General features: G+C 55.5%; 95 protein-coding genes and 1 other RNA gene (1 of these 96 running past the window's edge). 63 read left to right on the top strand and 33 right to left on the bottom strand.

Annotation, left to right across the window (positions count from 1 at the left end):
• From B4B27_RS12840 to B4B27_RS12900, 13 genes are all read left to right on the top strand, one after another.
• Positions 1-636: hypothetical protein (locus B4B27_RS12840; RefSeq protein WP_290727037.1), on the top strand; the 636-nt coding region annotated here is incomplete at its 5' end.
• Complete coding sequence (locus B4B27_RS12845) at positions 633-1,337, top strand: hypothetical protein (RefSeq protein WP_290727038.1); 705 nt, start codon at positions 633-635, stop codon at positions 1,335-1,337. The genes B4B27_RS12840 and B4B27_RS12845, both read left to right, overlap by 4 nt.
• Before the next feature lie 203 nt (positions 1,338-1,540).
• Entirely contained in the window at positions 1,541-2,884 is a 1,344-nt protein-coding gene (locus B4B27_RS12850) for a M23 family metallopeptidase (protein ID WP_290727039.1), read from the top strand.
• Between the two features lie 8 nt (positions 2,885-2,892).
• Positions 2,893-3,465, top strand: a complete 573-nt coding sequence (locus B4B27_RS12855; protein ID WP_290727040.1) for an FISUMP domain-containing protein — start codon at positions 2,893-2,895, stop codon at positions 3,463-3,465.
• A 3-nt stretch (positions 3,466-3,468) separates the two neighbouring features.
• Positions 3,469-5,088 carry a hypothetical protein gene (locus tag B4B27_RS12860; RefSeq protein WP_290727041.1) on the top strand — a complete coding sequence of 540 codons (1,620 nt, stop codon included), beginning with the start codon at positions 3,469-3,471 and terminating at the stop codon, positions 5,086-5,088.
• Between the two features lie 21 nt (positions 5,089-5,109).
• Positions 5,110-6,234, top strand: a complete 1,125-nt coding sequence (gene rsgA / locus B4B27_RS12865) for a ribosome small subunit-dependent GTPase A (RefSeq protein ID WP_290727042.1) — start codon at positions 5,110-5,112, stop codon at positions 6,232-6,234.
• A gap of 24 nt (positions 6,235-6,258) precedes the next feature.
• Complete coding sequence (locus B4B27_RS12870; protein WP_290727043.1) at positions 6,259-6,873, top strand: hypothetical protein; 615 nt, start codon at positions 6,259-6,261, stop codon at positions 6,871-6,873.
• A 10-nt stretch (positions 6,874-6,883) separates the two neighbouring features.
• Entirely contained in the window at positions 6,884-7,522 is a 639-nt protein-coding gene (locus B4B27_RS12875) for a nicotinate-nicotinamide nucleotide adenylyltransferase (RefSeq protein ID WP_290727044.1), read from the top strand.
• Positions 7,523-7,534: 12 nt separating this feature from the next.
• On the top strand, positions 7,535-8,983 hold the full coding sequence (locus tag B4B27_RS12880) for a DUF2914 domain-containing protein (RefSeq protein ID WP_290727045.1): 1,449 nt from the start codon (positions 7,535-7,537) through the stop codon (positions 8,981-8,983).
• Positions 8,984-8,986: 3 nt separating this feature from the next.
• The gene (locus tag B4B27_RS12885) at positions 8,987-9,946 is read left to right on the top strand and encodes a pseudouridine synthase (RefSeq protein ID WP_290727046.1); all 960 of its coding nucleotides are present in this window, start codon (positions 8,987-8,989) and stop codon (positions 9,944-9,946) included.
• A gap of 226 nt (positions 9,947-10,172) precedes the next feature.
• On the top strand, positions 10,173-11,489 hold the full coding sequence (locus B4B27_RS12890; protein WP_290727047.1) for an FKBP-type peptidyl-prolyl cis-trans isomerase N-terminal domain-containing protein: 1,317 nt from the start codon (positions 10,173-10,175) through the stop codon (positions 11,487-11,489).
• Positions 11,489-13,405, top strand: a complete 1,917-nt coding sequence (gene mnmG / locus B4B27_RS12895) for a tRNA uridine-5-carboxymethylaminomethyl(34) synthesis enzyme MnmG (RefSeq protein WP_290727048.1) — start codon at positions 11,489-11,491, stop codon at positions 13,403-13,405. Before B4B27_RS12890 ends, mnmG begins: the two co-directional genes overlap by 1 nt.
• Positions 13,406-13,512: 107 nt before the next feature.
• On the top strand, positions 13,513-13,818 hold the full coding sequence (locus B4B27_RS12900) for a hypothetical protein (RefSeq protein WP_173364992.1): 306 nt from the start codon (positions 13,513-13,515) through the stop codon (positions 13,816-13,818).
• Between the two features lie 61 nt (positions 13,819-13,879).
• On the opposite strand, the gene B4B27_RS12905 is transcribed toward B4B27_RS12900, so the two are convergent.
• The 4 genes from B4B27_RS12905 to fabF are packed head-to-tail and all read right to left on the bottom strand — an operon-like array spanning position 13,880 to position 17,787.
• Positions 13,880-15,589 carry an AMP-binding protein gene (locus B4B27_RS12905; protein WP_173380790.1) on the bottom strand — a complete coding sequence of 570 codons (1,710 nt, stop codon included), beginning with the start codon at positions 15,587-15,589 and terminating at the stop codon, positions 13,880-13,882.
• A 23-nt stretch (positions 15,590-15,612) separates the two neighbouring features.
• On the bottom strand, positions 15,613-16,383 hold the full coding sequence (locus B4B27_RS12910; RefSeq protein ID WP_173380791.1) for a polysaccharide deacetylase family protein: 771 nt from the start codon (positions 16,381-16,383) through the stop codon (positions 15,613-15,615).
• 7 nt (positions 16,384-16,390) lie between these two features.
• Entirely contained in the window at positions 16,391-16,519 is a 129-nt protein-coding gene (locus tag B4B27_RS12915; protein WP_290727049.1) for a hypothetical protein, read from the bottom strand.
• A gap of 20 nt (positions 16,520-16,539) precedes the next feature.
• Positions 16,540-17,787: a beta-ketoacyl-ACP synthase II gene (gene fabF / locus B4B27_RS12920; RefSeq protein WP_290727050.1), complete on the bottom strand. Its 1,248-nt coding sequence runs from the start codon at positions 17,785-17,787 to the stop codon at positions 16,540-16,542.
• Between the two features lie 208 nt (positions 17,788-17,995).
• Between fabF and B4B27_RS12925 the strand changes: the two genes are divergently transcribed.
• From B4B27_RS12925 to B4B27_RS12980, 12 genes are all read left to right on the top strand, one after another.
• Positions 17,996-18,382: a hypothetical protein gene (locus B4B27_RS12925; protein WP_290727052.1), complete on the top strand. Its 387-nt coding sequence runs from the start codon at positions 17,996-17,998 to the stop codon at positions 18,380-18,382.
• A gap of 194 nt (positions 18,383-18,576) precedes the next feature.
• The gene (locus B4B27_RS12930) at positions 18,577-19,176 is read left to right on the top strand and encodes a riboflavin synthase (RefSeq protein WP_072811528.1); all 600 of its coding nucleotides are present in this window, start codon (positions 18,577-18,579) and stop codon (positions 19,174-19,176) included.
• On the top strand, positions 19,163-20,404 hold the full coding sequence (locus B4B27_RS12935) for a bifunctional 3,4-dihydroxy-2-butanone-4-phosphate synthase/GTP cyclohydrolase II (protein ID WP_290727053.1): 1,242 nt from the start codon (positions 19,163-19,165) through the stop codon (positions 20,402-20,404). Before B4B27_RS12930 ends, B4B27_RS12935 begins: the two co-directional genes overlap by 14 nt.
• 1 nt (position 20,405) lies before the next feature.
• Positions 20,406-20,870, top strand: a complete 465-nt coding sequence (ribH, locus tag B4B27_RS12940) for a 6,7-dimethyl-8-ribityllumazine synthase (protein WP_173380795.1) — start codon at positions 20,406-20,408, stop codon at positions 20,868-20,870.
• 37 nt (positions 20,871-20,907) lie between these two features.
• Positions 20,908-21,345: a transcription antitermination factor NusB gene (nusB, locus tag B4B27_RS12945; RefSeq protein ID WP_290727054.1), complete on the top strand. Its 438-nt coding sequence runs from the start codon at positions 20,908-20,910 to the stop codon at positions 21,343-21,345.
• Positions 21,346-21,347: 2 nt separating this feature from the next.
• Complete coding sequence (locus B4B27_RS12950) at positions 21,348-24,476, top strand: DUF2723 domain-containing protein (protein ID WP_290727055.1); 3,129 nt, start codon at positions 21,348-21,350, stop codon at positions 24,474-24,476.
• Positions 24,477-24,489: 13 nt separating this feature from the next.
• Entirely contained in the window at positions 24,490-25,419 is a 930-nt protein-coding gene (locus B4B27_RS12955; RefSeq protein ID WP_173364984.1) for a glycosyltransferase family 2 protein, read from the top strand.
• 24 nt (positions 25,420-25,443) lie between these two features.
• Positions 25,444-26,157, top strand: coding sequence for a polyprenol monophosphomannose synthase (locus B4B27_RS12960; protein ID WP_290727057.1), 714 nt, complete (start codon positions 25,444-25,446; stop codon positions 26,155-26,157).
• A gap of 3 nt (positions 26,158-26,160) precedes the next feature.
• The gene (locus B4B27_RS12965; RefSeq protein WP_290727059.1) at positions 26,161-27,855 is read left to right on the top strand and encodes a glycosyltransferase family 2 protein; all 1,695 of its coding nucleotides are present in this window, start codon (positions 26,161-26,163) and stop codon (positions 27,853-27,855) included.
• 78 nt (positions 27,856-27,933) lie between these two features.
• Positions 27,934-28,191 carry a Trm112 family protein gene (locus tag B4B27_RS12970; RefSeq protein WP_173364981.1) on the top strand — a complete coding sequence of 86 codons (258 nt, stop codon included), beginning with the start codon at positions 27,934-27,936 and terminating at the stop codon, positions 28,189-28,191.
• Complete coding sequence (locus B4B27_RS12975) at positions 28,192-30,798, top strand: tetratricopeptide repeat protein (RefSeq protein WP_290727061.1); 2,607 nt, start codon at positions 28,192-28,194, stop codon at positions 30,796-30,798. It begins immediately after the preceding gene.
• Positions 30,791-31,891 carry a type IV pilus twitching motility protein PilT gene (locus B4B27_RS12980; RefSeq protein WP_073114012.1) on the top strand — a complete coding sequence of 367 codons (1,101 nt, stop codon included), beginning with the start codon at positions 30,791-30,793 and terminating at the stop codon, positions 31,889-31,891. The genes B4B27_RS12975 and B4B27_RS12980 overlap by 8 nt, the downstream gene beginning before the upstream one ends.
• A gap of 70 nt (positions 31,892-31,961) precedes the next feature.
• Here the strand turns inward: B4B27_RS12980 and B4B27_RS12985 are convergent, their stop codons facing one another.
• The gene (locus B4B27_RS12985) at positions 31,962-32,690 is read right to left on the bottom strand and encodes an endonuclease (RefSeq protein ID WP_414654324.1); all 729 of its coding nucleotides are present in this window, start codon (positions 32,688-32,690) and stop codon (positions 31,962-31,964) included.
• Positions 32,691-32,766: 76 nt separating this feature from the next.
• Here B4B27_RS12985 and B4B27_RS12990 point away from each other — a divergent pair, with 76 nt between their 5' ends.
• Positions 32,767-34,125, top strand: a complete 1,359-nt coding sequence (locus B4B27_RS12990) for a bifunctional folylpolyglutamate synthase/dihydrofolate synthase (protein ID WP_290727064.1) — start codon at positions 32,767-32,769, stop codon at positions 34,123-34,125.
• Here B4B27_RS12990 and xseA read toward each other — a convergent pair.
• Positions 34,122-35,420 (bottom strand): exodeoxyribonuclease VII large subunit, encoded by a 1,299-nt coding sequence (xseA, locus tag B4B27_RS12995; protein WP_290727065.1) that lies wholly within the window; start codon positions 35,418-35,420, stop codon positions 34,122-34,124. The two genes, B4B27_RS12990 and xseA, sit on opposite strands and share 4 nt — an antisense overlap.
• Positions 35,421-35,556: 136 nt before the next feature.
• Between xseA and B4B27_RS13000 the strand changes: the two genes are divergently transcribed.
• Together B4B27_RS13000 and B4B27_RS13005 are read left to right on the top strand one after the other, a co-directional pair.
• A complete protein-coding gene (locus tag B4B27_RS13000) occupies positions 35,557-36,294 on the top strand; it encodes a DsbA family protein (RefSeq protein ID WP_290727067.1) in 738 nt (245 codons plus the stop codon).
• Positions 36,295-36,394: 100 nt separating this feature from the next.
• Positions 36,395-39,583 carry a carbohydrate binding domain-containing protein gene (locus B4B27_RS13005; RefSeq protein WP_290727068.1) on the top strand — a complete coding sequence of 1,063 codons (3,189 nt, stop codon included), beginning with the start codon at positions 36,395-36,397 and terminating at the stop codon, positions 39,581-39,583.
• Positions 39,584-39,679: 96 nt separating this feature from the next.
• Here the strand turns inward: B4B27_RS13005 and B4B27_RS13010 are convergent, their stop codons facing one another.
• Positions 39,680-40,123, bottom strand: coding sequence for a hypothetical protein (locus B4B27_RS13010; protein ID WP_290727070.1), 444 nt, complete (start codon positions 40,121-40,123; stop codon positions 39,680-39,682).
• A gap of 19 nt (positions 40,124-40,142) precedes the next feature.
• Positions 40,143-42,359, bottom strand: coding sequence for a 1,4-alpha-glucan branching protein GlgB (gene glgB / locus B4B27_RS13015; protein ID WP_290727072.1), 2,217 nt, complete (start codon positions 42,357-42,359; stop codon positions 40,143-40,145).
• 258 nt (positions 42,360-42,617) lie between these two features.
• Here glgB and B4B27_RS13020 point away from each other — a divergent pair, with 258 nt between their 5' ends.
• Positions 42,618-43,052, top strand: a complete 435-nt coding sequence (locus B4B27_RS13020) for an acyl-CoA thioesterase (RefSeq protein WP_290727073.1) — start codon at positions 42,618-42,620, stop codon at positions 43,050-43,052.
• Positions 43,053-43,055: 3 nt separating this feature from the next.
• Here the strand turns inward: B4B27_RS13020 and B4B27_RS13025 are convergent, their stop codons facing one another.
• Positions 43,056-44,486, bottom strand: a complete 1,431-nt coding sequence (locus tag B4B27_RS13025; RefSeq protein ID WP_290727075.1) for an aldehyde dehydrogenase family protein — start codon at positions 44,484-44,486, stop codon at positions 43,056-43,058.
• A gap of 41 nt (positions 44,487-44,527) precedes the next feature.
• Positions 44,528-45,943 carry a Fe-S cluster assembly protein SufB gene (gene sufB, locus B4B27_RS13030; RefSeq protein WP_290727077.1) on the bottom strand — a complete coding sequence of 472 codons (1,416 nt, stop codon included), beginning with the start codon at positions 45,941-45,943 and terminating at the stop codon, positions 44,528-44,530.
• A 52-nt stretch (positions 45,944-45,995) separates the two neighbouring features.
• Between sufB and B4B27_RS13035 the strand changes: the two genes are divergently transcribed.
• The 7 genes from B4B27_RS13035 (at position 45,996) to B4B27_RS13065 (ending at position 58,171) form a co-directional block, all read left to right on the top strand.
• The gene (locus B4B27_RS13035) at positions 45,996-47,405 is read left to right on the top strand and encodes a sodium-dependent transporter (protein WP_290727078.1); all 1,410 of its coding nucleotides are present in this window, start codon (positions 45,996-45,998) and stop codon (positions 47,403-47,405) included.
• Between the two features lie 383 nt (positions 47,406-47,788).
• On the top strand, positions 47,789-50,422 hold the full coding sequence (locus B4B27_RS13040) for a T9SS type A sorting domain-containing protein (protein ID WP_290727080.1): 2,634 nt from the start codon (positions 47,789-47,791) through the stop codon (positions 50,420-50,422).
• Positions 50,422-52,299, top strand: a complete 1,878-nt coding sequence (locus B4B27_RS13045) for a GDSL-type esterase/lipase family protein (protein ID WP_290727081.1) — start codon at positions 50,422-50,424, stop codon at positions 52,297-52,299. Before B4B27_RS13040 ends, B4B27_RS13045 begins: the two co-directional genes overlap by 1 nt.
• A gap of 2 nt (positions 52,300-52,301) precedes the next feature.
• Complete coding sequence (locus B4B27_RS13050; RefSeq protein WP_290727082.1) at positions 52,302-54,050, top strand: GDSL-type esterase/lipase family protein; 1,749 nt, start codon at positions 52,302-52,304, stop codon at positions 54,048-54,050.
• Positions 54,051-54,168: 118 nt separating this feature from the next.
• Positions 54,169-55,101, top strand: a complete 933-nt coding sequence (locus B4B27_RS13055) for a TIGR02147 family protein (protein ID WP_290727083.1) — start codon at positions 54,169-54,171, stop codon at positions 55,099-55,101.
• A complete protein-coding gene (locus B4B27_RS13060; RefSeq protein WP_290727085.1) occupies positions 55,091-56,791 on the top strand; it encodes a right-handed parallel beta-helix repeat-containing protein in 1,701 nt (566 codons plus the stop codon). Before B4B27_RS13055 ends, B4B27_RS13060 begins: the two co-directional genes overlap by 11 nt.
• 42 nt (positions 56,792-56,833) lie before the next feature.
• Positions 56,834-58,171, top strand: coding sequence for a carboxylesterase family protein (locus B4B27_RS13065; RefSeq protein WP_290727087.1), 1,338 nt, complete (start codon positions 56,834-56,836; stop codon positions 58,169-58,171).
• A gap of 11 nt (positions 58,172-58,182) precedes the next feature.
• On the opposite strand, the gene B4B27_RS13070 is transcribed toward B4B27_RS13065, so the two are convergent.
• The 7 genes from B4B27_RS13070 to B4B27_RS13100 form a co-directional block, all read right to left on the bottom strand.
• Positions 58,183-59,259: a TIGR04133 family radical SAM/SPASM protein gene (locus tag B4B27_RS13070; protein ID WP_290727089.1), complete on the bottom strand. Its 1,077-nt coding sequence runs from the start codon at positions 59,257-59,259 to the stop codon at positions 58,183-58,185.
• 42 nt (positions 59,260-59,301) lie between these two features.
• Positions 59,302-59,685 carry a hypothetical protein gene (locus tag B4B27_RS13075; protein ID WP_290727091.1) on the bottom strand — a complete coding sequence of 128 codons (384 nt, stop codon included), beginning with the start codon at positions 59,683-59,685 and terminating at the stop codon, positions 59,302-59,304.
• Between the two features lie 44 nt (positions 59,686-59,729).
• Positions 59,730-60,398 (bottom strand): hypothetical protein, encoded by a 669-nt coding sequence (locus B4B27_RS13080; RefSeq protein WP_290727092.1) that lies wholly within the window; start codon positions 60,396-60,398, stop codon positions 59,730-59,732.
• A 26-nt stretch (positions 60,399-60,424) separates the two neighbouring features.
• Positions 60,425-60,907, bottom strand: coding sequence for a hypothetical protein (locus tag B4B27_RS13085; RefSeq protein ID WP_173381537.1), 483 nt, complete (start codon positions 60,905-60,907; stop codon positions 60,425-60,427).
• 111 nt (positions 60,908-61,018) lie between these two features.
• Positions 61,019-61,333 (bottom strand): YbjQ family protein, encoded by a 315-nt coding sequence (locus tag B4B27_RS13090; RefSeq protein WP_173381538.1) that lies wholly within the window; start codon positions 61,331-61,333, stop codon positions 61,019-61,021.
• A 40-nt stretch (positions 61,334-61,373) separates the two neighbouring features.
• Complete coding sequence (gene thrH, locus B4B27_RS13095) at positions 61,374-61,991, bottom strand: bifunctional phosphoserine phosphatase/homoserine phosphotransferase ThrH (protein ID WP_290727093.1); 618 nt, start codon at positions 61,989-61,991, stop codon at positions 61,374-61,376.
• Between the two features lie 4 nt (positions 61,992-61,995).
• On the bottom strand, positions 61,996-62,874 hold the full coding sequence (locus tag B4B27_RS13100; RefSeq protein WP_290727094.1) for an Hsp33 family molecular chaperone HslO: 879 nt from the start codon (positions 62,872-62,874) through the stop codon (positions 61,996-61,998).
• 107 nt (positions 62,875-62,981) lie between these two features.
• Between B4B27_RS13100 and B4B27_RS13105 the strand changes: the two genes are divergently transcribed.
• From B4B27_RS13105 to B4B27_RS13135, 7 genes are all read left to right on the top strand, one after another.
• Entirely contained in the window at positions 62,982-64,295 is a 1,314-nt protein-coding gene (locus B4B27_RS13105) for a B12-binding domain-containing radical SAM protein (RefSeq protein WP_349678262.1), read from the top strand.
• A 47-nt stretch (positions 64,296-64,342) separates the two neighbouring features.
• Complete coding sequence (locus B4B27_RS13110; protein WP_290727096.1) at positions 64,343-64,888, top strand: DJ-1 family glyoxalase III; 546 nt, start codon at positions 64,343-64,345, stop codon at positions 64,886-64,888.
• Positions 64,889-64,931: 43 nt separating this feature from the next.
• Entirely contained in the window at positions 64,932-65,360 is a 429-nt protein-coding gene (locus tag B4B27_RS13115) for a hypothetical protein (protein WP_097035422.1), read from the top strand.
• Positions 65,360-66,553, top strand: coding sequence for an NAD-dependent epimerase/dehydratase family protein (locus tag B4B27_RS13120; RefSeq protein ID WP_290727097.1), 1,194 nt, complete (start codon positions 65,360-65,362; stop codon positions 66,551-66,553). Before B4B27_RS13115 ends, B4B27_RS13120 begins: the two co-directional genes overlap by 1 nt.
• Before the next feature lie 2 nt (positions 66,554-66,555).
• Complete coding sequence (locus tag B4B27_RS13125) at positions 66,556-67,317, top strand: glycosyltransferase family 2 protein (RefSeq protein ID WP_290727099.1); 762 nt, start codon at positions 66,556-66,558, stop codon at positions 67,315-67,317.
• Positions 67,318-67,462: 145 nt separating this feature from the next.
• The gene (locus tag B4B27_RS13130) at positions 67,463-68,644 is read left to right on the top strand and encodes a TonB family protein (RefSeq protein WP_290727101.1); all 1,182 of its coding nucleotides are present in this window, start codon (positions 67,463-67,465) and stop codon (positions 68,642-68,644) included.
• Positions 68,645-68,679: 35 nt separating this feature from the next.
• Positions 68,680-69,618: a hypothetical protein gene (locus tag B4B27_RS13135; protein ID WP_290727103.1), complete on the top strand. Its 939-nt coding sequence runs from the start codon at positions 68,680-68,682 to the stop codon at positions 69,616-69,618.
• Here B4B27_RS13135 and B4B27_RS13140 read toward each other — a convergent pair.
• Genes B4B27_RS13140 through B4B27_RS13150 form a run of 3 tightly spaced genes read right to left on the bottom strand, consistent with a single transcriptional unit; the run spans position 69,615 to position 73,260 of the window.
• Positions 69,615-70,223 carry an FKBP-type peptidyl-prolyl cis-trans isomerase gene (locus tag B4B27_RS13140; RefSeq protein WP_290727104.1) on the bottom strand — a complete coding sequence of 203 codons (609 nt, stop codon included), beginning with the start codon at positions 70,221-70,223 and terminating at the stop codon, positions 69,615-69,617. The two genes, B4B27_RS13135 and B4B27_RS13140, sit on opposite strands and share 4 nt — an antisense overlap.
• Before the next feature lie 57 nt (positions 70,224-70,280).
• Positions 70,281-72,815, bottom strand: a complete 2,535-nt coding sequence (locus B4B27_RS13145; protein WP_290727105.1) for a U32 family peptidase — start codon at positions 72,813-72,815, stop codon at positions 70,281-70,283.
• Between the two features lie 43 nt (positions 72,816-72,858).
• Positions 72,859-73,260, bottom strand: coding sequence for a hypothetical protein (locus B4B27_RS13150; RefSeq protein WP_173381550.1), 402 nt, complete (start codon positions 73,258-73,260; stop codon positions 72,859-72,861).
• A gap of 131 nt (positions 73,261-73,391) precedes the next feature.
• On the opposite strand from B4B27_RS13150, the gene B4B27_RS13155 reads away from it, so the two are divergent.
• Complete coding sequence (locus B4B27_RS13155) at positions 73,392-73,532, top strand: hypothetical protein (protein ID WP_173366671.1); 141 nt, start codon at positions 73,392-73,394, stop codon at positions 73,530-73,532.
• Between the two features lie 25 nt (positions 73,533-73,557).
• Here the strand turns inward: B4B27_RS13155 and B4B27_RS13160 are convergent, their stop codons facing one another.
• The 5 genes from B4B27_RS13160 to B4B27_RS13180 all read right to left on the bottom strand — a co-directional run bounded on the left by B4B27_RS13160 (position 73,558) and on the right by B4B27_RS13180 (position 82,834).
• A complete protein-coding gene (locus B4B27_RS13160; RefSeq protein ID WP_173366670.1) occupies positions 73,558-74,061 on the bottom strand; it encodes a RidA family protein in 504 nt (167 codons plus the stop codon).
• A gap of 159 nt (positions 74,062-74,220) precedes the next feature.
• Positions 74,221-75,897 (bottom strand): sodium-dependent transporter, encoded by a 1,677-nt coding sequence (locus B4B27_RS13165; protein ID WP_290727107.1) that lies wholly within the window; start codon positions 75,895-75,897, stop codon positions 74,221-74,223.
• 42 nt (positions 75,898-75,939) lie between these two features.
• The gene (locus B4B27_RS13170; protein WP_349678263.1) at positions 75,940-77,211 is read right to left on the bottom strand and encodes a chloride channel protein; all 1,272 of its coding nucleotides are present in this window, start codon (positions 77,209-77,211) and stop codon (positions 75,940-75,942) included.
• 149 nt (positions 77,212-77,360) lie between these two features.
• Positions 77,361-79,634, bottom strand: a complete 2,274-nt coding sequence (locus B4B27_RS13175) for an aconitate hydratase (protein WP_290727109.1) — start codon at positions 79,632-79,634, stop codon at positions 77,361-77,363.
• A 47-nt stretch (positions 79,635-79,681) separates the two neighbouring features.
• On the bottom strand, positions 79,682-82,834 hold the full coding sequence (locus B4B27_RS13180; RefSeq protein WP_290727110.1) for a cellulase family glycosylhydrolase: 3,153 nt from the start codon (positions 82,832-82,834) through the stop codon (positions 79,682-79,684).
• 147 nt (positions 82,835-82,981) lie between these two features.
• On the opposite strand from B4B27_RS13180, the gene metH reads away from it, so the two are divergent.
• Genes metH through hisD form a run of 5 tightly spaced genes read left to right on the top strand, consistent with a single transcriptional unit; the run spans position 82,982 to position 91,174 of the window.
• Positions 82,982-86,641, top strand: a complete 3,660-nt coding sequence (gene metH / locus B4B27_RS13185; protein WP_290727111.1) for a methionine synthase — start codon at positions 82,982-82,984, stop codon at positions 86,639-86,641.
• A 25-nt stretch (positions 86,642-86,666) separates the two neighbouring features.
• Positions 86,667-87,560, top strand: coding sequence for an NAD(P)-dependent oxidoreductase (locus tag B4B27_RS13190; protein ID WP_290727112.1), 894 nt, complete (start codon positions 86,667-86,669; stop codon positions 87,558-87,560).
• A 44-nt stretch (positions 87,561-87,604) separates the two neighbouring features.
• Positions 87,605-88,570: a porphobilinogen synthase gene (hemB, locus tag B4B27_RS13195; protein WP_173382950.1), complete on the top strand. Its 966-nt coding sequence runs from the start codon at positions 87,605-87,607 to the stop codon at positions 88,568-88,570.
• Positions 88,567-89,853, top strand: coding sequence for a glutamate-1-semialdehyde 2,1-aminomutase (gene hemL / locus B4B27_RS13200; protein ID WP_290727114.1), 1,287 nt, complete (start codon positions 88,567-88,569; stop codon positions 89,851-89,853). The genes hemB and hemL overlap by 4 nt, the downstream gene beginning before the upstream one ends.
• Before the next feature lie 31 nt (positions 89,854-89,884).
• Positions 89,885-91,174 carry a histidinol dehydrogenase gene (hisD, locus tag B4B27_RS13205; RefSeq protein ID WP_290727115.1) on the top strand — a complete coding sequence of 430 codons (1,290 nt, stop codon included), beginning with the start codon at positions 89,885-89,887 and terminating at the stop codon, positions 91,172-91,174.
• Positions 91,175-91,246: 72 nt separating this feature from the next.
• Here hisD and B4B27_RS13210 read toward each other — a convergent pair whose 3' ends face one another.
• From B4B27_RS13210 to B4B27_RS13225, 4 genes are all read right to left on the bottom strand, one after another.
• On the bottom strand, positions 91,247-92,506 hold the full coding sequence (locus B4B27_RS13210) for a CobW family GTP-binding protein (protein ID WP_290727117.1): 1,260 nt from the start codon (positions 92,504-92,506) through the stop codon (positions 91,247-91,249).
• Between the two features lie 121 nt (positions 92,507-92,627).
• Positions 92,628-93,512 (bottom strand): phosphoribosylaminoimidazolesuccinocarboxamide synthase, encoded by an 885-nt coding sequence (locus tag B4B27_RS13215; RefSeq protein ID WP_290727118.1) that lies wholly within the window; start codon positions 93,510-93,512, stop codon positions 92,628-92,630.
• A 33-nt stretch (positions 93,513-93,545) separates the two neighbouring features.
• Positions 93,546-96,092, bottom strand: coding sequence for an ATP-dependent helicase C-terminal domain-containing protein (locus B4B27_RS13220; protein ID WP_290727120.1), 2,547 nt, complete (start codon positions 96,090-96,092; stop codon positions 93,546-93,548).
• A 28-nt stretch (positions 96,093-96,120) separates the two neighbouring features.
• A complete protein-coding gene (locus B4B27_RS13225; protein ID WP_173366802.1) occupies positions 96,121-96,585 on the bottom strand; it encodes a hypothetical protein in 465 nt (154 codons plus the stop codon).
• A gap of 107 nt (positions 96,586-96,692) precedes the next feature.
• Between B4B27_RS13225 and B4B27_RS13230 the strand changes: the two genes are divergently transcribed.
• From B4B27_RS13230 to B4B27_RS13240, 3 genes are all read left to right on the top strand, one after another.
• Entirely contained in the window at positions 96,693-98,063 is a 1,371-nt protein-coding gene (locus tag B4B27_RS13230; RefSeq protein WP_290727121.1) for a POTRA domain-containing protein, read from the top strand.
• A gap of 122 nt (positions 98,064-98,185) precedes the next feature.
• Complete coding sequence (locus tag B4B27_RS13235; protein ID WP_173366102.1) at positions 98,186-98,776, top strand: inorganic diphosphatase; 591 nt, start codon at positions 98,186-98,188, stop codon at positions 98,774-98,776.
• Between the two features lie 228 nt (positions 98,777-99,004).
• Positions 99,005-99,412, top strand: a complete 408-nt coding sequence (locus B4B27_RS13240) for a hypothetical protein (RefSeq protein WP_173382877.1) — start codon at positions 99,005-99,007, stop codon at positions 99,410-99,412.
• 113 nt (positions 99,413-99,525) lie between these two features.
• On the opposite strand, the gene rnpB is transcribed toward B4B27_RS13240, so the two are convergent.
• An RNA gene (rnpB, locus tag B4B27_RS13245) (RNase P RNA component class A) lies at positions 99,526-99,900 on the bottom strand.
• A 60-nt stretch (positions 99,901-99,960) separates the two neighbouring features.
• On the opposite strand from rnpB, the gene B4B27_RS13250 reads away from it, so the two are divergent.
• Both B4B27_RS13250 and B4B27_RS13255 read left to right on the top strand, forming a co-directional pair.
• Complete coding sequence (locus B4B27_RS13250) at positions 99,961-101,700, top strand: hypothetical protein (protein WP_290727123.1); 1,740 nt, start codon at positions 99,961-99,963, stop codon at positions 101,698-101,700.
• Between the two features lie 30 nt (positions 101,701-101,730).
• The gene (locus B4B27_RS13255; protein ID WP_290727124.1) at positions 101,731-102,063 is read left to right on the top strand and encodes a hypothetical protein; all 333 of its coding nucleotides are present in this window, start codon (positions 101,731-101,733) and stop codon (positions 102,061-102,063) included.
• Positions 102,064-102,085: 22 nt separating this feature from the next.
• Here B4B27_RS13255 and B4B27_RS13260 read toward each other — a convergent pair whose 3' ends face one another.
• The gene (locus B4B27_RS13260; RefSeq protein ID WP_290727125.1) at positions 102,086-104,164 is read right to left on the bottom strand and encodes an ATP-dependent DNA helicase RecG; all 2,079 of its coding nucleotides are present in this window, start codon (positions 104,162-104,164) and stop codon (positions 102,086-102,088) included.
• Positions 104,165-104,188: 24 nt separating this feature from the next.
• The gene (locus tag B4B27_RS13265) at positions 104,189-105,208 is read right to left on the bottom strand and encodes an MlaD family protein (protein ID WP_290727126.1); all 1,020 of its coding nucleotides are present in this window, start codon (positions 105,206-105,208) and stop codon (positions 104,189-104,191) included.
• Between the two features lie 84 nt (positions 105,209-105,292).
• Between B4B27_RS13265 and B4B27_RS13270 the strand changes: the two genes are divergently transcribed.
• The 5 genes from B4B27_RS13270 to B4B27_RS13290 all read left to right on the top strand — a co-directional run bounded on the left by B4B27_RS13270 (position 105,293) and on the right by B4B27_RS13290 (position 108,627).
• Entirely contained in the window at positions 105,293-106,393 is a 1,101-nt protein-coding gene (locus B4B27_RS13270) for a hypothetical protein (protein WP_290727127.1), read from the top strand.
• 57 nt (positions 106,394-106,450) lie between these two features.
• The gene (gene rpsF, locus B4B27_RS13275) at positions 106,451-106,822 is read left to right on the top strand and encodes a 30S ribosomal protein S6 (RefSeq protein ID WP_173366109.1); all 372 of its coding nucleotides are present in this window, start codon (positions 106,451-106,453) and stop codon (positions 106,820-106,822) included.
• Entirely contained in the window at positions 106,822-107,073 is a 252-nt protein-coding gene (gene rpsR / locus B4B27_RS13280) for a 30S ribosomal protein S18 (protein WP_173366110.1), read from the top strand. The genes rpsF and rpsR overlap by 1 nt, the downstream gene beginning before the upstream one ends.
• A gap of 14 nt (positions 107,074-107,087) precedes the next feature.
• Positions 107,088-107,534: a 50S ribosomal protein L9 gene (gene rplI / locus B4B27_RS13285; RefSeq protein ID WP_173366111.1), complete on the top strand. Its 447-nt coding sequence runs from the start codon at positions 107,088-107,090 to the stop codon at positions 107,532-107,534.
• A gap of 109 nt (positions 107,535-107,643) precedes the next feature.
• A complete protein-coding gene (locus B4B27_RS13290) occupies positions 107,644-108,627 on the top strand; it encodes an FISUMP domain-containing protein (RefSeq protein ID WP_173381480.1) in 984 nt (327 codons plus the stop codon).
• 88 nt (positions 108,628-108,715) lie between these two features.
• Here the strand turns inward: B4B27_RS13290 and B4B27_RS13295 are convergent, their stop codons facing one another.
• Positions 108,716-109,636 (bottom strand): PD-(D/E)XK nuclease family transposase, encoded by a 921-nt coding sequence (locus tag B4B27_RS13295; protein WP_290727128.1) that lies wholly within the window; start codon positions 109,634-109,636, stop codon positions 108,716-108,718.
• A 176-nt stretch (positions 109,637-109,812) separates the two neighbouring features.
• Between B4B27_RS13295 and B4B27_RS13300 the strand changes: the two genes are divergently transcribed.
• The 4 genes in view from B4B27_RS13300 to B4B27_RS13315 are tightly spaced (at most 54 nt apart) and all read left to right on the top strand, a layout consistent with a single transcriptional unit that may run on beyond the window.
• Complete coding sequence (locus B4B27_RS13300; protein WP_173381482.1) at positions 109,813-111,249, top strand: hypothetical protein; 1,437 nt, start codon at positions 109,813-109,815, stop codon at positions 111,247-111,249.
• Positions 111,249-111,971, top strand: coding sequence for a hypothetical protein (locus B4B27_RS13305; protein ID WP_290727129.1), 723 nt, complete (start codon positions 111,249-111,251; stop codon positions 111,969-111,971). Before B4B27_RS13300 ends, B4B27_RS13305 begins: the two co-directional genes overlap by 1 nt.
• A gap of 54 nt (positions 111,972-112,025) precedes the next feature.
• Complete coding sequence (locus B4B27_RS13310) at positions 112,026-113,141, top strand: efflux RND transporter periplasmic adaptor subunit (RefSeq protein WP_290727130.1); 1,116 nt, start codon at positions 112,026-112,028, stop codon at positions 113,139-113,141.
• Between the two features lie 6 nt (positions 113,142-113,147).
• A protein-coding gene (locus B4B27_RS13315; RefSeq protein WP_290727131.1) for an efflux RND transporter permease subunit crosses the window boundary here: on the top strand, positions 113,148-115,343 show its 5' portion. Its footprint extends 864 nt past the window's final position; 2,196 of the gene's 3,060 nt are visible here — the first part of the coding sequence; its start codon is at positions 113,148-113,150; its stop codon lies off the right edge, out of view.

Consider the following 115,343-nt stretch of genomic DNA (forward strand, 5'->3'; position numbering starts at 1 on the left):
TACAGAAAGAAATTTACATCTTCGAATGTTTTATTGATTGCGAATGATGAATGTTCATTGGCGTATGATAGTTTTACTTTTTTATCGACAGCAAACTCTCAAGAAATTTTTGAATATCGTCAAGACGCATTTTCAAGTTTTTTTGGAAAGGATATCTTTCAAGGAGATGCTTTCTTTGTCTTCTATGAAAAAAATGGAATGCAGCGCCTGTATCGACTGAATTTAAATGGGGATGTGAATCAGACAACCGTATATCAGTTGCCACGTGTGTCTATGCTTCCTTGGCTTAATCCGGAGAAATATATCGAAAAAAGAAATTTTCTTCTACAATATGCAGATGCAAAAGAATGTCGCAAAAATGTTTCGTTGGACTCTGAAATGGTCAAAAAAATTCAAGGAATAAATCTAGAGAAACATGCGTATTTGCATATTAGTTGTGAAATAAACAATCCGTCAAACCATTTTGGCGATATAATAATGGGCTATCTGCAACAACACGAAAAGAAGAAGTACTTCTATTATAGAAGGTTTAAGCTTGCTATTGATAAAAAGCCAAGAGAATTTGATATATATACGAAGGTGTTTGATTACTTTGAAGAAATTGACTCGTCAGTTGTTTTTTTGAGGTGTAAATGAAAGTTGTTTTATTTGTGATGAGTGTGCTTTTTTTTATATCGTGCGTTACGTTGAATCATTCTTCAACGCCCAATTACCGCATTGTGGAAAAAAGAGTGGATTATTTTGATGAGTGGAATATTACCCGGATAACCGGTGTAAATGTCTTGAAAAGAGGGCCTATAGAGGATAGTCAGGAAATAATTCTAAATCCAGAAAAGCTCTGTGCAAATCTATTTGGAAATAGGCGCTTTTGGGGTGGAAAAATTTATGCAGAAGAATTGTCTGGCAATCTGTTGATTGAATGCTTTTCTATGAACGTTCCCATGAAAAGTGATTTTTTTGACATGGAGTTTTTGTTGTCTATATGGGATGGCCTTGTTGGCGTGAAAGATGATTCTTTGTACCATGTCGTCTATGGTGGGGATAGTCTGAGGGTGATTTCAGGTGTGTTCTTTAATCATAGAATGATTTGTAATAATGAGAATATTGAAAATTGCAGTTTGAATGAAAGAACTGAATCACTTCGGAAAAAAATTTATTTTGATGGCCCTTTTTTTGAGATTTCTATTCCTGCGAATCAAAGGTTTTTTTCAATTACGATACAGACTAATCCTAACGATCTTGAAGGCTATAAACCCCTGCAACTCGACTCGTCCATTCTCCCGCTCGAAAGCCCCGGCTATAAAAAACTTCGCGAGTACGAGGAGTCGTTGAAGTGACGTGAATAAAATTGCGTTTTTTGTTGTAAGCGAATTCATGACTGAAAATTAGAAGAAAGAAAAATACCCGGACATGGTGAAATGTTTGCCGACGTAATCGCCCCTTGAACATGGCAATGTGCTTGCTGATGAGGTGGTTTCGTTGTGGTTGCATTTTTTTTTCTAAATTATTGTTGTTGAACTTATTACCGGTGAATGCCTAGATGAAATTTCTGAAATACACGGTTCCCGTATTTTTTGCCCTGTTCCTCGCCCTGCTTTCCGGTTGTCACGAGGAAGAAACCCTGACGAACCTCCAGAAGGATGTCGCCGTTCTCGAAATGCGGGCGGATTCGCTGTACCAGGAGATTGACCGGCTCAAGAAAACGCCCTCCGATGTGGTGCTTCTCAGCGACACGGTCCAGCCCGGTAATGGTCCCTACGCGGTCCTGGAACGCATGAACATCTCCCGGAAGGAAATGGCTCAGTTGGTGAATACACTTCTCGACAGTGTTGACATGGGTAAGCTGAAGGTGGGACAGCGCTTTTACGCGCTGGTGGATTCTGCGGCGCATGCGGCAAAGGCTGAACATTCGGTGAAGGTCTTCCGTTTTCAGGAAAACGCGATTCTTGTCCACCTGGTGCACTGGGTGGATTCCGGATTTGTCTACAAGAAGGTGGAAAAACCCTTTGTCCGCAAGCAATCTGTCTACGAGGGTGTTCTCGAGAAGGGCGGCACCCTCGACGGCATGCTTTTCAAGTCGGGCATTCCGCAGCGCATGCGCGGCGTGGTGAGCGGCGTGTTGCAGTGCAAGATTGCATTCCAGAGCGCACAGCCCGGAGACCGTTTCCGCGTGCTTCTCGAGGACACGTTCGACAAGGATGGCGTTTGGGTGAGCGGCAAGGTCATCTACGCCGAGTTCGATGGACGCGTGGTGGGGCATCACGAGGCTTTCCTCTATTTCGATGGTGACCCGAAGAGCTCGTTCAATGCGCACTATACCGAAAACGGCGAGGCGCTGATATTCAACGGGCTCCGCTACCCGCTCGACAAGATCCAGATCGGTAGCCGCTTCGGCAAGAGGCTGCACCCGATTCTTGGCGAATACCGCCTGCATGCGGGCGTGGACTATCGCGCCAGTATGGGTTCCCCGGTGTATGCGGTGGCCGATGGCGTGGTGACGGTTTCGGGCTATGACGATGCGAGCGGAAACAAGATTGCCATCAAGCACAGCGATGGTTTCGTGAGCTACTACATGCACCTTTCGCAGAGGAGCGTGAGCGTGGGGACGCATGTGGCCGCCCGCCAGTTCATCGGGAAGGTGGGGTCTACGGGCCGCAGTACGGGGCCGCATCTGCATTTTGGTTTCAAGAACCCGCAGGGGCAATGGATTGACCCGCTCACGAAGACGATGATTGCGACTCCGAAGCTTGCGGGCGAGCGCCTCGCAAAGTTGCAGGGGCAGGTGAAGGATATCCGCAAGGAGATTGAACTCACCTTGCAGACGCCCGCGGTAAAGGCGAACGACACGACGGACGTGATGGTCCACGTGCGCGCGTTGAACTAGGAGAGCCCTTGCATAGAGCCTTGGTGACATTCCTGCTTTTGGCGCTTGCTTCTGTGGCTTTTGCCGAAGACGGCGCAAGGTCGGAGTTTACCGACAGCCGGGACGGCCGCGTCTATCGCACGGTGGAAATTGGCGGCCAGGTCTGGTTTGCGGAAAATCTGGCGTATGCGGCCAAGGGAAGCTTTTGCTATGGCGGTGCCGCGAAAGGCTGCTCGGAACGTCTGTACCCGAAGGATGTGGCCGAGAAGGCCTGCCCTGTCGGGTGGCGCCTGCCTTCGAACGACGATTTCCAGAAGCTCTATGGCTATGCTGGAAAGACGGGAGTGAGGAGCGTCGGCAATGCGCTGAAGGCGAAATCCGGATGGGACAGGAACGGCAACGGCTTTGACGATTTTGGTTTTGACGCGAAACCCGCGGGCTATTGCGAAAGCCGCAAGAAGTGCGAATACCGCGACTGCTTCCTCAGCATGTGGAGCTCTACCGAGAATATTTCCTGGAGCCTCTACTGTGTCGACGAGGATTTTAACAAGGGAACATATTCCAGGACGGCTGCCTTGTCGGTTCGCTGTATAAAGGAGTAGAAGATGAGATACGGGATGAAGATTGTGGTTGTCCTTCTTGCGGGAATCTGTTCCGCTTGCAATGGAGAATCGGAGCAGAAGCAGGAGGCCGTTCCTGTTGCCGATGTGAAACCGGCGCCCGTAGAGGCAGCCCCTGCGCCTGTAGAGGAGAAGCCCGTTGTCGAGGAGCACTTTCCCGATACGATGATGGCCTCGGCGCGTGCCCTCGAGTATGTCGTCGACGACGCTTCTACCGGGGTTTCCGGGACGATTGATTCGTTCGAGGATGTCTACGAGAAGACTCCGGGAATCTTCACGTTCCGCGGCGGGCTCAAGCGCAACACTCCGCACGAGGGCAAGGTCAAGGGGACGCCCTCGAAGATTACGGTCGCGTGGAAGTTCGAAACGGATTTCGACAGCGAGCCGACCAAGCTCGGCACATGGGGTGGCGGTTCCGGATGGACTGGCCAGCCGGTCTACGTGAACTGGCCGGACAGTATCGCCGACATGTTCAGGAATTCTTCCTTTGGCCTGACCGAGAATTTCAGCAACGAAGAAATCATGGTGGGCTCGCTCAGCAGCCACATCTACTTCATCGACTTCAAGACGGGCAAGGCCTCGCGCAAGGCGATTGATGTCACGAACCCCATCAAGGGGAGCATCTCGCTAGATCCGTCGATGAACGGCAACCTCTACTTTGGACATGGTGTCCCCAAGAGCGACGAGGTTCCTTTTGGCGCGGGAGTCATCGACCTCAAGAAGCACAAGGTGACGCACATGTACAACCGCGACCACGATGCCTGGCGCGGTTGGGGGGCCTACGATTCTTCGCCGGTTGTTGTCGGTCAGTTTTTAATCCGCCCCGGCGAGAACGGCAAGATTTACAAGTTTATCCGCGAACAGGGTGGCCTCAAGCTCCATTCGAGCCTCAAGTACAAGGTCAAGAAGCAGAAGGCGGCTGGTGTGGAATCCTCGATTGCCGTGTACCGCAACTACGGCTACTTCGGAGACAACTACGGGAACATCATCTGCATCAACCTCGACACGATGAAACCCGTATGGCGCTATGACAACCACGACGATACCGACGGTTCCGTGGTGATCGATGTCGAGGACGGCGTTCCGTTTGTCTATACGGCAAGCGAAATGGACAAGCAGGGCGACAGCGGAATTTCTTACTTCGTGAAGTTGAACGGGCTTACGGGCGAAAAGGTCTGGGAACAGAAGTTCAAGTGCAACAAGGCAAAAATCGCGGGCAAGAGCTTCGACGGCGGCATGTACTCGACACCGCTGATTGGGCGCGGCGACTGCGATAGCCTCATCATCGTGCCCATCAGCATCCATAAGCCGGTCTTCAAGGGAGACCTTGTCGCCATGAACCGCTACACGGGCAAGGTTGTCTACCGCGTCCCGCTCGAACATTACGCCTGGTCTTCTCCTGTCGGGTTCTACGACGAAAGCGGCAAGCTGTATGTGGTGCAGGGCGACTGCACCGGCAACATGTATATCTTCGAAGGGGCGACGGGCAAGCGCCTGTTCTGCGAAAAGATTGGCGACAATTTCGAATCTTCGCCTGCCGTCGTGGACAACGCGCTCGTGGTCGGTTCCCGAGGCAAGGTCATTTTCAAGATGCTTGTGGAATAACCTTTTTAGTTGGGATGCTCGATGGACATGCTGGAAGATGATGAATTCCGCGAAATCAGGACGACGCGACGGGCGCACCGCTCCCGCCGAATCGACGCCATGCGCGAATGGGATTCGGGAATCGTCGACGAGCGCCCGACCAAGGAACGGTTCAGCCGCGAATTCAAGAAGGCGAAAATCAAGCGCATCAAGGACCCTGTCGAAAACATCGGCGAGGAAAACTGCGTCGAGGGCCTGGTCGTGGAAGTGCATCGCCGCACTTGCGAGGTGCGCCTTCCGGATGAAACCGTGACCGCCATGTACCGCGCGACGACATCGAAGGCGCTGGGCGAGTTCCCGGCCGTGGGAGACCGCGTGCTTGTCGGTCTGGTGAACGACGGCGATGATTCGGGAGACGGCGTGGGCTCCCAGAAGTATTGCATCGTGCGGGTGCTTCCGCGGAAAAGCGAACTCAAGCGCCCTGGCCCGCGCGACAGTTTCTACAAGCAGCAGACGCTTGCCGCGAATATCGACCAGGTGGTGATTGTCGCTAGCGTCGTGCAGCCGGAATTCAACTACGGGTTCATGGACCGCTTCTTGCTTGCGGCGAACCTCAACAATTTGCCGTTCGTTCTCGTGCTCACCAAGATGGACTTGCTGGAGGGCGAACTTCCGGAGTCGATACGCGACTTTGCAAGCATTGTAGACAAGTTTATTCCTATTTCCGTAAAGAACGGGGAGGGCCTTGAAACGCTGAAAGCCGAGCTCCAGGGCAAATCCTCCGTATTCAGCGGTCAGAGTGGTGTTGGCAAGTCGACTCTCGTAAATGCGCTCGTTCCCGATGCGGGCCTTGAGACGGGCGCCGTGCGCGAAAAGGACGGCAAGGGACGTCACACGACGATTTCTTCGAGTCTTTTCGATTTGCCGGGCGGCGGCTATGTCATCGATACCCCGGGTATCCGCAGCATCGGCCTCATGGACATGGATGCGGAATCCCTCGCGAAAATCTTCCCCGGCTTTTTCGAGAGCGACCTTTTTACCTGCAAGTTCAGCAACTGCCTCCATGTGAAGGAGGTGGGCTGTTCTGTGCTCGAAAAATTGCGCGATGGCAGGCTCTCGAAAGCGCGTTATGAAAGCTACCGGCGCATTCTCGGTTCGAAAGATTGATTATATTGTAATAAGAATCCCACTATGAAACAAGATATCCGAAAATTCCTTGTCTGCCTCGTTTGGCTTGTCGCCTCCTGTTGCGGCGGCGCCTTTGCGCAGAGTTCGAACGCCCCCAAGACTTCTACCGCCCCTGCGGCGACCGGAACATCAACCACCAGCATCCGGACCCCTATTTTTGTGGGTGGAGCGCTCGGTTTTGGTTCGGGAACGGGAGTCGGCTCGGAGAAGGGACTGGGGCTACGGCAGATTGAACCCATGCTGGGCATCTGGTTTCCTCACGTCGCGTTCTTCCGTGTGGGCTATGGATTCTTCGATTGCGATGAAAAGACGGATGACGGCGACAAGGTGGAAGTCGAACATACGAACCTCGATGTCGAACTGGGCGTCCAGCTGTTGGGCGATGTCTATCTTGTCGGCAACTATTCGAGACTCAAGGACCTTTCCGACGAGGGCGATGTCGCCTGGAACGAATGGGGAGTTGGCGTCGGGTCGCTCCTGAATATCTTTTCGAAGACGATGCTTTTTGCGGAAGTGGGCTACAGGAGGGTCCTGGAACATTACGATCCCTTCCTGAACAAGAAAGTCTCGGGTAGCCGCATCCAGTTAAATCTCGGATTTGCGGCCTACGTCTACTAGGCGGAGCGTGATGTCTGGTTTGAAGAATATTGCCATCATGGGGGGCGCGTTTGATCCCGTCCATGAAGACCATGTCAAGGTGGCACGGATTTGCCTTTCGCGTGGACTTTGCGACGAGGTGTGGTTCGTGCCGAGCCCCGATCGTTGGGACAAGACGCTGAACGCCGCGCCCGAAGACCGTTTTGCGATGCTTGAACTCGTTACTTCCGACGAACCCCGCTTTGTCCTTTCGGACCTTGAAATTGAACAGGGAGATTTTCGCGGTTCCTACGTATTCTTGAAAGGCCTTGCAGAAAGGTTCCCTGACAAGAATTTCCGCCTCTTGGTGGGTGCGGACAGCTACGAGAATATTCCGCACTGGCGCGACCCGCTTCATTTCTATGGCACGGAATATAACGGCCACCTCCTGCTTCGGGACTTTGAACTGATTGTCTTTGCGCGCAATGGCTACGTGCAGCCCGATGTCGCGGAACACAAGGCGAAGGGATATGCGGACCTTTTCTGGATTGGGGAAAAGGAAAATTTTGTTGGCCGGATTTCGAGTACGGGAATCCGCAAAAGCCTGCTTTGCAATCGTAGCGAAAGGCCGGACGGGCTTGCGCCAGAAGTCTATCGCTATATTCTAGAACATGATTTATACAGGGATTGATTTGGAGAAACAATGCAGTTGATTGACAACCTGAGGCAAAAGCCCGTAGTCCAGAAGGTCGAAAAGTTTTTTCCGGCAATAGCCTTTTTGGCGGGGTTCAGCTGGGATTCCATAACGCTTGGTCAGCAGATTGACCAGTCCGATTTGCTCTTCCTTCTGGCGTACTATATCGGCGCGTTCATCCTGGTAATTCTCCTGTCGGCACATCTGGAACATCCCGAAGGATGGACGAAGGAACGCCTGCAGGCTGCGAAATCGGCTTCCCCGGTGAAGGCGGAATCGAAGGTCCCGGAGAAAACGGATGCGGTAGAAGCGCCTGCCACTGCGCAAACAGAGGCTCCTGAGCAGGTGCCGTCGCAAAACCCGGCTTCGACCTCCAAGATTTCGGCCGTGGCCGGGAAAATGGCGAATTTTGCGAAGCCCGCAACGACAGTGGTCGCCTCGAAAATCAAGAACGTGGCTGATGCCTCGGCGACGAAACTCAAGAATGCTGCGGACGCCTCGACTGCGGAAGCCAAAAAGCTGGCTGACAAGATTGGTTACGAGTCTACCGCCATCCCCAAGAATGCCATCGTGGTGGAACACCGCTTTTTGGACCGAGAATGGAGCGAGGTGTGGAAGGACCGTTTCTCCTGGATGGTGCAGTTCTGCTTCGGAAGTATGTTCAGCGCACTGGTCGTCTGCTACTTCAAGAGCAGCGGTTCGCTGGCCTCGTTCCTTCTGGTGCTGTTTTTGGCCGTATTGCTGGTCGGTAATGAATTCCTCAAAAAAAAGTATGAAAGCTTCGGCGTGAGCCTCGCGTTTTTTTGCCTGCTCGGGACGATGTTCCTGAATTTTGCGATTCCGCACCTGGTACACCGAATAGGATTTATCTGGTTCTTTTTGAGCACGCTTGCGTCATTTGGCATCTGTGTCGGAATCCAAAAGCTGTCGCACCACAAGAGGCGCGTGCTGATTGCTCCGGCTCTGATCAGCTCGGCCTTGGTCATCGCCTATATCATGAACTGGGTCCCGCCTGTTCCGCTCGTGCTGAAGCAGCAACTGGTCTGCCAGAATTTTGATAAGAAGAACTACTCCTGCGATATCGACAAGCCGACATTCTTGCAGACACTCGGGTTCAAACTTCCGTCGGTTCATCGAATCGACGGTGCGGAAGTCTATTATCTTTCGTCGGTTTATGCGCCTGCGGAATTGAAGGCGGAACTGGAATACCGCTGGTACGTGAAGGATGAGGCGACAGGGGAATACAGGCTTACGGATAGAGTTTCTTCTGGCAGGATGGTCATGCGGGGTGGTCGCGAAAACGGCTACCGGAGCTACACGAAAAAGAAGAAGATTCCGGCTGGACGCTACCTTGTAGAAACGGCTTACAAGAATGGCGCTGTCATCGGCTCGCAGAAGTTCGAGGTCTTCGAGGATGGCCCGGCCCCCAAGGGCTTCGAACGTGATTCCTTAAGGTAACCTGTGCGTGCTCCGAGCGACATGTATTTCGAGAGCGAAGTCCGCCCGGAACAGGATGGGCGCCTTTTGCTCGATTCCCTGGTGGAACGCTTTACTTACCACAGCCGCGACGAATGGGTCGATCGTTTTGCTCGCGGGCTAGTTTCCCTGAACGGAGCTGTCGCGAACCTTGAAACCGTTGCTCACAAGGGCGACAAGGTCGTGTACCATGTTGAAAACTACGAGGAACCCGAAGTCCCGACAGATTTCGACACCGTGTTCGAGGATGACGAGTTCCTGCTTGTCGCAAAGCCTGCCGGAATCCCGGTGCACCATACCGGACGCATTTTCTACAACACGTTTACTGCCGTGGTGCGCCGTGCGACCGATTGCGAGACTGCGGTTCCCATGCATCGCCTGGACCGCGATACGGGCGGCCTCATGCTCTTTGCGAAATATGCGGAAACGGCGGCGCGCTTTCAGAAGAACCTGGACCGCATTCTTCTCCGCAAGTTCTATCTGGCGGTGGTGCGGGGGAGCTTTCCCTATGAGGAATACCGCTGCGACTTGCCCCTGCGCGAAGATCCGCAAAGCGCAATCCGCCTGAAGATGTTCCATTTCGAGGATGGAAAGCCCTGCTCGACGGTTTTCCGGACGCTTTCGCGGTTCGAACGCGACGGCGAGCGGTTCTCTGTGCTTGAATGTGAACTACTGACCGGTCGCAAGCACCAGATCCGTGCGCACCTTGCCGAACTCGGATTCCCCATCGTGGGAGACAGGCTTTACTGGCGCAATGGCTTCTATTACGAAAAAATGGCGACTTCTGGTCTTGATGACGAAGATTATCGCGTTCTCGGCGCGCATAGCCACATGCTCTATGCGTACAAGGTTGAACTGCTTTTGCCCTATTGGGACAGCCCGCGCACATTTGTCTGTAAGAATTTCCCCAGCGAGATGAAGACCCTCCTGGTCGACATTGACTAGCTTTTTGTTCTTGTGAATTTTTGCAGGATGCCCCCGAGGGGTTTGCCCCTATCTATACATAAAAACGGATGAGACGTCCAAATGAGCCCAAAAAGGCCTAAAAATTTTGTTTACGCTTCGGTTTTGCGCTGTTGGGATAAATTTATAGCGTCTCCCGTATCTCGAGCACGTATTTTTTTTATTTTTTGTCCGTAAAATTTTGAACATTGGTTCAAGGAGTTGAAAAATGAAATCTAAAGTGCTGTTTGGCCTTGCGTCTGTTGCCATGATGCTTGCCGCCTGCGATATGCAGGGTGGAGCCCAGTCCGAAGCCAAGATTACCCCGAATTCTACTGACGATCAGAAGTTCGCCTATATGTTGGGTGCCCAGTTCGGCCTCCATAACTTCAAGATGATTCCGTTGCAGATGGGTGAAGAACTTGACGAAGATGCCGTTGTCCAGGGTATCAGGGACGCCTACAAGTCCGAGAAGGATACGAACTTTAGGCTCCAGGTCGAACCGGATACGCTGAGGGATATCGGCTTTGACTACAATTCCAACGCCCGTGCCCGTATGGCGTCCATTCGCCCGGATAGCGCGACGAACGCCTCCTTCAACGGAGACCAGGCTAAGTTCCGCGCCTATATGGATTCGGCTATGAAGGCCCTCCCTGTTGTGAAGGCTCCCGCCCCCAAGAATCAACCCGTCGTTCTCGGTGCCGAGGCTACCCGCAACCAGAAGTTCTCCTACTTCATCGGTGTGCAGTTCGAAAACCAGTTCAGCAGCATCGGTGCGCAGTTCCAGACCGAATTCGACTTGAACTACTTCGTGCTTGGCTTGCGTGAGGCGTCTGCGAATGTCCGCGATACGACTGTAGCTCTTGCACTCCCTGAAGATTCTCTCAAGGCTGTCGGCGAACGCTACAACGAAAAGATGAAGGTCCTTCGTGAAGAGGCTATCAAGAAGGCTCAGGAAGCCGAGGCGAAACTCAAGGAGGAGGTGAAGGGCCTCCGCGGCGATACGCTTGTTAACGGCATGCCTGCCAAGATGAACTACAAGGTGAAGGTCACCGGCATCACGAACAAGGCCGAAAACCTCGAAACCTGGGCCGGCAAGCCACTCCTGATTTTCTACTTCTCCGCGACCTGTGGCCACTGTGCACACGCCGCTCCGCAGATTCTCGACATCGCGAAGGAATTTGCCCCGAAGGGACTTACGACGGTTGCCGTTGCTAGCGGTGGAAACAACAAGCCCGGCATCCGCAAGTTTGCCGACAACGCGAAGTTCGACGATACCGTCAATATCGTGTGGGACGAATCCCGCCAGTTCGGTGAACTCTACAGCGACGGTTACGTTCCGAAGGTCTACCTCGTGAATCCGGATGCCTCGTACAAGGAATACACTGCGTTCGAAAGCGAGAAGGAAACCCTCAAGCAGGAAATCGCCGCCCTCATGGAAGGCAAGAACGTTGAGTGGAAGATTGACCCGCCCAAGCCGGCAGTGGTCGATACGCTCAAGCCTGCCGCAGCCCAGGCGCCCGAAGCGAAGCCCGCTGCCAAGTAATGTCTCTCATTGCAGAATTCGATGTCGTCGTAGTCGGTGGCGGCCATGCCGGCATCGAGGCGACTCATGCCGCCTGGAAGCTCGGCGTTAAGACCGCCATGCTTACGATGGATGTGAACGCCATCGGACGCATGAGCTGTAACCCCGCCGTGGGTGGCGTGGCGAAAGGCCAGATCGTGCGCGACATCGATGCGCTCGGCGGCCTGATGGGGCTCCTGACAGACAAGGCGGGTATCCAGTTCCGCATGCTCAACATGAGCAAGGGACCTGCCGTATGGGGCCCGCGCGCCCAGTGCGACATGAAGTATTATAGCGAAGTTGCCCGCGAGGTGATTACGAACCTTCCCGGGCTTTCCGTTATCCAGGGGGAACTCGCCGCGTTCGAGCGCATGCCCGATGGCCGCCTGGAACTTACACTTTTGAATGGCGAACGCTACGTGACGCGTGCACTCGTGATTACGAGCGGCACCTTCCTTGCCTCCAAGATGTTCACCGGGCTTGAAACGAGTATCGGTGGGCGAGTGGGCGAGCCGAGTGCGGATAAACTTTCGGAATGCCTTGCCGCAAACGGCATTGTGCTTCGCAGGCTCAAGACGGGTACGCCGAGCCGGCTCGACCCGGATTCCATAGACTTTGATGAATGCGATGTGCAGCACGGCGATGATGTCGCCTGGCCCATGAGCGACCGTCATTTGGAAAATACTGTCCCCGGCCGCGATGCGGATTATTTCTGGGGCGATGCTGCAAACAAGTTTGTGCGAAACGACTGCGTCTGCTGGATTACGCGCACGAATATCAGGACGCACGATATTCTTCGCAGCGGGTTCAAGGATAGCCCTATGTTTAGCGGTCGCATCCACGGCAAGGGGCCACGCTACTGCCCGAGTATCGAGGATAAGATTAACCGCTTTGGCGACCGCGATGGTCACCAGCTTTTCCTGGAACCGGAACAGGCAGATATCGGGCGCGTCTACATCAACGGGTTCAGTTCAAGCCTGCCTGCGGATATCCAGCTTGCTGCAATTCACACGATTCCGGGCCTTACGCGAGCCCATGTGCTGCAGATTGGCTATGCGGTGGAATACGATTCCGTTGATGCCACGCAACTTTTCCCGACGTTTGAATGTAAGAAGGTTCCCGGACTCTATTTCGCAGGCCAGGTCTGCGGTACGAGCGGCTACGAGGAGGCTGCGGGTCAGGGGCTACTGGCTGGCATCAACGCGGCTCTCAAAATAAAGGGCGAAGGGCCCTTTATTTTAGGTCGTTCCGACAGTTACCTGGGGGTAATGGCGGACGACCTCACGAACATCCTGCTCGACGAGCCTTACAGGATGTTCACGAGCCGCGCCGAATACAGGCTCTTCCTCCGGAGCGACAATGCGGAAAATCGCCTCAAGGAACGTGCGCATGCAATCGGGATGATTTCGGATAACGACTTTGCCGACTGGAAACGCCGCGTTGAACTTGTCGAGACCGCCCGGAGGCGTCTTGCCGAGGAATCGGCCCTGCCCGAACAGGCGAACGCGGTTCTTGAAGCCGGTGGCCAGGCGCCCGCGACCGAGCGCACCCGCTGGATTAACGTTCTCCGCCGCCCGGGAATCGACCCCGAACAGCTGTTCAAGGTTGCGCTTCCGGACTTGCCGCTGACGCGCCGCGACCGTTGGTTCATGTACGCCGAAGAAATTTACGCAGGGTTCTTTGACCGTCAGGCCCGCGAAATCGACGACCAGAAGAAGATGGAATCCGTTCGCCTGCCCGAAGATTTCGACTACATGCAGGTGACGTCGATTAGCATCGAGAGTCGTCAGCGCCTGAACGCGCACAAGCCGCTCACATTGGGCCAGGCTAGCCGTATTCCCGGTGTGCGTCCCGCCGACATAACGGTCCTTTCGCATTGGCTCGAAAACCGGGGCTAGAGGACGGCTCTCCGAAAGACCGTACTTGCAAAATTAGCGTTTTTTTGCTATCTTTGCGCGCGTCAAATTAACATCATTGTCGATAGACATTTTCCAAGAGGTACATCATGGCAGAAGAAACAGAAGTCAAAACCACAGAAGAAGTCAAGCCTCAGGAACCGAAATCCACAGAAAAAGCTCAAGAAAAGAAGGCCCCGGCCAAGAAGAAGCGCCCGTTGAACGCCAAGCGCAAGGGTGCCGCTCCTTCCGCCAAGAAACCGGCCGTCTTCAGTGATTCCCTGGAAGACCGTTTCCCCGCCCTCGCTGCCAAGCTCAAGAAGCAGATCGAGGACGGCATCAAGCAGAAGATCAAGGAAGCCCAGAACGACCCTAAGGTCAAGGCCGCTTCCAAGAAGTTCGCTGCTGAAAAGTAAAACCTTGACACTTTTGAAAAAAGAGACGCCCCGTGGGGGCGTCTCTTTTTGTATACCGAATCTATTTTTCTTCGGGTGCCTGTTCGGTGGCCTCGGCTTCGGCCGAAGCGTCTGCCTTGTCCTTGTCGCGGATGGTGGCGCGGCGAATCTTTCCGCTAATCGTCTTGGGCAGTTCCGTCACGAAGTCGATGATGCGCGGACTCTTGTAGGATGCCGCGACGTTCTTCGCGAAAAGCTGCATTTCCTTCGCGAGTTCCTTTGATGCCTCGTAGCCCTTCTTCAAGACGACGGTCGCCTTCACGGCTTGGCCGCGGTCCTTGTCCTCGACGCCCGTCACCGCCACTTCAAGGACGGCGGGGTGCTTGTGGAGCACTTCTTCCACCTCGAAGGGGCTGATGCGGTAACCCGAACTCTTGATGAGGTCGTCGGTGCGGCCCACGAACCACAGGTATCCATCCTTGTCGCGGGTGGCGGTGTCGCCCGTATGGTAGACTCCGCCCTCGAACACCTTCTCGGTGCGTTCCGGGTCGCGGTAGTAGCCGCCGAACATGCCGAAGGGTTTCCCCTGGTCTATCTTGATGATTAGTTCGCCCACCTCGTCAGTGGCGCAGGGCTTGCCTTCGGCATCCACGATTTCCATGCGGTATCCCGGGGAGGGCATGCCGATGGAACCCGGACGCGGTTCGGTGAACCCGAAGTTGCCTGTGGTAAGCGTGAGTTCCGTCTGGCCGTAGCCTTCCTGCAAGCGTATTCCCGTCTGCTCGTAGAACTTGTTGTAGATGTCGGTGTTGAGCGATTCGCCTGCGGTAGTGCAGTACTTGAGGCTCGAAAGGTCGTAACGGCTCAGTCCGTGGTGCAATATGTAGCGGTAGACGGTGGGTGGAGCGCAGAAGGTGGTCACCTTGTATTCCGCCATCTTCTCGAGCAGCTTGCCCGGGATAAACACCTTCATGTCGTAGGTGAACACTGCGCTACCCGCAATCCACTGCCCGTAAATCTTGCCCCAGAGGGCCTTGGCCCAGCCGGTCTCCGCGACGGTGAGGTGCCTGCCCCCGTCCACTACGTGCTGCCAGTACTTTGCCGTCACGATGTGGCCGAGCGGGTAGGTGAACGTGTGCGCCACCATCTTCGGGTTCGAACTCGTACCGCTCGTGAAGTACACGATCATGATGTCGTCGTTGTGGGTCGCCTCTTCGCCTTGCGGGCGCGGGAACTTCGCGGGGTAGATTTCGTAGTCGTCGTAGAAACTCACCCAGTTCTGGCGGGCGGTTTGGCCTACGGTCACGAGCTTTTCGACGGACGGGCATTTTGTTTTTGCCTTGTCCACTTCCTTTTGCAGCGAGGGTTCGTCGTAACTCACGACCATCTTGATTTCGGCCGCGTTGAAACGGTATTCCAGGTCTTCTTCGGCGAGCATGTTCGTCGCGGGTATTGCAATCGCGCCAATGCGGTGGAGCGCCAGGAGGAAGAACCAGAACTCGTAGCGGCGGCGGAGGATGAGCATCACGCGGTCGCCCTTCTTGATTCCCTGTTCGCAGAGGAAGTTCGCCGTGCGCATGGAGGCAAGCGAGAGATCCTTGAACGTAAAGATGTGGTCTTCGTCGTTGTCGTCGCACCACACGAGGGCTTCGCGCTTGGGTTCGGTCTTCGCGTATTCGTCAACCACGTCGTAGGCGAAGTTGAAGTCTTCCGGGATAGTTATCTTGAAATTCTTGTAGAGGTCCTCGTACGAATCGAATTCGATACGGGAAAGAAACTTGCTTAACATCATGTTCGAATCCTGTCGTATTGGTTTTAGAGATCCCTGTACATGATTTTTTCGCGCATGGTGGAAATGTAGCGGACCATGTTCAAAATGCGTTTTTCGCCGATGGTCCTGAAATCCTTGTCGTGGAACACCAGGCGGTGTGTGCCACCCGGCAGGAGCATGCGGAGGCAGGCGTAGGTCTGCACGATTCCGAGCATCGCGGGCGGGTAGATGGAAAAACTGAGCGGCCTTGACTTGGTCTTCTTGATTCCGTTTTCCGTCTTCTGGTAGATGCCGTGGTAATCCTCGTAGTAGTCGAAGATGTCGAGGGCGAGGTTCTTGAGGTACTTGTTGCCGAACCAGATGGGCGGAATGAACCCGGAAGGCTTTTCTGTGCCGTGGGCGTTCCAGAGGGCTAGGCTGCGCTTGAGGAGCGTCTGCGTGAGTCGCTCGTTCAGGCCAGCGAATTCGGCCTCGTTATTCGAAATCCAGAGGGCGAACTTGCCCTGCAGGCTACGCTTGATAAAGAGGTCTGCGCGGTGGCGGGCACCGTGGAGCATAATCTCGTAGCCTTCCTGCACGAACTTCTCAAGTTCTTCGCGGAATTCGTCCGCCTCGGATTCGGGCACGGCCCCGATGGAGGGCACGACTGCGATGCTTATGGGCGAACCTGCGGCGTCCGCAAGTTTACGGATTTGCGTGCGGGCTCTCTTGAAGTTCGTCGCGCTGAAACTGTGGTAGCACAGGATGAACTTTTTCTTCTTGTGTTGGTTCGCTTCGGCCGCCTGGATGTCGAGGATGTCCTTGTTCTGTTCCATGGGTTACCTACTTGTCCTTGCTAGATGTGAAGGATTCTTCCTCGAGTTTCTGCGAAATGAAAAGGTGATAAAAGAAGAACAGGATTGCCGTCAGTGCGGAAATCTTGAGCCACGATTTAAACAGCCAGTCGGACATATGTCGCTCCTTGATTCTGGTTATTCCTTGAATTTCTTGATGACAACCACGCCGTTGTGGCCGCCGAACCCGAGCGATGCGGATACGGCGACGTCGATGTTGCCTTCGATGCCCTTGTGCGGCACGTAGTCGAGGTCGCATTCTGGGTCGGGGTTGTCGAGGTTGATGGTCGCGGGGTAGAACGAGTCCTGCACGGCGAGTGTCGAGATGATGGCCTCGATGACGCCTGCGGCGCCCACGCAGTGGCCGGTCATGCTCTTGGTACTCGACACCTTGATCTTGTAGGCGTGCTCGCCGAGCGCGATTTTCAGCATCTGCGTCTCGGTGAGGTCGTTCAGGTGCGTCGAGGTGCCGTGCGCGTTGTAGTAGTCCACGTCGGTGGGGGCGATTCCCGCATCCTTCATGGCGCGGATCATGGCCTTCGCACAGGTCTCTCCACCCGGGCGCGGGCTCGTGATGTGGTATGCGTCCGCAGAGGCGCCATAGCCTCCGAGTTCCGCATAGATCTTTGCCCCGCGGGCCTTCGCGTGCTCGAGTTCTTCCAGTACCATCACGGCACCGCCTTCGCCCATGACAAAGCCGCTACGGTCTTTGTCGAACGGGCGCGACGCCTTCGTGGGGTCGTCGTTGAACTTGTCGGTGAGGGCGTGCATGCCCGCAAAGCTCTTGATGGAATATTCGGTAATCCCGCTTTCGGAGCCTCCTGCAAGGCACACGTCGAGCCTGCCCGAGCGGATGGAATCCAGTGCGACCCCGATGGCGTCCGTGCCGGAGGCACAGGCGGTGCAGACCGTGTGGGCGAGTCCCGTAATCCCGAGTGCAATCGAGACGTTCGCGCACGCCTCGTTCGGGATGAGTTCCGGCATGGCAAGGGGCGAAACCCTGCGCTTGCCGCCTTCGATATACTTGTTGTAAGTCTCGTCGAGGATGTCCATGCCGGATAGACCGTTGCCGGCCACGATTCCGGTGGTGTCCTCGGCGAGCTGTTCGCGGCTGAGGCTTGCGTCCCTGACGGCTTCGTTCGCGGCCGCAACCAGGAATTGCGTGAAGCGTGCCATGCGGCGTGCTTCTTTCGGGTCCAAACCGTGTTCTTCGGGCTTGAAGTCCTTGACTTCTGCTGCAATTTTCACGGGGCAGTTGCTGGCGTCGAACAGCGTGATGGAGCCAATCCCGCACTTGCCCTCGCGGATGGAGTTCCACATGTCGGGGACTGATTTACCAACGGGGGTAACGGCGCCGAGGCCGGTAATGACAACTCTTCTTCTCATGGAGATCCTTGTTTCTTATCAATCCAAAGATAGTTTTTTTGGGCGGATGGCGGATTTGGGGGCGTTCAGAAGATGAAAATGGCGAAAACTACACGCGTGTAAGATTCTTGAAATGTTTTTGTAATTATATGAAAAATTGAAAAAAGGAACGTGCGGGCTTTTTTTTTGGTTATATTTAGTCTCGAACAACTTAAAGGAGAAACATATCATGAAAAAATTCTTGATTTGCACAGCAATCGCCGCTGCAGCCATGTTCACCGCCTGTGACGACGACGATTCTACCAGCGCTTCTGACAAGACCTACTCTTGCGAAGTCAAGGCCAATCTGGGGGCGCTTCTCGGAGACCTCAACATTTGTGCAGAATCAGCTGACCAGACCAAGATGACCAATGCTTGCGGCAAGGCTGGCGAAATGCTGAAAGCCCTTGGCATCGATGATGCCGCCAAGACCGGCACGAACTGCCCCGGCGGTTCCAAGAAGTCTTGCGATGGCAAACTCGATGGCGTTGACTACACAGTTTATTCCTATACCGAGGACGATGTGGAAAAGTCCTGCGATGAAATTACCGCGCAAGTGGATCAGCTCTACAAGTAAGAGCGATGCTCCTTCTTTAAAGGGCCCGGCGGTAATGCCGGGTCTTTTTATATGGGGTAAACTAATATTTTGCCCCTGCGCATACGCTTTTTTTCTAAATGGCGTCCTTTCAGGACGCATATAGATCGGCTCGGCTATGCCAACGCAATGCTTGTGTTGGCGCAGCACTCGCCTTTTTCTATATTTGCCGGCGTATGTTTACGGGAATTATTCAATCTACCGGCGAAATCGTCTCGATAGAGTCTCGGGGCGATGCGCTTTCGATGCGCCTCAGGTCGCCGGGATTTTTCAAGAATTGCAAACTGGGCGATAGCGTCGCTAACGACGGTGTGTGCCTTTCCATTGAATCTTGTACCGATGATGAAGCGGTTTTTTGCCTGATGCACCAGACGGTCGAAAATACCGCCTTCAAGCAGGCCGCAGTCGGTAAACTGGTCAATCTGGAACTTCCGTGCCGTGCCGATAGCTTTATGGGCGGGCACTTCGTGATGGGCCATGTGGACTGCGTTACCGAGGTCATCCAGGTGGTTCCGCGCGAAACGGGCGTGGAAGTCGACCTGAAGATGCCTGCGGACCTTAAACGCTACATTATCCGCCGCGGTTCCATCTCCCTGAACGGCATCAGCCTTACGGTCGCCGAGAAGTTCGAGGATTCCATCCGCGTGTGCATTATACCGGAAACCCTTGCCCGCACGAACCTGCGTAACTGGGTTGCCGGGACCATCGTGAACGTGGAAGTCGACATGCTCGGCAAGTACATTGAAAATTATCTGAAGGAACGTGACCTTGCTTAATACGATTGAAGAGGCCATAGAAGATTTTAAGAATGGCAAGTTCTTGATTGTGGTCGACGACGAAGACCGCGAGAACGAGGGCGATTTCGTCATCGCCGCCGAAAAGATTACGCCCGAGAAGGTGAACTTCATGCTCCACGAGGGCCGTGGCGTGCTTTGCTGCCCGCTGCCCATTCAGCGATGCCATGAACTGAATTTGACCCGCCAGACTGCGGAAAATACCTCGATTCTGGGTACGCCGTTCACCATCATGGTGGACAAGATTGAAGGCTGCACTACGGGTGTTTCCGCCCACGACCGTGCGGCGACGATTCTTGCCCTTTCGGACCCTGCTTCCAAGCCGAGCGATTTTGGCCGTCCGGGGCATATTTCGCCCCTGTACGCGCAGGAAGAAGGCGTGCTTCGCCGTGCAGGCCATACCGAAGCAGCCGTTGACCTCGCAAAACTTGCCGGACTAAGGCCCGCCGCCGCCCTTATCGAAATCATGAACGAGGACGGCACCATGGCCCGCATGCCGCAACTTCAGGAAGTGGCGAAGAAGTTCGGCTTCAAGATTATCTCCATCCGCGACCTCATCGACTACCGCCTCAAGAACGAGAAGCTGGTGCAACGCGTGGCCGCCCCGCATGTGAGTACCAAGTACGGCGACTTTACCGCATACGCCTACAAGAGCAAGACCGACGGCGTGGAACACGTGGCGTGGGTCGCGGGCAACCCCGACTTCAGCAAGCCGGTTTACGTGCGCGTGCACAGCGAATGCCTTACGGGCGACATTTTCGGGAGCCTCCGTTGCGACTGCGGCGAACAGCTCGCCGCCGCCATGAAGTTCATCGGCGAGCACGGCGGCGTGTTCCTGTACATGCGCGGGCAGGAGGGTAGGGGCATTGGCCTCTGCAACAAGTTGCGTGCCTACGAACTGCAGGAAAAGGGCATGGACACGGTCGAGGCGAATCTGCACCTCGGGTTCAAGTCGGACCTCCGCCAGTACGGTACGGGCGCGCAGATCCTTGCCGACCTCGGCGTGAAGGAAATGCGCCTCTTGACCAACAACCCGAGCAAGATTTCGGGCATTACCGCCTACGGCCTAAAGATTGTGGAGCGCGTGCCCATCGAAATCAAGCCGAACAAGGAAAACCTGTTCTACCTGCTCACCAAGCAGAAGAAGATGGGCCACCAGCTGCATATCGACGGCGCTGTGCCCCAAGAGAATTTGAAAGAGGAAAAATAAGATGGCTAAAGAAATCAAGAATTCCCTCAATGGCTCTGGCCTCAAGATTGCAATCGCGGTCGCCCGCTTTAACGAGGTGGTGACCGACAAGCTCCTGGAGGGGGCGCTCCGCCAGCTCGAACTGCTGGGCGTTGCCGAGAAGGACGTGACTGTCGTGCGCGTTCCGGGCGCATTCGAACTCCCGGGCGTTTGCCGCAGGCTCGCCGATTCCAAGAAGTACAGTGCAGTGATGGCCATCGGTGCCGTAATCCGCGGCGAGACGAGCCACTACGACGTGGTGGTGAACGCTTCTACCGGCGGTGTCGCAAGCATCGCTGCCGAAGGCAAGCTCCCCGTGATTCTCGGAATCCTCACGACCGATACCGTAGACCAGGCTATGAACCGAGCCGGCCTCAAGGCGGGTAACCTCGGTGCAAACTGGGCATCTACCGCCGTGGAGATGGCAAACCTTTACAAATCTATCTAGAGTCCATCTAACAATTAAAGACTAAAAGATTACGATTATGCAGAAAAGTTTTCGACCAGCCCGAGTCTTTGCGATGCAGCTCCTGTATTCCATGGAAATCACGGGCCAGACGGCGGGGGAGGCGCTTCCGGGAATTCTCGAAAGCCAGCCTCTGGATGACGAACAGAAAAAATATGGGATGAAGCTTGTGGACCTGGTTCAGGCGCACCACGACGAACTTGATGAGAATATCAAGACCGCCTCCGCGCACTGGGAAATCGAGCGTATGGCAAAATTGGACCGGATTGTAGCCCGGATAGCGATGGTCGAACTTCTTTACGTGGCGGATATTCCGATGAAGGTTGCGATTACCGAGGCCGTTCAAATCGCGAACAAGTACAGCACGGATAACTCGGGAGCATTTATCAACGGCCTCATGTCTGGGTTCATTCAGGCGCGTGGAATGGTTTCTAAATCTCAGGAAAAGGAGAATTAGTGATGATTAAGGAAAAATGGATGAAGCATATCTTTGCTGGGATTGCAGGGCTTGTCGCTCTCATCGTCTATGCATTGACGATGGCTCCTACGGTCAGTTTCTGGGATTGTGGCGAATTTGTCGCTTGCGCGAATACCTTGGGCATCCCGCATCCTCCAGGAACGCCTTTCTTCGTGTTCTTGGCCCGTGCGGTCATCGTGTTGCTTCCGTTCGTCGAAGAAATTGCGAAGCGGGTGAACTACATCTCGGTGTTCAGTTCTGCGGCTACGGTCTATATCACGGCCCTCTTTGCTTGGGAGCTCCTTGCCTCCGTTATCGATTCCGTCAAAACGGATGCGGACAAGCTCGGTCGTCCCATCTTTAGCAAGCTGTCCGACAAGTTAGACGGCAAGGCTCGCACCATCGTGCTCGGTTCTGCAGCCCTTGTTGCCGGTTTTCTTCTCACCTTCTCCGATACGTTCTGGTTCAACGCGGTCGAAGCCGAAGTTTACGGCGTTGCCATGTTTATCCTGATGCTTATCTCTTACCTCGGACTTTTGTGGTACAAGAATCGCGAAGACGAAGGCAGCGACAAGCTCCTGATTTTCATCTGCTATATCGCTTTCCTCGGTGTGGGTGCCCATCTTTATACGATGCTCACGGTTCCTGCAGTGTTTGTGCTCCTGCTTGTTGCCCAGCCCAAGAAGATTTTGGAACGTCTGCCCATTTGGATTACGGGAACGCTCCTCTGCTCCGTGATATACATGGTCTCGGCTTTCATCGAAATTTCCTTGGCCTGTCTCATCGTTCTTGCTGTGTTGACGTTGGCGAAACCGTTCTCTCCGAACGTGAACAAGGCTATCCGCCTTTCGCTCGCCTTTGCGTTCTTTGCGCTTGTCGGCTACAGCACGCACCTCTACATTCCCATCCGTTCGGAACTCAACCCGATTATTGACGAGAACGACCCGGAAATCAACATTCGCGATGACCAGGGCAACCTCCAGCTCGGCAACCTGTTCAAGGGCGAAAACTGGGTCGCGTTCAATAACTTCGTAGAACGTAAGCAGTACGGTTCCGAAAGCATGCTCACCCGCGCTTTCTACCGTCGCTCGCAGCTTGCGCACCAGGTGCTCTCGTTCCCGAACATGAGCTACGGTGGTTACCAGATGGCTCAGTATCTGCCTTACAAGGTGGGCGGTGTCAATTATTCGAACGGCGTCTATAGCTTTGATAAGTCCGAGAATGTGCCGCTGGAAAGATTAGGCCTCAAGTTCTCGACGCAGATGAGCACGATGGGCGACAAAATATTCCCGCAACTGCTCATATTCCTTATCTTTAATGGCCTCCTGGTTCTTGTCTGCGTATTCGTCTATAGGCATAATAAGCATCTGGGCATTTACCTCTCGGTGCTTTATGGATTGTGCAGCCTTGGGCTTCTGTTCTACATCAACTTTGCAGACGGAACCCGCATGGAACAGCGTGAACACGATTACTGGGTAAGCGTGATGACACGCAATGTGTCCGATTTGAATGCTGTTGGTGCCGGAATTTCGAAGGTGCCCGACCCGAACGAGCTCATCGACCTCCGTCAGGAAATCGAACACGCCAAGTTGAGCATCGAATCCCTGCGCAATCGTGGGGCATCCGCTGCGGAAATCGCAAAGTACGAACGAGTCGTCGACAAGGCAGAGCATTCGACGGCATGGGTCAACTGGAAGAAAATCGAGAGCGGTTTTGCTCAGCGTGGCCTGCGCGCTCCGTTCCCCGACCCCGTGCATATGGAAGTGCGTGAACGTGATTATTTCTACACGCCCGCATTCATCTTCATGAGCATGATTTTGGGCGTCGGCGCGGGTATCCTGGTGCTTACGTGTGCTACCGGTGCCTATGCTTCGATCGCGGCTCCCGTGGCCGCCGCGCTTGTCCTGGTGTCCTTCCTTGTTCCTTGTGTTTCGAACTACAAGGAACACGACCGTTCTGGTCTGTGGGTCCCGTGGGATTACGCCTATAACCTGCTCAACAGCTGCCGCCCGAACGCTATCCTCTTTACGAACGGCGATAACGATACCTTCCCGCTGTGGTTTGCTCAGGAAGTTGCCGGTGTCCGCAAGGACGTGCGCGTGGTGAACCTCTCACTCGGCAATACCGACTGGTACATCAAGCAGATGCTCGTCAACGAACCGATTCTCAAGTTGTCTTACGACAAGAAGACGATTGACAGCGACATGGTGCTCGACAACAGCTCCGCCCAGAATCCGAATCATTCTGTCGCGACCTGGGTGAACAGGGCTAACCGCCTCATGCCGCAGCTCAAGAGCCGCATCGAGCAGATGGAAGGTCAGCAGCTTTCGGCAGAAGATTCCGTGAAACTGTATACGTTCAAGACCCACTACCAGATCTGGGATGCCTTTGTTGAATGGGCTGCCCGCACCCGCAGTGGCGTGATGCTTACGCAGCACAAGTTGGTTCTTGACCTCGCGCTCCAGAACATGGACAAGCCCATCGAGATTTCGACGACGGTCGGAACCTCCAATTTCATGGGCCTCGAAAAGTACATGGTGCAGGAAGGTCTCGTCTACAACTTTATCAAGGGCGATCTCAATCCCAAGCGTAACGAGTTTGATGTTGCCTACGCCTCGGGCTTGATTGACAGCGTTTTCAAGTTCCGTGGCTTAGGTGATGGTACTGCGTTCATCAACGACGAAACTTCAAGGCTCCTTTCGAGTTATGTGTCGCTCTACCTCCAGATATCGTTCGCTGCCCGCGAAAAGATTGCGGCTCTTCGCGTCCAGAAGCCGTTTACCGCGGAAATGAAGGCCGAGGCGGAAAAACTTGCGGCATCGTCCGTCAAGTATCTGGAACTTGGCATGAAGCAGTTCCCGCAGGAATGGCGCTGCTACTGGGCCGCCGGTTTTGTCTACGACATCGTGGGCGAGAAGCAGAAAGCGCTGGATGCTCTGGAACAGGGCTTGAAGAGCGTTTCGGAGTATGACGATGTGGGACTCTACCGATTGAAGATGAGTGTTGAGCAAATCAAGAACAGTCCTGCGAAGCCGATGACGGTCGATGAAATTGTCCCGGCCGCAGCAGATAGCGTTCAGGCAGATTCTGCGAAGGTGGATTCACCCACGGTCGTTGCGGCGGTGAAGTAGTCCGGAGGCGAAAATGGATTTAAGCCTAGTCATTCCTGTCAAGGAAGAGAGCGAGAATCTTCCGGAACTCTTTAAGGAAATCGTTGACGCGCTTGCGCCGACGGGCTTCGAATATGAAGTCATCGTTATAGATGACGGAAGCCGCGACAATACTTGGGAAGTGCTGGAAAACCTTTCTAAGGAATATCCGTTCATGCGCGGTATTCGCTTCCAGTTCAACTGCGGCAAGGCCGATGCCCTTGCTGTCGGTTTCTCGAAGGCCCGCGGCCGCTACGTGGCTACCCTCGATGGCGACCTGCAGGATGACCCGCTCGAAATTCCGAAGATGATCAAGATTCTGGATGATGGCTACGACCTGGTTTCGGGCTGGAAAATCCGTCGTCTCGATCCCTGGCACAAGACGTGGCCCTCCAAGCTGTTCAACCTGACCGTGTCCATGGTGTGCGGCCAGCGCCTGCACGATTTTAACTGCGGCATCAAGGCGTACCGCAGTTCCGTGGTCCGCTACATCGAACTCTATGGCGACTACCACCGCTTTATTCCCGTGATGGCCAAGTGGCAGGGCTTCCGCATTACCGAAATGCCGGTTGCACACAGGGCCCGCGTCCACGGGGTGTCGAAATACGGCGTGTCGCGCCTTGTGTCCGGGTTCCTGGACCTGATTTCGCTTATGTTCATGCGCAGTTTTTCGACCAAGCCTCTACATTTCTTCGGGCTTATCGGGCTCGTGTTCATGCTGCTCGGTCTGGGTGTCTGCGGCTACTTCGGCTATGAATGGCTGCAGACGGGTGCCATGCATGTGCGCCCGCTCCTGCTTGCGGGTGGCTTTTCGCTCGTGATGAGCGTGCAGTTTATTTCGCTGGGGCTTCTGGCCGAGATGTTGAATGGCCGTAAACGGCGGATTTACCCTGTTGCCGAAACTTTTGGCGGCGTAGATTTGTAGATTGTTGCGTATTGGAGCTTGAATATGGCATTTCCGAAGAGCTTAGTCATTGTCCCTACCTATAACGAGAAGGAAAACATCCTTCTTATCATTTCGGCGATTCTCGAACAGAACGCGTGCCTCGAGGTGCTCGTTGTCGATGATGGCAGTCCCGACGGTACGGGCGACATGGTCGATGAGGAGTCGAAGAAGAATCCTCGCGTGCACCTGATTCGCCGCAAGGGCAAGATGGGGCTCGGTTCTGCCTATGTGACTGGTTTCAAGTGGGCTTTGGAACGCGACTACGAACGCGTATTCGAGATGGATGCCGACTTTAGTCATGCTCCCACGGACTTGAACAGGTTCCTCGAAGCCGCCGAGGAATCGGACCTGGTTCTCGGTAGCCGCTACCAGAATCACCGCATCAGCGTGGTGAACTGGGACTTGCGCCGCCTTATCCTGAGCTACGGAGCGAACGTGTACACGCGCATCGTGACGGGCCTTCCGATTAGCGATGCGACGGGTGGCTTCAAGTGTTTCCGTCGCGAGGCCCTGCAGGCGCTGAACCTCGACAAGATGAAGAGCGATGGATACTGCTTCCAGATAGAGACGACCTTCAAGATTTGGAAAAAGGGACTCCGCGTGAAGGAAATTCCCATCGTGTTTACCGATCGCACGCGCGGAACCTCCAAGATGAGCGGTGGCATTATCTCCGAAGCCTTCTTCCTGGTTCTTAAGCTCAGGTTGGGACTCGCATAGCGCATGTATTCCTGTTCCATTATCATTGTTGCCTACAATTCCTGCGATTTCATTCCTGCATGCCTGAAATCGGTCCGAGATGCGTGCGAGGGAATCGATGCGCAGGTGATTGTGCTTGATAATGGCTCGGTCGAACCGATTCTACCCGAAATCAGGCAGTTCTTCCCCGAAGTGGAATGGATTGATTCCAAGGAAAACCTGGGCTTTGGTAAAGGTTGTAACTTTGCCGAAAAGCATGCGACAAAGCCGTACCTGTTCTTCATCAATCCTGATACGATTATCTCGAAGAACGCCTTCCGCGAAATGCTCAAGTTCATGGAAGAACACCCGGAAGCGGGTACGGTCGGCTGCCGCATCCTGAACGAAGACGGAACGCTCCAGTGGGCTTGCCGCCGTTCTTTCCCGACAATTGTTTCTGCTGTTTCCAAGACGATTGGCCTTGCGGCACTCTTCCCGAAGAGCAAGACGCTTGCCAGCTACAACATGACGTACGCCGATCCGGACGAGATGATTGAAGTCGATGCCATTAGCGGCTCGTTCTTCTGCATCCGTCGCGATGTCTACGAAAAGCTGAACGGCTTTGATGAAGACTACTTCATGTATGGTGAAGACTTGGACCTCTGCTTCCGTACAAAGCAGATGGGCCTCAAGAACTATTATACGCCGGTCACGAACATTCTGCATTTTAAGGGGCAAAGCTGCCGCACGCGCCGCTGGGGGTCCTACGTGGACTTTTACAAGGCGATGCTCATCTTTGTGAAAAAACACAAGGACCTTTACTTTGTCCCGAATTTCCTCGTGTCTTTCGGTATTTTATTTGCGGCGTTCGTGGGCATGTTCTCGCGCCTGATTCCGAAGTTCTGGAAGATGTTCCTCGACCTGGGCGTTGTGGCGCTGTGGGCGTTTTCGTTCCTGAACCACACAAGCGTTGTGTCCGATGTGTGCTTCCATGATTCCAGTTGCCTCGAAAGTGGGTGTGCCGGGACGAGTGAGGTTATAAAGCACTCCATTATGGATTTTGCCCAGTTCGAAGACTGGTGGCTTGTTGGCCTGGTGGTTGTCGTGAACTTTGCGTTCCTTATTTTCCGTGGGGAGTATACGGAATCTAGCCTCAAGGGCGAAAAGTTCCTGCGTTACCTGATTCCGCTGAACCTGCTTACGGTGGGCGGGTACGAGGCTTTCCGTTACTTCACGCAGATGCCCGTCGTGTCGGAAGGCGGCAATAATTATTGGCCGTACGATCCGCATTTGATTGTGTGGACTATCTGCTCCAGCCTCTTTATCCCGCTTGCGCTCCTTGCCTGGCGCCGTATCGCATTTTGGATAAACTATTTCTACCGCATCTTTGCCAAGAAGCGTCACCGTTCCATTCTGCTCGGTGGCCGCGAGGATTCGCTTACCAACTGGTTCGACAGCTACAACGTGATTCCGGGAATCGAGATTCTCGGTTGCGTGAGCGGCGAACCCGATAAGATTAGCGCAGAAAACCGTCAGCACCTCCTGGGGCCCCTTTCGGACATGGAATCCATCTGCAACCGCACGGGCTGCCGCGAACTCCTGGTCGTGTCCAATTTCTCGGGTTATCGCGAGGATTTTGACATCAATTGGCTCGATAAGCTCGGCCTGAGGGTATATTTGCTCATCGGAAACGGCAAAAACGGCAATTTTGCCCTCGTAGACCTCAAATATCTGCACTAAAAGCCCTCTCCGGTTATCCTTTTCTCGAAAATAGAGTTATTTTTATATCAACTATAAGTTGTTGATTATAAAGGCTTTATGTTCGACTATAAACTCTTGGATATTCTTTGCTGCCCCGAGACTCGGGGTAAACTCCGTATGGCAGATGACGCCCTTTTGGCGAGCATCAACAAGGCCGGTGCCGCAGGAACCCTCAAGAATGCGGCTGGCGAAAAGATTTCTGAAACTTTGACCGAGGTCCTTGTGAACGAGGCGGGCTCCCGTGCCTATATCGTTCGCGAAGGAATTCCTGTTCTTTTGACGGACGAAGCGATTTTGCTTCCCCTGGAGGGATAAATGGCCGTTACACTGGATACCCTGAAAAAGTCTATTGGCAAGAAGAAGGCGAAGTCTATGGCTTTCTCCTGGCTTGCCGACTATGAGTTCATGGCGGGAGACGTCGACAATGCGCTTGCCCGCGTGGATGCCGGTCTGCAGCTTTATCCGGGCGACATTCCCGGCATGCTGGTTCGCGCCAAGATTTTGTTCCAGCAGGGCAAATTCCTGGATTGTGTCGAAGAATGCAAGCGCGTCCTGGAAAAGGATCCGTTCTGCCTTTCGGCGCAGAAGCGCATGGGCGATGCTTACGATCAGCTGATTGGCCTTGCTGCCGGGGAAGAGGAAGCGCAGGAAAATACGGGAAACCGCAACCGCTGCTATCGCCGTGTTCACGATATGGATCCGCTCGATACGTTCTGGAAAGAAGAATACGAAGCTGTTCCTGAAGCCTTGGGTGCTGCCGCCGTTGCCGGTGCTGCAGCCCTGGGGGAGGCCGACTTTGCGATGCCCGATATGGATGCTGCTGCAGACGTGGCTGCCGAGCCCGAGATGGAAACGGCCTCTGCCGAAACCGAAGCGCCTGCTGCGGAAGAATCGGATTCCCTTTTCGACAAGTCCCTCGACATGGATATCGATACTCCGGCCGAGGAGCCTGCTCCGGAATTTACGCTGACCGAGGAACCCGCCGAACCAGCCAAGCCGGCCTCTCCGTTCTCCATGGCGGACGACGATCCGTTCGCTTCGTTGAAGTCGCTTGGTGTTGAAGATGACTCCGTCGATGAATCCGCGATGGATACCCTGGAGAACTCGCTGAATTCCGCGCTGGATTCTGCCGAGACGGACATTACTCTCGACGAGGATGCCGCTCCGAGCGAAGAAATCTCCGGCAATGACGTGGATTCCGCGTTCTCGAATTTCTTTGGTGACGAAAGCGATGATCTTGAAACTGAATCGTCTCAGTCTTCCGCTCCGTCTTCTCCGTTTGCACAGATGGATTTGCCGACGAGCCTGGACGACGAACCCGTGGCTCCGCAACCCAAGGACGAGGATGTTTTCGGTTCGGAGAATGTCGAGGACAAGCCGCAGAGCATTGACGATGCGTTTGGCGATATCTTCGGCGAAGACGAACTTCCCGAAGAATTGCCCTCTTCCGCTCCGGCACTGGAATCTACGCCTGCTCCTGAAGAATCCTCGTTTGGTTCGGGTCTCTTCGAAAAGTCGGCGGATGCCGATATGGGCGTGGGCTCTGATGAGGATTCTCTGAAACTCGACGAGCCCGAACTGGAGGAGCCGGAAGCCGACAAGCCGCAGAGCTTGGACAGCGCGTTCAACGATATCTTTGGCGAGGATGAACTTCCCGAAGAAAAGCCTGCTGAACCGGCTGCCGAGGATGCTTCTGCAAATGAAGATGAATTCTCCCTGGGACTTGATCTGCCGGTCGAGGATGCTCCTGCAACTGAGGCTCCCGCTGCGGATGACGTGTTGGATCTCGATAGCGAAGACCTGACGTTCGGCGAGGAAAAGGCTTCCGAGGACGAATCGCTCGAACTGCCGGCCGAAGAAGAAGCGGTTCCCGAGGAACCTGCTGCTGAAGAGACCGCTGTGGAAGAACCCGCTGCGGAAGGACCGGTTGTCGAGGAAACGGTTGCCGAGGAACCTGCTGTCGAAGAACCTGTAGTTGAACAAACTATTGCCGAAGAACCGTCTGTTGCAGAGCCCGAAGTAGCTGATGATGGCGGTATCCATGTGCAAAGTGCTCTTGACGCTCTCTTTGCCGATGATGACGAACTTCCGGAAGAACATGCCCCTGCATCGGATATGCCCGAAGCTGTGGCCGAGGACTCCCTTGTAGAAAGTGCTCCCGAAGAAGAAAAGGTCGAATCTGTTGCTGATGAGAACAAATTAAATGATGAGGATTCGCTTTCCAAGGAAATGGGAGACGCCTTCTCGACGCTGTTCTCCGATGACGATGATTTGCCGGTAGATGAATCCAATGCTGATGCGTCTGCGGAACTTCCGGAACAGGAGGCTGTGGCTTCGCAGGAAGACACGGGTGCTGCTATTGAAGAAGCGCCGCTTGCCGATCCGACTCTCGAATCGGATTTGGACAAGTCGTTCAGCAGCCTGTTTGGTGAAGACGATTCTGTTGCAGAATCTGAACCTGCCAAGGATATTCCCGCTGAAGAATCTGCTCCGACTGCGGAAGCCGATGTTGCGCAGGAAGTCGTGGAATCTTCGACGGATCACGAAAGTCTTGAATCCGAATTCTCCGGTGCGTTCAAGGAACTCTTCAACACCGATGACGATTCTCTCGATGAAAAGGAATCGCTCCCGAACAACAAGGGGATGGATTTCCTGATGTCGGGGGATTCCGATGACGAAGTCGTTGCCGGACTTGTTTCGGATCCGAATGTTCCTTTGGACAAGCTGCCTTCCGAAATAGACCCGAGTAGGAACACGCAGACTCTTGCTGAAATTTATTTTGAACAGGGCTACTACGACAAGGCTCTCGACATGTACAGGGACTTGGCGAGCAAAGATCCCGAAAACGAGGCTATAGCCAAGCGTTTGGCCGAAGTCCAGAAGGCCTACGATTCCAAGTTCGGAGGCGAACAGAATGGCTGATTTGAGAATCGAGCAGCTGCTTCGTGCGATGGTCGAGAACAAGGCTTCTGACTTGCACATCCGTACGGGCGTTCCTCCGATTTATCGTATTAACGGTGCACTGACAAAGTTGTTCGAAACCCGCGTGGATGCCGGCATGATGGATTCCTTCATGGACGATATCATGAACCGCGACCAGAAAAACCGTTTCGAGACGAACAAGGAATGTGACTTTGCCGTGGGCGCCCGCGACATGGGCCGTTTCCGTGTGAACGTTTTCCGCCAGCGCGGCACGATTGCCATGGTGATTCGTCACATCAAGGCGAAGATTCCTGCATTCGAGGAACTTCACCTGCCCGAAGTTATCCGTGACCTTGCGCTTACTCGCCGTGGCCTTGTGCTTGTGACGGGAACGACGGGTTCGGGTAAGTCGACGACGCTTGCTTCCATGCTGGACTACATCAACCAGACGGAAGCGGTGAACATCATTACCGTCGAAGACCCGATTGAATATCTTTACCGCGACAACAAGTCCATCATTTCGCAGCGCGAGATTGGCGTGGATACGCTTTCGTACGCGAATGCCCTGCGCGCCGCCCTCCGTCAGGACCCGGACGTGCTCCTGGTGGGCGAAGTCCGTGACCTCGAGACGATGCAGATTGCGCTGACTGCGGCCGATACGGGCCACATGGTGTTTGCGACCATCCATACGACGAATGCGACCGAAACGATTCAGCGTGTGCTTTCGATGTACCCGCCGCACCAGCACGACGAAATCCGTATTCTCCTTTCTGAAGTGCTTGCGGGTATTATTTCGCTGCGCTTGTTGCCGACTGCCGATGGCAAGGGCCGCGTGCCCGCCGCTGAGGTACTTGTGAATACTGCTGCCATCAAGGAATACATCCGTGACAAGGACAAGCTTTCGCTGGTGGAACACGCCATTGCCGAAGGCCACATGCAGTATCATAGCCAGACGTTCGACCAGGCTCTGCTCGAACTTTACAAGACGGAGCAGATTTCGCTTGAGACCGCAATGAATGCCGCCACGAACAAGGATGACTTCGATCTTAAGATTCGCGGTATTTCTGGTACGTCCGACCGCGGCTGGATGTAGTTTTACTCAGAGTCATACCGCAGCCTTACGAAGTAAGGCAAGTGTATCTACTAGAATCATCATGCCTGCATTACTGCGGGCATTTTTCGTACACGAAGGGGTTGTGGTCGCCTTGTACCTTGAAGATGCGACGGTCGCGTTCGCATTCCTTTTCGGTGACGGGGTACATCTTGTTCCAGGCTTCGAAGAGCTTGCGGTCCTGATTCGATAGCTTTACGCCGTAGGTCTTTTCCATGTAGAAACTTGCGCGGGCGATGATTCCGCGGGCCTCTTCGCGGGGCTGCGCCTTCTTTTCCTTGAAGTCGACGATGGTCTTGCAGCCGCCGTACATGGGCTCGGGATTGTTGGTCCACTGGCTGTACATGAAGTTGTTGCGGTCTCCGTTCACCTCGCCGATAGCGGGGTAGAGGTTGTGCATGTCGCCTTCCATCAGCTTGAATGTCGTGTCGTTCGCACTGCAGTTCTTGCGGCCGCCGTCCTTCCAGCAGGGCAAAAAGTGCCCCATGTTGTGTGCTGTCACCATGTGTTCCCACTCGATGCGTTCTGCTCGCTTGAAGCTCTTGCGGTTTGGGTTTTCGCGCGGCTTGAAATCGCAACTGTTAAAGTCGACGTTCTTCTTGTCGTCGTATTTGCAGCCGCAGTAGAGAGTCTCCTGCAGTTCGCCGTAATAGACGCGCCTCATCTGCTTGCTCGCGTCGCGGTAGTTGTAGTGCTGCGGTGCGGCGGTCGGATCTACGCGCGCAAAAGCAACGGCAGAAAACGCCGCCAGCATGAGGGTAAGGCTCAATAATCTCATAATAAAAACCGTGATGTAATCGTTGTGAATATAGATAAAGCTTTGTAATGTTTGATGCCGAAATTCTAAATTTGTGCCCATGCAATCCATCGGTATGGAATATCTGGAATCGCGCCTGATGTTCGGGATGGTTCCCGGGCTCGAATCGACGCGTGCGCTTTGTGCCGCGCTCGGCAATCCCGAAAAAAAGTTCAGGTCGATTCACGTGGTCGGCACGAACGGGAAGGGCTCCACCAGTTATTACCTCGCGGGCGTGTTGCAGGCGCACGGGCTCAAGACGGGCCTGTACGTGAGCCCGCACCTAGTGAACTTGCGCGAACGCATCCGTATAGATGATATTCCGATTCCGGCAGGAGATTTGGACCGATTGCTGTTGCAGGTGAAGGCCGCCGCAGATTCCGTGTCGGCGGGGCGCGTGGCCGCGGGTGCATCTCCGGTCGAACCCACGTTTTTTGAAGTCCTGACGCTGGTCGCCTTCCTCTACTATGCGGAGCAGAAGATTGATGTCGCTGTTCTCGAGGCGGGTATGGGCGGCAGGCTCGACAGCACCGCTGTTGCAGGTGGCGAGATTGCGGTCGTGACGAGCATCGGGCTCGAACACACCGAGGTCTTGGGGCCCACGGAATCGGCGATTCTCCGCGAGAAGATGGGGGTCGTGGGAGTGGCGCGCGAATGTGCTTGCGGGAAGACCTTTGTTTTGGGCGGACTTTCGGATGTGCTGCTTGCGGAAGCGCGCGGATATGCGGCTGCTCTCGGGTGCAAGTGTATTGTCCCTGAAATTCGTGGCGACATCGTGCTCCCGAATCTCGGGCGCCATTACATCGAAAATGCGAGCCTTTCGCTTGTGGCCGCCGCGCAGTTTATAAACGTTGCGCATCTTGCAGGAACAATAAACGGCGCGATAAATTATGACGATTCCCTCGCGCTCAAGACTCTTGCGACACGCTCGTGGGCAGGCCGCATGCAACTGCTTGCTGGCCCGGACGGCAGGATACGCGTTATTCTGGACGGGGCCCACAATTCGCATGCGGTTCGCCGCTTGGTAGAAACCTTGCGCGAGTATTATCCGGGGAAAAAGTTCCACTGCCTGTTTGGCGCCCTCAAGGATAAGGATGTGGGGGAGATGCTCAAACTTATGGCGCCTCATGTTGCCCGCTGGCATATAACGAGGACGCCGTACCCGCGCTTCCGTGAACTTGCTGACCTGCGTAACGAAATGCAGGCGCTTGACCTCTATGTCGCAAGCGAGGGCGAACTTTCCCGCGAATACCTGGATAAGGTCCTGAACGATTGCGGTGCCGATAAGCTAAATGATTCCCCGCTCCTGATTACGGGCAGCCTCTACATGATTGGTGCGAGCATCGAATTGCTGAAGGGAGATTTTGCCGAACTGGCGTTCTTCCGCGGGCTTGAACCCACGACAAACGAACACCGCTAACGCACGGTAGATTCTACCGTTCCGTCCCTGAATTTTGTGGTGAGTGTATCGCCAGACTTGAGTTGCGATGCGTTGCGGACAAACTTTCCGTTTTTATCCAGCGTGAGCGTGTAGCCTTTTGCAAGGGCTGTCTCGGGGTCGGCATTCTTTACCCGCAATTCAATGAGTCTATACTCCGAATCTGCAAGGTCGAGAATCTTGCGGGTTCCCTGTCTCAGGCCTTCGGTATTGCGGTCGAGCCTTGCTAGTTCTTCTTTTACCAAGAAGTGCGAATCCTTTTGCAGGGTAGAGAGAACAACGGCATGCCGCGTTTTTTCTCCCTGGATGCGCGAGGTGACCCGCTGTTGCAGCCTTGTGGCGGCCATGCCGAGCTCCTGCTTGCTTTCGGAAAGTAGGCTGCGCGTGGAATCGGCAATCCTCCGTGCTGTTTCTACAAGGTCGCTCCAGCTTTCCTGGGCGCGTTCCACAAGCCGCTTGGCGCAGTCGGTGGGCGTGATGCATGAAACGCTTGCCACCTCGTCGAGGAGGCTCTTGTCTATTTCGTGTCCGATGCCCGTGAATACCGGGATGGGGTAGTTCGCGACCGCGCGGCAGAGCGCTTCGCTGTCGAAATAGTTGAGGTCTGTCTTGGAACCGCCCCCGCGCACGATGCACACCACGTCGATTTCGCTGTTTTCGCGAAGTGTGTCGAGTGCCGCAAGCACGCTCGATTCCGTGTCGTTCCCCTGCATCTTTGCAAATGCGGGTATGACCCTGAACTTGAACGGCGATGCGGCGAGCCTCGTGGTGAAATCCTTGTAGGCGGCAGTTCCTTCGCCTGTCACGAGCCCTACGCAAAGGGGCATCTGCGGGAGTTCTATCGACTTGTTCTTTTCGAGCAGTCCCTCGAGAGCGAGTTTTTTGAGGATTGCCGCTTTTGTGACTGCAAGTTCCCCGAGCGTATATACCGGGTCGATATCGAGTACGCGCGCCTGCAGCTTGCCGAAGGGGATATACACGTCTGCCTGGATGAGCAGGCAAACCTTGAGCTGTTCCTTGATGACGAACGGCGTCGGTGCGTTTTCGGTCTTTTGCCGGAGGGCGGCGAACTGGCCCGCGAAACAGCTGAGCGAAATGGTCGCGATGGGCCTTACGTCGCCTTCGGCGAAGTCCGCGATGCTCATGTAAACAACTTTTTGCTTTTCGGCTATTTGCGTGATAACCCCGTGAACCCAAACGGCCGGTGTGTCGGCGAGCTTGTTGCGGATAGAGGTCATGTACTGCATGACGGAGAATGTGCGCACGGGCTGTTCCATGGCTGCAAGAATAGCAATTTATGCCATAAAACATCGAACAAATGCTGCTATCCGCTGGCCACTATTTTATATATTTCCTTCAAAACGCGGGCGGACTTCGCCTGCTGGACAATTTGTTTCAACTAAAAGGATAAACATGAAACGTATCTCTATCGTCGCTATGGCAATTCTTGCCGCTAGTCTCGTCGCTTGCAACCAGGCCTCTGCCGGTGGTTCCTTCAACCAGCAGGCCCGCCTCGACTCCCTCGAAAAGAAGGTGGCCGAAATGGAAGCCAACATGGAAGCGGTTGCCTACATTCTCGAAAAGCGCGCCGGCATGTCCCTCGAAGATGCCAAGAAGGAAATGGAAGAGGCCAACAAGGTCTGGGACATCCCCGACGAGGACAGCCCGGTTTTCGGCAACACCAAGAACCCGAAGCTCACGATTGTTGAATTTACCGAATTCCAGTGCCCGTATTGCTCCCGTATCGCTCCTGTCATGAAGGAACTCAACGAGAAGTACCCGGACAAGATCAAGTTCGTGTACAAGCACTTCCCGCTCAGCTTCCACTCCAACGCGAAGGCCGCCGCGGCTTCCGCCATCGCAGCCCAGAAGCAGGGCAAGTTCTGGGAATACCGCTACGCCCTCGCTCCGCATAGCCGCGAACTTTCCGATTCTACTTACCTCGCCGTCGCCAAAGAAGTCGGCCTCGACGTCGAAAAGTTCAAGAAGGACATGGTCCTCGATTCTGCCATGGAAGCCCGCATCGACAAGGACTTCAAGCTTGGCGTGCAGGTCGGCGTGCAGGGTACCCCGAACTTCTACATCAACGGCAAGCGCCAGGACCGCTTCTCCCCGGATCTCGTCGAAAAGATGCTCAAGGAAGCCAAGTAGTGTTTTCTGGTGTGCACGCTTAAACGTCTAGGCGTGTGCCCTTTTTTGTGCTAAAAGTTTAAATTTAAGGCAAAACAAACAACAAACAAGGAAACGACATATGATAAAGCAAACATTGAAAGTCGCGTCCGTCATCCTCCTGGGTGCGAGCGTGGCAGCAATGGCTCAGCCGAAACCTCCTCGCGTAGTTCCTTACAAGTTCTTCAACGAAGAGATGCCCGAAGGCGGAGATACCTATGCGTACGGTGGCAAAAGCAAGGGCTTTTCCATTGATGCCAAGAACGGTTTCAAGTCCAAGGCGGCTCTTAACCTCAAACTCGATCCGAGCGAATATTCCGGTGCCCAGATTTGCTTGAAGAACGACTTCTTCTTTGACATGGACAAGGTCATGCTCGACGGCAAGCTCGAGTTCATGGTCAAGGGCAAGAAGGGCGGCGAAGCCCTTATCGTTGGCCTTCTCGACGAAAAGAATTCCGACGGCAAGGAAACGCAGGTCAAGCTCACTGTCAACAAGTATATCGAAGGCGGCTCCATCACGACGGACTGGAAGAAGGTTTCCATTCCTCTCGTGGACTTCCCGGACCGCGGTCTCTACTGGGACAACACCCGCAAGTCCGAATTCCCGGCCCGTATCGATTGGAAGAAGATTTACGCTATCCGTCTCTCCATCGACAAGGGTTCCGCAAAGGATTTCGAAATCTGGGTGGACAACATCGAAATCGTGAAGACTGGCAAGAAGGCCCCTCCGAAGAAGAAGATTGTTTACTGGGATGAAAACGAGGACGTCATCAACGGCCCGAAGAATCCTGAAAAGCTTGATGGCAAGGTCAAGCCGGTTGCAAACGGCATCTTCTACGACAACCGCGTCAAGGGCTTCAGCTACAGCTACGGTGGCCTTTCCGCCCAGCGCGAAGCCGAATCCAAGACTCCGGGCAACTCGAACGTGCTCGCCCTTTACATCGACAACAACGACTGGTCCGGTGTGACCTACTCCATTGGCGAAGGCAAGTACATCGACCTTTCCAAGGTCCGCAACAAGGGCGGTCTCTACTTCTGGATCAAAGGTAAGCTCGGCGGCGAAAAGGTGTACGTCGGTATCCTCGACAACCAGGGCAACGACATCAAGAGCCAGACCAAGATTAGCCTCAACGACTGGATCGAGGGCGCGAAGGTCGGCACCGACTGGAAGCTCGTGAAGATTCCTCTCAAGAAGTTCAACGACAAGGGCAAGGCTTGGGATGCTAACAAGCAGGCCGAAGTCGCCAAGGATGTGCAGTGGAACAAGATCCAGGAAATCCGCTTCTCCGTGGGCAAGGGTGAAAACCAGGGCGAACCGGGCAAGCCGGCTCCTGTGACCATCTTTGTGGACCAGATTACCTTCACCGAAACCATCGACTGGGTTGACCCGGATATCAAGTGGGACAGCTGGAAGAACAAGACTCCGGATGTCGTGATTTCCGACTTCGAAGGCAAGTTCACCAAGGACAACTGGGAACCGTCCAAGGGCCCGAAGTCCAAGGTCGAAGTGGAAATGCCGTTCAAGACCTCCAAGCTCGATGGCAACTCCCTCAACGTGAAGCACTTCGAAATGTCTGACTGGGTGGACGTCGTGCTCGACTTCACCAAGAATGGCGCTAACCATGACGCCAAGCAGCGCGACTGGACCAACCATTGGGGCCTCATGTTCGACGTCTACTCCGAACGTGCATGGCAGTCCATCACGGTCCAGATCGGTGACGCCGGTAACGAACTCTTCGTGTCCAACACCGGTGTGCCGCGCGGCCGCACCACTGTGATCGTGCCGTTCCGCACCTTCAGCAAGTTCCCGTATTACCAGCCGCCTACCGCCAAGGAAAACGGCGTGTTTGACCTCAAGGGCGTTGTTTCCCTCGACTTCAAACCGGGTGGAGAAGGTTCTAACGGCTCCTTCGAAATCGACAACATCAAGCTCACCAACCAGCGCGAAGTCAAGGCTGCCGCTCGTCCGGCTGTCGTGAAGGTCGACGTGAAGGGTACCGGCGACGTGATCAACCCGAACATCTCGGGCGGCCTCTTCGGTATCAACGCTGCCCTCTGGGATGGCGACATGCTTGACAATCCGAAGTTCAAGGTGCAGACCCGTGACTACGTGAAGCGCATCAACCACGGCATCATCCGTTACCCGGGTGGCCTCCGTGCCGATGACGACCACTGGAAGGAAATCCTCGATAACAAGGACTGGATGGTCGATACCGACGAATTCCTCGAATGGCTCAAGAAGACCGGCTCCAACGCCATGTTCACTGTCAACTTCGGTTCCGGCACCGAACAGGAAGCCGCTGCCTGGGTGAAGCACACCAACATCGACAAGAAGGCCGGCATCAAGTACTGGGAAATCGGTAACGAAGTCTACGGTAACTGGCACCCGTACTACGAAAAGTACGGTAAGGACGGCGGTACCATCTATGGTAAGCGCGCCCGCAAGTTCATCGAGGCCATGAAGAAGGTTGACCCGACCATCAAGGTGGCGGTGCTCGGCGTTCTCGACGGTCAGTGGAACGACAACGTGCTCAAGGAAACCGGCGACATTGCCGACGGTATCATCGTTCACCACTATCCGCAGCACTACGGTGAAGAAAACGACTTCGCCATGCTCAGCGCCCCGCAGGATCTCGTGCCTATCTACAGCCGCCTGCACAAGCTCGTGGACAAGTGGACCAAGCACTTCAACAAGGACAAGAAGTTCGAACTCTGGCTCACCGAATGGAACTCCGTGGACTTCAACCCGGGTCCGCAGACCATCGCTCTTGAAAACGGCCTGTTCGTTGCAGACTACCTGGCTATGCTCGCCACCGAAAATGTGGACAACGCACAGTACTGGGATATCCACAACGACATCACTCCGGAAGGCGGTGACTACGGTTACCTGACCCGTTCTGCCGAAGAGTGCATGAACTGCCCGCGTCCGAGCTACTGGGCTTTCCAGATGGCTTCTGACGCTCTTCGCGGCAAGCTCCTCAAGACCGTGATTACCGGTGACAAGGAATCGCTCATCACGACCTACTACACCGAAAACGGCAAGAAGAAGAGCCTTCTCGTGATCAACAAGAGCCCGTACAGCGACTACGAACTCAAGCTCGACATTCCGGGCTTCAAGGGCAAGGCCACCGTCCAGACGCTTGACAAGAGCTCCGAAAAGCTCAAGGCCGGCTGGGAAAATGACCCGTCCAAGAAGGCCAAGAAGGGTGTTGACGTGTCTAAGCCGATCAAGGTCGGCAAGCGCACCATCACGCTCATCACGATTGAGTAAGACATAAGGACGTCATCCCCGCGCAGGCGGGGATCTCGTTAAAACAATTGCCTCGCCGGAAACCCCGGCGGGGCTTTTTGTATAGGGAAGGATGTTTTAGTTTTCTTTTAGTGAGTCGGATGCTTGTCCGGCATCTTTCTTGTCTTTAGATGGCCTGTCGAAACCGCCGGCATCTTCAAAACGCTTTTGGTCTTCGGCCGACATGTGGGCGACTTTATCTGCAATTGTGAGTGCCATGAAACAGGCTGGCATAATACCTGAATCACACTTTTGGGAGAGGTCTTTTGCTATTTGGGCTAGAGCTTCCGGTGTTCTTGCGTAACCGCCTGCATTTTCGAACCGCAGCTTGTCTTCGGGCGTCATTGCTGCGACTGTGTCGATAAAAGAGAGGAATACGAAGCAGGAACGGATGTCTCCTGATTCACATTTTTGCGAAAGCTCTTTGGCTTCTTGAGCTTTGGCTTCTGGATATTTGTCGCTGGCACCAAGTGAGAATGCGGATGCCGCAGCGAGTGCAACTGCGAAACGCCGAAATTTCATAAGATGCCCTTTGCCTGTATTATCGTTCGAGCTGGAAGTAAACAGCCGCAAGCGGCGGGAGCTGAATGTTCAGGCTCCACTGGCGGTTTTGCCACGGGATGTCCTGCGTCCAGACTTCGCCGAAGTTCCCGACGTTAGAGCCGCCGAACATGGCCGCATCCGTGTTGAAGATTTCCTTCCAGGCTCCGCGTGCGGGCGCTCCCAGGCGGTAGTCGTTGCGCACCACCGGCGTGAAGTTGAACACGCACAGAATCTGGTTCCCGTGGTCGTCCTTGCGCACGAAGCTCACGATGGAATTGTCCGCGTCGTCGCACCAGATCCACTCGAAACCGGTGTGGTAGTGGTCGATTTCCCAGAAGGGTGCGTTTTCCTTGTACAGGTGGTTGAGCGTCTTCATCATCTGCAGGAGCTTTCCGTGGCTGTCCCAGCTGATGAGGTGCCAGTCGAGCGACTGCTTCTCGTTCCATTCGCGCCACTGCCCGAACTCGTTGCCCATGAAGTTGAGTTTTTTGCCCGGGTGCGCGTACTGGAAGGCGTAGGTGAGGCGGAGGTTCGCGAACTGCTGCCAGTTGTCGCCCGGCATCTTGCGGAGCATGGAGCCCTTGCCGTGGACCACTTCGTCGTGGCTGAACACCTGGATGAAGTTCTCGCTGTAGGCGTACATCATGCTGAAGGTCAGCTGGTTGTGGTGGTACTTGCGGTGGATAGGTTCGTGCTCGATGTAGCTCAAGAAGTCGTTCATCCAGCCCATGTTCCACTTGTAGTGGAATCCGAGGCCGCCCTGCTCTGGCGGACGCGTGATACTCGGGAAGCTCGTGGATTCTTCGGCAATCAGGATGGCGTGCGGCGTGAGGCGGCCCATGATGCTGTTCAGGTGCTTCAGGAACTCGATGGTATCGTAGTTGATGTTGCCGCCGTCCTTGTTCGGCACCCACTGGCCGGGGCCCTTGCCGTAGTCGAGGTAGAGCATCGATGCTACGGCGTCTACGCGCAGGCCGTCGCAGTGGAATTCCTTGAGCCAGTACATCGCGTTTGCGATAAGGAAGTTCTTGACCTCGTTGCGGCCCAGGTTAAAGATGTAGGTGCCCCAGTGCGGGTGTTCGCCCTGGCGCGGGTCGGCGTGCTCGTAGCAGGCGGTGCCGTCAAAGCGGCCGAGCGCGTGCGCGTCCTTCGGGAAGTGCGCCGGCACCCAGTCGAGAATCACGCCGATTTCGTTCTGGTGGCACAGGTCCACAAAGTGGCGGAACTGGTCGGGCGTGCCGTAGCGGCTCGTAGGGGAGTAGTAGCCCGTCACCTGGTAGCCCCAGGATTCGTCGAGCGGGTGTTCCGCCAGCGGCAGGAATTCCACGTGCGTGTATCCCATCTCCTTCAGGTAGGGGATAAGGCGTTCGGAAAGTTCGTCCCAGTTGAGGAAGCGGTCGGGGTTCGCGGGATCGCGCCTCCAGGAACCGGCGTGCACCTCGTAAATGTTCATGGGGCTGCCGAAGACCTTGGTTGCCCAGTGCGTTTTCATGTAGAGTTCGTCGCCCCATTCGTAGCCGTCGAGGTGGGTCGTGATGGAGGCTGTTGCCGGGCGGACTTCCGCAAGCTTTGCGAGCGGGTCGATCTTTACGTGAAGATTGCCGTCCGCACCGTGGATTTCGAAGCGGTACAGTTCGTTTTCGCCGAGGTTCGGGATGAATATTTCCCAAATGCCGGAACTGCCGAGCATGCGCATCTGGTGGCGGCGGCCATCCCAGCTGTTGAAGTTGCCCACGACGGAAACTGCGTGTGCGTTCGGGGCCCAGACGGCGAACTGCACGCCCTTGAATCCCTGGTGTTCCACGAGGTTCGCGCCCAGCTTGCGGTAGAGTTCGTAGTGCGTGCCGGTCGAAATCAGGTGGCGGTCGAATTCGGTAAGTACGGGCTGGAAGGCGTACGGGTCGGTGAGCGTGTACTCGATGCCGTCGCCCTGCTTGATAATCAGGTTGTAGAAGAACGGCTCGTAGTCCATGTCGAGGATGGCCTCGAAGAACCCGGTATCGCCGAGCTTCATGAAGTCGAATTCCACTTCGCCATCGCAGGATTCACCGCGGATGTAGGCAGCCTGCGGTTGGTATGTGCGGATGACCGTCTTGATACCCTTGTCCGTCTCGAGCGGGTGGATTCCCAAAATAGAGAACGGGTCCTTCGTCTTGAAGTCCCAGATAGCCTGCATGTCTTCTGCAGAAAGGCTCGTGAAGTCGTTCCAATCCATACAATCTCCTGTAAAACGCCTTGTTATACACATTAAATATAATTTTCCAAACGAAAAATAAATTTTAAAAGCGAGAATAAAAAACAAATTACAAGTTTTTTTTGCGTAAGAACAATAGAAGCGTCGGCCAAGGATGGGGAGGGTGCAGGGAGGGGCCCGTGCGGCCTTCGCAACTCTGAGCTGGGGCCCCTCCCGCATAATTATTTTTCAATGTTATTTGAGTTGAAAAAACTATTTTTATAAAAAAAAGGAAATATTATGGCTATTGCGATGGAAGATACGGTTAATCCGATGCAGTTCACGCAGGTGTTCAAGGTAACACCCGAGATGATTGACGACAACCACCATTTTAACAACGTGTGGTCGGTCAAGTGGATTCAGGATATTGCGATTGCCCATTCCGATTCTGTCGGCGGCACGGCCCTGATGAAGAGCGTGGGCGCCGGCTGGATGATCCACGTGCAGCACGTGGAGTACAAGAGCCAGGCTTTTCTGGGCGATGAAATCCGCGGAACGACGTGGGTGGCGGCGTACGGCCGTGTGGCGAGCTTGCGCAAGTGCAGGTTCGAGCGCGTGTCCGACGGCAAGGTGATTTTCGAATCCGAGACGCAGTGGGTGCTCGTGGACATGAACCGCGGCCGCCCCATGGCCATCACCGACGAGATGAAGAAGCTGTACGTCGAAGGGACGTAGGCGTTACCCTAGAATCTTCTTTGCGATCCGCTGGATTTTGGCGCGGAGGCTCTTGTCGCTTGCCTTGTGGTAGGGCGGGTAGAAGAACTGCATGGGGTCGAATGCGCCCTGGAGCATCACGTTGCGTTCGTGACTGAACGTCCTGAACCCGTAAATCCCGTGATAGTTGCCGGTGCCGCTCATGCCCACGCCCCCGAAGGGAAGCGAGAGGTTTTCGATTTGCAATATGCAGTGGTTCACGCAGGTGGAACCCGAGGTTGTTTTGCGTAGTACGCGGTCAATCGCCTTCTCGTTGCGCCCGAAGATGTAAAGTGCGAGCGGTTTCGGGCGGCTCTGTATGAATGCAATAGTTTCTTCGAGCGAATCGCAGGTGACAATCGGGAGGATTGGCCCGAAAATTTCGCTCTTCATGATATCCATTTCGGGCGTGACGCCGGTAAGTACGGTCGCGGGCGTGTACCTGCCCGCGATATCGCAATAATCTGCCCCGCCGATGACGGCCATCGCGCCTTTTGTAATCGCATCTTCGATAAGCGCCTTGTGGCGTTCAGCGGCGTGGCTTTCGACGATGTGAACGAAGTTCTCGCATGCTTTGCGGGCTTCTTCCGTCTCGCCATACATCTGTTTTATGTTGTCTGCAATCGCGTCGGCGAGCGGTTGCACGAGATTGCGCGGGCACAGCACGTAGTCCGGCGCAATGCAGGTCTGGCCTGCGTTCACGCACTTGCCCCAGGCGATTTTCTTGGCGGCGTCTGCAATCTTCACATCGTCGAGGATGACTACGGGAGACTTGCCGCCAAGTTCGAGCGTGACTCCGGCGTGGACTTTTGCGGCGCATTCCGCGACATGCGCGCCGACCTTAGGGCTACCCGTAAAGAACACGTGGTCGAAGGGAAGAGCGAGCAGCTTGTCTCCGATTGCCGCTCCGGCGCCCTGCACGACGGCGACCTCGTTTTGCTCGAACACACCTGCGATAAGCGATTCGAGAAACGCGGCTACATGCGGAGTCTTGTGGCTCGGTTTCGCGATGATGACGTTCCCTGCGGCAATGGCTGCGGCGATGGGGGAGATGAACAGCAGGAAGGGGTAGTTCCACGGCGCCATGATGAGCACGCGGCCCTTCGGTTCAAAATGGCTTACGCTCCGGTTGAGCGGGAACAGCCAACTCCAGCGCCCGGGCTTGTCTTCCATCCAGTCGGGGAGGTGCGCGATGTTGTAGTCGATTTCTTCGAGGGCGGGGAAGACTTCGGTGAGCCAGGCTTCGGTCTTCGGCTTGTGGAAGTCTTCCCGCACGGCGTCGTAGAATTCCTGCTGGCGCTCTACAATCGCCTTGCGGAGTGAGCGCAACTTCGCGATACGCTCTTTTGCGGTCGTGTTCGCGACTGCCCAACGCTGTGTGCCCTGAGCCTCGAAAATTTCTTCTAGAGATTTCATCGCTAGATATTATAGTAAAAGGCCGCGACGTTGTGGCTGCATTAGCCTACGCTGTGTTCGAGCTTGAGCGTCAGCAACTGCCTTGCCTCGGTCGCGAATTCGCCGGGGAGTTCCTTGAACACGTCCTTGCAGAATCCGCCCACCATCGCCTGTATGGCGTCTTCGCGCTTGATGCCGCGGCTCTCGAAATAGAAAAGTTGGTCTTCGCTGATGCGGCTGGTCGTTGCTTCGTGTTCCGTGGTGGAACTAGCGTTTGCGACAGTGATGTAGGGGAACGTGTGGGCCGCACTCTTGGTGCCTACGAGCATGCTGTCGCACTGCGTGTAGTTGCGGGCGCCTGTGGCGGACTTGCGGATGCTCACTTCGCCGCGGTAGGCGTTGCTGGAGTAGTCGGCGCTGATGCCCTTGCTGATAATCGTGCTCTTGGTGTTCTTGCCGATGTGGATCATCTTGGTTCCGGTATCGGCCTGCATGTGCCCGTTGGTGAGGGCCACGCTGTAAAATTCACCGACGGAGTTGTCGCCCAGCAGCACGCAACTCGGGTACTTCCATGTGATGGCGGAACCCGTTTCGACCTGCGTCCAGCTGATGCGGCTGTTCTTGCCGGCACACTTTCCGCGCTTGGTGACGAAGTTGTACACGCCGCCAGCGCCCGTCTCGCGGTCGCCCGCGTACCAGTTCTGCACGGTTGAATACTTGATGCTAGCGTTGTCCTTGGCCACCAGTTCCACGATGGCGCTGTGCAGCTGTTTGCTGCTGTATTCCGGAGCGGTGCAGCCTTCGAGGTAGCTTACGCTGGCGCCTTCGTCGGCAATAATCAAAGTGCGTTCGAACTGGCCCGCTTCCTTGTTGTTGATGCGGAAGTAGGTGGAAAGGTCCATCGGGCACTTGACTCCGGGCGGAATGTACACGAAACTTCCGTCGCCAAAGACGGCGCTGTTGAGTGCTGCAAAGTAGTTGTCGCCCGCGGGCACCACGCTTCCCAGGTATTCCTCGATGAGTTCGGGGTATTCCTTGATGGCGTCGCTGATGCTGCAGAACAGGATGCCCATTTCCATGAGCTTGCGCTTGTGGCTGGTGTATATGCTCACCGAGTCAAAGACCGCGTCCACGGCCACGTTGGCAAGTCGCTTCTGTTCGTCCAGCGGAATGCCGAGCTTTTCGAAGGTCGCGAGCAACTCAGGGTCCACGTCTTCAATCTTTTCGTGGCTCTTCTTGGTCTTCGGGGCGGAGTAGTAGACGATGTCCTGCAGGTCCACTGGCGGAAAACTCAGCTCGCCCCAGTTCGGCTGCTCCATTTGCTGGAGCTTTTCATAGGCTTTTAGTCGGAAATCGAGCATAAACTGCGGTTCGCCGCGGAGCTTGGAGGCTCTTCGGATGACATCTTCGTTCAAGCCCTTCTCGAAGGCCTCGTTCTCGATATCCGTCACGAATCCGTATTTGTAGTTTTCGCTCATTTTGACCTGTTTGCTTAAAAATGCGACACAAATATAGTATATTTGAGGAAATATGAGTGAAAAACGCGAAGGTTTTGGATCTAGATTGGGCTTCATCCTGGTGGCCGCGGGGTGTGCAATCGGGCTCGGTAACGTGTGGAGGTTCCCGTTTATCACGGGGCAGTATGGCGGTGCCGCCTTCATCTTAATTTATCTGCTGTTCTTGCTGATTTTCGGGTTCCCGATTCTGGTGATGGAATTTACCGTGGGTCGCGCAGCCCAGCGGGGGGTAGGCAGGGCTTTCAATGTGCTTGAAAAGCCTGGCCACAAGTGGCACTATGCGGGCATCCCGATGATTGTGGGGAACTACCTGCTCATGATGTTCTACACGACGGTCACGGGCTGGATGCTCTATTACTTCTACCGTATGGTTACGATGGGCGACCTCATGGGGATGACGCCTGAACGGGTTGGTGCCGCTTTCGGCGACATGCTCGGAAACGGGCCGCTTCTTTGCTTCTGGATGATTGTCGCGACATTCCTCGGGCTTTCCATCGTGGCGCTCGGCGTGAAACGCGGTGTGGAGGGCGTCACCAAGGTCATGATGGTCGCTCTTTTGTTCATAATGCTTTTGCTTGTGGTGCGTGTACTTACGCTCCCGGGCGCGGGAGAAGGGCTCGAATTCTACCTCAAGCCCGATTTTGCGAAACTGAAGGAGGCGGGGATCGGGAAGGTCATGTTTGCGGCGCTTGGTCAGAGTTTCTTTACGCTCAGCATCGGTATCGGGTCCATGGCCATTTTCGGAAGCTACATCGGTAAGACCCACAGCCTCCCGAAGGAGGCGGCGAACATCTGCGTGCTCGATACAGCGGTTGCGCTGCTCGCGGGCCTCATCATCATCCCGAGCTGCTTTGCTTTCGGCGTAAAACCCGGGGCGGGTCCCGGCCTCATTTTCGCGACGCTCCCGAATGTGTTCGCGCAGATGCCCGCGGGTCGTATTTGCGGAGCGGCGTTCTTCCTATTCCTCTCGTTTGCGGCACTCTCGACGCTTGTCGCCGTATTCGAAAACATTATCGCCTACTGGATTGACGCCCACGGCGTGGAACGCACGAAGGCGGTCCGCTGGAACTTTGTTGCCATAGTGCTGCTTTCTCTCCCGTGTGCGCTCGGGTTCAACGTGCTTTCCGGATTCGAACCTTTCGGTGCCGGGAGCTGCGTGCTCGACCTCGAAGATTTCCTCGTTTCCAATACGCTCCTGCCGCTGGGTTCGCTCGTGTTCGTGCTTTTCTGCAACCACAAGTTCGGCTGGAAACAGAAAAACTTCCTCACCGAGGCGAATTTCGGAAAGGGCTTCAATATACCCACGAATCCCGTGCTTTGCTTCTACTTTAAGTGGATTTTGCCCGCGGTAATCGTGTTTATCCTCGTCATGGGGTATATCGAGAAGTTCGCGCCGGGGCTTTACGCCAGAATTTTTGGCTAGACGGCGTAAAACCTTTTGCAATTGCCAAAAAAACGGCTTTTTGGCCGTTTTTTTTTGTTTTTGGGCAAAAATGGGTCTACAGTTGTGTCTACAGTTATTACAAAATGTAGACTTTTAATTTTATTACTTTTCTTAAAAATAAGAAAATTTAAAAAATTTACAAAAAATTGTAGACTTTTTATTTTTGAATGAACTATATTTAGGAAAGGGAAGACGGCGCGTTGTCCGTGGGCAACGGATTCGTGCGCCCGGAAGCCTGTTTGTGATGCGTTTTGTATAGTTTATGTGTATGGGTACTTTGCTTTATTTTGTTTAGAATATATATTAGGAATGGTGGAATGTGGTGTCCGGGCTGTTCCGTCTCTTAAAACTTGGAGAAAAGTATGGTGATTGGTTTCAGAACTACGGCCTTGTTTGCTTGTGCGGCAACTGTTTTCGGGCTTGCACAACCTTCTTTCGCGGCTCAGCGCCAGATGGAAAATCTTTCGCGCGGCCTTGCGGTCACGAACACGGGCAAGGGTATGCTCGTGAGCTGGCGTCTCTTGGGTACAGATGACCCCGCGACGGAATTCAACCTCTACCGCGATGGCGAGAAGGTGGCCTCTATCGGGAAGACCGGTGGCACGAACTACCTGGACGCCGCCGGCAAGACAACTTCCAAGTACACGGTTGCTGCCGTGGTGAACGGCAAGGAAGGCGCCAAGCAGGCTGTTTCCGTGGTGCTCGACAAGACGGTTTCGAACAGCGGGAAGGGCTTCCCGTACAAGACTATCAAGCTGGAAGTCCCTGCAAGCCAGAAGATGCCCGATGGCGAAACCTGCACTTACGTTCCGAACGACATGAGCGCTGCCGACCTCGATGGCGACGGCGAATACGAACTTATCTTGAAGTGGGACCCGAGCAATGCCCACGACAATTCCCAGACGGGCTACACGGGCACGGTGTTCATCGATGCCTACAAGCTCGACGGTACGCGCCTGTGGCGAATCGACCTCGGCAAGAATATTCGCGCGGGTGCTCACTACACGCAGTTCCAAGTGTTTGACTACGATGGCGACGGCAAGGCCGAAATGATTGTGAAGACTGCCGACGGTACCATTGACGGTACGGGCAAGGCGATTGGCGACAAGTCGAAGGATTACCGCAGCTCTGCGGGAACAATCCTCGATGGTCCCGAATACCTGACTGTTTTCCGCGGTGTTGACGGTGCGGCGATTACGACGGTTACGTACGAACCGAGTCGCAATATCTTGAGCCATTCTTCGCCCCAGGCTAAGGGCAAGTGGGGCGACAACTACGGCAACCGCTGCGAACGCTACCTGGCGGCAACGGGCTACCTGGATGGCGTGCATCCGAGCGCTATTTTCGCTCGCGGCTATTATAGCTCTGCCTACGTGGCTGCCTACGATTTCGATGGAAAGGACTTGAAGCTGCGTTGGCTCCACAAATCCGAAGACCCGGACAAGGGGCTTTACGGCGAAGGAAACCACAGCCTCCAGGCGGCTGACCTCGATGGCGACGGTTACGATGAAGTGTTCTTCGGTGCTGCGGCCCTGAACCATGACGGCACGCTGCGTTACCGCACGGGACTTGGCCATGGCGACGCCCACCACATCGGTGACCTGGATCCGGACCGTCCGGGCCTTGAATCCTGGGACGTGCACGAACACAAGGATGCCAAGTACACCGATGAACTCCGTGCAAACGATGGCACGATTATCTGGGGGACGGCTCAGCCGAATCCTGGCGTAGACAACGGTCGTGGTATGGCTGCCGACGTGGATTCTACCCATCGCGGTTACGAGATGTGGTCTGCGAAGGGCGGTGGAATGTTTACCGTAAAGCACGAGAAAATCGGCACGCCTTCTGTTTCTCAAAACTTCCGCATCTACTTTGACGGCGACCTGCAGGATGAACTCCTGGATGGCGCCTACGTGACCAAATTCAATTCTAAGGATATCAAGTCCGAAGTCTATTTTGACGGGCCTGCCGCTCTCGGTGCTACGGGTTGCAATGGCACCAAGAATACGCCGAGCCTCGTGGCAGATCTCTTCGGCGACTGGCGCGAAGAACTGGTGGTGCGTAGCGAAAAGGATCCGACCACGATATACATTGTCTCGACTCCGGTGACGTCTCCGTACCGTCTTTACACGCTGATGCACGATGCTACTTACCGCACTGCTGTCGCTTCCGAAAATACGGCCTACAACCAGCCGCCTCATCCGGGATACTTCTTGCCCGATATGGCGAAGTCGCTCAAGCAACCGAGCATCTTCGTGGTGGGCGAGGACCCGGCACCTGCCGACACGACTCCGGTGGTGAACAACGGAAAGTCCGAACTGGATGCCTCTACCCCGAAGGATGGCAAGGGCTGGACGGAAACGACCAACGAGGGCTTCCTCAAGAACGGCTATTATAACTTTGACAATGCGCTTTCGAGCTACGGTACCTGGGAAATCTTCTCGAAGACCGAGGCGAAGACTACGCTTACGGTGCGCTTCACGAACGGTGGGAGTACTTCCCGCAATATGTCGGTTACCGTGAACGGCGCTTCTGCCGGTACGATTAGCTTCCCCTCGACAGATGCCTCCTGGACGACCTATTCCGAGGCGAAGATTGACGTGAAGATTGCCGCTGGCGTGAACACGATTACGTTTACCTCGATGACGAGTGACGGCGGCCCGAACTTTGACATGTTCACCTTCGGTATCGACGGCGTGGAACTTTACGACGGTACGCAGAAGCTTGACGATACCACGATGGTTGCATCGGTCGTCCCGTTCAAGGGCGGGGTTTCCTTCAACCCTTCGACGGGCGTGCTCTTTACCCCGAAGGCTGGCTTTGCCGAGGTCTACCTTTACGACGTGTCGGGCAATATGCGCCTGGCCGTGACGACAAGTGTTTTCGCTGGCGCGAACGGTATCTCGCTGAATAGCGAACTGCTCCCGAAGGGCTTGTATGTGGTGAAGGTGAAACTTGACGGCAAGCTTGTCGCCGCAACGAGGATGGTGAAGTAATGGGTGCTTTCTCTAAAATCTGGCAGGGTGCCGTAATCGCCTCGATGCTTGCTGCTCCCGCGGTGCTCGCGAAAGTGACCATCTACATGTGTGGCGACTCCACCATGCAGGATTGGAACGAGGGCTACTATCCCAAGCAGGGGCAGGGCCAGGATTTCCATTTCTGGTTCGACCCGACCAAGGCGGCGGTGGTGAACCGTGGTCAGGGCGGTATGTCGCTCGGTGGCGGCGGCAAGGACAAGAAGGGCAATACCGCTGTTGGCTATTACGACATGTTCTTCAAGAAGGGCTGTTCTGCCGGTAACTGCATTGCCGAAAAGCTTCAGGCGGGCGATTACGTCGTAATCCAGTTCGGAATCAATGACGTGAACTACAGTACCGAGGATTTCTTCGCTTCCAACATGAAGAAGATGGTGAGCGATGTCCGCGCGAAGGGTGCATACCCGATTATCATGAGCCCGATTCGCCGCCTGTATTACGATTCCCCGACGCAGATTCATAACAGCTACCGCGGTTATCCGGCGCTCAACAAGAGCCTCGCCGAAGAACTCAACGTGCCGTTTATCGACATGAGCGAGATGGTCGCGAACTACATGATTTCGGTGGGCGAGCAGTATGCGGCTCAGTTCATCTTCAACTATGCGACCAAGGCAGAATACAGCAACCTGGGCAGTGACCAGACGGACCAGGTGCACTTGCAGATGAACGGTGCGAACGCCTTCGGGCGTATCATTACCGAACAGATGCGTGCGCATACGGACCCGATTGTGAAAAAGCTCGGCGACTACATGGCGCCCATGTACCAGGTGGATGTCAAGGTGAGCCCCGAAGGTGCTGCCGATGCGACGTCCCTCGGTGCGTATTACCCGCAGGGAATGACCGTGATGCTCAAGACCATGCCGAAGAGTGGCAAGAAATTCCTCGGCTGGTACGACGGCAACGGCAACAAGGTGGGGGCACCGAGCCGCTCGAATGTGAAGTCTCCCTACATCCATACGTTCGTGATGGGCTCTGCCGCAACGCAATATACTGCGGTTTATGAGGGCGGTACGGCGCAGAAGTATACCGGTGACGGCAAGGCGTTGACGGCTTTCCCGACGACGACTCCGAAGAGCCTTGCCGATGTGACGTTCGTTCCGTTTACTCCGATTGAAGGCACCGAGCAGATTGATGTCGAGGTCGACAAGAACATCAAGAAGTTCTTCGATGCCTATAGCCCCGATACGGGCATCGGCTACAAGGAAAACAACTGGACCGGCTTTATGGGCGATGGCTTCTTCAATCTCGAAAACTCGCAGACGTCTTTCGCTTCTTACAAGGTCAAGTTTCCGGCGGCGGGTTACGTGACTCTTGCCGTGCGCTACGCCAATGGTGGAAATACGGACCGCATGTTCAATGCCTATTTGGACCACGACTACCTCGTGAGTGCGCCGCCTACGGGTGCCTGGGACAAGTGGGATACGGCCTACGTGGTGATGGATGCCCCGCAGGGTGAAACGGAACTCAAGATTATGTCGCTTACGAGTGACGGCGCGCCGAACATTGATGCCTTCGGTTTCAGCCTTGCAGGCGTGTGCCGCGTGAGCGAGGGCTGCCCCGAAGTTCAGGATTCGACTAAGGATACGACTGATACGTCGATGACGGTTCTGCGCGGCGTGGCCGCAAATGCGGGAGTGCAACTCCGTGGCAGCATGCTCTCTCTGGTGCGTGATGCCGACGTGAGCGTGTTTGACATGCGTGGCCGCCTGGTAATGCGCAAGACCGCTTCTGCGGGCGAAATGAATTTGTCCGAAACTGTGCGCACGGCGGGGCTTTACCGCGTCGTTGTCCGCTCGGGTAGCGAAAAGTTTGTCGCCACGTGGGCGAAGGTGAGGTAGATATGAAGGGAGTGTTTAAATTCCTCATCGCCGCTGCCGTGTTTGCGGGTGTTGCCGTGAGCGATTCTACGAGCTTTAAGGTCCACGTGATTGGCGACTCTACGGTCTGTAACTACAAGGACAATGCCTACCCGCAAACGGGCTGGGGGCAGATCCTGGGTAGTTTCTTTGACGGTTCCCGCGTTCAGGTGGTGAACTACGCTATCGGCGGTCGCAGTTCAAAGACGTTCGTGCAGGAAGGCCGCCTGGACGAGGTCAAGGCCAAACTGCAGAAGGGCGATATCATGATGGTCCAGTTCGGGCATAATGACCGCTATTTTGGAAGTAAGCCTCGTGAGGTTCCCTTTGATTCGCTTGGCTATTGGCTACAGCAATATGCCGATGTGGCTAAAGGTGCGGGCGTTACCCTGGTGTACGTGACCCCGATGAACATGAACATGGGAGCGAATGGCCGCAATGTGTTTACTGAATACAACGTTGTCGGCAAGATGGAAGAACTCGCCAAGAAAAACGGCGCCGTCTACGTGAACCTAAATGCAAAATCCTACAATGCTTATAGCAAGAGCTGGGACCCGGCGTATGTTTCCCGCTACCAGTTCAAGATGTTCCTGAAGGGAGAGTACCCGAATTATCCGGATGGTGTCACCAACGACGGAACGACGCATTTCCAGGAATCGGGCTCTATTGCTCATTGCCAGTGGATTGCCGAGGAACTTGAAAGTGCCCTGAAAAATGAATCGTACATTTCTGCTGAAAACAAGGCGAACCTGACGCAGCTCGTGTCCTCCCTCAAGCCGCGTTTCGCATTTACGGTCAAGGCGAATGTTTCGAACAGCAAGGGACTCATTACGCATAACCAGCAACTCCCCGGCGGCGCTCCGCTTACTTTGCATGTAAGCCCAGGTAGCTTTGGCAAGAAGTTCGTTGGCTGGTACGATGACGACTGCAATAAGCTTTCTGCCGATTCGAACTACTACGGGAAAAAGACCCTCTACCGAGCTGCGACCTATACGGCTGTCTTTGACGGAGGGCCCGCCTGCCAGCCGACTTCGCACGGCGAAGAAAATTCTCTCGATAGCCCGACCTCTTCCAGCTCCGCTGGGCCTGAATCGTCGAGTTCGTTTGACCCGAAAATTTGTTTTGACGGTGTTGCCGACGAAGCCTGGCCTTCTCCGATTGACATGGCTAACCCCGAAGTGGGTGATGGCTGGACCGAGGCGAACCACGAAGGCTATACGGGCCTGGGCTTCTTCAACTTTGACAATTCGGCCTACAGCACGGCTACTTACAATGTGACTTCGGACCAGTCCGCATCGAACGCCCGCGTGATGATCCGCTATTCGTTCCAAGGAAATACGGATCGCGATATGAAGCTGACTGTCGATAATGGTGAGTACGATGTGACATTCAAGTCTACTGGAAGCTGGGACAAGTGGGATACCGCTTACGTCGAGGACGTGTGGGTGGATGCGCTTGACTTTAAGGTGAAACTTGCCTCTGTCTCGGCAGATGGTGGACCGAATATCGACATGATTGCTTTCGACATCAAGGGCGTGTACCGCACGGGGTGCAAGCCGGCGAAGGTGAAGGGCGATGTAGAATCGTCTTCGAGTGGAACGGATGCGATTGTGAAACGTCCGACGGATGTTCCTGCGGTTCGCGATGGCCGTCGCTTCAATGCCCTCGGTCGCATGGTCCCCGGCGAAAAGACGCATTCGAAACTCCCGAAGGGACGCTACTTCTCCAGATAGTTTTTTGGGGTGATTTATTCCGCGATGGTGTGGGGTAAATCACGTCAGGGAATTTTTTTTGAAGTGTAGACTTTTTAAATATTCGAAATGTAGACGCTTTTGTTATATTTAAGGTGAAATGATCAATCTATTTGAGTATTTGAATTATCGCGAGTTTTTGCGCGATGCCTACGAGGAACGCCATGCGGGTGACTGGCGCTTTAGCCACCGCTATATTGCAGAGCGTGCCGGTTTCGATGCGTCGATGTTCAACAAGATTTTGCAGGGCAAGCGCAATTTGACCGCACGCCTCGTTTCTGTTTTTGCCGATATCTTCTGCTCCGATGCGCGAGAGAAATCTTATTTTGCCGACATGGTCGCCTTCAACCAGGCGAAAAACCATTCCGAAAGCAGGCAATACCTCGAAAAGCTTGTCGCCACCAAGGAATGCAAGGTGGAGAACGTGGCGAAAGACCAGTTCGAATACTTTGATCACTGGTACCACGCTGTAGTCCGCGAACTTGTGACTTTTTACCCCTATGTGGGCGACGATGCTGCGCTTGGTCTCATGGTGCGTCCGCCGATTACGGGCTCTCAGGTGCGTTCTTCCATCGCGCTTCTCGAACGCCTCTCGATGATTAAGAAGAATCCGGAGACCGGGTTCTACGAACAGACGCAGGGTCTGATTTCGAGCGGCTCGGAATCTTACAGCACGGCGGTGAATTCGTATATTCAGCAGAACCTGAACGTGGCGCAAGATGCGATGGACCGCTTTGGCCGTGGCGAGCGCAATCTTTCGACGCTGGCTTTTGCTTGCGACGAGTCGACATATAGCGAACTGGTAGAAATGGTCCGTCGCTTCCGTCGCGAAGTCTTGGCGAAGGTTGGCCAGTGCGAAAAGCCGAATCGGGTCTTCCAGCTCGGGATGCAGCTGTTCCCGCTTTCGGACCCGTATCCGCCTCCCAAGCGCAGGGGTCGCAAGCGCCGTATAGCGGGGCTCGATGCTGCTGCGGGTGAAAATGCTACTGGTGTCGAGAAAGATGGTGATGTGGAGGGTTCGGATGAGGCTTAGTTTATCTAAAGTTTGCAAAGCGCTCTCGGCCGGACTCTCGGCCTTGCTGGGCGCGGGTCTGGTTTCGGCCTGTAGCAACGACGGGAAGGTTGCGGGCGGAACCGAGGCGGAATCTACATTCGCCCTGCAGGTGCAGCTTGCCGACGGGTCTCCTGCCCCTAAAGCGCGAATCCGCATGCTCCCCGGCGATTTCCTGAGCGATGGCGAAATTTCTGCCGAGTGGATGGAATCCGATGCGGACGGCTTCGTGGAAATGGCTGCGGAACCGGGGGCCTACGCGGTTGAAGTCAGGAACGTGCGCGATTCCAGGGCTTCGGGCGCTGTGCTCAAATTTACGCTCGATTCGAACGATTCCAGAATCGATACGGTCCGGCTCGGAGAACTTTCGAGTATCGAAGGCTTCGTTTTCCTTGGCTCGGAAGCTCCTGTGATTCGCGTGGTGGGTCTCGACCGCTTCGTTGTTCCCGACAGCAGTGGACACTTTGTCATCGACTCGCTTCCGGCGGGAATTTTCGACATCCATGTAGCCGATGCTGCCGAAAAGAATTCGGCTACGCTCAGTTTCGTGCCGGGCGATACTTTGTATGTAGATTGCACGGATCCCGAATCCGAAATAAAGGTGTTCAAGAACCGTGAGCCGGTAGCGAGCAAGTATCCCGGGAAGGACTGGAGCGAACACGATGCGCTGCTTGCCCAGATGGAGGGCTATGCTGTCGGTACTCTGGGTGCTGCGGGCATTACCGATACCCTGGGGAACATCTCTAGGGCGGAAGGCGAAATCTGCATCGTCACCACGACGGACGATTACCTGATTGTCGAGGACACGACGGATGTCGATTCTGCGGGCAATGCGAAGACTTCTGCCGTAATCGCTCCGGGTTCTCTCCGTGACTGTGCCTATCGCGAAGGCCCCACGTGGATTCTTTTCGAGAAGAGCGGTACATACAACTTGCAGTCTCCGCTCCGCCTCAAGAACGACAAGACCTTTGATGGCCGCGGGCGCGACGTGCGCTTTGCTGGCATGGGAATCCTTACCGAAACATCGAGCAACCTGATTTTCGAAAACATCACGTTTACGGCTCCCGCGATAACCGTGCTCGATACCAGCTCGCGCAGGGCTCTTTCGATACACAACCGCTCGCATCACGTGTGGGTGGACCACTGCACCTTCGAGGAATACCCGCTGGTGGAACTCGACGTGAAGCGCGGCTCGCACAACGTGACTATCTCCTGGTCGCGCTTCGAAAATGCGCAGACGGGCGTGCTCTTTGGACTTTCGGGCGATATCATCAAGGATACCGCACAGAGCCTGACAGTGCATCACAGTTACTTTGCGGGCCTGAGCAGGGATGGTGTTCTCTCGCATGGCGGTGTGCTCCATGCCTACAGCAACTTCTTCGATGGTGTCGAGTTGTCTGGCGTGGTCTGTTCTGATTCTGCACGCTGCCTTGTCGAATCCAACGTTTTCAATAACGAAATGGCCGTGACGCTTTACCGCTGGTATAACGAGGACGGCTCTCCGGTAGATTCGACGGTCGGCTTTGTCGCGATGAAGGATAACCTGTTCACGGCGGGCGGCAAGCCCGTCGATGGTGATGCTCTCGGCTACAAGCCCGATTACGATTACAACGTCGATTTCGCCGATGCGGATAATGCATGGATTATCCGGACCGATAGCGGCGCCCAATAATTTGTTATAATTGCGCATAGGACGCACAAAAAAGGATTTGCCATGAAAAAGGGAATTCTAGCTTTTCTTGCGCTTGCTTTTGCATTTTCCGTTTCGTATGCGGGAGAACGCTACAAGGACCGCATGTTCGATGTCTCGGTCGAGAAGGATGTCGTCTACGCATCCGATGTCCCGCACCTCAACAAGGCGACTTCCATCACGCGCTTGATGATCGCGATGAAGGGTGCCGAAAGTGCGATTTATCTTTACGAAAATGAAACGGATATGGCTCCTGTCGAATTGCACATGGACGTCTATTCTCCCAAGGACGATTCCGGGAACAAGCGGGCCGCTGTCCTTGTGATGCATGGCGGAGCTTTTGCGGCGGGAAACAAGGCCGATATGGACCAGCAGTCTGTCACCTATTGCGATTCGCTTGCGGCTCGCGGCTTTGTGGCTATTTCGGTGCAGTATCGCCTGGGCATTGCCACGAAAATCGAAAACAAGGTCCTTTCCATCGACAGTCTCGATTTTTCGAGGTCGGTCTATCGCGGAATCCAGGACGTGCGTGCGGCGGTGCGCTATGTGCGTTCCAATGCCGATAAACTTGGAATCGACAAGGACCGCATCTATCTCCTGGGCAACAGCGCGGGGGCAATTTTGGCCCTTGAAAATATCTACATGGACAAGGATTCCGAAATTCCGCCTGTTGCGCATGAAGTTCCCGACCTGGGGGGCCTTAATCCTTTTGGCGTGGCGGGTGAGGAATCCGAGGCGAACGCCGTTGTTGCTTTGTGGGGCGCTGTCCATGACCCCTCTATCATCGGGAATACCGAAACCCCCGTGTTGCTCGTTCACGGTACCGCCGATAGCACGGTGCTTTTCAAGACGGGGCGGCCGCTAAGGAATATCGCCGCGACTTTGGGTGTGAACATGGTGCAGATGTCGCTGGCCGGAATAGATTCCTTTGAAATTCAGACTCCTACCTTGTATGGAAGCTTTGTTATCGATTCCGTTCTCAAGGCAAAGAAAGTTGATCACGAGACATACTTTGTCGACGACATGCCGCACGAATTTTACGACGAGGACGACTACGATACGAAAGTGAAAGAAAAAGTGTTCGGCTTTCTTTATGGACTCACGCAGAAGCCTTCGACGGTGCGCGTGGTTGGAGTGTTGGCTTCGCAGGTGTCGAAGCTCCGTATGGGCGAGGGCAACCGCAGTTTCGTATACACGGGTTCCCGCAACGTCCAGTATGCGGTCACGGATTTGCGAGGCCGCATCGTGATGGACGGCTTTGCTTCGGCTGGCGAGGTGGTTGATTTGAACCGCCTCGACCGAGGCGTGTACGTGCTCCGCGTGAAGGGCGAACGTCCGCTGCGCTTCGGCCTCGTTAAGTAAATCTGATGGGGCTATGCCCCGGCGGCTTCCAAGCGTTTTACATGGCAGTAGGCCAATTCTTTAGTCTTCTCATCTCTAAGGTGTAGGCTGGAGCCTTCGCAGTAGCGCCAGTACTTGCATTTTTTGCAGTCGCCAATTTTTGCCCAGCTGCGGTCGCGCATTACCTGGTAGCGGTTCTGCCACACGTCCCAGAGGTCGTCCTTGTAGATGTTGCCCTGGATGTAGTCGCCGCGGAGGCTTGGGCAGGCAGAAATGCTGCCGTCGCAAAGCACCGAAGAAACGTTCACGCCGGCACGGCAGAAGAACGGGTAGTTGCGGGCGTCCTTCTCGTAGCTGCCGAGGAACCCTTCGCAGCCGTAGTTCACGTTGATGACGTTCATCTTCTTCACTTCGCGGATAAAATCGAACACCTGGCGGAATTCCTGGTTCGTGAGCTGGAACAGCGGATTGTCCTTCGCGCGGCCCTTCGGGAACACTGTCGCGATACGCCAACGCTTCACGCCGATTTTCAGGAGGATGTCGAGAATCTTCGGGAGTTCCTTCAAGTTCTGGCGGTTCACGCAGGTCATCACGTCGAAAGTGAGGCCTTGCGTGTGAGCGGCCATGTCGATAGCTCGGAGTGCGTTATTGAAACTCGTGGGGGCTCCGCGGAAATGGTTGTGGCTTTCCTTGAGGCCATCCAGGCTAATCGTGAGCGAGCGCAGCCCTGCATTCAGCAGCTTGGTGTAGCGTTCGGGGGTCATCGCAAGGCCGTTGCTGACCATTCCCCAGGGGTAGCCGCGCTTCTTGATTTCCTGGCCGCATTCTTCGAGATCCTGGCGCATCAAGGGTTCGCCGCCGGTAATCACCACGATAAAGTGCTTCGGGTCGATGTGCGGGGCGAGTTTATCCAGCACACCCATGAAGTCTTTGCGGGGCATATCCGGGATGGCGTCCTTCACGCAGTCACTACCGCAGTGCAGGCAGTGCAGGTTGCAGCGCAGCGTGCATTCCCAGAAAAAGTACGTGAGCGGGTGCGCCTTGATTTCGTTGTGGCGGTAAAGGCGATATGCTTCGAGTGCGAGTTTCTTTTTAAGAGAGAGTTGCATAAAAAGTGTGGAGTGTGAAATGAGGAGTGTGTAATGTGAAATTTAATGGATGCGCTCACTTTCGACGTAGTATTTTGACTTGAATTCGTCTTCGCTATAGAGCGTCTTTTTATCCTTTTCGTCGTGACAGTCGAAAGTTTTCGTTTCGTCGTCGGTCGATTGGAAACAGGTGACGTCGTCTTCACAATAGTACGTGTCTGTGCACGCCGGATACGACATGGTGCAATTCTCGAAGTTCCCGGCAATCGCATCTTCCTCGTTTTCGCAATCGTAGAAAATACCATATTTGGGGCATATCTGATCAAAATCGCAGGCAATAAGCTTGTTGCCCGCTGAAGGGCTATCGCTGGAGGAATCATCACTGCAGCCGCTCCAGAGCATGGAGCAGAGGCTCAATAGAATTTTTTTCCAATGCTTTTTTATCATATTTTTCGACTTTCGTCTATAGGCTCATAGAGCCGTTCTTTCGTCTATTTCTCCATGCACTTGTTGATGCGTTCTTCGATTTCCTTCATCTTGTCTTCGTAGACCTTCTGGAGTTCTTCGTCCAGGGCAGGCTTGTTCGCTTCCCACTCTTCCTGCATCTTGAGGAACCTGGCGTATTCTTCGCTGGGCCTGGTAGAGCCATCGCTGCAGGATTCTACCGCATTATTGATGACGGTCGGGGCGCCGTAAAGGGCTACGAACATGTCAAGTTCCCTGCGCAAGTTCTCGAGGCACATGGGCGTTTCTGCCAGGGTCTGCTTGATGGAATCAATCTTGTCTACGGCATCGTGCTTGGCCTGTTCCTCTTTCCACATCTTTTGGGTGTCTGCGCTGTAATCTGTAGCGAAATATGCGACACTGGAATCCATGGGTACACACGTGAAGTCTACTTCTACGCCGTAGGCGGGCATGATTTGTTCGAACACGCTGCTGGAACTTTCGGGTTTGGCCGCCTCGGAACTCGACGAAGCGGTTGTTTCGCTGGAACTGGACTGCGTGCCGTTTGCGTCGCTGCTTTCGGGGGCCTCCATGCAGTGGTTCGAATCGCAGGGCGGCGCTCCGTACATGGGCGCTTCATTAGGCGAGTTGTCGCAGCTGGCCCAGAAGAAAGCGGTCAACGTAAGTGCAATTTTTTTCCAATGCTTGTAGAACATGTTTCCTCCTAAATTATGTTTTGTGATTAATCCTGCTTTTCCGGACAGTCGATGATGGGGTGACAGCCTGCAAGCGAATCCAGTTCTTCGGAAATGTTCGGGTTCCGTTCGATGCAGACGTCACCATTTTCTGTGCAGTTTATGGCTTTTCCGCTGCCGGCCTTCGGGGCGAATACCTGGACTCCTTCGGGGAGCTCGACGCCTTCCGCACCCGCAGCAGAGGGGTCCCTCAGGTACTTGTTGCCGTCGGTGCAGTCGATAATCTTGAACACCTTGCCCGAATCGTTCGTTGCGGTATCGTTGTAGCAAAGGACTCCCTGTTCGATAATGACTGGAGCCTCTACCCCATAAAGGCAAACCGCACCCCCTATAGAGTCGGATGGCATTACCTGAACGCCATATTCGGGAGCAAACATAGAAACTTCATCGCTGGAGCCGTCGTCTCCGCAGCTGGCCCAAAAGAGCCCGGCCAGCGCAAGTGCAATCTTTTTCCAATGTTCGTAGAACATGTTTCCTCCTTTCTGCCACTGAGGGCATTCCGAATACTTTAAATATATACAAAATAAAAGCCCCCCGCAACGGCAGGTGGCTTTTGCGTGATAAAAGATGCGGTTTTTTGTTTAATTCTTGAATTTTACCGCTGTCCCGTAGGCGATAATTTCGGCAGAGCCGGCCATTACGGATGCCGTAGCGAATCGCACGTTCACGATGGCGTCTGCTCCGACGGCGGCCGCTTCGCGCGTCATGCGTTCGATGGCGATGTTGCGTGCGTCGTTGAGCATTTCGGTGTAGCCGGCAATTTCGCCGCCGATAATCGTCTTGAGGCCGGCAAATACGTCGCGGACCACGTTCTTGCTGAAGACCACGCTTCCACGCACCATCTGGAGGGTTTCGAATTCTTTGCCGCTGATAAAGTCTGTCGTGTAGAGCTTCATTGTTGTCTCCTTTTTTTATCGACTAAAAAAGATGTTTGTCTCACAGCGTGTTTTGGAACTGGTGGAACTTCTCGAGCAACTCGGCGTAAGTCTTTGTGGCCTCGAGCTGCGGGAACTGCGCCACGATAGAGTCCGGCGCGCAGAAGAAGCACCCCTTGTCGGCCTGCTTGAGCATGCCCGTGTCGTTGAAGGAGTCGCCCGAAGCGAACACCTTGAAGTTCAGCTCCTGCAGGTGCTTCACGACCTTCGTCTTTTGGTCGCTCATGCGCAGGTGGTAGCCCCTGATGCGGTCGTTTTCCACCACGAGATTGTGGCAGAAGATGGTCGGGAATCCGAGGTTCTTCATGATGGGGTAGGCGAATTCCTGGAACGTGTCCGAAAGGATAATCACCTGCGTCTCGTCGCGAAGCTTGTCCATGAAGTCGCGCGCGCCGTCCAGAAGCCCGAGGTTCGCGATGACGTTCTGGATGTCCGAGAGCTTGATGCCCTCGCGATCAAGGATGGCGATGCGGCCCTTCATGAGCACGTCGTAGTCGGGGATGTCGCGCGTGGTGAGTCGCAGGTCCGCGATACCCGTCTTCTCGGCGACGGCAATCCAGATTTCGGGGGCGAGGACACCTTCAAGGTCCAGGGTAACGACACATTGCTTCGTAAACATAGGGCTATTTCTTTCTCTCGTTTATAATGCTCCGCAAGTCCGCGACCGTAATCTGGTACGGCGTGCGGCAGAAGTCGCAGACGACTTCCAGGTCCTTGCCCTCGGCTTCCAGTTCCTGCAGGTCCTTGAGCGGGAGCGTTGCAAGCGTCGCCACCATGCGTTCGCGGCTGCAGGGGCAGTAGGCCTTCGGGTCGATTTCTTTCACGATATCGATTTCGTACGGCCCGCGCAGCTGGTCCAGCAGCTCGTCCAGGTCAAAACCCTCGGGCGTGTTCATGTCCTTGAAGTTCGGCAAGTTCTGCACGATGACTTCGATGAGGTTGATATCCTTGTCCTCGAGGTCGGGGAAAGCCTCGATATAGAACCCTGCGGCGTAGTCGAGCTTGCTCGGGTCTTCGCGGTTGAATGCCGCCTCGATGCCCACGGCGGAGCGGATCTGCTCGGACTGCAGCAGGTAGGTGGCGAGGTTCTGGCCCATCGAAACGGCGGGCGCCTCGATGATGCTCTCGTGGACACGCTTGCCCTGCTCGTTGAGCTTCACGACCTGCACGCTCTGCGGGATGAGCGCGGGTTCGTTACCGCCCACGGCCTGGAGCTCTGCCTGCGGGATCATCGCGCGCACGAGCCCCATCGGCGTCGTGTCGGAAGAAACCTTCGTGATTTCACCGCCAAAGCGCGTAGTCAGCGAGACCGTGCCCGCGTACTTGAGGCTTGCGCTCAGGAAAATGCTTGCGATGGAGTTTTCGGCCAAAAGCTTGAGGGCGAACCCCTGTGCGTTGTGCTGCTTGCCGATTTCGTTCATCGTCGCGGTCAAGTCGACGACAATCAGGCGGAAGGGCGTCTTTTTGCCCGTGGCGCGGATAATGCGGTCCTTGAAATTCATGGGCACAAATGTAGTAAAAAATGTAGCCCGAGGGGAGTAGTGAAGTATGTGTTGTTATAATTGTACCAGTGAAAAAACAGCTATTTATCAAATTGATTCAACCCCAAATGCACCGTCGTCCAATGGATACGGACATAAAGTTGCACATGGCACCTCCTTTGGGCCTGCTCACGATTGTGAATCTGGTCAGAAAAGAGCACAGGGTACAACTGGAAAATGAAAATATTCAGCAAATCCATTATGATGATGTGCCTGACATTGTTGGAATATCGGTTACGGTTGACACCTTGCCGAGGGCCATCGAGATAGCGCGACGTTTTCGTGAAAAAGGCTCCATTGTTGTTGCAGGTGGAATTCATGTGACGACCGCTCATGATACGATTCCGGCAAATGCTTTTGATGTGCTTTGCATTGGCGCTGCAGAAGGCACTTGGCCGGAGATTATAAAGGATTTTCTGGACAACAATCTGAAGCCTGTCTATCGCTGTCCAAAACTGCAAGAGGGGAACCTCATAGTTTCTCCTGCATACGATTTCCTCAAGAAAGGCGAATACTTATACTGTCATGTCGTTCACACAAGCAGGGGTTGTCCTTTTAGGTGTGATTTTTGCTATAACAGCGCTAAAGCACATCAATACTTAAATCGCAATATTCAAGATGTTTTGGCGGACATCAAGGCGGTTCGTTCGAGACACATCATGTTTATCGATGATAATTTTGCAGGGAACCCAGTATGGACAAAACAGTTCCTGAAAGAAATTATGCCGATGCGATTAAAGTGGAGGGCGGCCGTGTCCATCAATGCCGCATTCGATGATGAACTGCTTGACTTGATGAAAAATTCGGGATGCCAAAGTTTGTTTATCGGTTTTGAAAGTATCAATCCGGATTCTGTAAGTGGAGTTCACAAGGTTCAGAACCACACGCAGGAATATGAGAAAGCGATAAGGGCTATTCATGAAAGGGGTATCATGATTAATGCTAGTTTCGTGTTCGGGCTGGATGGCGATACGCCTGAAGTCTTTAAGTCGACTCTAGATTGGATTGTGAAAAATAAGATTGAAACGGTCACATCCCATATTCTGACGCCTTATCCGGGAACGGCTCTCTATGACAGGATGAAATCGGAAGGAAGAATCCTTACCGATGACTTGACCCTTTACAATACGGCTCATGTGGTTTATCAACCAAGAGGAATGACTAGGCAGGATCTGTATCAAGGGTATCATTGGATTTATAAGGAAATATATAGCTTGAAAAATATATGGAGACGTCGTCCGGAGTCTAAGGGCATAAGAGCAGCCTACTTTACATTTAATCTTTTATACCGGAAGTATGGAAAGTTTACCGATATGCTCTGCCATTTGATATCGTATGAAAAAATAGGGGCGATTGCGGAACGAATAGCGAAGTCGGTCTAAGATGAATAGTCTTTGAATTTATTATTTTCCTCAAAAAGAGGTTCAATATGCAGATACTTTTCCTTATGGCCGATGGCTTTGAAGAAACCGAGTTCGTCACTCCGTTCGATTACTTCCAGAGGGCGGGCTTCGAGGTGGCGCTTGCGAGCGTTTCGGGCGATTCGTTCGTGACGGGTGCCCACGGGCTCAAGATTGCGGCCGATTTCGCGCTTTCGGGTGCCGATACCGCCAAGTTCGATGCCGTTCTCCTGCCGGGTGGCGGCCCCGGCGTGCAGCGCCTCAAGGCGTCTGCCGACGTGGAGCGCGTCGTGTGTGACTTTAACGACAAGAACAAGTGGATTTTCGCCATCTGCGCGGCCCCGCTCGTGCTGAGCAAGGCCGGGCTTCTTGTGGATAGGACGGCGACATGCTTCCCGGGCTGCGTGGAGGAACTTGTCTGCAACAAGTTTGTGGAAGACCGCGTGGTGGTGGACGGCAATATCGTCACGAGCCGCGGGGCCGGAACCGCCGAGGAATTCGCGTTCGAGTGCATCGCGCAGCTGGGCGGGCGCGATTTGTCCGAAAAAATCCGCAAGCAGGTCGTGGCCCGCTAGGCGTTTTTGTATATTGTTCACATAAACAACAAACGAGGAATTTATGAAGTTTACCCATGCTTTGATTCTTGCAAGTTCGCTCGCGTTTTTCGCTTGCGGTGACGATGAATCTTCCACCGGTCCGAGCAACAACGATACTGCGGACTGCTCCGTGACCGACGGTGTGAAGGTCGTTTCCCCGAAGGGCGGCGAGGAATTCAAGGTGGGCGAGACCATCAAGGTCGTGTTCGGCTCCGACATGGATTTTGGCGGCTTCGGTGTTGAGCTCCGCTTCGACGAGGGCGCGAAGAAGGTGAACCTGCTCGAAGAAAGCATCGACGACGCTGTAATCGATGGCAAGACCTGCAACGAGTACAGCATCAAGCTGGATGCCGAGGGCATTGTTGCGGCAGACGACGCCTACATCTACGTCTACCCGTATTCCAAGCAGTCCAAGGCGGGCAAGTCCGGGACCTTCAAGGTCAAGGAGTAATGACCCCCCGCTTCGACGACAGTAGTTTCACCGTGGCCATCGTGGGCTGCGGTGGTTTTATCGGTAGCCATTTGCTCGACGCCGTGCTGGAACGTACCCGCTGGCGTGTTTTTGGCGTGGATCTCGATTTCTACAGGCTGCAGCACCGCCTGAATCATGAGCGGTGCGAGTTCCTGTGTGCGGATTTGGCCGACCCTGCCGTCGTGGAGCGCATCACGCAGTTCCCGCTGGTGGTGAACCTTGCGGCAATTTGTACGCCGAGCCGTTACATGGGGGAGGCGTGCGAGGTTATCCGGAGCAACTACGACCATCCGGCGGCATTGGCCGAAGCATGCGCCCGCTCGGGTGCTTGGCTCGTGCATTTTTCCACGTCCGAAATTTACGGGAAGACTGCTGCCGATTCGGGCGAGCTGGTGGAAGATTCGACGCCTGCCGTGTTCGGGCCCGTTACCGCGAGCCGCTGGAGTTACGCGACGGCGAAACTCCTGGCGGAACGGTTTATCGCGGGGCTGTCCGGCTTGCGCTGGACGGTGGTTCGCCCGTTCAATTTTGTCGGGCCGTACATGGACTTTATGCCGGGCGTGGACGGCGAGGGAATCCCGCGGGTGCTCGCGAACTTTTCGACGGCGCTTTTGCGGGGCGAACCCCTGAAGCTCGTGAACGGCGGTAAGGCGAAGCGCTGCTTTACGAGCGTGCACGATGCGATTGATTTCTTATTTGCGCTGTTCGATGCTGGGCTTGGATGCGCGTTGAGTTTTGGTGTCGGTGATTCGCCGGATTCTGGTTGTAAAACCGCGGCGGGCGCAGGTCACTCGGGTCGAGATGCCGCGGGTGTATCGAAGGTAGGTTCTGCGCCTGGTGCTAGCGAATTGAAGGTAGGTGCCGCGCCGAATGCTGGTGTATTTTCGCAGGCGTTCAATGTCGGGAATGCGGGGAACGAGGTTTCGATTGCGGAACTGGCGCAGAAAATGCGCACGATTTTCGGGAAGTTGTGCGGGGTGGACGTTTCTTCGTTGCCGGAACCGCAAAGCGTTTCGGGCGAGGAATACTACGGCGCGGGTTATGACGATTCGATGCGTCGCATGCCCTCGGTTGCGAAGGCCGAGCGCCTGCTCGGGTTCAGGGCGCGCATCCCGCTCGACACCGCTCTGGAAGAATCGCTCTCCTGGTTCGTGAAGCATTATTCCGTTTAACAATGATTCCCGACTACTTTATCTTTGTTCCTGCATACAATGTCGCTGCGACTCTCGTCGGCGTGCTGGGGCGCATTCCACTCGCGGTCATGGAACGCGCGCAGGTGCTCGTGATTGACGACGGCTCGAAGGACGATACGCGCGGGGCTTACGAAACGTTTGTCGGTGCAGCTCCGAATACAAAAAATGCCGCCCATCTTGAGTACATGCGTTTCGAATTCAACCGTGGGTACGGAGCCGTTGTCAAGTGCGGAATTTCCGAGGGGCTCCGCTCCGGCGCAAAATACATTGCTTGCCTGCACGGCGACGGGCAGTACCCTGCAGAACAACTTGGCGAATTCTTCGCGCATCTTGAAACAGCGGACATTTCCTCCGCGGGCAATTCTCCCGCAATCGCTCTGGTGCAAGGCTCGCGCCGCCTCGTCCCGGGGGCAGCCCGTGCCGGCAACATGCCACTCCACAAGCGTATCGGCGGCGCATTTCTCACTGCGCTCGAGAACATCGCCTTCCGGCAGAAACTTACGGACCGCCACAGCGGTTTCATTGTCTACAATGCGGAATTTTTGAAGACGCTTGACCTCGCGAAACTCAGCCCGAGCTTCGACATCGACCTGGAAATCATCTCCATCGCCGACGCCCGCGGGTGGCGACTTGCCGAACTCCCGATACCCACGCGCTATGCCGGCGAAAAATCCAACCTGAACGTCGTTACCTACGGCCTGCGCGTCTTGCGGCAAATCGCACGTCGTATTTGCATGCGGTAAGGCGACCATCGCACATCTCGCGCTCCCTACGCCCAAACCGAGCCCCAATCGCATCAAAATCACCCTGTTTTTCCAAACTTTCTGCTAACTATATGTTTTTTTTTTACATTCTCCGGCGTGACCTGCCTCGCCAAAAGGAGAAAGTATGAAAAAGCCCCTTCTTGCATTACTCGTCGCTTCTGTCGCCCTTCTTTCGGGCTGCGCAAAGACCATGCAACTGAACGATCCTGCGCTCTACGACCAGTACCTCACCAGGACCTACAACCAGCCTCACCATGTGTGCTACAACGCGGTCATCAGGACCTTTGTGGGCAGGGGAGTCGAGCTTACCAAGGCCGACCCGATGGCGGGCCGAATCGTGACGGAAAGGCACCTCGCCATGCTCTACGCCGGGTACGGGATGGTCGGCACGGTATCGCACCGTTATTACATCGACGTGACGGGCGACAAGAAGCGGTGCACCATCAAGGTCACCAAGTATAAGGCCTGGAAGGGCGACAACGAAGTTCCCTATGTGGATGTCGACCAGATTTACAACTACTACTGGGCGCCCCTGTTCGGAGGTTTCGAGAGCAACTTCGAAGAAGACGAAGACGACGCCATCCGCTCCAGCAAGGATCTCGATGCGGTCATAAACCAGCACTACCAGGAACTTGACGACATCTACAAGCAGTACAAAAAAGACACGAAAAAGAAGTTCGAGGGCCGTGTCATGCTGAAGTTCACCATCGCGGCAAGCGGGAACATCATCGACATCTCTATCGAGGGCACGACGACAGGCGAACTTGATTTTGACCAGCAAATCAAGGAGGCAGTCAGCAAATGGGACTTTGGCGAGATTCCGGGGAGCAACAACAAGACTCTGATTGTCCCGTTCGATTTCTCGGACGCTGCAGGCGATTCCGGCAAAAAAGGTGGACGTCGGGTCAAGGGCGACGGCGATAAGCTCGGCGGTTCCGCGAAGAACGGCAGCGGGGGTATCAGTGACGCGAATGTGGGCGGCCACGCGACTGCGCAGGAGAATGAAGTCAAGGCCAAGGGCCCCCGCTCGGCTGCCGACATCATGAAGGTCGTGAAGAATCGCACACCGGCGCTCAGGAACATCTACAACAGGTACAGGGAAAACGACCCGAGTTTCGAGGGCAGAGTCGTCCTGAAGTTTACGATTGGCCCGGAAGGCAAGGTCGTTTCTATGTCCATCAAGTCTTCTACGACGAACAATGCCAAGTTTGACGAAGAAATCAAGAAGAAAGTCAGTGAATGGAACTTTGGCGAGGCCGGTGCCGGCAACACCACGGTGACAATCCCGTTTGTCTTCTCGGAATAAACTTCGCGTTATGCATACAAAGTAAGGAGCCACAAATGCGACTTCTGACAACGATCTTTCTTTTGCTCGTATGCGCTTCGGGTGCATTCGCGACGCATGTCGCCGTGCTCGAGACGGGCGTAGACCCTGCGGTAAAGAAGAAGGTGACGCTCTCCGACAGGCAGTACCTCACGAACGTATTGCGCGAGGAGGCTGTCAAGCAACTCCCCGCAGAAGACGGCTACACCATCATGACGCGTGACAACATCAGTGCGATGCTCCCGCCGGGGAAGGCCATCGAGGACTGCGAGGGCACTTGCCTTGCGGAAACGGGCCGGAACATTTCCGCCGATTTCGTGTGCCAGGCACGCGTGAGCAGTTTCGGTTCAAAGCTTGCACTTTCGGCGGAACTTTACGAAACGGCGGGCAACAAACTTGTAGCGAGTTTCAACGGGAACGGCAAGAATGTGGAGGCTCTACTGAAGGTCATCAAGGAGAACGCTCCGGAATTCTTCGGCAAGGTGAAATCCAACAGGGATGCAGGTTCCGGCGGTATCGGCGATGCTCCCGTCAGTGGAAACGGGTCGCGGAACGGCGGACGCCGTGCACATGGTGCCGGGGGCATTGGCGATAACGACCTGGACTCTTCCGATGCCGATGCGGATAAGCTCGCAGTCACTCCCGCTAAGGATGTGCAGTTTGACGATGATGACGATGACATGCCCAGGTCGAACAAGCCCATCAACGAAGTCCCTGCGGTTAAGAACACCCAGAACAGGGTATGGATCCGTTGGGGGCTTATTGGTGGCGGAAGCGTTTTGCTCACTACGGGTATAGTGCTGGCAACTATGGGGAGCACTGACACCACGACCGAATATGATTACGAGACATTTGAGGAGAAAACCGTTGATAACGGCAATGGCACAAAACTCGGCATCGGGATTGCCTTGTCCATCATCGGAGCCGCCGGTATCGTCGTCGGATTCTGCTTCTAGCCGTGGTGCTTGTCGTGGTTGGGGCAGCCGCAGCCGCCCTTGCCGTCGCAGTTTTCCTTGTGGCCTTCGCCGCCGCATTCGCATTCATGGCCTTCCTCGCCGCAGTGGCACTCGTGCTCGCCTTCGCCCTTGCCGCCACAGCAGCAGTGGTGGCCTTGCGGGTTCAGTTCCTCTTCGGTGGCCTCGCGCACGCTCACGACCTCGATGGCGAAGTTCAGGTTCTTGCCCGCAAGTTCGTGGTTCGCGTCGATCACGGCCTTGTCGCCCGCGACGGACTTCACGCGGATGGGCATCGGGCCCATGGGCGTCTGAGCGTAGAACATCATGCCGGCCTCGACCTTCTCGACACCCTGGAAAGCGTCCATCGGGACTTCCTGCGTCATGCGCTCGTCGTATTCGCCGTAGCCTTCGGCGGGGATGACCTTCACATCGAACTTGTCGCCGACTTCGTGGCCGACCATCGCGTTTTCGAGCCCCACGACGATCATGTGTGCGCCCTGGATGTACTGGAGCGGTTCGCGGCCTTCGGAGGAATCAATGACGGCTCCTTCGTCGGAGGTGAGGGTGTAGTGCATCTGGACTACGGTCTTGTCGGCGATTTTCATGATGTTCCTTTGGCCCTGAGTCTGGGCGGTGAAAATTATAGGCGCAATATAGAAAAATTAGACCTTCTTGCGGTCGTGCCACACGCTCTCGTTGAAGAGCTGGCCTTCGGAAAGCCCGTATTTTTCTTCGACGCCGGCGAGGCGGATGGCCTCGTCGATGGATATTTTCCCGCGGATGGCCTGCGTGTAGATGAGCGCCTTCTTACGCACTGTTGCTGCGTCTTCCTGGAGCATTTCGAGGCGGAAATGGTTCACTCCGGCGGCGCGTAAATCCGGCAATAATTTCAGGGCGGATTGCGGTTTGCCTACGAACAGTGTGTTGCGGCATTCCGCGTCGCTCTGCAGAAAGTGACGTTCGCCCTTGTGGTCGAGAATTTCGACCTTGTGCTGGGTGCAAATCTTGCCGCATTCGGGGAATCGCCTGCCGGTAGTGAGCGCGCGGGCAAACGCGCAGTATTCGGAATGGAAGGCGGGCATGTACTGGTGGAGCGTGAGTTCCATGCGGCTCCCGTCGATATCATCCAGCAGGTCGAAAAGTTGAGTGGAGTTCAGGTCCCACGAGGGGTGGAGCGTCTGCAGCCCCTGCAAAAGCAACCAGTCGTAGCTCAGGCAGTTTGCTGCATTCAGGCTGTAGTCACCCGCGAGCGGAATGCCACTTTCCTTGAGGATGGAGAGCGCACCGAGGTTACGGACCAGCGCAAAGTCGGGGCATAGCCGCAGGATGTTCTTGAGGTAGTGGCTTTCGCCCGGCTTGTGGATACGGAGCGTGGCCATACCTGCCCTGAAACCGAGTTCGCGAATCTGTTCCTGCGGCTCGTCGTATTTTACGCCCCAGTCGAAATCCATGACAACGTTGTCTATGTCGAGGCCTTCGAGCGCAGGAATTTGCTCGGGGCTGCGGACGAGTACCGAAATAACCGGGCGCGCAGCAGTGGGCGCAACTTTCGTGCCAAACTTCACGCTGTTGAGCAGCGCGCGGCCCGCATTGGCGCTCGGGTTCAGTTCGTGCCATTTGCAGCGTTCGTTGTCAAGCGCTTCTATCGCCTTCTGGCGGAGCGTGCGGAGCATCTTTCCGGGGATGAAGGCTCCGCGTTCGACGTCAATTTCTAGATCCCTGAGGCTGTAGGCGGTCGCACTCAGGCCCGAAAGTTCCTTCTGTGCGAGGTCGCGCAGTTTATCGCCCATGTCACCGTTCTTCGCGGCTTCGAGCACCGTGTCACTTTCGATTTCAACGCGGTTGCGCGGTACATCGTAGACGGCGAGCTTGAGCACATTGCCGATGCTTCCCGAAAGTTCCATCTTCACGGGAATGCGCTTCGCCTGCTCGCGGTCGGTAAACGTCTTGCGCAGTTCCTTTTCCAGCGCAGGGGAATCATTCCTGTACACCTTCATCCCACGGGCGACCTGCCGCGTGTCGAAATCGCGCCCGAATTCCATTTTCAGGAGTTGTGGGCCGCAGCCGCGCGTAGATGGCTTGCCTTTGTACTCGTGCACGACTTGCGAGGCGTAGAGTCTCGCACCGGCGCTTTGAGCGAATCTCGGTTCCTCGAAGAGGATTCCGTCACCCGGCCGCGGCATCATATCCGCAAGAACATTTTCATCCAGTTCCACCACGACACACCCGCGCTCCACGCGTACGACCGTCCCGAGGAACATCCCGTGATGGTTGCTGAACGTGCCGTCCACGAGTTCCTGGTGGTTGTCCCCGTCGAGCCAGCCCGTGCGTAGTCCGCGGCTGAACAGCACTTCGAGCGGCGCCATGTCTTTGCCTTCGAGCGGGATGCGGCCAAGCGCCTTGCGGTAGGCGCTTGCGACCGCCGCTACGTATTCCGGGCTCTTGAGGCGGCCTTCCACCTTGAGCGAGCTCACGCCGATTTCTTCAAGTTCGCCGAGTCGCGGGAGGGCGCACAAATCGTGCGGACTGAACAGGTATTGCGCATCCGTATCGCGGTATTCCTTGCCGTCCACGAATATGCGATAGGGGAGCCTGCAGCTCTGGGCGCACTGCCCGCGGTTTGCGCTGCGACCGCCGAAATTCTCGCTGGTGAGGCACTGCCCCGAATAGCTCACGCATAGCGCGCCGTGAATGAACACTTCGAGCTCGAGCGGGGTCGCTTCCTTGATGCGGGCGATTTCCTTGAGCGAAAGTTCGCGGGCGAGCACGGCGCGGTTGAACCCCAGTTTTGCCGCCAGGTTCACGCTTTCGGCGCTCGCGAGCGTCATCTGCGTGCTCGCGTGAATTTCCTGCGTGGGCGCGATGGCGCGTATCAGGCGCGCAAGCCCGATATCCTGGATGATGAAGGCGTCCGGTTCCAGCGAAATCACCTTCGCGAGGAATTCCGGCAACTCTCGCAGTTCGCGCTCGAATACGAGAACGTTCATCGCAAGGAACGTGCGCACGCCGCGTACCCTCGCATACCGGATCATCTCGCCGACGTCTTCGAGCGAAAAGTCCTCGGTGCGCCCGCGCGCGTTCCAGTGCGGAACCCCGAAATAAACGGCATCGGCGCCGTTAGCGACGGCGGCCTCGAGCATCTCGCGCGTACCCACGGGCAAGAGAAGTTCCGGAGATGGCCTAGTATTCGAATTCATTTTATCAAAGATAGTTTTTTCATCTTCGCAGGGCGCTTTATGTCTACACGATATCTTCGAGCTTGTATCCGAATTTTACGACGGCTCCGGATTCGCGTACCATGAGGACCTTGCGGTGGGCGAGCCCCTCGAGGATAGCCTCGTCCAGCCGATCCTGGATGTCTTCGGGGCTGCCTTCGAACGAAATTTCCTCGATTCCGTTAGGGAAAACTTCTTCCGCCCAGTCGCGTGCTGCCTTGTTGCCCGCTTGCGTGATGACGGCCACTACGGTGTAATCCGGGTCCATCTCGTAGAGGGCTTCGTGGATGAATGTGTCGTCATCAGGTGTGTTTGCCTTGCTGGTGAACAATCTCGGCAGGCCAAAGGGGGGAACATTCGCATCTTTTACCGAAACGGAACCCTCGAAACCCTGAGCGACGAACCATGACCAGATTTTGTCAATCATAATACCCTTTTTTAAAGCTGATGGACTTTATTCTCTTTATTTATAATTAAATTTCGGCTATGAAAAAATTTTTCGCTATTTTGGCAATAACAGGTTGTTTTCTGGGACTTAGCGCTTGCGCTGATCAAGAAATGAACAATGAAATCGCACGGCTTACAGCGAACAAGGTCGAAATGGAACGCCAAATCCAGGCGATGCAGCAGGAACTTGATTCGCTGAAGCGTCAGAATGCGAAACTGGCGAGCGAACTATCCGCGCTGGACATGAACTAGCCCGGCGCAGAAGCCTTTAAGTTTTTTATTGCTCAATCCAGTTCATGCGGCCGGTAAAGCGCACTTCTTCGGGGACAACCTGGAAGGTGCAGCTGATTTCGACGGCGGCATTCTTCGGAAGCGCAGAAACACCCACGGCGGTACGCGCGTGCTTGCCGTTTTCACCGAGAATCTGGACGGCAAGTTCGCTTGCGCCGTTCAATACGGCGGGCTGTTCGTGGAAGTCGGCAGCGGACTGCACGAATCCCTGCATCTGCACTAGCTTGAGCGTTTCGCCGTGTTCGAGTTTCGTCATGGCGGCGGCGATGTTGTTGAGGAGGCAGACGCGTGCGGCCTCGGTCGCCTTTTCTGCAGAAAGTTCAGTCGGGACGGTACCCGTGTAGGCCGAAAAATCGCCCTTGACGCTCGGGAGCTGTCCTGAGACGACGATGGTGTCGCCGAAGCGAACGGCGGGAACGTATGCGGCAAGCGGTGCCGGGCATTGCGGGAGCGTAAGCGCCAGTTCTTCAATTCTCTTTTGAATATCCATTTTTTCTTCCTCTTGTCATCCCCGCAGAGGCGGAGATCTTTTTGTTAAACTTACTTCTTTTTAAACACCTTCGAGAAACAGAAGATGCATAGCCCGATGATGGCCGCCCACGAGGTGAGCATGAAAATGAGTCCGCCTGTCGTAAATTCTGCGTCCATGCTACTTCTCCTTTTTCTTCTTGTTTGCCAAGTGGTTGATGTATTCGTCCGACTTGCCGAGCGGCATCTTGTGGATGCTCGTGTCACGACCCATTTCGGCGGTGCCGCCCTTGCGCCAAGCATAGGCGATGGCGATATTCAGGAGCAGGACTATCAGGAGCATGAAGCCGCGGAAAGCCCAGGTGAAGTGGAGCTTCGAGAATTCTCCCCCGAGGAACGTCACTTTGGCATCGGCGGGAATGTTGCTCAGTGTGATGAGCGGGAGACCGTCGGTGAATGTGAACGAAACGAGCAGGATAATCAGGTAGGCCGGACAAACATACTGGATGATGGGCCTGAAGAAGCGGGGGAGCTTGAGCTGCGAGCCCTCGTTCATCAGGGCGAAAGCCACGGATTCGCCGGGCTGCACAATCTGGGACTTCTTGCGACCGAGCACGAACGAGAAGATGATGGCCTGGATGGCGCCGAATACCACCAGCAGGAACGTGCCGCCCCAGAAGTCGAGCTCGTCGACCGTCCCCGCGGCAAGGCCGAAGATGGCGGTGAGGCTGCCGATGAAGATGATGGTGCTGATGGTTGTGACGGACTTCTTGCGGCTGAACTTGAGATCGTCTTCGCAGAAACTGATGAGCGGTTGGATGATGGAAATGGCGCTGGTGATGCCTGCAAAGAACAGGAGCGCGAACCAGAGTGTCTGCAACGCACCGCCGAGCGGAAGCGTTCCGAACACGTATGGCATGGTCTGGAATCCGAGGCCGAAGGTGCCGAGCTTCGCGCATTCCTCGATGTTGGCGCCTGCGATGATGACCGCGATGGGGATGACAACCGTACCGCCGATAATGATTTCGGCAAATCCGTTCGTGGCGCTAGCGGTAAGGGAAGAGAGCACTAGGTCTTCCTTGGGCTTGAGGTAGCTCGCATAGCACCAGATAATGCCCATGCCGAGGCTCATGGTGAAGAACACCTGACCCGCCGCCGCCATCCATACCTTGGGGTTGGCGAGTTCGCTGAAGTTCGGGTTCCACATGAAGGCGAGGCCCTTGCCGATGCCCGGGAGCGTTAGCACGCGGATTACGAGGATAATGCCCAAGAAGAGCAGGATGGGCATGCAGATTTTGTTCACCCGCTCGATACCCTTGCGCACGCCCAGGGCGAGAACGGTCATGTTGCAGGCGAACGTGATGAGGAAGAAGATGATGGCAGACGGGATGGGGCCCACGCATGTCTTGAGCATGATGAAGTCGCCGAAGAACTGCGTGACTGCGGCGCTACCCTGGGACGTGACTTCCATGAGCTTGCCCGTGAGAGAGTAGTAGGCGAACGCAAGGATCCACGACTGGATGAACACGTAGTAGAAGACGATGAAAATCGGTGGCAGGAGCCCGATGGAGCCGAGGTGCTTTGCCCAGGGCTTCTTCTTGTCGAAGATGATGTGGAGCGTGCTCGGGGCGGTGCCGTAGTTGTGGCGGCCCGCGTAGCGTCCGAGTGTCCATTCCATCCAGGCGAGCGGGATGCCGAGGAAAATAAAGGCGATGAGGTAGGGAATGATGAATGCGCCACCGCCGTTGGTGGCCGCCTGTACGGGGAATCGAAGGAAGTTGCCGAGCCCGACTGCCGAACCTGCGACAGCGAGGATGACTCCTATCTTGGAGCCCCAGTTTTCACGATTGTTTTGCATGCCTTAAAATTAAGACATTCTATGCGGTATGGCAACCCGCTTTTAGCGCAAACGCAGTTTCTTTTGTGCGTAAATGCTCTTGCCGCCGTTGCACACGTAGGCTGCCGTGCAGACTACGAAGAATGCAGGGAGCAGGTCGAACCCGAAAATCTCCGCTCCGACGAGGATGGGGGCGAAGAGCGTGTTCGTGCCGGCTCCGAAAACAGCCGCGTAACCGAGGGCGGCGGCAATCGGGAGGGGGACGCCAACGATTGCGGCAAGTACCGTGCCGAGAGTCGCTCCGATGGTGAACAGCGGGGTGACTTCGCCGCCCTGGAACCCGACCGAGAGCGTGACGATGGTGAACAGCATCTTCAGAATCCAGTCGTAGGCGTAGATATCGCTGGCGGCAGATGTCGCGGAACCCGAAAAAATCATGTCGGTGAGGTTCGTGCCGAGTCCGGAATAGCGGCCCTGCCAGCAGAGCAGCAAGAGAGCGCTGAGAACCACGCCCATGATGGCGACGCGCTTCACGGGGTTCGGGAACTTTTCCGCAAAGAATTTCTTGGAAAGCGGGAGGAGTCTTGCAAACCCGCCGCCGACAATCCCGAAAATGGCGCCAAGGACAGCGAGCCTCAAGATAAAGTAAATGTCGAGCCCGCTGTCGTTCCAGAGAATTCTCGAGATGTCGCTCGGGAATATGTCGTTCATGGCGATGACGGTAGTTTCTCCGAACATCTGCGAAACCTTGCAAGCGGTAAAGGCGGCAACGGCGGCGGGAAGGAGCGCCGCCATTTCGAGGTGGCCCGCCAGGAGGATTTCGAGCGAGAGTGCGATGGCCGCAAGCGGTGTCTGGAATAGGCCCGCGAAACCTGCCGCCATGCCTGCGACTAGCAAAATGCGGGGAGCGTTCTCCACGTGGATCTTTGAGCTGATGTTGTGCCCGAGGGTAGCGCCAATCTGCATGGCCACGCCTTCGCGGCCTGAGCTACCCCCGAAGAGGTGCGTGACCCAAGTCGTTACCATGATGAGCGGGATGAGACGGAGCGGAATTTCCCTTTCCTTGCCGTGCGCGACGTCGAAAATGATTCCCATGCCGCGTTCGGAGCCCTTGCCGATTTTCATGTAAGTGAGCACGATGGCGACGCCACCGAGGGCGAGAGCTGGAATCCAGTACAGCGGGTTTGTGTCGCGAATGGCACCGACGCGGTCGAGTACCTGGCCGAAGAATGCGGTAAGCGTTCCGACGATGGCGCCGAGCACGAGCGCGACTGCAACGAGCACAGGCTGCGAAAACCAGCGGGCGAGCTTTTCCTTGATTTGTGCTTTGGCCATCTTCATGGCCTGCTCCTTCATCTCGGGGCTCATGTTCTTGTAGATTTCTTGCCAGTTCCTGTAATCCATCGCGTATCCTTTTTTCGCCGCCAAATTTAGAAAAAAGCCCCCGCTTTTGCGAGGGCTTATAAATGACTATTGACTTACGATTACTTATTGTTCGCGCGAATCAGGTTGAGGGCCGAACCCGCTTTGAACCATGCCCACTGCTGTTCGTTGTAGGTGTGGCAGAGCGCGATGTTATCGACCGAGCCGTCCTTGTGGTGGGCGACGAGGGTGAACTCGGAACCCGGGGCGAACTTGGTGAGACCGACGATATCGAACACGTCCTGTTCCTGGATTTTGTCGTAGTCGGCGGCATTCTTGAAGGTGAGGGCGAGCATGCCCTGCTTCTTGAGGTTTGTTTCGTGGATGCGGGCGAAGCTCTTCACAATCACGGCCTTCACGCCGAGGAAGCGCGGTTCCATGGCGGCATGTTCGCGGCTGGAGCCTTCACCGTAGTTTTCGTCACCGATGACGATGGAACCCGTGCCCTTGGCCTTGTAAATCTTGGCAAGTTCGGGGACTTCCTTGTATTCACCGCACTGGCAGAGAACCTTGTTGGTTTCGCCGTTGAAGGCGTTCACGGCGCCGATGAGCATGTTGTTCGAAATGTTTTCGAGGTGGCCGCGGTAGTTGAGCCACGGACCGGCCATGGAGATGTGGTCGGTGGTGCACTTGCCCTTGGCCTTGATGAGGAGCGGGGCACCGACGATGTCGTTACCGTCCCAGGCGGCGAACGGCGCGAGGGCCTGCAAACGCTTGCTTTCGGGGTTGATGGAAACGGTAATCTTGGAACCGTCTTCTGCCGGAGCCTGGTAGCCGGCATCCTTGACTTCGAAGCCCTTCGGCGGAAGTTCGCACTGTTCCGGCGGGTCGAGCTTCACGGCCTTGCCCTCATTGTTTACGAGGGTATCGGTCATCGGGTTGAAGCGGATGTCGCCGCTGAGCGCTGCAATCACGGCCATGAGCGGGGAGGCGACGAAGGCGTGAGTGTTCGGGTTGCCATCGGCGCGCTTTGCAAAGTTGCGGTTGAAGCTGTGGACGATGGTGTTGAGTTCCTTCTTGTCGCTTCCTGCGCGGTCCCAGCGGCCAATGCAAGGACCGCAGGCGTTCGTCATAATCGTTGCACCGAACTGCTTGAACAAGTCGATGAGGCCGTCGCGTTCGGCGGTGTAGCGCACCTGTTCGGAGCCCGGGTTGATGAGAAGCGGGCACTTCGGGGTAAGTCCCTTCGCGAGGGCCTGCTTGATCATGTTTGCTGCCATGAACAAATCTTCGTAGCTGGAGTTCGTGCAGCTACCGATGAGGGCGGCGCTTACGACCGGCGTAGATTCCGGCTTGGTTTCGGTGGCCTTGAGGCTTTCTGCCATGTCGGTCACGGCAAAAGCGCGGTCCGGGCTGAACGGGCCGTTGTAATGCGGGATGAGCGTGTTGAGATCGATTTCCACAACGCGGTCAAAGTACTTTCCCGGATTTGCTTCGACTTCGGGGTCGGCCTTGAGGTGTTCTGCAATCTTGTCGGCGGCGGCGGCAACGTCGGCGCGGCCGGTCACCTTGAGGTAGCGGCTCATGGAGTCGTCGTAGCTGAAGGTGGAGCAAGTTGCGCCCACTTCGGCACCCATGTTCGCAATCGTTGCCTTGCCTGTTGCGGAGAGGCTGCGTGCGCCTTCGCCGAAGTATTCGATAATGGCGTTGGTGCCGCCCTTCACGGTCAGGATGCCTGCGAGCTTGAGGATGATGTCTTTGGCGGTTGCGAAGCCCTGGAGTTTGCCGGTGAGTTTCACGCCGATCATCTTCGGGTACTTGAGTTCCCACGGGAGGCCGACCATGGCGTCAACAGCGTCTGCACCGCCCACGCCAATCGCGAGCATGCCGAGGCCACCTGCGTTCACGGTGTGGGAGTCGGTACCGATCATCATTCCACCCGGGAAGGCGTAGTTTTCGAGCACCACCTGGTGGATGATGCCTGCACCCGGGAGCCAGCAGTCAATGCCGTACTTGGCGGACACGGACTGGAGAAAATCGTAAACTTCCTTGCTTTCTTCCTTCGCGCGGGGGAGGTCCTTTTCGACACCTTCGCGAGCGATAATCAAGTGGTCGCAGTGTACGGAACTCGGCACTGCCACGCGGGCCTTGCCGGCGGTGGTGAACTGGAGGAGGGCCATCTGGGCGGTTGCATCCTGCATGGCCACGCGGTCGGGGTGGAATTCGGCAAAATCCTTGCCGCGCTCGTAAGTCCTGTTCTCGGCGCCATCGATCAGGTGGCTGTAGATAATCTTTTCGGCGAGGGTGAGCGGACGGCCCAGCTGCTTGCGGGCAGCTTCAACGCGGGCGGGAATGCGGGCATAGACGCCCTGGATCATGTCGAAATTGAAAAGCATAGTCTCTTTGGGTTATAGGTTGAATTTTCGGGCGTAAAGATAGAAAATTATCGGGTCACGATGCGGTGGGCGATGTTGTTCCACAGGTTGTCGATGTGGCCTTCGCCGAGCCGCAAGCGTTGTGGGAGCGTTGGCGTGCGGTCGTAGAGCATCTGGATGTATTCATCCTTCTGCCCGCCAAAATCAAGAATCTCGACGGTATAGACGCTCGGGATGCGCGGGCTTCGTGTATTGCGGATGGCAACGACAGTTCCCGTAACCTGCAAGGTGTACATCTTCTTCGATATGGTGAGGCTGATGGGCTCGCCTAGGTTCAGGATGTTCAGTTCGTCGGTAAAGATGTCCACTCCGTGTTCCGTCAACTTCGTGGTAATGCCCTCGATTTCGTGTCCGTCCTGCTTTTTCACCATCACGTTCTCGGCGGCAAGGACCTTCACTGGTTCGCTGTCGGAGTCGCGGCCCATCCCGAGGAACAAGCACATGGTGAGGTAGTAGGCGTTGCGGAAAAGCCAGAAGAGAACGGCGAGAATTTCGATGTATCCGAGTGCGATAATCATGTAGCCCATGTGGACGATACCCGCGAGAGTGAGTACGAGCAATACGGCAAACGGGGCGATAGTCTTCCCGTCGGCCTGCGGTCGGACTGCGCGCTTGTCTTTCTGGGTCACCTTGAACTTGGAAAGCGTCATACCCAGAGTCTCTTTGACGATGGGCAAAAGCAGGAACGGCATGACGGATGTCTCGTAAATGCCGCTCCAGCGGGCGCTAATCTTCCCGTGGCTTGTGAAGCGGAGGGCCCACATCGACATCAGGTGCATCGGGAGCCAGAAGAGGGCGAGGTCGATAAGCGTACATTTGAATATCGGTACGCAGAATACGGCGAACATCAGGGGCGAAAGCAGGTAGATCAGGTTCTTGACGGGGGAGAACCAGTAAAGTACGGAACTCAGGTAACTCAGTTTTTGCGAGATGTTCAACTTGCGATTGAACATAAACTTGAGCTGCTTTGTGGTCGCAATGACGCCGCGTCCCCAGCGGGTGCGCTGCTGGATGTGTTCCTTGAATGTCGAGGGCGCAATGCCCGATGCGAGCGGTTGCGAAAGACCGAGGCTCACAAAGCCTGCCGATTCGATCAGCATGCCAGTTGCAAAGTCTTCCGTGATGGATTTCGTGTAGAACCCGCCGATATCTTCGAGTGCCTTGCGCGAAATAATCGTGTTCGAACCGCCGTAAATCACGCTGTTTGTAGATGTCTTTGCCGCCTCGATGATGCCATAGAAGTAGTCCTGTTCGTTAGGGACCTTCGTTTCGGCGTAGAGGTTGTGCTGGAACACGTCGGGCGTGTAGAAACTTTGCGGTGTCTGGATAAACCCGAGCGGGCGGCGCGTTTCTTCGGGGAGGCTTGCGTTGATGCGTTCTGCATCCACAAAATAGGGGATAGTCCTGAGCAGGAACTTTCTCTGCGGAATCATGTCCGCGTCAAAAGTCACCACGTAGGGTGAACTCGTGCGGGCGAGTGCCGCGTTCAGGTTGCCCGCTTTCGCGCCATCGTTGTTCGGGCGGTCGAAGTAGTTTATCTCCAGTTCCTCGGCGAGTTTGCGCATTTCGCTACGGCGGTTATCGTCGCACAGGTAGATATGCACCTTCGACCTGTCGGGGTAATCCATGTGCTTGCAGCCGATAATCGTCTTGCGCAAAAGTTCGGGCGGTTCGTTATAAGTCGAAATGAAAATATCTACGTCGGGGTAATCCGCGTCGGCAATTTCGGGCAGGGGATGTTCCCGTAGCTTGAGCATTCCGCCGTAGTGTATGAGGGATTCGATAAAGCCGAGGACTTCTATGGCGAGCAGGATGCAGCTTCCGATGATGGCAATCCAGCCGTAGGCATACGGGATGGAACATGTAAAGCGCCAGCATAGATAAATTAACGTAAAGAAAGTGCTCAGGAAGAGAAACAGGTCGCCGAGTAATTGCTTTGCAGGCCTGGAAGTGAACTTTTTCGCATCTTCGTTCTGGCTGAATTTAAGAAGGTCGTCGTAGGTGCGGATTTTCTTGTTCCTGAATCTTTTCTTGATTTTCTGGAACAGGAATGTGATGACAAGCAATACAAATACGGGAGCGGCAAATATGGCCCACACAATATAGGGCTTCGTGCGGGCGAGAATCTTGAAACTCAATACGGGCTCGTAGATAAGCGGAATCTGGTTCAGGTCCTTGCCTTGGAAAAGAGCCCGCGCGTAAAGCCCCGAAAGGCTCAGGTCGCTTTCGGCAAGGGAATCCACTGCACGTGAATCGGCACGCACCATGGCGGATTCCTCTTCCTTGTTCGACATGCTCCAGATGGTGTAGCTCAGGTGCAGGGAATCCAGGGTGGCGTACCACAGCTTGACGCTTTCCAGGTCAATCTTTCCGTCGCCGCTCGCTTCGCAGAGTCCGCTTTCGGTAATGAAGATGGGGGTGCCGCCGCCTACGACTTCCTTGAGGAGCGCAAGCGATTCGCCCTTGTGAGAAGTGGCATAGAAGTGGAACGAATACATCACGTTGTCGAAGGCCACCGGGTCCTTTGCCGGCTCCTGGATTTCGCGGTCGTAATTCGGGGTGCCGATGAGAATCAGCGCGTCGGGCTTGTGCCTGCGGATAACGGGGATGATGATGTTCGCGTATTCCTTGATGTCTTCCCAGGTGCAGTCGCCGTTGGGCTCGTTGCAGATTTCAAAGATCACGTTTGGGACGTTCGCGTATTCCTTTGCCATCATGTTGAAGAAATTGATGGCTTCGGCAAGGTTCTCGTTCGGGTTGTTGTCGATGAGAATATGCCAGTCCACCATCACGTACATGTCGTTTTCGATGGCATACTGCACGCCTTTCCGCAGAATTTCAAGGTTCTTTTCGCGGTCTCCGTGCACGTAGTCGTTCGAATACATGGCTAGGCGGATCAGGTTCGTGTTCCATTCCATGCTGAGCTGGCGGAAAAGGTTGGTGTTTACGTATTGCGGGAACCAGGTGAGCCCGTGGGTACTCGCGCCCTTGATGACAACCTGGTTGCCATGTTCGTCGAAGAGGTTCGTGCCTTCTACATGGAGCTTGCCGTTTATGGAGGGTCGGGCGTTTATGACGCTGGTCGAGTCCGCGAAAGCCCATGCGGCAAGGAGAAAGACTACGGCTGTAATCAAACGTAATTTTTTTAGATAGAAGGTCATGATTAGAAATATACGAAAAGATTTTTCTTTGTTTTAAAGGGGAATATGGGAGGGGAGAGGGTTGACCGAGGGTGCTTTTTTCTATATTTATGCATAAAATTGAATAAGCGCATAAAAGAGGATGCGCTAAGAATGGCGGTTTGTGCTATGGAAAAGAAAATGACGCTACGCGAAGCTTTCGAAAGCAAGATGTTGCTGCTGGACGGCGGCATGGGTTCAGTCATCCAGACTTACGGGATCAAGGGCGCGAACAACGACATGCTCTCCATCGAGAAGCCGGAAATCATTCTCGATATCCAGCGCCGCTACGTGGATGCGGGCGTGGACTGCCTGACCACGAACACGTTCTCGAGCCAGCGCGTAAGCCAGCACGAATACCATCAGGAACACCGCATTGCCGAAATGAACCGCGCCGCCGTGAAGATTGCAAAGCAGGCCGCGGCAGAGGCCATGGAAAAGTATGGCCGTCAGGTGTACATCCTCGGTGACGTGGGCCCCACCAGCAAGATGCTCTCCATGAGCGAAGACGTGAACGACCCCGCGAGCCGTAGCATTACTTTCGACGAACTGGAAGACGCCTACCTGGAACAGATTCAGGTGCTGGTGGATGAAGGCGTCGACGCCATCCTGATTGAAACGATTTTCGATACGCTGAACGCGAAGGCCGCTGCAAGCGCATTTACCAAGGTGATGGAAAAACGCGCTGCCGACGCCGGTGACAAAGCCGCCGACCTCAAGTCAGTCGAAGTCATGTTCTCCATGACAGTGAGCGACGCTTCGGGCAGAACACTTTCGGGCCAGACGGTGGAAGCTTTCGCCGTGAGCGTGATGCACATGCACCCGCTTTCCATCGGCCTCAACTGCGGTCTCGGTGCCGATGGCATGGTGCCTTACCTGCGCCGCATGGGCAAGGTCGCTCCCTGCTACATTTCTTGCCACCCGAATGCGGGACTGCCAAACCAGTTCGGCGGTTACGACGACACGCCCGAAGACATGGTCAACAAGATGCATGTCTATCTGGACGACAAGCTGGTGAACATGATTGGCGGCTGCTGCGGTACCACACCGGAACACATCGCCGCCATGCGCAAGATGCTGGACGCCCTGCCGGCCGATTACGAACGCCGTAAGCCCGCGCCCAAGTATGCGACGAGCCCGCTACTCCGACTCGCCGGTCTCGAGCCGCTGTTCAAGGAACAGGTGCGCCCGAGCGACGGTGCTGACAGCTGCAACGCCGAAGACTTCGTGAAGGTGGGCGAACGCTGCAACGTAGCTGGCTCCAAGAAGTTCCTGCGGCTCATCAACGAAAAGAATTACGATGAGGCGCTCGACATTGCCCGCAAACAGGTCGAAGACGGCGCCGACGTGATTGACGTGAATATGGACGATGGTCTGCTGGACGCCACCGCCGAAATGCAGACCTTCCTGAACCTGATTGCCTCGGACCCGGCTGTGAGCCGCGTGCCCATCATGGTGGACTCTTCCCGATTCGAAGTCATCGAGGCGGGCCTCAAATGCATCCAGGGCAAGAGCATCGTGAACTCCATTTCCCTCAAGATGGGCGAACAGGCGTTTATCGAGCATGCGCTTACCATCAAACGCCTAGGTGCCGCCGTCATCGTGATGCTCTTCGACGAAGAAGGCCAGGCCACCAACTACGAGCGTCGCGTACAAATCGCCGCCCGCGCCTACGACATTCTGGTGAAGCAACTGGACTTTGCGCCATCGGACATCATCTTTGACCCGAATGTGCTGACGGTCGCGACCGGCATGGCCGAACACAACGCCTACGCCATCGACTTTATCCGCGCTGTCCGCTGGATTATGGACAACCTTCCCGGCGTACGCATTTCGGGCGGTCTTTCGAACCTTTCCTTCGCCTTCCGCGGCAATAACTACCTGCGCGAAGCGATGCATACCACCTTCCTGCATTACGCGATTCCGAACGGCATGGGCATGGCCATCATGAACCCCAGCGCGATTATCGAATACAAGACGATTCCGCTGGAACTCCGCATGGCCATAACCGAAGTACTGTTGAACACGGAACCGGACGCGAGCGAAGCGCTCATCGAAATTGCAAGCCGCATGACCGCAGCCGCCGCTGCCGCCAAGGAAGCGGGCACCAAGTACGACCCGAAGGCGATTTTCGCCATGAGCACGGGCGCGGGCAGTTCCGACGCGGGTAGCAACAGCGTCGCCGACTCCGCGCAGGCAAAAACCACGCCCGAGGAACGCCTGCAAGAAGCACTCCTCAAGGGAACTTCGACAACGCTTCAGCCCGACCTGATGGAACTCATCAACCGAGGCGATAGTCCCGTGGGAATTATTTCCGGCCCGCTCATGGACGGCATGAACGAAGTGGGCCGCCGCTTTGGTGAAGGCAAGATGTTCTTGCCGCAGGTGGTGAAGACTGCCCGCACCATGAAGAAGGCGGTAGAAATCTTGCAGCCCTACATCGAGGCGGGCAAGGACGCCAACGCTTCTAGCCGCGGAAAAATCGTAATCGCCACCGTGAAGGGCGACGTGCACGATATCGGCAAGAATATTGTCTCCGTGATTATGGCCTGTAACGGCTACGAGATGGTGGACCTCGGCGTGATGGTTCCCGAAGATGTCATCGTGAAGGCGGTCATCGAGAACAAAGCCGACATCTTGAGCCTTTCCGGGCTGATTACGCCTTCGCTGGAAGAAATGTGTACCGTGGCTAAAGCCATGCAAGACGCTGGCCAGCGCATTCCGATTATCGTCGGCGGCGCAACGACCTCGCCCACGCACACGGCCGTAAAGATTGCCCCGTGCTACGAAGGCCCCGTATTCCACGTGCGCGACGCCGCCAGTAATCCGGGCCTCGCGCAAAAGCTTCTGGACCCGGCGACTCGCGAACAAACGATTCAGGAAAACCGGGTCGAGCAGCAGCGCATTCGCGACAAGCAAAACGGCATCCAGACCGAAGCCGCAAGCGCCATGGCCGCAGCAGAGAAGACGCCCCTCGAACGCCGCTACCTTTGCGACTGGAGCAAGTACCAGCCGGTGGAGCCTCCGTTCATGGGCGAAAGCAAGCTCCCGCCGATTCCGCTGGAAAAAGTCATCCCGCTTATCAGCTGGGAATACTTCTTCTTTACCTGGAAGGTCAAGGCTGACCAGGAAGAAGCGCAAAAGCTCAAGGCCGATGCCGAAGCGCTCATCAAGTCGCTCACAAAGCCCGAATATGCGCTGCGTGCCGTGCAGGCGTTCTACCCTGCTGCCGGTACGGCAAATTCAGTCATCTTCAACACGGGCCGTACCGGCACCGACTCCGACCTTGTCGAAGTCGCCACGGCACGCCAGCAGAACCCCGAAGGCACTTGCCTCGCGCTCTGCGACTATGTAGCCCCTGCCAACGCAACGACAGCAAGCGTCTTTAACGCTCCCTCCGGCAAAGATGTTTTCCGCGACATCGTGGGCGCCTTCGCCGTCACCGTGAGCGACGCCTTCGTCAAGCGCCTCGAAAAGCTGAAAGCCGAACAGGGCGGCAGCGACTACGACGTTCTCTTGATGCAGACTGTCGCCGACCGCCTGGCCGAAGCTGGCGCCGAATACCTGAGCCAGGAACTTGCCCGCACCAAGGGCTGGAAGGGAATCCGCCCGGCCGTCGGCTACCCTGTGCTCCCGAACATCAAGGAAATCTTCAACGTCGCGAAACTCATCGATTTCGACAGTGTGGGCATCAGCCTCACCGAGAACGGCGCCATGTACCCGCAAGCTTCCGTGAGCGGCCTCTACATCAGTCACCCCGACGTTGACTATTTCCATGTAAAGGTTTAGATTCGAAAATTCTATATTTGTAGCAATGAAAGCCATCCTGATTATTGCTCATCATTGCATTTTGCCCGGAGCCTACAAGGGCTTCGAAGGTATTTTGGACAAACTTCATCATGATTTGCCCGGCACGCGAGTGGCAAGTACGAGCCTGTTGGATTTGGAAAACGACCTGCGCACGCTCCTCCGCGAGGATGTGGAATCGGTGACGCTCCTGCCTTTTTTGCTTTTGAACGGCCAGCATACGAAAAACGATGTTCCCCGTGTGGTCGCGAAATTGCAGGCGGAATACCCGCAGATTCCTATAACGCTTATGCCCTGCCTTGGTGACTGGAAGGAATTTGCAAGCATGGTCGTGGACGGCATCCGCAATGTCCAAAATGATCTTGCTCAAAGTGCCGCAGGTACGACCTCATACCCCAACGCTCCGCAGGAGCGCGCCCATAGCTCAAGCCTCTTCTCCATCGAACTGAATCTCGAAGGCAGGAACGTTCTTGTCGTGGGTGGGGGCCGCATCGCGCTGCGCAAGGTCAAGACGCTCCTCCCGACGGGAGCCCACATTACCGTGGTTGCCCCGCAGCTCGACCCCGAATTTACAACGATATCGTCTATCGTCTTGAAAAGCCGTCCCTATGAGCCGCTCGACCTTCGCGGGATCTTCATGGTCTTTATCTGCACCGACAAGCCCGCCGTCAACGCCCAGGTTTCTAACGATGCCCGTGCCCGCCGCATTCTGGTGAACAATGCCTGTGATTACCTCGACGGCGATTTCATCGTGCCCGCCCGCATGGATTTCGGCGAAAACATCGCCGTGACCGTCTCCACGCAGGGCCGCGCCCCCTCGCTTGCCAAGAAACTCAAGCAGAAAATCCAGGAGGATTGGGGCGAAAGCTTAGTGCAAGTCGAACGGGATTTTTTACATTAAACAATAATCATTCCACATCTAACATTCCACATTTCACACTTGATATGATTATCCGTCCTCGTCGCTTACGCAAGAATGAAACTATCCGCAACATGGTTGCGGAAACCGCAGTGAACCCCGATTCCCTCGTGTACCCGATGTTCGTGGTAGAGGGGGAGGGTGTCAAGGAAGAAATCCCCTCGATGCCCGGCCAGTTCCGGTTCTCTATCGATGAAATTCTCCAGGAACTTGAATCCTGCGTCATTGCGGGCATCAAGTCCATCCTCCTGTTCGGAATCCCCAATATCAAGGATGAGATGGCGACTTCGGCCTACGATGACGATGGCATCGTGCAGCGAGCGGTGCGCTCCATCAAGGCGAAGTTTCCCGACCTCTTCGTAATTACGGACGTATGTCTCTGCGAATATATGAGCCACGGCCATTGCGGAATCATCAAGGACGGCGACGTGGATAACGACCCGACGCTCGAACTCCTGGCGAAAACCGCTGTTTCGCATGCGCGCGCGGGGGCGAACATGATTGCTCCTTCCGACATGATGGACGGGCGTGTGGCGGCAATCCGCGCAAAGCTTGATGAGAATGGCTATGCGGATACTCCCATCATGGCCTACAGCGCGAAGTTTGCGAGCGCCTACTACGGCCCGTTCCGCGATGCTGCCGATTCCGCTCCGCATTTCGGGAACCGCAAGAGCTACCAGATGGACGTGCGCAACGGTCGCGAGGCCCAGCGCGAAGTGGAACTCGACATCGAAGAAGGTGCCGACATCGTGATGGTGAAGCCCGGGCTTGCCTTCCTCGACATCTTGCGCCAGACTGCTGAAATCAGCACTGTCCCCGTGGCCGTCTACAATGTGAGCGGCGAGTACTCGATGGTGAAGGCTGCCGCGAAGATGGGCTGGATTGACGAGAATGCGATTATCCGCGAGAACCTGCTTGCGATGAAACGCGCCGGTGCCGATATCATCATCACCTACCATGCGAAGGAAGCGCTCGAGAAGGGGCTGGTATGAACCGCACCTTGAGTGAAAAACTTTTTGCCGAAGCTAAGAACCTGATGCCGGGTGGCGTGAACAGCCCTGTTCGCGCATTCAGTAATGTAGGTGCGACGCCTCCGTTTATTGCCCGCGCGAAGGGCAGCCACATTTATGATGTGGACGGCAACGATTACATCGACTACGTGGGCAGCTGGGGCCCGATGCTCCTGGGACACGCTCACGACGCGGTAATCAGTGCTGTTGCAGAAACTGCGAAGAACGGCCTCAGTTTCGGGGCTCCGTGCGGGCTCGAATCCGAACTTGCGAAGCTCGTGATGAGCCTTGTGCCGAGTGTCGAGATGATTCGCATGGTGAACAGCGGGACCGAGGCGACGATGAGTGCCATCCGTGCGGCCCGCGGTTTTACTGGCCGCGACAAGATTGTGAAGTTTGAGGGCTGTTACCACGGACACAGCGATAGCCTCTTGATCAAGGCGGGTTCGGGCATGCTCACGACGGGCAAGCCGAGCAGCAAGGGTGTTCCGGCTGACCTCGCGAAATATACTCTTACACTCCAGTACAATGATGTTGCTGGCGTTAAGGAACTTTTCGACAAGATTGGCGACGAGATTGCGGGGGTCATCGTGGAGCCTGTGGCAGGGAATATGGGGGTCGTGCCCGCGAAGCCCGAGTTCCTGCAGACGCTTTCCGCAGAAACCAAGAAGCACGGTGCGCTCCTGATTGTGGACGAGGTCATGACGGGTTTCCGCGTGGGCATCCACTGTGCGCAAGGGCTTTATGGCATTAAGCCCGACCTCACGACATTTGGAAAAATCATCGGCGGCGGTATGCCCGTCGGTGCATACGGCGGCCGGCTCGACGTGATGCAGCAGATTGCGCCGCTCGGCGGAATCTACCAAGCGGGTACGCTTTCGGGGAACCCGGTCGCGATGGCGGCGGGGCTTTCCACTATGCGTGAACTGCATACTCACCCGGAGTACTACGTTCACGCCGAAGCGATGACGAAGCGCCTGATTGCGGGCCTCCAGGATGCGGCAAAGGCTGCAGGAATCCCGCTTGCTGCAAACCAGGTGGGTTCCATGGGCTGCATCTTCTTTACGGAAGGTCCGGTCACATGCTTTGCCGACGTACAGAAGTCCGATTTGGAACTCTTCCGCAGGTATTTCCTCGGAATGCTTGAAGAAGGATTCTACTTTGCTCCAAGCCAGTTCGAAGCGATTTTTGTGAGTGCTGCGCATACCGAAGACGAAATCGACCGCACAGTCGAGGCTGCGCACAAGGTTCTCAAGTCCCTCTAAAATTCTATATTTGGCGAAAAAGGTGGAATTTATGCAAATCGTAAAAGTTACTCCGAAGTCTGCTGAAATTGAACGCATTTGTGGGCGTGAAGTCGCCCCGTCCAAGGAAATTCACGACAAGGTAATGCAAATCCTTGCCGATATTAAGAAGGGTGGCATCGCCAAGGCGACGGAATACGCCCAGAAGTTTGACGGCCTTAAGGGCAAGAACATTCGCGTGCCGGCGTCTGCCATTGCGAAGTCTGCCGCCAAGTGCCCCAAGGAACTCCAGAAGGCCCTGAAGCAGGCGATCAAGAACGTTCGCGACTTCCACAAGAACCAGATGGAAGAATCCTGGCTCATGCAGGGTGCCGACGGCGTCGTGCTCGGCCAGCGTATCCGCCCGATGAAGCGCGTGGGCCTCTATGTGCCTGGCGGTGCGGGCATCTACCCGAGCACCGTCATCATGAATGCGGTTCCGGCTCTCGTTGCCGGCGTGGAAGACATCGTGGTCGTCACTCCCATCAAGGGTGAAATCAACCGCGCAGTTGCATTCGTGCTGCAGGAACTCGGCATTACCGAAGTCTACCACATCGGCGGCGCTCAGGCTATCGGCTTGCTCGCTTATGGTGCGAAGGATGCCAAGGGCAAGACCGTCGTGGAGCGCGTCGACAAGATTGTGGGACCGGGCAACGTTTTTGCGGCCATCGCCAAGAAGGAAGTCTTCGGCGTCGTGGACATCGACATGGTGGCAGGCCCCAGCGAAGTGCTCGTGATGGCGGACAACACCTGCGATCCGGACTTCGTGGCGGCAGACCTTTTGAGCCAGGCGGAACACGGTTCCGGCTTCGAGGCGGCCATCTGCATTACCGACAACATGGAAACCGCCCAGATGATTAGCGCCTGCGTGGATATCCAGGTGGAAAATTCCCCGAAGATGGAACTCCTCGAGAAGGTGCTCGGCAACTTCGGGCGCATCCTCGTGGTGAAGGACTGGTTCGACGGAGTGGAAATAGCGAACCGCATCGCTCCGGAACACCTCGAAGTTATGACCAGCGAAGCGGAATCTATGGCGGCGCAAATCGAAAATGCGGGTGCGGTGTTTATCGGCCCGTGGTCCTCTGAGCCGGTGGGCGACTACTTCGCGGGCCCGAACCACGTGCTGCCAACCAACGGCACGGGTCGCTTCTTCAGCCCGCTCGGCGTGTACGACTTCTTAAAGCGCATGAGCATCATCCGCTACAGCGAGAAAGCCATCAAGAAGAACGCGAAGGCCATTGCCGCCGTCGCTACTGAAGAAGGCTTTATCCACCACGCTGCCGCGGTTCTCAAGAGGCTGTAGAGTCTGTTTCGATAGAAATATGCAAAAGCAAAAAAGCCGGCATAGCCGGCTTTCTTTGTCTCTGTAGGAACCTTATTCGCCGAGGCAGTTGTCCATCGCGGCGATAATCTTCTTCTTGTCCATGTGCTGGCCGATGAAGACAAGGCGGATGATGCGGTCACCGTACTTTTCGTCCCACACCTTTACGAGGTCCGGATTCTCGCGCAGCAGGCGCTTCTGCTCTTCTTCGCTCTCGCTGGCGAACCAGGGACCGAAATTCTGTGCGGAAGCCTGCTTGCCGGCCTGCTCGAACAGGTAGCTGTTGCTGCGTTCGTCCTCGAACCACACGAGGCCCTTGGTGCGGATGATGCTCGTGGGGTAGTTGTCGAGGAACGTCTCGAACTTGTCGCGGACTAGCGGGCGGCGGCGTTCGTACACGAACGTGCTGATGCCGTATTCGTCGCCATGCGGATGGTCCTTGTCGTGGTGGTGGCCGCAGTGGCACACGCCGTGCTCGTGGTCGCAGTGGCTATGGTCTTCGTGGTCGTGCTCATCGTCATGGTCGTGATGGTGGTGATGCTCGTGTTCGTCGTGGCCATCATCGTCGTCTTCGGGCTTCGTCTCTTTCATGAGTTCCTTGGCCCAGGCGGCGGAGTTCCCGACCTTCTCGAAGTCGAACTGCTTGGTATCGAGGATGTCCTTCATCTCGACCTTGCCGTAGTTCGTCTCGATCATCTTGGCTTCGGGCTGGAGCGCGCGGACAACCGCCTTCACGTGTTCGAGGTCGTTCTTGCTGATGGAATCGACCTTGTTCATGATGATGGTGTTGCAGAACTCAATCTGCTGGATAAGGAGGTTCGCGATGTCCTCTTCTTCGAGGTCGTTCGAAAGCAACTTCTGGCCGCCCGCGAATTCGTCGGCGAGGCGTGCGACGTCCACCACGGATACGACGTTGTCGAGGTGGCAGGCGAGGGGGCGTCCGTCGCGGCTCTGCAGCTGGCTGCCCGCCATGCAGATGGTCTGCGCGATAGGCACGGGCTCGCAGATGCCGCTCGCTTCGATGAGGATGTAGTCGAACTTGTTCATCTCGAGGAGTTCGGCAATCTGTTCCAGGAGGTCGGTCTTGAGGCTGCAGCAGATGCAGCCGTTGCTGAGCGGCACCACCTTTCCGGAATCTTCCTTCGTGATGTTACCGCCCTTCTCGATGAGCGTCTGGTCGATGTTCACTTCGCCGATGTCGTTCACGATGACGGCGACGTGGTAACCCTGCTGGTTGTTGAGGACAAAGTTCAGGAGGGTCGTCTTTCCGGCTCCGAGGTAACCGGTGAGCAGCGTAATAGGTACAGATTTCATTTTCATATCCTTCGGATGAAAGTTTTTTTTTCTAAAAAACGCAGACTGTTCAGCCTGCGTAGTTCAATCGGAATGTCACCCTGGAGCCGTAGGCGATAGGGTCCAGAATGACTTTTTCCAGTTACAATTCCGGCTGCTTGCCGGTGAGGCGCACGAAGATTTCTTCGTACTTCGCGAGCGTGTTCTTCACGACGTCTGCCGGGATTTCCGGACCCGGGTAGGTCTTGCCCCAGTCGAGAGTTTCGAGCCAGTCACGCACGTACTGCTTGTCGAAGCTTTCCTGGTTTTTGCCCACCTGGTACTTGTCGGCCGGCCAGTAGCGGCTGGAATCCGGCGTGAGCACTTCATCGATGAGCACGGTTTCGCCGTCGATTTCACCGAATTCGAACTTGGTGTCGGCGAGGATGATTCCCTTGCTGGCAGCGTAGTCGCGGGCCTTCGTGTAGATGTCGAGGGACATGCTCTTGAGTTCGGTGGCGACCTTTTCGCCCACGATGTCGAAGGTCTGTTCGAAGCTGATGTTCTCGTCGTGGCCGACGTCGGGCTTGGTGCTCGGCGTGTAGAGCGGAGTCTCGAGCTTCTGGCAGAGCTGCAGGTTGGAGGGGAGCACGTGACCGCAGATGCGGCCCGTCTTCTGGTAGTCCTTCCAGCCGGAACCCACGATGTAGCCGCGCACGATGCATTCCACGGAGTGGCGCTTCGCCTTCTTCACGATCATGGAACGGCCGCGGAGGTAGTCGGCGTGCTTCTTGAGCACTTCGGGGTATTCGTTCACGTCGGCGGTGATGAGGTGGTTCTTCATGCCGAGGTGCTTGAACCAGAACAGCGAAAGCTGGTTGAGGATTTTGCCCTTACCAGGGATCGGGGTGGGGAGCACCACGTCAAAAGCGGAAAGACGGTCGCTGGCGACCATCAGGAAGCTGTCGCCCAGGTCGTACATGTCGCGTACTTTGCCCTGGTGGAACAGCGGAACTTCGGTAATGGGGGTATCAAATTTTAGACTCATAGTGTCCCCAAATATAGCAATTTACTCGACTTGCTATTCGACTTTTTCGGGCCAGGGGTGCTTGGGGTAGCGGCCTCGGAGTTCCTTCCGGACTTCGGCGTAGGTATTCTGCCAGAATCCGGTCAGGTCCCAGGTTTTCTGGATGGTGCGGAAATTCGGGGCGAGGATGTCGTAGCGGACTTTTAGCTTGCCATCGGCGATTCGGTGTTCGCCGCGGAGCTGCATCAGGTCTTCGATTCGGGCGGATATTTCGACCAGTACGCCGTCTACGCTCTGGACAGACTTCCCGTCTTCGCTATTGTTGACGGGCTGGTAGCTATAGCGTGCGCGTTTGCCGTTCGGGAGCATGTAGTGGTCAGGGAAGGTCTTGTTGAGCCAAGGCAACATGGATTTGCCGAAATAATCTTCCACGATACCCCGGTAGCGGTCCTCGTTGATATCGCGCAGCAGGAATTTCCCGCTGGTAAGTTCGTCGAATATCAGTTCCATGTCCTCGTCGTTGAATTCGGGAAGCCCGTATTCGGGGTATAGCTTCGCGGCGAGTCGCATTTTGGTGAGGAGAGTCTGGACATCCTCGGTGAGGTAGCGTCCGCTCCAATTTTCCTTTTCGATTTTTTCGCTCCAGGCGACGGCTGTAAGTTTTTTCAGTTCGTCGAGAACTTTCGGCGATGCTTCCTGCGTGAGGATTTCCTTGCGTGAAAGTTCGGTGCGGTCTCCGTCTGCGTTTGCCGTTTCGCGGATCTCGATTCCGATGAACCGTTCCTGCCCGTTTCTCCAAAGGAGCTCGTAGCGGGTGGAGGCGCTTTCGCCTTCGAGCATCTCCTTTGCGATGGGGGCGTAGAGGTTGACCTTGAGTTCGGACTTGGTGGTCCCGGTACGGAGCATGCAGAGGGCAAGGATCGCATAGGGCGGTTCTGCAACCTGTAAACGGATGACGCTCTGGTTTGCGAGTTTGTATGCACTTCCGCTTGGGGTGGCAAGTCTGTCGGGAAAGGCTTTCAGAAGCTGCTTGCAGACAAAGGAATGGTTCCCGTCTGCCGATTCCGACGGGGCTAAGGTGTCCCTGTAATCGCGCAACTGACGGAGCGTAAACATGACTTCGCGAGGTGCTGCCGCTGTCTTTGATAGCGTATCGGCTGCGAGCGTGAGAATGTCGTAGGCGATTTTGCTTTTTTGCAAAAATTCGGTGCCGGAATGAATCCAGGCGAGAGCGGCAAGCAACAAGTCGGGAAGTTCGCTCTTGCTTTTTGCGGAAGCGAGGAGCAATGCGAGCGGGATGTTTGAAACGGGAGTGCGGATGGCCTTGAGACCTAGTTCGGTAATGGCGCCGTCCTTGAGCATTCCGAAACCTTCGAGGAGCTTGGTCGCCACAATTTCTCGGGCTTCCGGAATCGCCGTCGGGAGCGTTATTCCTGTCCCTGCGGAGGAGGAAATCTCACGTTCTAGCGCCGCTTTTTGCAGCAACAGTTCCGTGGGCTCTATCTGAGTGACTTCGGGGACGATTCCGCGCGGCATGCGCTTTTCGCTTTCCTCGCTCCACAGGCGTATGGCGCATCCGTTCTGCGTGCGTCCGCTACGGCCGCTTCTCTGGATGGCGTTCTGCATCGAGATGGGTAGCGTGCGGAGAACATTTACCTTTTCGCTGTCGTCGTAGAGGCTCACTCGTTCGATACCGCTATCCACGACGCCCGATACGTTCGGGACGGTGATGGATGTTTCCGCGATGTTCGTTGTGAATATGACCCGCGGGCGTTCGGTCGTTTCGAAAATGCGGTCTTGCGTTTCGCGGTCCTGTCCGCCGTAGAGTTCCAGGAATTCGGCGCTGTTTTGTCCGAGCGCTTCTGCGGCGGCGCTGTGGCAGCGGGCGATTTCGGCCTTGCCCGGCAAGAACACCAGGGTGGTCTGCCAGATATGGTTGTGGTAAAGTGTCTTGAGCGCCCGCACCACTTCGGCGTCGATGCCCACGCCCGATGTAAGCGACGTTCCCGTGGCGGGGGCCTGGTGGATAATTTGCACGGGATAGAGCGGGTGGCCGAGCGTGAGGCATTTGACGCCGAGAACCGCTTCGAGTTCCTCGCGGTTCAGCGCCGCCGACATCACTGCAATCCTTGGCGCAGCCTTCTCCGGCTCTTGCTCTCGATTGACGGGGTTGGCCGGGGTCCTTCGATTGAAAAACGCGAACAGCAGGTCCATGTCGGCCTTGCGCTCGTGGTATTCGTCGAATACGATCCAGTCCGCATCCATTTTCCCGTGCAGGAGTTCCTGCAAGAAATTTCCGTAGGTCTGGAAGAGGATTCGCGTCTCCGCGCTCTTGCAGCTATCCTGCCTGAACTGGTAGCCGACGGTCTTTCCGCAGGGTTCTCCGTGCAGCTTCGCCGAAAATTGCGCCAAAGCTAACGCCGCAATCCTGCGCGGTTGCAAAACGACAACACGTCCTGTGCAGTGCTTGCTTAAAAAGTAGGGGATGAATAGCGATTTTCCCGATCCCGTGGGAGCTTCGACAAGCAGGTTGCGCGACTCCGCGAGGGCCGCTTCCAGCTTGCCTTCTTCTTCGGCGAGGGCGAGGTCTTTGTAGGTCATTCAGCTCTAGTCGAGAGAAATGGACCCATTACCTCGGGTACTTGAGCTTTTCGCCGGTGGCAACGTCCATGTAGGGCGGTTTGCCTTCGCGGAACTTCTGGTTGATGACCAGGTTTTCGATGCGGCGGCGCAGTCCCTGTTCCGTCTTGCAGAAGAAGTACACGACCTTGTTCGTGCCCGGCACGAGGAACATGGCGAGCTTGTACTTTTGCTTCACGGCGCGGCGGAAAAACATCATGTCTTCCTTTTTCGGCATCACGAGGTTGCTTCCTTCCTTTGTTTCGCAAATCATGTCGGCATCGGCGAGGAGGGCCTTCGACTTTTGCTTCAGGGCCGCGAAGTTCGGTGCGGTGTTTTTCTGGATGGTTTCAAGGTTGAATGCGCCGCCGCCTTCCTTGAGGGCCTTGCGGAGTCCGCGGAAAGCAAAAATGGCAAGAACGATGACAACGACTGCGATGAGCCAGGGCCAGTAGTTTGCAAGAAAATCAAGCATGGAAACCTCGGTGCTTCTCAAATTTTTGACGCTCCAAATATAGAAAAGGATAAGGCGTTTGGTGTGGGTTGCGGGCTTCGGAGAGGCGAATTTCTATATTTTGTAAGGTGAACCGAATTCGTAAAGTCGTATACATGGTCCTTTTCGCGCTTGTCTCGGCTGCATTTGCGGCTGCGGATTCGGCGTCTGCCGGTTGCGCGGATGGCCTGGTGGTCGCTTCGATCAACTTCGAAGGGCTCGTGCATACGAACTCCCGCGTGGTGGAGCGCGAACTCGTGAACCGCGTAGGGGAGCCTTTTGCTGCCGAAAAGTTCGAGGCTGAAAAGCTCCGCCTGCAGGACCTCGACCTGTTCACCGAGATTTCCGTTTCTTGCGAAAAGGCCGGTGAGCCTGCCGAACCGGGTCTTGTAAAACTCACATATTCCTTCAAGGAAATCTTCCGCTGGATTCCGGCACCCGCGGGCAAGAAGACCGACCGCGACGGTCTGATGCTCGGAGCCGCGCTTGCGAACATCAATGTGGCGGGCGAAGATATTCGGCTTGAGGTGCAGTACCGCACGACGGTGGACCCGTTCTTCGACAAGAACGAGGCCGCCTTCTATGCGAGTTCCCCCTACCTGTTCGGGCTTCCGCTCGGGTGGAACTTCGAATTCCTCTTGACCGACAGCTACGACAACATCCGGGGTTTCCAGGAAAAAAGCGTCTTGCTCGACCTGGATCTGGAATACAAGTTCTTGCCGCACCTGTCGATGCTGGGGACTGCCGCCTACCGCCGGTTGAGGGACTTTGCGAATCTTCCAGAATTTGGACTTGGCTTTGCTTTCGATTATCGTGACAGCAAGCTCGACACGCGCGATGGCGTGTATTTCGAATATATGCTTACGCATGTGGGTGCGGGTGAAGAATATGTTGCGTGTAGCGCCAATATCGAATCGGACGAATCAGGTGGACCGGTCGAAACGGAATCGCGCTTTTGCAACAGGGATAACGGCGAAAACTACTGGGAACTCCTGACCGATGCGCGTGCCTACAAGACCTTCGGGCGCTTTGTAACAGGTGCGACGGCGCTCGTGCGTTACCGTCCGGGCGAGGTGAAGTTCTATGATTATTACTACCATGGCGGTGCCAATACGTTCCGCGGGCACGAGGCCGACTCGGGCTCTCTCGGCGTCCACGAGGCACTCCTTACGTTCGAAGAAAGGTTCGTGCTTTTGGAACGCCGTTCCGCAAGTATTGCCGGCGTGAACTTCTTCTATGGGGTGCAACTTGTGGCCGGTCTCGACGGAAGCCTGCTCTGGGACAGGGGCCGCCCCGGCTGGGACGATTACGAGGGCGCCGTCTATGGCGGTGTGCATCTCGTGATTCCGGCACTCGACCGCATCCGCTTCGAGGTCGGCTACAGTCCCGACAGGGGAGAACCGGTGTTCTATTTCGGGCTGTTCGACAAGGTGACATCATCCAGGTGGCGCAGTCGGTAAATGGTTTTCTGCGAGCCGGAACACTTGACTATTTCATACATAAATGTTAAATTTGCGTTACTTTTTGAAGAATAAATAGAGAGTAAATAAAATCGGGCTCGACGTGGGCCTCTGGAGTATAAATGGCTATTAACTATCTCGATCTCCCTATCGGACGCAAGTATCCCTATGAAGTGGATTGCGTCGTGGAAATCGGCAAGGACACGAACCTCAAGTACGAGTACGATGAACGTCTGCATGTGTTCCGCCTGGACCGTTGCCTGCTCAGTTCGATGAGCTATCCTTGCACCTACGGATTTATCCCGAGCACTAAGGCCGACGACGGCGATGCGCTCGATATGCTCATCTACAGCCCTGCTTCCATGATGACGGGTTCCGTCTGCACCTGTCGCGTGATTGGCGCTCTCGACATGACCGATGGCGGCAAGAAGGACTACAAGGTGCTGGGCGTGCCGACATTCAACCCGCGCCCCATCAAGGATATCGGCGACGTGGACCAGATGTTCCTGCGCATTACGAAAAACTTCTTCCAGAACTACAAGGAACTGGAAGGCAAGGACGTGCAGATTGGGGAGTGGCAGGATGCCGCGTTCGCCCGTGAACGCGTGATTGCCGCGCACAGGGCCTATTTCCAGAATCAGGTCCAGATTCCCGAGACCTTCTACCAGGAACCGGAAAGCGCGGAACACCTCCCGCCCGACGAACTGATCTGATTGCGCTTGTATATAAAAATCGCCGGATTATTCCGGCGTTTTTTTTGAGGTGTCTTTTTGGATGCCTGGAGAGGGGCTTCGGTTGCATGTTGTTTTTTTCGGGTGTTTCTAGTCAAAAAAAATGGCGTTTTATCTAGTTTTTTTTCTATAGCCGTGCTTTTCAATGAAAAAAAAGTATATTTAGGCCATAGTTAACAGTAAACATAAACTCTTATGAAAGGAGAACAAATGAAAAAGTCCCTTCTTGCAGTTATTGCTGCAACGCTTGTGCTTTCGTCTGGTGCCTGGGCAGGATTCTCTGTCCATGTGGATAACAGGAAGTCTGAACGCCGTAGCGATCCTCCTCCTCCGCCGCCGCGCGAACGCCTGGAATGCCGCTTCGAGAAGCCGGACTGCCGTCCCCGTGACCGCGGTTTCCGTCTTGACTACCGCAACCGTCGCGTGATGGTTGAAGGCCGTTGTGACCGTGGCGATGCCGAAGGCCGTTTTGACTACTACTGCAATGACGGTACCCGCTGGATGATCGTTGACTTCCACCGCAACCGTCCGGAACGCGTCGACTGCCTCGATCCGCGCCGTGGCCGTATGTTCGCCGCACGCAACGTGCGTGAATGCGTCGACATCCACGACCGCTAGTCTATTCTAAATTTTATAGACGGCCCCTCCCGTACGGAGGGGCTTATTTTATTCAAAATGAAGGGGCGGCTACGGTGAAAAGGAGAAGGCCCCCGCGGTTGGCGGGAGCCTTCAAGTCGGGTATCTATAAGCCGGGTTCTGTACCCCTTGCGGGGCGATGACCATCTCTCTGGGCCAGTCGTTACCGACCGCCTCAAGCGACCTACCCGGATATCCAACAGCCGCGGGCCGCAGCCGGTCCTTGCGGACGGATTCCTGCTTGGTCTTGCACCGGATGAGGTTTACCGTGCCGTCCCTGTCACCAGGAACGCGGTGAGCTCTTACCTCGCCATTTCACCCTTACCTTGCTCAGGCTTGCGCCCGAACCTGGCGGTTTGCTTTCTGTTGCACTGTCTGTCGCGTTTCCGCGCCTGGACGTTATCCAGCATCCTGCCCTGTGGTGCCCGGACTTTCCTCCAGCATTGCTGCCGGCGGCCATCCGCTACCCGCAGGCAAATTTAGAAAAATGGCATGGTTCGTGCAAGATGCGTATTTTCTATATTGTGCGTGTGCGTTTCTTGATTGCTTTTTCATTTCTTTTACTGCTTGTGGCTTTTCCCGTGGCGGCCGAATTGCCGGTTGCGGATTCTACCTCCCTTTTTCATGTGGATAGCATCGTCTACGATATCGGCGATGCGTTCGACGATTCCAAGGTGCATACCAAGTACGATGCGCTTGCCTATCGCTTCTTGAACTGGATCCATATCGAGACCCGCGAGCACACGGTCCGCAAGCTCCTCCTTTTTAATCAGGGCGATTTGGCGAATCTCGACCTGATGCTTGAATCGGAACGCTTCCTGCGCGAGCAGCGTTTCTTGAGCGACGCCTCCATTACGGTCTCCGAGGATGGCGGGAAAAACATCGTGAATGTGCATACGAGCGACAACTGGACGCTGACGATTCCGGTTAGTTTCGGGTTCAGCGGCAGCGAATGGAGCTACGACAATTTCAACTGGGGTGTCGGCGTGCAGGAAAGCAACTTCCTCGGCCTCGGCCAGTTGCTCGGGTTCTATTTCGGGCATAACGAGTTTCGCGACATGTGGCAGGTGGAATACGGCGACCCGCATTTTATTTTCCGCTACAACCATCTCGATTTTCTCTACAGCTACAATACCGACGGCTACCTCGCGAGCTGGCAGATGTATGTGCCGTTCCTCAGCCGGAGTGTGAACCAGTGGGCCTACACGCTTGCAGGCCTCAAGAACGAGAGCTATTACTACGTTTATGGCAGTGGCGACATGCCTGCCGGGGCAGTTGAGTACCCGACGGACAAGCCGCTGGATTCCTTGCAGAAATATAACGGCAAGAAAACGGTCGAACTCATGCAGGTAAAGAAGTTCGTGAGCGACTCGCTGAGCTTCAGGATTAGCCGTTCCTTTGGCGGAACACAGCGCAAGATTTACCTCGGTGCGACTTACGACTACCGCAGGCTTACCGCGAGCAAGGGAGAACTTTCGCGGTACTTGTTCACCGATGGCGAAAAGTCCTATGCCATCGATTCGGCCTCGGCATGGAACGAATGGCTTCCGGAACGCAAGGATTCGAGGCTCGGCGCTTACGTTATGTATTCGAACCTGCGCTACGAGAAGATCCGCAACTTCCACAATGCGAAGTGGACCGAGGACGTGGATCGTGGCTGGACGGCGAAGGTGCAGGTTTCCAAGAACTACGAGCAGATCGGGGCTGCCGATAACGACATCCGGTTCGATTTCTGGATGAATCTCTACCTCGGTTTCGGCATGCACCACCTGACTCTTTCGTCGAATGCGCATTTTTACCTGGACCATGGCGAAAAGCACGACTTTTTCGGCCGGCTCAAGGGAGAATACATTTTCCACCCGAATGACCGGTTCTCGACGGTGCTGACCGGGCTTGCCGACTTCTATGACGATGCGCGCCTTGGCTACCAGCTTTCGCTGGGCGGCTCCGACGGCTTTGTTGGTTTCCCGACCGGATATTACACGGGACAGGCGAGGGTCTACGGCAGCCTTGAACAGCGCTGGTTCCCGCGATTCGAAATTCTCACGCTGGTTCCCGTTTTTGTCGGGTATGGAAGCATCGGCGAAACGGCGTGGAACTTCTCGGATATCAACCGCGACGACCTGGTCTATGTGCTTGGGCTAGGCGTTCGATTTGTACAGACTAAGTCCATCTCCAGGCTGGTGAACAAGGTCGACGTGAGTGTGCCCCTGAACGGGGAGCGCAAGGGGGATCTGCATTACTCCATTACGACGAGCTACTCGTTGTAGCGTCTCCCATCCTTTTGTATATTTTCGATTATGGATGAACAAAAACAAAACGAGGTCCGTTCCCTGGCGCGCAAGATAAAGTCCATGTTCCTGCGTGTAGAGGTCATCATCGGCTTTTTTGCGATGGTGGCGGGCATTGTCGTTACGGTGATGGTCTGGAACGAGGGCTACTTCGCGGGTGCGCTGATGATGGTACTTACGGGCATCCTCAACATGTTCCTCGCTGTCAAGGAACTGATTGCGCCGACGGACGGCATCCTGCATTGGCAGGCGGTGTTCTTCATGATAGTGCGCCGCGCCATGTTCTTCTTGAATATCGCGCTCCTTGCGCTTGTGCTCGGCACGTTCACCAATTTGATTTAATTGCTGCTCGAAACGCGCATACCTAGTGCACGCCGTCTTCGTTTGCGAATTCCTTTTCGCCGTACCAGGCCTGGATTTTCATGCGGGCGCTTTCGTCGAATGAACCCGAATCCTTCAGGATGTGTTCTGCCGTTTCGAGCGTCTGGCTGATGAGTTCCTGGTCGGCAATCCAGTCGAACCAGCGGAACACCCATGCGCCGCTCTGTTCGTTGCCTTCGAGGTTGCCTGCGCCGCGGTTTTGCAGGTCGAGTTCGGCGATCTCGAAGCCGTCTTCGGTTTGCGAGAACTGCGATAGCCGCTCCATGCTGGAATCCGCCGCGTCGCCCTCGGGAATCATCAGGAAGCACCATGCCTGGGCATCGCCCCGGCCTACACGGCCGCGCAGCTGGTGCAGCTGCGCCAGACCGAATCGGTCTGGCTGGTCGATGACCATGAGGTTCGCGGCGGGCACGTTCACGCCGACTTCGATGACGGTCGTCGCTACGAGAATGTGGATTTCGCCTTTCGCGAATCTTGCGATGATGGCGTCGCGCTGCGCCTCGTCCATCTGGCCGTGGACTCCCGCGACCTTGAGCGTTGCTCCTCCCGGGATGGCCCTGCCCGGCCCCGCGATGTAGTTCCTCAGTTCATCGACAATTTCGTCGACGCTCCGGGCGCTACCTTCCTCGTCCGTGCCGACGCGGCTCGCAATCCAGTAGCAGAGGTTCCCGCCGGCGGCTTCCGTGCAAATGAATTTCTTCATGTCGTCGCGCTTGCTTGCGTTTACGAGGCGCGTCTTGATGGGCTTCCGGCCTGCGGGCTTTTCCTTGATGCTTATGACCTTCAGGTCGCCATAGAGCGTCATCGCGAGACTTCGGGGAATGGGGGTGGCGCTCATCACGAGCATGTCGGGGTAGTCTCCCTTGGCAAGAAGCGCTTCGCGCTGGCCTACGCCGAAGCGGTGCTGTTCGTCGATGATGACGAACCCGAGCTTCGCGAATGTGACATCCTTGCTGAACAGCGCGTGCGTGCCGATGACGACGTTTGCAAGTCCCATCTGCAGTTCGCCGAGGATTGTCTTCTTTTCTGCGGCGGGGGTGGCGCCTACCAGCAGGCGCACGCTGAGCCCTGCCGCGTCAAAAAACGGCTTGAGGCTCTTGAAGTGCTGTCGCGCGAGGATGTCGGTCGGGACCATGAGGGCGCATTGTTCGCCCGCGCCGCATACGGCCATTATCGCAAGCATCGCTACAACTGTCTTTCCGCAGCCGACGTCGCCCTGCAAAAGCGCGTGGAACTGCTTTTTGCCGTTGAGCCCCGCGACAATCGTGTCGAGAGCCTCTTCCTGTCCGCGCGTGAGCGAGAACGGCAACCTTGCTTTTGCGGCCATTACCGTCCCGAGGTCGATTTGGCGCTCGTGACCGCGCAGTTTCTGGTTCTCGCGGCGCTTGACCATGCGCAGGCAGAACGGCAGTAGCTCGAGTACCTTGAGTTCGCGTTTCGCCTTGTAGATCGACGGGAAATCCTGCGGCTGGTGCAGCGTGCGGAGATTCGCCATGACGGGCGCGAAATGCAGGTAGTCGGTCAGTTCCCTGGGGCATAGCCCGGAGAGCGTGAGTCCCGGGAAGTTGAAAACCGTCTTGTAGAGACCGCGGAAGAACTTCTGTTCCATCCGGGCTTCGCGGCAGGCTTCGCTGATGGGGTAGATGGGCTGGATGCAGCCGTTGAATTCTTCTCCTTCGTCGATAGGCTGCAGGTCGGGATGCGTTATTTGCAGTCCGCGGTATTCACCGACCTGGCCCGTGACGAGCCAGCGGGTGCCGTTCTTGATTTTCCTGGCCCAGAAACTCGTGCCTCGGAAAAAAAGCAGCTGGATTTCGCCGGAGCCGTCGGTGAGGGTGGCGATAAATCTGGAACTGCGCCCCCGCACGATTCCGGAACGGCTGATGGTGCCGATAAGCACGACCTTTTCGCCCGGATGGCAGTTGCCGATGGTTGAAACCTTGGTCTGGTCGAGGTAGGTGCGCGGTATATTGTAGAGGAGGTCCGCGATGGAGACTAGCCCCGATTTACGGAGAGCCTCGACGCGTTTGGGGCCGAGTCCTGGAAGCTGTGAAATTTCCATGGGTGGAGCCTTCTTGCTTGCGCGTTACTCGCTCTCGGCGGGGCCGGAATCCGGAAGGCTTTCTCCTTTTTCGGCACGGAGTTTCGCCTTTTCGCGGGCTGTCTTGCCGATAAGGTTCGTGTTCTTCCAGGTGAAGAGCCTGACTTCTTTGCCCTGGTCGTCGTACATCTTGACGCCCTTCGTGTCGATGGCGGCGATGAGCGCCTGCGTCTTCTTGACAAGGTCGTTCGCGCGGTCGACGAGGTCCTTCGTGTTCAGGAGCTTGTCCACGGCGGGGGTGCTCTCGATGGTTGCGATAATCTGTTCGGCCTTCTTCGTGCCTTCGGTGATGGCGTGGATGGCGCTGTCGGCCTGCGCAATTTTCTCGTTGAGGGCGTCCGTTGTCACCTTGACGGTCGTGTCCACCTGGTTTGCCATGTCGGCTACGGAATTCGCCGCTTGGTTCAGCTGTCCTACAAGCTGTTTGATGGCGGGGGAGAGCTTGTCGAGAGTCTTGTCGGCATTGTCGAGGATCCCTTCGGTCGTCTGCATCACGGTCTCGTAGATTTCCTTTACGGACTTGTGGGTGGAGTCGCCCTCGGTAATGAGCGTGATGACCTCGCGCACGTGGTTAAGCTGTTCGTTGACGTCTTCCATGTAGCGGAGCGCCTCGGCGATGCCGGGCTCGAAGTTGCCCTGGTGGATAAAGTCTTCGGGGAGGACCTTGCCGTTCTTGTTCGGGACGATTTCGAGCCTGCGCTGGCCCATGATGGCGTAGTTCACGTTGTTGAACTTCGTGCCCTCGCGGATGGTGCGGGGCTCGTCGAACTTGATTTCCACGCGGGCGCGGTCGCCCAGCCATGTTACCTTGCCGATTGTGCCCACGGTGTAGCCGCGGATGACCACCGGGTCTTCGGGCTGTAGCGACCCGAGCTCCTTGAAGTCGACGTAGGCCTTGTAGGTGACCTTTTCGTGTGCCTCGAACATGCCGTAGGCGATGCCCGCGAACAGCCCAAGTAGGGCGAGTAGCGAAAAGTAGCCGATAGCCTTGTCCGAAATTTTCATGTGGTGAAATTTAACAAAAAAACGAGAAAAAGGCGTGATTCGCGCCCGAAAAAACATATATTCCTATGTAGTGAGGTGTGCTCTATGGGTACAGGAAAATGTCTTTGGCGTTCAGTTTCGATTTTGGCTTTCGCGTGCACGGTTGCCTTTGCCGAGGAATCCCCGCGCGATACCTTCGGCATAGAGAAGTTCTATCCCACGAAGTCGGGTACTGTCGAATGGAATTCGGCGCACTGGGCTAACGGCCATGCGCGCGGTATCGAATGGGATGGCGATGCCGACGATCCGCTGGAATGGACGGACAACCGTAGCGCGGGCGACGCGTCTCCCTTCTTCAAGATAGACGGCAAGGGTGTCATGCAGATGATGAGTTCCGGCCCGCGGTTCCACATCAACAGTCAGACGTCTTGGGCCGCAAAGAAGCAGTTCTATCGCGACGTGGAGTTTACCGCCTACTACCGCAGGGGCGAGGCTTCCGCAAACGGCCCCGACTACGGCGGCATGGTGATGGGCGTGCGGAGCGGCGCGCTTGGGCATGCGAGCGGCGGGGGCAACAACTGCGACGCGAACACGTACTACGCAAGGTTCCGGCACGACGGCAAGTGGGATTTCGAGAAGGAATGGAAACACCCCGGCAGCTACTACCAGAGCGAGGGCGTGATGGGCAAGCAGACGCCTCTCTGGGGCGGCGCGAAGCTCCCGACGGGGCGCTGGATCGGCATGAAGTTTATTGTGTACAACATAACGGATGCATCCGTGAAGCTCGAACTCTACATCGATTCCACCTCGAACGGCGAGCCCGCTAACGCGAAATGGGAGAAGGTCGGCGAGGCGCTCGACGAGGGGAAGGACTGGTCCGGGGCTTCGGGCGGGGCCGCGAAAATCGACGGCTGCAAGGATTATAACGGTCTCGAGGACGCCCTCGCGCCTATCGTCGAGGGCGGGGGAATAGCCCTGATGCGCACCGACGGCAACCAGAGCAACGTGGTCCAGGGCGAATATAAATATGTAAGTATCCGCGAAATCGACCCGGAGGGCTCGTTCGGGGATGGTCCGACCTCCATCCGCCGTTCCCCCTACACGTACAGGGGCGTTTTTCCCTCGAAAGCGGCCAAGTTCGACCTCAAGGGCCGGTCCGTGTTGACAAAAAGGCCTCGTTTTCTATATTTGCCGCACCGATTTTAGTCGGAACCCTCCCGGAGCCAATGTCGGTAGCCGGGCGATAGACCAAAGGGACTCATTATGAGACAATACGAAACGATGGTTATCATCGACGCTATGATCTCTGACGACGCCATCAACGCTGAAGTCGAGAACATCGGTGCCATGATCACCAACGGCGGCGGTGAAATTCTCCGTCGCGACGACTGGGGCAAGCGCAAGCTCGCCTACACCATCAACAAGCGCCAGCACGGCTACTACGTGATTTTCTACTACAAGGCCGAAGCCTCTGTGGTGGCGAACATGGAAGCTGCCCTCAAGCTGAACGAGAACGCTCTCCGCTGGATGACCCTCGCTGATTATCCGATGAGCGAAATCGTCTACAACCAGGATATGGCTCAGTCCACCGAGGAAATCATCCCGGTCGACGCAGAAGAAGGGGAGGCTGAATAATGGCTTTTGAAGACAAGAAACAGGCTCCGCGTATCCGCCGCAAGAAGACTTGCTGGTTCACGGAAAACAATGTCAAGTTCATTGACTACAAGGACGAGAAGACTCTCCGTCGCTTCATCTCTGAACGTGGCAAGATTATCCCGCGTCGCATCTCCGGCACGTCCGCCAAGTACCAGCGTATGCTGAACGAGGCTATCAAGCGCGCCCGCCAGATGGCCATTCTCCCATTCGTTTCGGACAGCCTGCGCTAAGGAGGAACTAGACTATGGAAATTATTCTTAAAGCCAATGTTCCCCACTTGGGCAAGATGCTCGACGTCGTGAAGGTGAAGGACGGCTATGCCCGTAACTTCCTCTTCCCGCGCAAGCTCGCCGTCCGTGCTACCAAGGAAGCCAAGGCCCAGATCGAAAGCAACCGCGCCGCCCTCGAGGCCCAGTTCCAGAAGGAACTCGCCGCCGCCGGTGACGTCGCTGCCAAGCTCTCCCAGGTTTCTGTCAACCTCGAACGCCGCGTCGTGGAAGGCGAACGTCTGTACGGTTCTGTGACCGCTGCCGACATCGCCGATGCCATCACCAAGCAGGGTGTCAAGGTCAGCCGTGCTCAGGTTGCCCTCGAAGAGCCCATCAAGCAGCTCGGTGTCTACACTGTCACCATCAAGGTGTTCAGCGACGTAGAAGCTCAGGTCAAGGTTTGGGTGGTCGCTGAGAAGTAATAGCGCCAACAAGGTAAAACTTGAAAAGGCCGTTCCCGATTCGGGAGCGGCTTTTTCTATAACCTCTAATTTGCTATTTGCGCTCAAAACAATGTATATTAAGGGGGAGGTGAAAGGAAAAATGCGACATACATCGAAAATCATCTTGGCAGTCGGTATTGCGCTAAGCCTCCTTTCTTGCGGCGAAGAAGGAACGTCGGAACCTCTTGAGTATCCTGAAGAATCCTCCGCTGAGATTTGTTCATCCAGCGAAAATGCTCCTATATCAGTTTCTTCGGATTCCGAAGGTTTTTCTTCTAGCGAAGATTTGGTTGTTTCGAGTTCATCTGACAACCTGGTCTCGTCATCTGTTGAAATTGGTTCGAGTTCTTCGTCGATTGAAAGTTCTTCAAGTTCCTTACCTAATATTTGGTATATATCTTATGGTGAGATGATGGACGAACGTGATGGACGGGTTTATAAGACAATGACTATTGAAATTTCAAACCCTAATTGGACAAATGTACCTCGTCAAACCTGGATGGTGGAAAATCTGAAATATGCCTATATCCAGCCAACGGCGGAATTAGATTCGTCTAGCTGGTGTTATGATAACAATCCAGATAATTGTGAAAGATATGGTCGGTTGTATTTGTGGTCCGCTGTGATGGATAGCGCGGCTTTGTTCAGTGATGAAGGTAAAGGGTGTGGCTATTACTTGTCGAAAAATGAGTGGCATAAATGTTTGGGATATAACGAATTTTACAAAACAATTCGTGGAGTATGCCCAGAAGGATGGCATGTGCCATCTTATGATGAACACGTCAAGACTGTTAAATATTTCGATTGCTTTGTGGATTACGGTTGCGATGATTTTGATTCAGAAAAGTTGGTTGCTGGATATTATGATTCGGAAGAAAAATATTTTTGGGGGCAGGGTGGCGTTTCGGGTGCGTCGTTGTGGTTGTCTTCGGATTATTATTGCGATGAAGCTTATGTTAATGCTTATCACCCACTCATATTATATGATGGGTGGCGAGATGAATTTGCTGTTGTTTTGTGGAGCAAAAAAATTGCAGCGGCACTCCGTTGCGTAAAAGACGTGCCGGATTGATTGAATCTTCGCAAATGATTAGTTTATAAAAAAATCCAACCCGGTGTAGGGTTGAATTCGATATGTTCAAAGGGAAGTAGAGCAGTCTCTATTTCATCTTTTCCTTCATCTCGCGGACCATATACAGGGGAACGCCCGTATTCCGGGCGACCTTTTCCTCGGAAACGCCATCTTTCAGGAAATTTCTCGCGATTTCTTCCTGCTTGTTAAAAACTTCGAGCGCTGTGTCAATCATCTTCATTTCCTCCGTCATGAGGTATCTAGAACTGAAATTACATAATTTTGCCTCGTTTTGCAATACCCTGAACACGGGGTCCTCCGCAAACTCGCTGAAATCAGCTTCGTGGTTTAGCGCATCGATGGCACGGAGCCACTGGGCAAGGCGGCTATGGTCATCTACGAAGACATCGGAATGGTCGTGAAACTTCTGCACCTCGACAACCGTGATGACCTGCTTGTCGAAATAAAGCTGCATGTCCTGGTTCCGAAGCTGTACCGTGTGGCGGTATTGATGTGAGACCTTCCACGGAAATGCATTGAAAAACTGGAAAGCCAGCAGGTTCAGATTCTCCAAAATAGGGGGTTCGTTCTTTTTCACCATGTTGCTAGTGTGCCGTGCTACATAAAGTATGACGCGGTTTTTGAAAAGCGTGCGATCCTTGTGCTGAATTTCGATGGAGATGCGGTCGCGCGGGCGGTCGTCGCCGCGATCGTGGATTAGCAGAAGGTCTGGTTCTGAATTTCGGTAGCCAACTTCGCCGGGAATGAACGGATTCACGAGCTTTGGGTTCTCGATGCGGTTGGCGCCCTCAAGATTCAATGCTGCGTTCACGAGGTCCGTCGTCAAGGCTATGTTCTTCTCGCTTGCGAAAATCTTCTTGAAGCAGGCGTCGTTGTATATGTACACGTTTTCATTTTCATGCTCCTTGATGATAGCATCGAGATCTTTGCCTTGCTTTTCGGCCTCCTTGAGCATGTCGAGAAAAACTGAGTATTCATTTCTAGTCAATTCTGACTCCTTTGTGTTCCAGACAGGAGAACGCTCCCTATCTATTACTAAAAACGACCGAAACGGGAAAATGAGCCAAATTGACCCTGAAATTTTTATTTACATGTGCCCTTTTGCAAATGGGCAGCTTGGACAGGTGTTTTCGTGTGGCGCTGTTTTTGCTATTTTAAGGCTATATGCGTAAGTTCGCTCTTTCATTTGTGGCCTGCGTGGCCAGTGTCTTTGTGGGCCAGTCCCTTGCCCAGCCCCGCGACCTGTTCGCGGAGTTCGAGGCCGAAAACGAGGCTGCCCAGGAAGTTTCCAGTTCCTCGGTGGTGTTATCCTCGTCGAGTGTCGCCGTTTCTTCTAGCGCGGTTGCCTCGTCTTCCAGCGTACCCGTTTCGCCGTCGAGCGCCCCGCTCTCGTCTTCTGCCGAACAGCCTGCCGCTCCGGCTGATTCTGCTGCCCCCGCGGTTGCCGACACGACCGCCCCCGCTGTGGCGGACACGGCTGCTCCTGCCGATACGGCGGTTGCCGACTCCGCTGCCGGCGATTCCGCGATGCAGATGACTCCCGAAGAAGCCTACGCCGCGGAGATGAAGAGGCTTTCCGAAGAGAACCGTATCCGCGATTCGCTTGCTGCCCTCAGCTCCAGTAGTTCCGAACAGCCGGCTCCGGACATCTCTTCCAGTTCCATGAGCCGCCGCGACCTTCTCGGTCCGGTGAAGGTGTCCAAGGTCTACGGCATTGACGAACTCAAGGGCCGTTACAAGAGCCCGCGCAAGGCGCTGTTCATGTCGCTCGTGGTTCCTGGTTCGGGCCAGCTCTACGTGGGCGGGTCCACGTTCACCTATGTCCGCGGTGGCGCCTACCTCGCGCTCGAGGCCGCCCTTTGGACCAGCTGGGGCTATTTCTCGGTCTACAAGTATAACGACCAGGTCGACAAGTACAAGAAGTTCGCGAAGAAGCACTATTCCATTGGCCGCTACGAGGCCGGCATGCGCGAACTTTACGGCCAGCTCTCGGACGAGACGGAAGAATCGCGCTTCGAGACCCGCTACATGAACAGCCGCGAGGCGTTCTGCGAGGCCATCTATGGCGATGCGGGCAACTCGGGATGTTACACGGCGGGAAGGCTCTTCTATAAGGACAAGGCGCATACGGACCGGTTCTCCGTCTCGAACGCGTCGGCGCTGGAAGATGCTTCGCTTGGCGATGAGACCAAGGCGGTGGGCGCATTCTTCGATGCTTCCGCCCTGTTCCAGCAGATTTCTGACAAGACCTATGTGCTCGGCTGGGACGATGTGGAAGACCCGGCGGTGGCCATCAACCTTGGGCTCGAGGACGACGAACTGGAAGACGGAATCGTCCCGCTGGGAAAGTCGTCCAACATGGACAAGTACCGTTCCATGCGCAACAAGGCGAACGACTACGCCGATTTGCAGGTGTGGTTCTTTGGAGGTCTTATCCTCAACCATATTATCTCGGCGGTTGACGCTGCGTTTACGGCCAATGCGCACAACAAGGCGCTCTATTCCGAAGAACTTTCGTGGTACGACCATCTCCACTTCGACAGCTACGTGAACATATTCAACGGACTCGACGTGGGCGTGCAGGCTAGCTGGGGATTCTGATGCGGCTAATCCTGTCGGTTCTCCTGGGAGTCCTCGTTGCCTCGTCTGCCGCTTTTTCGCAGGTCGTGATTTCGGTCGACGAGAGCGTGAGCAAGAACCAGGACAAGAGTCTGTGGTTGGCGTTGGGCGCATCTGCTCTCTTGCCAGGCATGGGCGAACTTTACCTGGGCGAGAAGTCTCTTGTGCGGCCTTTTGTATGGACTGATGCGGCCCTCTGGCTTACGACTTTCGGTTCGTATTTTATTGGCGAAAAATACATCGCTTCGGCGCATTCCTATGCTGTCCGGTATGCGGGACTCACGAGTTCTAGCAAGAAAATCTCGATGCTCAATACGGTGGGCGACTACCGGAGCCGTGGTGGCGTTGCGGGGCAGAATTCCTCGCCCGACATGGACGAGGACTACAACCAGGCGATGATCCGCGCGGGCAAGGATGTCAACAGCGAACTCGACGAGAGCATCCAGTGGGACTGGGGTAGTTCTGACAATCCCGAGACGACGGAACATATCGACGAGTTCAAGAGTCGTTTGCGCCATTACCGTGTTAGCCGCATTATTTTCCAGGTGTCGGTGGGGGCGCTGGTGCTGAACCGCGTCGTCTCCATGCTCGATGCCATGCGCATCTACCGCGCGACGTCCTCCAAATCGTTCACGGAGCGCTTCAAGGTGACCCCCGAGTTCTATGAAGACGGCAGCGGGCTTCTTTTCAATGTGAAATTTTGACCGGGGAATTTCATTTAAATGCAACCATTAGTACCCGATATGCATCTAAATCGCGTGAAAAAGTTTATTGTATTCGTTTTTGTAGCCCTTTTCCTTGCCGCCTGCGGTGGCGAAGATTCCGCTGCGAGCGGTGCGAAGGGTGCCGGTGCTTCGGGCAAGGGGGGCCCGAGCGGGAAAGGCGGACCGGGAGGCAGGCCTGCACGCGAGATTGCTGTGGAAGGCTATATTGCCGAAGCCCACGAGGGCGGCAAGACGTTCTCTGCGATGGCGACGCTCGAACCCCTCAACAGTGTGGAACTGACTGCGGCAACGTCCGGCAGGCTCACGAACCTTTACGCGAAGGATGGCGCCCAGGTGCAGAAGGGCACGCTCCTTGCAAAGATTGACGATTCCGAACTCAGGGCGCAGCTCAAGCAGGCGGAATCGAACAAGCAGCTCGCCCAGCAGAAGTACGACCGCGCGAAGGGGCTCTACGAGAAGGATGGTGCGACGAAGGCCGACATGGAAGCGGCGGAAGCGTCGCTCAAGTCTGCGGAAGCGTCGGTGGAACTCATCAGGGCGCAGATTGCGAAGACCGAAGTGCGGGCCCCGTTTGCAGGCAAGCTCGGTTTCGTGAACATTTCGGTGGGCGCGTGGCTCACGACCGGGACCTCGGTCGCAACTCTCAGCGAAGTGAAGAAGTTGAAGGCGAAATTCGCCCTCCCGCAGCGCTATGCATCGGCCCTCAAGCCGGGCGATGCCGTGGAACTCAAGGACGAGGAACGCAATATTTCTGCAAACGGCAAGGTGAAGGCCCTGGAAGCGGGACTTTCGGAAAGTAGCCGTACCCGCCAGGTGCTGGTGGAAGTCAATAACGCAGGGGGCGAACTCCTTGCAGGTTCTTACGCAAAAGTGAACGTGACTATGCAGGCGGGAGTCGCAAAGAGCATCCCGATTCCGGCCGAGGCGTTCACGCTGGACAAGGACGGCGCCTACGTGTTCGTGGCTACGGGCGGGAAGGCGAAAATCAAGCACGTACAGACCGGGCTCCGCACGCCGATTACGGTCGATGTGACCGGAGGGCTCGACGAGGGCGATACCGTGATTACTTCGGGCCTCATTAGCCTGCGCGAAGGCATTTCTGTGCGCATTCGTGAAATCCGCCACAACGCCGATTACGAAGTGGAGTAAACGCGGATGAGTGTCGCGAACCTTTCCGTACGTCGCCCGGTACTCATGACGGTGATGGCGCTTGTCATCATCTTGCTCGGTGCGTTTGGCGCAAGCAACCTGGGCGTGCGCGAATACCCGAATGTCGACTATCCCTTGATTCAGGTGCGTACCTCGTACCCGGGCGCTAACGCCGCGGTGGTGGAGGCCGAAGTCACCGAAATCTTGGAAGCATCCATCAACAGCGCATCGGGCATCAAGGCGCTTACCTCCACGAGCCGAGACGGCTTCTCTTTCATCAACATCGAGTTTGAAACGGGAATGGACTTGGAGGCGGCCGCGAACGAAATACGCGACCGCGTGAGCCGCGTGCGCCGCAGGCTTCCGGACGATGTCGATGAACCGACGGTCTACAAGTCCGATAGCGACAACGACCCGATATTGATGGTGAGCCTCGTGAGCGACAAACTCGACCCGATGGAAGTTTCCGAAATCGCGAACAACTTTGTGAAGGAACGCCTGCAGACCATCAACGGTGTGTCGGAAGTTGCCATCTGGGGCGAAAAGCGCCCGACGGTGCGCCTGTGGATTGACCCGGTGCGCCTGCAGGCACTTGGCGTTTCGGGAGCCGAGATGTCGGCGGCGCTCAAACGCGGCAACCTGGAACTGCCCTCCGGTTCTATCGAGGGTAGCGAGACAACGCTTTCTATCCGCACACTGGGCCGCATTCTGGACCCGAAAGCGTTCGAGAATATCGCGGTAAAGACGGCTGCCGACGGGACCGTCATCCGCATTTCCGATGTGGCGGATATCCATTACGAACCGAAGGATACGCGTACCGGGTTCCGCCGTAACGGCAAGAACTCCATCACGCTCGCCCTGATGGCGCAGCCGGGTAGTAACCACGTGGAAATCGCGAACGAGTTCTACAGGCGCGTGGAGGATATCCGCCGCGAGATTCCCGAGGGCGTGCAGGTGCTTTACGGGCGTGATACCTCCATCAACATCCGCGCTTCCATCAAGGAAGTGGTAGAGACCATCTTTATCGCGTTCCTGCTGGTGATTGCGATTATCTTTGCCTTCCTGCGGCAGGCCCGCACGACGCTCATCCCGATGGTGGTGGTGCCGGTGGCCGTTATCGGAAGCTTCTTCGTGCTGTATCTGTGCGGGTTCAGTATCAACGTGCTGACCTTGCTTGCGATGGTCTTGGCGATTGGCCTTGTGGTGGACGATGCCATCGTGATTGTGGAAAACATCTACCACAAGATTGAACGCGGCATGACTCCCAAACAGGCGGCGGTCGCGGGTACAAACGAAATCTTCTTCGCGGTGATTGCGACATCTGTGGTGCTCATGGCCGTGTTTGTGCCGGTGCTTGCGCTGGGCGGTACTACGGGCCTCCTGTTCCGCGAGTTTGTCGCGGTGATGATCGGGACTGTTTTCCTCTCGACGCTCTGTGCGCTTACGCTCTCGCCGATGCTCTGTTCCAAGTTCCTGAGCCGCCAAAAACAGGGTTGGTTCTTCCGCGTTACCGAGCCGTTCTTTGACTGGCTCAACCGCATTTACGCTGTGCTTCTCGGTGGGTTCCTCAAGTTGCGATTCTTGCTTTTCCCGGTAGTGGCGGGCCTCCTGGCTATTGCGTACCTCTGCTTCAACAACATGAGTAGCGAGATGGCCCCGACGGAAGACTCCAACGCGGTCATGGTGAACCTGAACATGCCCGAAGGCGTGACGCTCACGCGCACCAAGCGCATGGCCGATGCCTTTGCCGAAGAAGTCATCGCGCTCATGGATACCAACGAGTATACCGAAATTCAGGCGGGCGCTTGGAACGCGGGCAACTCCAGAATGCGCATATTCCTGAACGCTGACAAGAAGGCGCGCCGCCCGCAGAGCGAAATCGCCCGCAGCATCCAAGTGCTCGGTAATGAGTACCCCGATTTGCGCGTGATGGTTTTTGAACCGCAGAGCATCAGCACGCAGCGCGGCGGGCTCCCGGTGCAGTTCGTGTTGCAGGCCCCGAATATCGAGATTCTCCGCACGCTCGTGCCCAAGTTCGAGGAAGAGGCGAGCAAGAGCCCGGTGTTCAGCGTGGTGAATACGAACCTGAGGTTCACGAAGCCCGAACTGCATATCGAGATTTTGCGAGACAAGGCGAACGAGGAAGGCGTTTCGGTGAACGACATCGCCCAGGCGGTGCAACTTGCGATAAGCGACCAGAGC

The organism is Fibrobacter sp. UBA2449 (assembly GCF_002342555.1).
Taxonomy (GTDB): domain Bacteria; phylum Fibrobacterota; class Fibrobacteria; order Fibrobacterales; family Fibrobacteraceae; genus Fibrobacter.

What these genes read in the sequence shown, in the direction of transcription:
- B4B27_RS12845 (WP_290727038.1), top strand. Translation starts at nt 633, where the DNA reads ATGAAAGTTGTTTTATTTGTGATGAGTGTGCTTTTTTTTATATCGTGC.
- B4B27_RS12850 (WP_290727039.1), top strand. Translation starts at nt 1,541, where the DNA reads ATGAAATTTCTGAAATACACGGTTCCCGTATTTTTTGCCCTGTTCCTC.
- B4B27_RS12860 (WP_290727041.1), top strand. Translation starts at nt 3,469, where the DNA reads ATGAGATACGGGATGAAGATTGTGGTTGTCCTTCTTGCGGGAATCTGT.
- rsgA (WP_290727042.1), top strand. Translation starts at nt 5,110, where the DNA reads ATGGACATGCTGGAAGATGATGAATTCCGCGAAATCAGGACGACGCGA.
- B4B27_RS12870 (WP_290727043.1), top strand. Translation starts at nt 6,259, where the DNA reads ATGAAACAAGATATCCGAAAATTCCTTGTCTGCCTCGTTTGGCTTGTC.
- B4B27_RS12875 (WP_290727044.1), top strand. Translation starts at nt 6,884, where the DNA reads ATGTCTGGTTTGAAGAATATTGCCATCATGGGGGGCGCGTTTGATCCC.
- B4B27_RS12880 (WP_290727045.1), top strand. Translation starts at nt 7,535, where the DNA reads ATGCAGTTGATTGACAACCTGAGGCAAAAGCCCGTAGTCCAGAAGGTC.
- B4B27_RS12890 (WP_290727047.1), top strand. Translation starts at nt 10,173, where the DNA reads ATGAAATCTAAAGTGCTGTTTGGCCTTGCGTCTGTTGCCATGATGCTT.
- mnmG (WP_290727048.1), top strand. Translation starts at nt 11,489, where the DNA reads ATGTCTCTCATTGCAGAATTCGATGTCGTCGTAGTCGGTGGCGGCCAT.
- B4B27_RS12900 (WP_173364992.1), top strand. Translation starts at nt 13,513, where the DNA reads ATGGCAGAAGAAACAGAAGTCAAAACCACAGAAGAAGTCAAGCCTCAG.
- B4B27_RS12905 (WP_173380790.1), bottom strand. Translation starts at nt 15,589, where the DNA reads ATGATGTTAAGCAAGTTTCTTTCCCGTATCGAATTCGATTCGTACGAG.
- B4B27_RS12910 (WP_173380791.1), bottom strand. Translation starts at nt 16,383, where the DNA reads ATGGAACAGAACAAGGACATCCTCGACATCCAGGCGGCCGAAGCGAAC.
- B4B27_RS12915 (WP_290727049.1), bottom strand. Translation starts at nt 16,519, where the DNA reads ATGTCCGACTGGCTGTTTAAATCGTGGCTCAAGATTTCCGCACTGACG.
- fabF (WP_290727050.1), bottom strand. Translation starts at nt 17,787, where the DNA reads ATGAGAAGAAGAGTTGTCATTACCGGCCTCGGCGCCGTTACCCCCGTT.
- B4B27_RS12925 (WP_290727052.1), top strand. Translation starts at nt 17,996, where the DNA reads ATGAAAAAATTCTTGATTTGCACAGCAATCGCCGCTGCAGCCATGTTC.
- B4B27_RS12930 (WP_072811528.1), top strand. Translation starts at nt 18,577, where the DNA reads ATGTTTACGGGAATTATTCAATCTACCGGCGAAATCGTCTCGATAGAG.
- ribH (WP_173380795.1), top strand. Translation starts at nt 20,406, where the DNA reads ATGGCTAAAGAAATCAAGAATTCCCTCAATGGCTCTGGCCTCAAGATT.
- nusB (WP_290727054.1), top strand. Translation starts at nt 20,908, where the DNA reads ATGCAGAAAAGTTTTCGACCAGCCCGAGTCTTTGCGATGCAGCTCCTG.
- B4B27_RS12950 (WP_290727055.1), top strand. Translation starts at nt 21,348, where the DNA reads ATGATTAAGGAAAAATGGATGAAGCATATCTTTGCTGGGATTGCAGGG.
- B4B27_RS12955 (WP_173364984.1), top strand. Translation starts at nt 24,490, where the DNA reads ATGGATTTAAGCCTAGTCATTCCTGTCAAGGAAGAGAGCGAGAATCTT.
- B4B27_RS12960 (WP_290727057.1), top strand. Translation starts at nt 25,444, where the DNA reads ATGGCATTTCCGAAGAGCTTAGTCATTGTCCCTACCTATAACGAGAAG.
- B4B27_RS12965 (WP_290727059.1), top strand. Translation starts at nt 26,161, where the DNA reads ATGTATTCCTGTTCCATTATCATTGTTGCCTACAATTCCTGCGATTTC.
- B4B27_RS12970 (WP_173364981.1), top strand. Translation starts at nt 27,934, where the DNA reads ATGTTCGACTATAAACTCTTGGATATTCTTTGCTGCCCCGAGACTCGG.
- B4B27_RS12975 (WP_290727061.1), top strand. Translation starts at nt 28,192, where the DNA reads ATGGCCGTTACACTGGATACCCTGAAAAAGTCTATTGGCAAGAAGAAG.
- B4B27_RS12980 (WP_073114012.1), top strand. Translation starts at nt 30,791, where the DNA reads ATGGCTGATTTGAGAATCGAGCAGCTGCTTCGTGCGATGGTCGAGAAC.
- B4B27_RS12990 (WP_290727064.1), top strand. Translation starts at nt 32,767, where the DNA reads ATGCAATCCATCGGTATGGAATATCTGGAATCGCGCCTGATGTTCGGG.
- xseA (WP_290727065.1), bottom strand. Translation starts at nt 35,420, where the DNA reads ATGGAACAGCCCGTGCGCACATTCTCCGTCATGCAGTACATGACCTCT.
- B4B27_RS13000 (WP_290727067.1), top strand. Translation starts at nt 35,557, where the DNA reads ATGAAACGTATCTCTATCGTCGCTATGGCAATTCTTGCCGCTAGTCTC.
- B4B27_RS13005 (WP_290727068.1), top strand. Translation starts at nt 36,395, where the DNA reads ATGATAAAGCAAACATTGAAAGTCGCGTCCGTCATCCTCCTGGGTGCG.
- B4B27_RS13010 (WP_290727070.1), bottom strand. Translation starts at nt 40,123, where the DNA reads ATGAAATTTCGGCGTTTCGCAGTTGCACTCGCTGCGGCATCCGCATTC.
- glgB (WP_290727072.1), bottom strand. Translation starts at nt 42,359, where the DNA reads ATGGATTGGAACGACTTCACGAGCCTTTCTGCAGAAGACATGCAGGCT.
- B4B27_RS13020 (WP_290727073.1), top strand. Translation starts at nt 42,618, where the DNA reads ATGGCTATTGCGATGGAAGATACGGTTAATCCGATGCAGTTCACGCAG.
- B4B27_RS13025 (WP_290727075.1), bottom strand. Translation starts at nt 44,486, where the DNA reads ATGAAATCTCTAGAAGAAATTTTCGAGGCTCAGGGCACACAGCGTTGG.
- sufB (WP_290727077.1), bottom strand. Translation starts at nt 45,943, where the DNA reads ATGAGCGAAAACTACAAATACGGATTCGTGACGGATATCGAGAACGAG.
- B4B27_RS13035 (WP_290727078.1), top strand. Translation starts at nt 45,996, where the DNA reads ATGAGTGAAAAACGCGAAGGTTTTGGATCTAGATTGGGCTTCATCCTG.
- B4B27_RS13040 (WP_290727080.1), top strand. Translation starts at nt 47,789, where the DNA reads ATGGTGATTGGTTTCAGAACTACGGCCTTGTTTGCTTGTGCGGCAACT.
- B4B27_RS13045 (WP_290727081.1), top strand. Translation starts at nt 50,422, where the DNA reads ATGGGTGCTTTCTCTAAAATCTGGCAGGGTGCCGTAATCGCCTCGATG.
- B4B27_RS13050 (WP_290727082.1), top strand. Translation starts at nt 52,302, where the DNA reads ATGAAGGGAGTGTTTAAATTCCTCATCGCCGCTGCCGTGTTTGCGGGT.
- B4B27_RS13055 (WP_290727083.1), top strand. Translation starts at nt 54,169, where the DNA reads ATGATCAATCTATTTGAGTATTTGAATTATCGCGAGTTTTTGCGCGAT.
- B4B27_RS13060 (WP_290727085.1), top strand. Translation starts at nt 55,091, where the DNA reads ATGAGGCTTAGTTTATCTAAAGTTTGCAAAGCGCTCTCGGCCGGACTC.
- B4B27_RS13065 (WP_290727087.1), top strand. Translation starts at nt 56,834, where the DNA reads ATGAAAAAGGGAATTCTAGCTTTTCTTGCGCTTGCTTTTGCATTTTCC.
- B4B27_RS13070 (WP_290727089.1), bottom strand. Translation starts at nt 59,259, where the DNA reads ATGCAACTCTCTCTTAAAAAGAAACTCGCACTCGAAGCATATCGCCTT.
- B4B27_RS13075 (WP_290727091.1), bottom strand. Translation starts at nt 59,685, where the DNA reads ATGATAAAAAAGCATTGGAAAAAAATTCTATTGAGCCTCTGCTCCATG.
- B4B27_RS13080 (WP_290727092.1), bottom strand. Translation starts at nt 60,398, where the DNA reads ATGTTCTACAAGCATTGGAAAAAAATTGCACTTACGTTGACCGCTTTC.
- B4B27_RS13085 (WP_173381537.1), bottom strand. Translation starts at nt 60,907, where the DNA reads ATGTTCTACGAACATTGGAAAAAGATTGCACTTGCGCTGGCCGGGCTC.
- B4B27_RS13090 (WP_173381538.1), bottom strand. Translation starts at nt 61,333, where the DNA reads ATGAAGCTCTACACGACAGACTTTATCAGCGGCAAAGAATTCGAAACC.
- thrH (WP_290727093.1), bottom strand. Translation starts at nt 61,991, where the DNA reads ATGTTTACGAAGCAATGTGTCGTTACCCTGGACCTTGAAGGTGTCCTC.
- B4B27_RS13100 (WP_290727094.1), bottom strand. Translation starts at nt 62,874, where the DNA reads ATGAATTTCAAGGACCGCATTATCCGCGCCACGGGCAAAAAGACGCCC.
- B4B27_RS13105 (WP_349678262.1), top strand. Translation starts at nt 62,982, where the DNA reads ATGCACCGTCGTCCAATGGATACGGACATAAAGTTGCACATGGCACCT.
- B4B27_RS13110 (WP_290727096.1), top strand. Translation starts at nt 64,343, where the DNA reads ATGCAGATACTTTTCCTTATGGCCGATGGCTTTGAAGAAACCGAGTTC.
- B4B27_RS13115 (WP_097035422.1), top strand. Translation starts at nt 64,932, where the DNA reads ATGAAGTTTACCCATGCTTTGATTCTTGCAAGTTCGCTCGCGTTTTTC.
- B4B27_RS13120 (WP_290727097.1), top strand. Translation starts at nt 65,360, where the DNA reads ATGACCCCCCGCTTCGACGACAGTAGTTTCACCGTGGCCATCGTGGGC.
- B4B27_RS13125 (WP_290727099.1), top strand. Translation starts at nt 66,556, where the DNA reads ATGATTCCCGACTACTTTATCTTTGTTCCTGCATACAATGTCGCTGCG.
- B4B27_RS13130 (WP_290727101.1), top strand. Translation starts at nt 67,463, where the DNA reads ATGAAAAAGCCCCTTCTTGCATTACTCGTCGCTTCTGTCGCCCTTCTT.
- B4B27_RS13135 (WP_290727103.1), top strand. Translation starts at nt 68,680, where the DNA reads ATGCGACTTCTGACAACGATCTTTCTTTTGCTCGTATGCGCTTCGGGT.
- B4B27_RS13140 (WP_290727104.1), bottom strand. Translation starts at nt 70,223, where the DNA reads ATGAAAATCGCCGACAAGACCGTAGTCCAGATGCACTACACCCTCACC.
- B4B27_RS13145 (WP_290727105.1), bottom strand. Translation starts at nt 72,815, where the DNA reads ATGAATTCGAATACTAGGCCATCTCCGGAACTTCTCTTGCCCGTGGGT.
- B4B27_RS13150 (WP_173381550.1), bottom strand. Translation starts at nt 73,260, where the DNA reads ATGATTGACAAAATCTGGTCATGGTTCGTCGCTCAGGGTTTCGAGGGT.
- B4B27_RS13155 (WP_173366671.1), top strand. Translation starts at nt 73,392, where the DNA reads ATGAACAATGAAATCGCACGGCTTACAGCGAACAAGGTCGAAATGGAA.
- B4B27_RS13160 (WP_173366670.1), bottom strand. Translation starts at nt 74,061, where the DNA reads ATGGATATTCAAAAGAGAATTGAAGAACTGGCGCTTACGCTCCCGCAA.
- B4B27_RS13165 (WP_290727107.1), bottom strand. Translation starts at nt 75,897, where the DNA reads ATGCAAAACAATCGTGAAAACTGGGGCTCCAAGATAGGAGTCATCCTC.
- B4B27_RS13170 (WP_349678263.1), bottom strand. Translation starts at nt 77,211, where the DNA reads ATGGCCAAAGCACAAATCAAGGAAAAGCTCGCCCGCTGGTTTTCGCAG.
- B4B27_RS13175 (WP_290727109.1), bottom strand. Translation starts at nt 79,634, where the DNA reads ATGCTTTTCAATTTCGACATGATCCAGGGCGTCTATGCCCGCATTCCC.
- B4B27_RS13180 (WP_290727110.1), bottom strand. Translation starts at nt 82,834, where the DNA reads ATGACCTTCTATCTAAAAAAATTACGTTTGATTACAGCCGTAGTCTTT.
- metH (WP_290727111.1), top strand. Translation starts at nt 82,982, where the DNA reads ATGGAAAAGAAAATGACGCTACGCGAAGCTTTCGAAAGCAAGATGTTG.
- B4B27_RS13190 (WP_290727112.1), top strand. Translation starts at nt 86,667, where the DNA reads ATGAAAGCCATCCTGATTATTGCTCATCATTGCATTTTGCCCGGAGCC.
- hemB (WP_173382950.1), top strand. Translation starts at nt 87,605, where the DNA reads ATGATTATCCGTCCTCGTCGCTTACGCAAGAATGAAACTATCCGCAAC.
- hemL (WP_290727114.1), top strand. Translation starts at nt 88,567, where the DNA reads ATGAACCGCACCTTGAGTGAAAAACTTTTTGCCGAAGCTAAGAACCTG.
- hisD (WP_290727115.1), top strand. Translation starts at nt 89,885, where the DNA reads ATGCAAATCGTAAAAGTTACTCCGAAGTCTGCTGAAATTGAACGCATT.
- B4B27_RS13210 (WP_290727117.1), bottom strand. Translation starts at nt 92,506, where the DNA reads ATGAAATCTGTACCTATTACGCTGCTCACCGGTTACCTCGGAGCCGGA.
- B4B27_RS13215 (WP_290727118.1), bottom strand. Translation starts at nt 93,512, where the DNA reads ATGAGTCTAAAATTTGATACCCCCATTACCGAAGTTCCGCTGTTCCAC.
- B4B27_RS13220 (WP_290727120.1), bottom strand. Translation starts at nt 96,092, where the DNA reads ATGACCTACAAAGACCTCGCCCTCGCCGAAGAAGAAGGCAAGCTGGAA.
- B4B27_RS13225 (WP_173366802.1), bottom strand. Translation starts at nt 96,585, where the DNA reads ATGCTTGATTTTCTTGCAAACTACTGGCCCTGGCTCATCGCAGTCGTT.
- B4B27_RS13235 (WP_173366102.1), top strand. Translation starts at nt 98,186, where the DNA reads ATGGCTATTAACTATCTCGATCTCCCTATCGGACGCAAGTATCCCTAT.
- B4B27_RS13240 (WP_173382877.1), top strand. Translation starts at nt 99,005, where the DNA reads ATGAAAAAGTCCCTTCTTGCAGTTATTGCTGCAACGCTTGTGCTTTCG.
- B4B27_RS13255 (WP_290727124.1), top strand. Translation starts at nt 101,731, where the DNA reads ATGGATGAACAAAAACAAAACGAGGTCCGTTCCCTGGCGCGCAAGATA.
- B4B27_RS13260 (WP_290727125.1), bottom strand. Translation starts at nt 104,164, where the DNA reads ATGGAAATTTCACAGCTTCCAGGACTCGGCCCCAAACGCGTCGAGGCT.
- B4B27_RS13265 (WP_290727126.1), bottom strand. Translation starts at nt 105,208, where the DNA reads ATGAAAATTTCGGACAAGGCTATCGGCTACTTTTCGCTACTCGCCCTA.
- B4B27_RS13270 (WP_290727127.1), top strand. Translation starts at nt 105,293, where the DNA reads ATGGGTACAGGAAAATGTCTTTGGCGTTCAGTTTCGATTTTGGCTTTC.
- rpsF (WP_173366109.1), top strand. Translation starts at nt 106,451, where the DNA reads ATGAGACAATACGAAACGATGGTTATCATCGACGCTATGATCTCTGAC.
- rpsR (WP_173366110.1), top strand. Translation starts at nt 106,822, where the DNA reads ATGGCTTTTGAAGACAAGAAACAGGCTCCGCGTATCCGCCGCAAGAAG.
- rplI (WP_173366111.1), top strand. Translation starts at nt 107,088, where the DNA reads ATGGAAATTATTCTTAAAGCCAATGTTCCCCACTTGGGCAAGATGCTC.
- B4B27_RS13300 (WP_173381482.1), top strand. Translation starts at nt 109,813, where the DNA reads ATGCGTAAGTTCGCTCTTTCATTTGTGGCCTGCGTGGCCAGTGTCTTT.
- B4B27_RS13305 (WP_290727129.1), top strand. Translation starts at nt 111,249, where the DNA reads ATGCGGCTAATCCTGTCGGTTCTCCTGGGAGTCCTCGTTGCCTCGTCT.